Genomic DNA, 115,343 nt, shown 5'->3' on the forward strand with positions numbered 1-115,343 from the left:
TGGGCACGCCGCGCAAGCTGTTGCACCAGGCGGGACTGGCAGGCCTGAAGTTTTCTTCCGAGCCGCGCTATGTCCCGATCGACACCACAGGCTCGGATATCTTCCTGGCGCAGACCCCCTTTCCGGGGCGCGTCTCGAAAGGCACGCAAATGGTGGTGCGCTATCACGATGCGGTGCCCATCCTGATGCCGCACACGATCAATGACCGCGCCTTCCATCAAGCCTCGCACTTCTACGCGCTGCAAGACAATGTCAACTCAGGCGCGTGGTTTTCCTGCATTTCGGAAGCCACCCGCAACGACCTGCTGAAAATCTTTCCGCAAGCCGAAGCGCGGTCGTCTGTCATCCACAATATCGTCTCGGATGAATATTTCGAGGAAGACTCGTCCAAGGGCCTGATCTTCCAGATCCTGCGCAACCGCCAGGGCAAGGTGGACGAGTTCAAGCAAAAGTCCACCACGCTCGAAAAAAATGCGGAAACCGGCGAATTTCCCGACTTCGAGTACCTGCTGATGGTTTCCACCATCGAGCCGCGCAAGAACCACCTGCTGCTGACAGAAGCCTGGGAGCGCCTGAAGTACTCTTCAAAGCCGAACCTGAAACTGGTGATCGTCGGCAGCCTCGGATGGGAGCAGGGACCAGTGCTGAATGCCTTTCGCCCCTGGGCGGAACGCGGCGAGCTGTTTTACCTGAACAACGTCCCCGCTGCCGAACTGCGGGTACTGTACCGGCATGCCGAAGCCACCATTTGCCCAAGCTTCGCCGAAGGATTCGACTACACCGGCATCGAAGCCATGCTCAGCGGCGGCATCGTCATTTCCTCCGACATCCCTGTCCACCGTGAAATCTACGGCGATGCCTCGGAATACTTCAGCGCTTACTCGACGGAAGATGCCACCCAGGTCCTGGGAAAGGTATTGGCGGAAGATGGCGCGGCACTACGGGCGCAATTGAAGGCCAATGCCAGGGAAGTGTCGGCACGCTATACCGCCGAAGCCATCCTGCCCAAGTGGAACGCCTTCTTCCAAAAGCTAAAACAAGCCAAATAATTTTTTGAATACAGCATTTACGCGACGGAGCAAGCAATGAAAATCCTGGTGACGAGCGGCCACCCGCATTCAGGTTACGAGATCGTGCAGAAAATCATGCAGGCGGCGGGGCTAGGTGCGGCGCAGCCATCGCGGCGCGAAGGCATGACGGTTGAAGAATTGCATGCCAATATTTTTAAGGCGCATGAGATCGAAGCGACTGCCCCGGAGATCAAGAGCGGGCTCGAACCAGGCAAGATCTGGCAAGAACTCGGCGTAGATTTATTCCTGGGCAACCTGTCTCAAGATGTCTGGGGTTGGGCCGATGCGCGCTCCACCTGGCTGCTGGACTTCTGGAAAACTTTCGACAAACAGACCCGCTTCATCCTGGTCTATAGTTCGCCTGAAGCTGCCGTAGGCAGCATGCTCGAAAACCGGGAAGCGCCGCCCGACAACATCGACGCCGAGATCGCCTCCTGGGTCTCCTTGAATGCTGAAATCCTGCGTTTCTACCACCGCAATCGCGAACGCTGCACGCTGGTCAATGCCACTGCCGTCATGCAGGCGCCGGCAAGCCTGATTGAACAGGTCCGCGCAGACTTTGGCTTGCATGCGCTGCCTGCCGATTTCGCGCCCGAGCAAAACCAATTCAGCGCGGTCACCGGGTGCCTGGCAAAAGCACTGGTGGAAGATTACAGTGAAGCTGCGGCACTTTACCAGGAGCTGGAAAGCGCCGCGGACCTGAGCCTTAGCCAGGCGGCGACGCCGGCGGCAACGGCGCAGCAAGCCTGGCAGGATTACATCAATCTGCGCAAACAACTGGCAAATCTGGCGCAAGCGCAACAGCATCAAACCGGGCAACTGGACGGCTTGCAGGCAGAATACGCCGCACTGAAAAAGGCCAAGCAGGGACATAAACTCACCTCGGCAGAACTTGCCAAGGAAAACGAACTCCTGTTGCTGCAACTGCACCAGGTTCAGGAAGAGCTCGAAAGCAATTTCAAGAAACAGGAAGAGCGGACTAAAGAGCGCGACGAACAAGCCAAGCTGGCGACCGATCGCCAGAAGCAAGTCGAACAAATCACCCAGGCCCGCGACACTCAGGCGAAGCAAGCCAAGGACCTCTCCCAGGAAAATGAACTCCTGCTGCTGCAACTGCACCAGGCACAGGAAGAACTGGAGCATTACTTTTTAAAGCAAGAAGAACTGCGCAAGAAGAGTGACGAACAAGCCAAACTGGCGAATGAATACCAAAAGCAGATTGGGCAGCTGACCAAAGCACGTGACGAACAGTCCAGGCTGGCGACGAACTGGCAAAAGCAGCTTGAGCAAATGACCCAGGCACGCGAGCAGCAGTCGCTGGTGACCGCGGAGCGGACCAAGCAGATCGAAAAAGTCTGCCAGGCGCGTGACCGCCAGGCGCAGCTGGCGGCCGAACGCCAGCTGCAAATCCTGGAACTCACCGAAGCCCTGGCGGCAAGGCCACAAGTAGCGCCGCAGCAGGAAGAAATCGACCAGCTGATCGCCTATGCCCGCTTCTGGCGCAGCCACCAACCGGCACAAGTCGTGATCGACCTGCGCCGTGAGATCGATGGCGACAACTGGTATCACGCGGAAGATGACGGCCGCTGGGCTGGCCCGGACAACACCAGCGCGATCAGGATGCCGTCTTTGCGGGATGGCAAATACCTGCTCCAGCTTGACGTTGTGGATGCAATGGCGCCGGACATTACCGAGGGAACTGCCGTTTTTCTGAATGGCATACCGCTTGAAGTCAGCGTGAGTGGCGAAGGCCATCCGGTTGTCCTGAACGCAAGCTTTTCTACGGATATGTTCCCGGAAAGCCTGATCTGGCAATTCGCACTCCAGTATCCGCGACTGATCTCGCCGGCCGCCAGCGGCTCGCCGGACGAGCGCAACCTGGCAATACGCCTGGGCACCTTAAAACTGGAATGCATCGAATAAGGTGACGGTTTTTTACGCAATTTAATTGAGGCAACTGCCCATGCAAGTAAATTTCTCCCTGCAGCAATGGCTTGAGGCCATGCGCCATATCGCGCCGATTACCGGCATGCTCCACGTCGGCGCTGGCATGGGAAATGCCGTGGCACGCTACGCCGAATGGGGCGTACCCGCAGCCGTCCTGGTCGAAGCGAGCGAGGAACACCATGACAAGTTGGCGAGCATTGCATCAAGTCACCCTGGCTGGTCAGCGCATCAAGCCGTGCTGGCCGAGCGAGCCGAGGAAATCAGCTTTTACGTAGCGAGCAATGTCAGCGAAAGCGGGATCATCGCGCCAGAAAATCTGGCCGGACTCTGGCGCAACCTGAAAACCAAAGAACAGCGCCGGATCAGCAGCACCCCACTGAAAGCACTGTTCGACAGCCTGGGGCCACGAGCCGGGCACATCAACTGGGCAGTCATCGACTGCCTGCCAGCGTTGCCGATACTAAAAGGCGCACAAGCCATTCTGGAGAACTGGGATGTGCTTGCAGTCCGGGCTGTCCTGGATGAAACGCAATCGGTGGGCCAAGGCACGAGCAAGGCCGAGATAGACAGCTTCCTCCAAGCGCATGGATACCAGCCAATCGCGGTGGAAGAAGAACGGCAACCAGCTGTCGGTATGGTGCTATATGTACGCAACTGGAAAGCCGTCCTGAATGTAAAGCTGACGGCCGCGACAGAAGCAAAAGAGCAGCAAACCAATCTCGCCAACGACCGCCACCTGCAACTAGAACAGCTGACCAAGGCGCGCGACGAGCAAGCCCAGCTCGCCAACGACCGCCAGCAGCAACTTGAACAGCTGACCAAGGCACGCGATGAGCAAGTCAAGCTCGCCAACGACCGCCACCTGCAACTCGAACAGCTGACCAAGGCGCGCGACGAGCAAGCCCAGCTCGCCAACGACCGCCACCTGCAACTCGAACAGCTGACCAAAGCGCGCGACGAGCAAGCCAAGCTTGCCAACGACCGCCACCTGCAACTCGAACAGCTGACCAAGGCGCGCGACGAACAAACCAAGCTCGCCAACGACCGGCAGCAGCAACTCGAACAACTGACCAAGGCACGCGACGAACAAACCAAGCTCGCCAACGACCGGCAGCAGCAACTCGAACAACTGACCAAGTTGCGCGATGAGCAAACCAAGCTCGCCAACGACCGCCACCTGCAACTCGAACAGCTGACCAAGGCGCGCGACGAGCAAGCCAAGCTCGCCAACGACCGCCACCTGCAACTCGAGCAGCTGACCAAAGCGCGCGATGAGCAAACCAAGCTCGCCAACGACCGCCACCTGCAACTCGAACAGCTGACCAAGGCGCGCGACGAACAAACCAAGCTCGCCAACGACCGGCAGCAGCAACTCGAACAGCTGACCAAGGCACGCGATGAGCAAGCCAAGCTCGCCAACGACCGCCACCTGCAACTCGAACAACTGACCAAGGCACGCGATGAGCAAGCCAAGCTCGCCAACGACCGTCACCAGCAAATCGAACAGCTGACCAAGGCACGCGACGAACAAACCAAGCTCGCCAACGACCGTCACCAGCAACTTGAGCAACTGACCAAGGCACGCGATGAACAAACAAAAATCACTGCTGAGCGCCAAACTTTGCATGACAAAGCCGTGTCTGATAGCGCGCAGCAGGTTGGGCAAATTACTGAACTATTGAAAATCCAGCAGACTCGCCTAGATAAAATGGAACAAGGCTTGAGACAGCAGATTACTAAAGGCCTGGAAAATTCAACCAAACAAATAGAATCTTTTATTGGAATCGAAACGTACCTAAGCCGTGGTCAATTGCTGCCTGCACTGCATGGTTGGCCAATTAGTGCTGATTTCGCGCTTTACCTCATTAATCTTCTCGAGAAAAATAACTACGACCTGATTCTCGAATTCGGTAGCGGAGCATCAACTGTACTGATGGCGAGCGCTATCGTAAAACAGTTACAGCGCCATCCAATGGTGCAAGTTCCACATTCGGAAAACGATGGGCGTCATTTCCACCGCAACATTGGGTCAGACGGAGAGCATCATTTCCCTACGCATATTGCGCAGGAAAATGTCAACCGAAGCGTTATAGATCTAGTACCGCGTGTCGTCACATTCGAACATCATCGCCAGTATTTTGACGAAACGAGGGAAAAACTTCACCAAGCTGGCGTTGCAGAAGTCGTCGAACTCATCCATGCCCCACTGCAGGATTACGCTACACCGTCTGGCGAGCAGTTTCTTTACTATGACTGCGAAAAGAAAATCGCTGAGATAGCGACACTTCTCGATGGCCGCAAAGCAAAAATATTGCTGCTTGTTGATGGACCACCAGGAGCCACCTGCAAGCTTGCCCGATACCCAGCACTACCCATCGTCTTAAGAAATTTAGCTACGCATCGATTAGATGTACTTATGGATGATTTTGATCGGCAGGATGAGAAGGAAATTGTCTCTCGGTGGAGTGATCTACTTACCAAGCGATCACTGGCACATAAAATGGAAACCTTCGCATTTGAAAAAGGCGCTTGCTTGATTTCAGTAAATTAATTGTTCACTAGTGGCCAGTTAAAAACCGAATAAATTCGATTGGTTAGCGCAGGATGCAGCATCAAAAATGTAGTCATCGGTCTGAAAGGCGCATGAAATATGGGTTTTCTCAAAAACAGAGACCGATAAAATTTGTAATAAAGTGTAGAGCGAGGCATTCAATTGCAATACTTTTTTAATAATGACGATCAGCACATAAGTCGAGATGTCGTACCAGATTTGCGTCTTCACGGCAGATTCAATTTCAAATCGTGGACACACTTTAAACTCTTGAAACTCGCACCAGCGCTTACTTTGCGAGCTTTACATATCAATTAAACGGGACACTAGTGTTTCCAGATAAATTATGAAAACAGGCCAACTGAGCAAAAAATATATTTTCCCGAATGTTGAAACATTGAAGTCATATGTAATGGAGATTGACGGCGGAGGAAGGGATCTGATTGAGAAATTAATTCAGACGATTGCTGACCCAGTCATGATTGAGATTGGTTGCTTTCTTTGTGGCTCCACTAGACGTTGGCTAAATTGTTCGCCTACTCTGAAAGTAATTGGCGTAGATCCTTGGAGCGATGAAATAATTAATATAGTCGAAGGATATAAATCAGTGGACTGGGCCAAGCCGATATTGGAAAAAACTGGCAATGTTGACCAGATGATTGCCGATCTCAAAACTCATGGAGTCTATTTGTCCGCCTGTGCCAATATAAGCGAATTTTCAGACAGATTCATCCCAGTTCGCGGGCGCTCGCCAGAGGCCCTGTATGACATTGCAGACTGTGGCGTCATCCCCGACATTATCTACGTAGATGCTTTAAAACTGGAAGACGATCTCCGATCCGCCCATGAACTTTTTCCGAATGCAATCTTATGTGGAGATGATTGGACATGGGGCAAGGAAAAAGGATATCCAATGCGTACCGCCGTCATGAATTTTGCTGCGCAGCACGGATTTTCTGTCGAGGCAGAGAAAGCTACTTGGATTATTCATAAGCAATAGATTAATCGGCGTGCTTAAGCCAACAGCAATCACGCCTTTTCCCAATTATCAAAACAATTAAATGTAAATCGTACTTGTTAAGTATGGCGCGCCGTCTCCCAAGCAATCTAAAAACATCGAAATGCTCAATTTTCTAGTCGTTGTACCAACCAAAAATTCTGAACAATTCGTGCATGAAACACTCAACTCGGTGGCACGACAGGAATTCGGAGTCAATCGTGTGCACTTGCACATTCAAGACTCCATATCTGTTGATGCCACATTAGATATCGTGCGGGACTTTGCGTCGCAGGTTGATTGTGGACTAGGCAACAAAAAATTATCAATCAGTTACGCATCTGCCCCAGACAGAGGGATGTACGATGCGATCAATATCGGCATGGAGATGACTGGTGTCGAAAATTTCTCCCCTGATGTTTTTTTTTGGCTTAACTCCGACGACATTTTGCTCCCAGGCGCAATTACCAATTTAGCCAAAACATTTTCGGACCCGGCAATTGAATGGGCAATAGGCATGGCGCTTGACATCGACGAGAATGGCGGCCAGATCTATTCCGAGCAACATGCCAGAATACCTATCTCCAAACTCAGGAGTGGGGATTTTAATTATGCCGGCTCACAGTGGATAAGAGCAGAATCAACAGCATTCAGGTATACGACCTATTTACAATCCGGCGGATTCGATGGCCAATTTCGGCTTGCCGGTGATTATCAAGTTTTTCTTAAACTTTCATTAATCACCGAACCAGCCTATGTAGATTATGGGGTCAAAGCGTTTCGAAAACATGCTGGTCAGCTGTCCAGAAATCTTATTGCTTATGAGCACGAACGCTCGAGAATTAAATATTTCTCAGCAAAATCACATGATGTTGAGTCCGCTTCTGAACCTGAAAAAGCCTTAGCGAAAAATCTTCCGCTCTTTTTCTATCCTGACTACACGGGTGGCAACTCATATCAAAATCTTCTTTATGATGGAATTAACGCAACTGGCGTAAAAGACTTGGCATCGCTTGAAGTCATCGGTTTAAAAGAACGCCGCGGCATCTTGCATATTCATTGGCTGAATCAAATTATCGGCGACTCACGAGATAAAGCGCTCGAAAATTGCGAACGTTTTAAAGCTGCGATTTCGTTAGCGAAAAAAAATGGTCTGAAAATAGTATTTACCGTCCACAACATTTCCTCGCATGAAGGAATGAATAGCGACCTTGAGACCGATATTCTTAATTATCTATTTGATGTATCCGCAGTAGTTCATGTCCACCACGCCATCGTTTCCTATCAAATATTAAATCGCTACGGCAAACTACCTTGGGGGAAGCTAATTATTGGCGAACATGGACCTTATCCAGAACCAGCGGAAAAAGTTACCGCTGGAGATTTAGAAAAATTCGACATCGTTGACTCGAATTTGCCCTATATCGCTATCCCAGGCCAGATTCGGCCATATAAAAATTTAGGGCTCTTAATCGATCTAATCGATGAGTTAGATAAGAGTAACGAAATGCCCAACGAGATGCTCTTCTTGTTCGTTGGCTCGTTTCATCCAACAACGTCTGAATCAGACCGGCATAGGTTACTTAAAAATAAAAGAGTACGTATTGCGAAAAACTGGCTAACAGAAGACGAGTTTTCTCGAATTCTGATGAACGCCAGATTCACGTTACTAAGCTACTCGGATGTTTCAACTTCTGGCGCACTCTTTCATTCGTTATCAATGGGAGTGCCTGTAATCGCACCAGACTTGGGAACAATCCCGTCGTATGTGTTTGATGATTACAACGGCTATGTATATAAAAACCATTCGACAGAATCAGCACGCAAGGCGGTTCTGACAATGCTGAGAAAAATGCATTGTGACCATAATTCATTTCATGATATGCGCCTGGCGGCTAAGACCTCAGCTCAACGACTCAGCTGGGAAAAAACGCTTCGTCTCATACTTTCAAAAATCTCAAATTAATAGTTAGCCGGTAATTGCTATTAGGAATAGCTGTGAATTCAATGCATATTAAAAATATAGGTAACATCTATGCCTATGACAATGATTGGCAAACGCCAGCCAAAACCGAGCAACATGCATATGAAAAGTGCCTGGGTCGATTTCCCCATGTCGCTGACATACTTTATTTTGCATTTCCTTGGGCGACTCTGATCGACAATTTAAATACAAAATCAAGTGGCGCTTCAGGCCTGCTTTTGGCACTTGACGCATTGATTGAATCTATCCCCAAGGGGATTGTTCACAGATTCACAGTATGTCAGCACATATACGCATTTAAGTACGTCGAGCTATTTAAAAAAGCTGGCATTACAGAACTTTATTTGTCTCATGCAGAACACTCGACACGTACTCTAGAGGGAATCAACATACACCCGTTCCCTCTCTATCCAGTAAAGGTCGCAACCGACAACTTTTATGAGAAATGGAAACCCCAGGAGGCGTCGGCACGTCGCTACCTCTACAGCTTTATCGGGGCGCATGACTCGAAATATTATCGCACTAGCAGTCGCGAAGACATATTTGAATTATTTGGTGATTCAAAATCTGAACTGGCATACGTTAAGCGTCGAAATGAATGGCATTTCCAGCGAGATGTTTATGACGTTCAAATTAAGGGCAAGGTGGTAAGTGAAGAATTCAAGATAAAACAAAAACTCGAAGAGGACGAGTATTTGTCCATCTTGCTTGATAGCGTATTTTCCTTATGCCCCTCCGGCTCTGGCCCAAACAGCATTCGCCTTTGGGAGTCTTTGGGCACGGGCACCATTCCAGTCATCTTGGCCGATGGCTTGCGTCTGCCTGGGGATGAAGATCTGTGGCGAGAAGCTGCAGTATTTGTTCGGGAAAAAAAAGAGCGAATTGAAAAATTACCAGTTCAACTTGCCGCTCTTAAAAACAACGCTCACGATCTCAATAAAAAATGCATAGCAGTAAATAAATTATACGAAAAGTATGGGCCAGGCAATTTTGTTGAGGACATAGTTGCTTTAGCCATTAAAAAATCAACTGAAAATTCAGGCAAGAAGGTTTTTGTATTTGACCCTGGATTAAAGGACTTTCACACTCATCATCACATCATCAACAGGAATGTTGCTGATGTCCTAAAAAAGCACAAGGTTAAATTCAAGGTCTTTGGCAATCGCAATTTATCAACTTCCACCGCAGAATACGATACGGCGCCTTTTTTCAAGCACAGCCCTTATGAGGACATGCAAGAACTAAGTAACAAAGAGTTCGCTCAAAGATGCCTTGCATATGCAAAAGATATTGCCGACATAGTGAAGGAGCAGGGGTCTTCGACAGCTGTCATTATTCATACCTCGACAGCATCGCTAGTTCAGGGCTTGGCATACGCCATTAGCCATTCGGATGTGTATTTTTCACATATCGAATTACAATTAATGTTTCATCCACTCTCGTTTAGTGGCGAAAACATTAACAACTCCAGTCCAAATTACACGAGATACTTAATTGCATTGCGATCACTAAAATCTGCCGTTAAAGCAGCAAAAATTGGGATTTCCATATCGTCGTCTTGCCAGAGTTTTGCCGGCTTGTATTCCCGAATGTTACGTGAACGGGTTACAACTCACCCGTACGCGTTACATAGCGCAAGCAGTGAGCATCCGATCGCAAGAAAACAACTTGCCGTTGCGACCAAACCAGACACCTCAACCCAGAAAATCTTATTGTTTTCAGGGGATCTCAAGATCGATAAGGGTATCGCGTGGATCTCAAAAGCTTTACCGGAATTACTAAAATCAAATAGTGAAGCGGAGTTCCATCTGCAGTTGGCAAAGCCGCGCTTCCACAGTAACGCGCTAGAAGAGTCAATTATTGCGATCAAAAATTTGGCCGAGTCCAGCAATAGAGTTAAATTGATTGATGGCTACATTGATCAGCAAAAGTGGGAAGAACTTTTGGCGACGATGGATGGGCTTTTGATTCCATATAGCCCGGTCGCATATCGCAGCAAGACTTCCGGGATTCTGTTTGAATATATTAGGAACGCAAAAAATACTGCCAAGCTGGTTGTGACAAGAGATACATGGCTTCACGATGAAGTGACGATTTGGCACTTGCCCGTAATCGACGTAGAGTTCGGAAATACGCAAGACCTGGCAAACAAGATTGGCACTTTCAATAAGCACCCGTCTATTGGAGATATCAAAGAAAGCTTTCCGGATTTTTGGAGACAGTATTTTGGGCAAGGGAATGATCAGTTTTTGGTAGCCAAGACCACCGCGGCCTAAGACAGTCAATGTGCATGCTTTGTGGCCGCGGCGATCAATCTGGGACACTTTCCGTGTTATTGGAATTCCATCGCACAAAGGTTATTCAATGGCAGAGTATGAGCACTCAAACTGACACCTTCACGCATTTCTGACAAATGTAAATTAGGGCATTCACCGCCATAATCTACGACTACTAATTACTAAGAATTCACGAATTTTGAGCTTTACTAAAGCTTCACATTATGAAAATTACCATATTTGGCACTGGGTATGTCGGCCTGGTCACCGGAGCATGCCTTGCTGACGTAGGCCACAATGTCATCTGCATGGACGTCGATCAAAGCAAAATTGAGAAACTGCAAGAAGGCAATGTGCCGATTTATGAGCCAGGTTTGGAGGCGATGGTAAAACGCAATCTTGCCGAAGGACGACTGCATTTCACGACAGATGCTCCAGCTGCCGTTGCATTCGGTACACTCCAATTCATTGCTGTCGGCACTCCCCCGGATGAAGATGGATCAGCCGATTTGAAATTCGTATTGGCCGTGGCACGAACGATTGGCTTGCACATGGACGGATATCGGGTCATCGTTGACAAATCCACGGTGCCAGTCGGTACCGCAGAACAAGTAAGTACGATGCTCTCAAACGTTTTAAGGGAGCGTGGTGTCTCGCATCCATTCGATGTTTGCTCGAATCCTGAATTTCTCAAAGAAGGGTCCGCTATCGAGGATTTCACCCGTGGCGCGCGAATTGTAATTGGCTCGGAGTCATCGCAAGTACGCGAATTGATGACGGAGTGCTATACACCCTACAATCGCAATCACGACAAATTGATGTTCATGAGCATCCGTGCTGCGGAGTTCACCAAGTATGCTGCAAACGCCATGCTCGCCACCAAAATCAGTTTTATGAACGAACTGGCTAATCTGGCGGAGCAACTCGGGGTCGATATCGAACAGGTACGGCTTGGGATCGGTTCAGATCCGCGCATCGGTTATCACTTTATATATCCTGGTTGCGGATATGGCGGGTCCTGCTTCCCTAAAGATGTCCAAGCCCTGGTCATGACAGCAGCCTCGGCAGGCGTCGAGACGCAGTTATTGAAGTCAGTCGAAGCTGTGAACAACCGCCAGAAGGATATTTTATTCAATAAGCTGAGTCAGGCCTTCGATGGTGATCTCGCCGGCCGCACCATTGCAATTTGGGGGCTGGCATTCAAGCCCAATACTGACGACATTCGCGAAGCCCCAAGCCGCGTGTTATTACAAAAACTTTGGGAAGCCGGAGCTAAAGTACAGGCATATGATCCGGAAGCGATGCATGAGATCGCACGCATTTATGGCACAAGAGAGGATTTGCAGCTGGTCAGCAGCCGGGATGCTGCCGTTGCAGCGGCTGACGCGCTGGTAATTTGTACCGAATGGAAGCAATTCCGCACCGTAGATTTTGACTGGCTGCGCAACCAATTACGCCATCCAGTGATAGTAGACGGCCGCAATTTGTACACGCCTGCAGAAGTACAGCAGCACGGATTTATGTATTACGCAGTCGGACGAGGAGACTCTTTGAGAAGAGACTGACCGTACATAATTTCATTTTCAGACAAACCGGAATTATCATTCCAAAATCATTAGACCTGAAGAAACCTGCGAAACATGAAAAAAGCACTGATTACCGGCGTCACCGGCCAGGATGGCTCCTACCTTGCCGAATTCCTGCTTGAAAAAGGATATGAGGTTCACGGCATCAAGCGCCGCGCCTCCCTGTTCAACACCCAGCGCGTGGACCATATCTATCAGGACCCGCACATTGACAACCAGCGCTTCATCCTGCATTACGGCGATCTGAGCGACTCCTCGAATCTGACGCGCATTCTCCAGCAAGTGCAGCCGGATGAGGTCTACAACCTCGGCGCCCAATCGCACGTTGCCGTCAGCTTCGAATCTCCCGAATACACTGCCGATGTGGATGCACTGGGTACCTTGCGCCTGCTGGAAGCGATCCGGCTCCTCGGCCTCGAAAAGAAAACACGCTTCTACCAGGCATCGACTTCCGAACTCTACGGACTGGTGCAAGAAACCCCGCAGAAAGAAACCACGCCGTTCTACCCGCGCTCCCCATACGCAGTGGCCAAGATGTACGCCTACTGGATCACCGTGAACTACCGCGAAGCCTACGGCATGTATGCCTGCAACGGCATCCTGTTCAACCATGAATCGCCACGTCGCGGCGAAACTTTCGTTACGCGCAAAATTACGCGCGGCCTCGCCAATATTGCGCAAGGCCTGGAAAAGCGTCTATTTATGGGCAACATGGATTCGCTGCGCGACTGGGGGCATGCGAAAGACTATGTGAAGATGCAATGGCTCATGCTGCAGCAGGATACGCCTGATGATTTTGTGATTGCAACGGGTGTTCAATACTCCGTGCGCGACTTCATCCGCATGAGTGCCGCACAACTTGGAATAGCGCTGCGGTTCGAGGGATCCGGCGTAGACGAAAAAGCCGTAGTCGATACCATCACGGGTGATATGGCGCCGGCACTGAAGCCGGGAGACGTGATCGTTGCGGTCGATCCACGCTATTTCCGTCCTGCTGAAGTGGAAACTTTACTCGGCGATCCGACCAAGGCCAAGGAAAAACTCGGCTGGGTGCCGGAAACAACACTACAGCAAATGGTCGAAGAAATGGTTGCACATGACTTGGAGCAGGCGCGCAGCCATGCGCTGTTGAAGCAGCATGGATACAAGGTGCCGGTGGCACGCGAGGCATAACGCAGCAATTTAGCCCTTGTTCGCCAGTACAACATCGAACCAAAACCTGATCATGAAGTTGATGCGATGAAAACGGGTATTGCATGAATAATGTTTTAGAGAATAAAGGCTTCTGCGGCCCCTTTAATTTGGCAGACACCGTTGAATTGGATAGCGTGGTTGAACTAGTAAATTTGCCAAATTTTGGAAAGAAAGACCGTCATGTGGATTTCGCCGTTATCAGGACTATATTTTTAGACAGCGAACTGCAAAATAAAGTAAAGGCGTTAGTTGGGTCAGACTGGTTATTGTGGCGCACTAATTTTTTTACAAAAAATGAGAAATCGGGCGAAATCGGCTGGCACCACGATAAACATTTCCAATCGGGCGATGAGGCAATTGACTTTAATGAAGTTGGCAGTCATTTTTCAATATTGATTGCCTTGAATGACATGACAGTCTCAAATGGTGCTTTTGAAATTATCCCTGGATCACACAAGCATATCGCTAGTTGGAGTAGGGATACCCGACCATTTCATAAAAAAGAATCGGCCGAACATTTCTTGACCGTTCCAGATGATTTATTGGCACTCCGAGAAAAAGTCGAATTAAGCCGTGGCCAATTTTTATTATTTCACTCTGCGACAGTTCATCGCAGCCTGCCATTTGAATCGGGATTTCCTCGGGTGTCTATGATAGGTAGGTTAGTTAAAAAAAACGTATCCTTGCCCAGCCATCTACAAAATGACCCCGCCGTAGTGCCATTCTAGTCAGAAAAACTTCGATAGGATTTAAAGTGACATTAATTCCGATTGCAAGACAACACATCAGTAAAATAGAACATGAATAATCAAGAAAAAATCTTCGTCGCCGGGCACCGCGGCATGGTGGGCTCGGCGATCGTACGCCGTTTGCAGTCATTGGGCTTCACCAACATTCTCACCCGCACACACGCGGAACTCGACCTGACAAATCAGGCTGCAGTCGAGAAGTTCTTCCGCGAGAACAAGGTCGACAAAGTCTACCTGGCCGCAGCCAAAGTAGGCGGCATCCATGCCAACAATACCTATCCAGCTGAATTCATTTATCAGAATCTGATGATCGAATGTAATATCGTTCATGCTGCCCATGTAGCGGGTGTGAACAAGCTCCTTTTTCTAGGTTCGTCCTGCATCTACCCCAAGCTGGCAGAGCAGCCGATGAAGGAAGAAGCCCTGCTGACCGGCGTGCTGGAATCGACCAACGAGCCGTACGCGATCGCCAAGATCGCCGGCATCAAGCTGTGCGAGAGCTATAACCGGCAGTATGGCCGTGATTACCGCTCCGTCATGCCGACCAATCTGTACGGACCGCATGACAATTTTCATCCCGAAAACAGTCATGTGATCCCCGCCTTGCTGCGTCGTTTCCATGAAGCCGTGCTGGCTGGCGCAGAAGAGGTAGTGATCTGGGGCAGCGGCACCCCCATGCGCGAGTTCTTGCACGTGGATGACATGGCTGCTGCCAGCGTACATGTGATGGAACTCGATGTCACAACGTATAACAGCAATACTCAGCCCATGCTCTCGCATATCAACGTAGGCACCGGCGTGGATTGCACGATCCGTGAACTTGCAGTGACCGTGGCGCGCGTGACCGGATTTGGCGGGCGCCTGACTTTTGATGCCACCAAGCCGGATGGCACGCCGCGCAAGCTGATGGACGTCTCCCGCCTGCGAGCGCTGGGATGGGAGGCGGGAATATCGCTGGAGGATGGCTTGCGTGACGCCTACAACTGGTTCCTCGCGCACCAGGATGATTTCCGCGGATGATATTTGTTTTCGACCCGGGATTGAAAGAGCCGCAGACCCATCATGACATTCTCGATGGGAACCTGGACCGCGTCCTGTCGCAGCGCGGCCGTGCCTGCATATTTTTCAGTCACGTAAATCTCGATCCGAACCTGGTGAAATTCCGCTGCCATCCTGCATTTCGGCTTAGCCCCTATGCAGACACCGCTGCGCTCGATGACCGTGACTTTGCAAGGCAGTGGCGAGCTTATGCCGACGACATCGCAGCAATTATCAGAGAGCATGGCAACCCGGAGCACCTCATCGTCCATACGGCGACGCCGGCTTTGATTCAGGGCCTGGCTGTCGCACTCCATTTGCGCACACTGCACTGCCGGTCGCTGCGGCTGCAACTGATGTTTCACCCGCTCTCCTTTGTGCCGGACGGCGCGGCGGCTCCTTCAACCGCGCATGCAAGGTACCTGATCGCCTTGCGGATGTTGCAGGCCGGCGCGGCAGCAGCAGGAACGATCTTGCATGTATCGACTTCCTGTGAGGGATTTTCAAGGATCTATTCGCGCATGCTAAGGCAGCGGGTTCCGGTACATCCGTATGCCCTGCAATCCTCGGAGGCGGCTCCCGAAATGCAGCCGGTGCAGCCGCACCGTTCAGGATCCCGGAAGGTTTTGCTTTTTTCGGGCAATGTGAAACTGGACAAGGGCATCGGCTGGGTCGCGGATGCGCTGCCGCACCTGCTGCAGGCAAGCGGCGGCACGGAGTTTTACATACAACTTTCGGATACCCGCTTCGGTGACAGTCTGCTTGAGTCAGCCATTGCCAAGTTGCGCGTAATCGCCGCGGCCAATCCGCGCCTGAAGCTGATCGAGGGCTACAGCAGCGAGGCACAATGGAACACTACCCTGTCCAGGATGGATGCCTTGCTGATTCCCTATGCACCGCAGGCGTATCGTTACAAAACTTCCGGCATCCTGTTCGAGTACCTCAAGCTTGCCCGACCCGATGCCAGGATCATCGTCACCGACGGTACCTGGCTGGCCGAAGAATCCGCGCATTGGCGCCTGCCAGTGGCATCTGTCGATTTTGCCAATACTGTGCAACTGGGCGAAATCCTCGCCTCGCTCGATGACTGTCCGGCTGTTGGGAACTTGCCCACAGCGTTTCCGCAATTCTGGGAGCGGTATTTCCGGCAGGGGAATGATGCATTTCTGACGGACGGGCTCTGAGTTGAAATAGCAAAAAAACCATTAAAATTGATAATGAAAAAAACCGATTTGATTTTCAGCCTGGGGCCCAATTGCAAGAATGCATGGAACATCCGCGATTATTTCAAGGTCGATCGGGCATACCCCTTTGACTGGTGGATTACCCCGGCAAAGTCGATGCTGAAAATGATCGAAAGCGGATTTGAATTTGACGTCAAGAGAGACGATCTGCATATCACGCCGACCAATGAGCACAACACCGTTTATAACTACAAGCTGAATCTGCTCCATCATCATGACTTCACACGCGTATGGGGGGAGCACCCGGGCGTTGTTTTCGAAGTGAGCGATGACGAGATAGAAAAGGTCAATAGCAAATACAGGCACTTGTTTAAAAGGCTCGCGGACGACCTCGCGCAAGCTGCCCACCCCATTGCTGTCCTTAACTGGAGTTATTCCGGCTGGCCCAACGAATATAAAGGCATTCCGACCAATGCCGCGTTGAACGGCTTTATGCCACCCGACCAGCTGGCCCGGGAAATCCGGGACAGATTGGGCAAAAAATTGCGAATTGCCTTTATCGCAATCGGCGAGCCGTTGCACGAAGAACACGAATGGGGCTGTATTGTCCGAAGGCCGGACCTCGGCGAGCGCGAAAACATCAAGGGCGCTGATTATGCTGAGCCAATACATGTCTTTCGGCAGGCATATGACATGCTGAATTTTTCCCTGGACGACGACTCGCTGCAGGCATCCCGGTAAAATAGCGAGCTGAATTCGATTTTTTCCTTTTCTTTCAATGCTGTGGCACAAGGAGTTTGCATGAGCGCCTGGGATTCCCTTATTTCCAAAATTCGCAGCGACGGTCACAAGACACCGGATGCTTCTCGCCCGGCCACAACTGACAGTGATCGCAATGACGCCGGCACCCTGATCGCTGCCGTAGAGCCATTTCTTGACATGGATCTGACCGCGTTCCGCGCGCAACTCGTTGATGAAACAACCATTGCGCGCCAGCAGATGCTGCTGAAAGAACAATTGGGACCAGCCGATTCGGCAGAATTTATCGAGCGCCTGATCCGCGCAATGGCAGAGATCAAGGCGGACATCCATTATCTGAAAGCGGCCTATGTCGGCTCTACCCGCTACCAGGAGCCCGAATTCCAGATCCGCATGCCGGAGTTGCCCGGCAAGGTAGTTCCCGAAGTGCTGGAAATCGACATGCGCGGCGATATCACCGGCCGCAATTGGTATCACGCCGAGCCGGATGGCCGCTGGGCCGGGCCGGAATGCGACAGTTCGTTGCTGCTGCCGGCATTGGGCGCGGGAACGTACGACCTTTCAATCGACATCGTTGACGAAATCACGGCGGGCATCATCGATGGCATGCAAGCCACCCTGAACAAGCAGCCGGTGGCACTGACGCGGGACGGCCCCGATTTGCCTGCCTCCCTGCAGGCCAGGGTGACCATTCCGGCAAGTTATCGTTTTCCGTTCTGGACGCTGAAACTGGAATTTGCCAAGCTGGTTTCTCCTGCCAGCATGGGCAGCGATGATAGCCGCGTGCTCGCCATCCGCGTGCGCCGCATTCGTTTTGCCAAGGCTGCTGCATGAAAATCCTGTGGATTTCGCCGACGCCGTCGCATCCGCAAAACGCCGGCAACCGTGCGCATATCCATGCCATGGCGGAGCAGGTGCTGGCCGCCGGCCATCATGTGACATTGCTGCTGTACGGGCAGGAGACTGTGCCGGACGAGGCAAAGCAGGCGATGCAGTCATTCTGGTCCGATTTTGTCTATGTTCCGCATCGCCTGCGCGAGCGCACAAAGACGCATGGCGACGTATGGGGAATCGACGACTGGTACAACGCCGACCTCGAGGCGGCCGTGCGCTTTTTGCTGGGGCAGAATGATTACGATGCGGTCTATTGTGAATATGTATTTTTCAGCAAGGCGCTCACCCTATTCCCTGAATCCACGCTGAAAATACTGAGTTGCCATGACCGCATGAGCAACCGCGCGCAACTGTTACAAAAGCAGGGAATCGCGCCGGATTTTTTCTACACCACGCCCGAACAGGAAAAAATCGCGCTCGATCGTGCCGATATCGTGCTGGCGATCCAGGATGAAGAACGGGCTTTTTTTCAGTCGCTGACCTCGAAGGCCGTCTTGGAAGTCGGCTACCCGGTAGAAGCCGTCCCCCTGCCCGCCCCCGTCATGACTGGCAAGCTGCGTATCGGTTACCTTGGCTCGAACAATTCGCTCAACAGGAAGTCCCTGCTTACCTTCCTCGGGCTGGTGCAGAACGACGGCCTGCTGGCGCAGCGTATCGAGGTAGTCGCCGCCGGCACGATTTGCAACAGCCTGGCCAATACACCGGTTGTTTGCCTGGGCGAAGTGGCGGAGGAGGCAGACTTCTATCGCCAGGTTGACCTCGTGATTAATCCGATGCTGGACGGAACTGGCCTGAAGATCAAGACATTGTCTGCCATTCGCCATGGGATGCCATTCCTGTCGACGGCAACCGGCAGCAAGGGCATCGCCGTCAGCTTTGCCGAACACGATGCGGCATCGGTAGAAACCCTGGTGGAGCATGTACGCGCCCTGCTGGATGCCCCGGCGCAACGGCTGGATGCCTTGCGTGCCGAGAGCGTGCGCCTGCTTGCCGCCTACCAGTCGCGCCAGCGCCAGCAAGTCCGCGACCTGCTGCGCGCCATCGAGACGGGCAGCATTGCCCACATCGGCGCCAAACGCGTGCTGGTCGTCACCGACGTACCCTTCTGGGAAGCCGCGCTTGGCAACCATATGCGCATCTTTACCATGTGCAAGGAAATCCAGCGCCATGCCGAGCTGACTGTATTTTATTTTGGCTCCCTGTTCCCGGAACGCGAGGCCCAGATTGCCGCTGCCGGCTTCGCTGGCCAGGTGATCAGCTTCAAGGATTACGAGCAAGCCGCCAAGGACCTCCGTGAAACCAGCGATTTCCCGCGCCTGCCGGGACTGGAGCGCTGGCGCCACGAGATTTTCTTCAAGTCGCTGCGGGCGTTTCTTTCCTTTGCACCGCAATTCGACACAGTCGTATTTGAATACATCTGGCTGGCCTACACCCGCGCCGCGCTGCCGTACCAGGCGATCACGGTGCTGGATACGCATGACCTGATGACCATGCGCGAATACCGTTTCGTGTCACAAGGCTTGCGGCACCATATTTCCCTGACCTTCGGCGAGGAAATGGCACTTTTGGACCGGTTCGATTCGGTGATCGCCATCCAGCACGAAGAAGCTGAAATATTGTCGTCGGTGCTGAAAAAAGCGCTGCCAATCTGCTGCCCGCATGGCGTTGACATGCCGGAATGCGGCCCGCCCCGCGCTACGGCTGACACGCTGATACTTGGTTTTGTCGGTGGTGCCAGCGATGCCAATTTCGCTGCCATTGACTGGTTCCTGCGCCAGGTCTGGCCGGTCATGGCATCGCTGCCGATTGCGTTGCATGTTTATGGCGCTGTATGCCAGCGCATCGACCAGGCACCGCCGGGCGTGGTTCTGCACGGCAAGGTTGACCGCCTCGATAGCGCCTACGCTGGCTGTGACGTCATTATCAACCCCATGATTCATGGCGGCGGCATCAAGATAAAATCTGTCGAAGCGCTCGCTTATGGCAAACCGCTGGTGGCGTCACCTGAGGGCGCCGTTGGCATCGCTGCGCCCGCTGACTCCGGCGTATTCGTGGCCCGCAACCGCGCCGAATTCATCGACGCGCTGGTGCGCCTGCTAGCGTTCCCCGAAGAACGGCGCGCCATGGCAAATGCGGCACGGCAGGCCGCCGAAGCGCAATTTTCGTCCGCGCGCTGCTTTGCGCCACTGGTTGAACTGATTCAGAGCGTCTGATGGAAGAAATCAAAAAAATCCTGGTCACCGGCGACTTAATGCGTCAGCTGACGAGCGGTGGTTCCGGGCAAAACGGCAACATCCGCTGGCTGTTCAACCTGGTCAGCCCGGCGCTAGAGATGGCAACGAACCTGCCGGTTTCCCCGGTTTATTTTACCGGTGACGACGCCTGCATCGGCACACGCATCTACGCTGTCAATCATGCGCAACCGACATTCTCCAACTGGGTAAAGCTTTACCATATGGATGCGGATGCCCGCACCCTTGCAGTGATTCATGAAGCATTCGCCGATGCGCTGGTGGTAGCGTTCGAGCTGCCGGAGATTGTCAGAAAAGCCTTCGACAAGCTCGGCATTGCCTATGTGGACCTGACCATTCATCCTGCTCGCTTCATGGATGACCTGCTGTTCGGCTTGCGCAGCAATATTCCCGGATTACCAGACGCCCTGGCTGGCTGGGTCGTCTACGAGGAAGAGATCCGCATCGCGGCAGGCATCGCCGCGGCGTCTCTCTCCAAGCTGTCCCGCCTCCCGCAATGCGAGCAGCAGCACAACGTCGCCCTGTTTGCCGGACAAACCAGCGACGACAAGGTGCTTATCCGCGGCGACAGGCTCATGCGTGCCGATGACTTCATGGACCAGTTCACCGAGCTGAGTGCGATGCATGAAAAAATACTGGTCAAGCCGCATCCCTATGCCCGCGAAAACAATGTCGTGCTGGCACTGACGCGATTGTTTCCAAATACCGAACTGGTAGAGGCGAATTTTTATCACCTGTTGTCGCACGACGCGATCAGCAAGGTGTACAGCCTGACTTCAAGCACCTCGATCGAGGCCGCCTACTTCGGCAAGCAGGGCATCCACCTCGCACCCTATCCCTATGCGTTTTCCGACGAAAGCGCCTCCGGGGGAACCTACCTGACGATACGCCCCGAGATATTCCTGCCACAATTTTGGGCGGGCATTTTGGGCAAGTCTGGCGTGGCAACGCAAGTGGTACGCGAAGTCCAGCTGCCGCGCGAGCGCAGCCGCATGCGGCGCAGCCTGCGCAATTTCTGGGGCGCCGATATCTTCGAATCTGTTTCCTGAGATCCGGCAGCGTGAAAAGATTTTTCTCCATCACATTGCTGGCACTGTGCATGCCGCTGCTCGGCCATGCAAATGCCGAGCAGCCCGTCAAAGAAGCCCAATGCCTGTCCGGGGACGTCGAAGTGAGCGGTCACACAGTGCTGGCGGCGTCATGCCGGCACACTGCGGCGTTGACCATCCGGACGTCCGGCACGGTGCTGGACTGCCAGGGCAGCACCGTTGACGGCGAAGGCAAGCGCCCGGTGGGCATTGCCATCGAGTCCGATGGCAAGCCGCTGAAGGGCGTCGTGGTGCGCAATTGCCTGGTCATCAATGCAAAGTATCATGGCATCAACATTGGCTGGAGCCTGGCGGATCGGGCCAAAAGCGAGCGCCATGCGCGCGATGTCCTGTACACGCTGACGCCTGCCGGCACACTGATTGAAAATGTCACGATCAGGAATGCCGGACGCACTGGCCTGTATGTCGATGATTATGTGACGGATACGATTGTCGATGGCACAACCATCAGTGACTCTGGCGGTGTGGGCATTTACCTGGAACATAGTTCGCGGGGATCCACGATTCGCAACTCCCGCATCATCGGCAATGGCTTCGTGCTGCGCCGCGAAGGCATTGCGATTGATTCTTCCAGTGGCAACACTGTGCAGAATTCCGTCATCGCCGGCAACGCCATCGGCGGCATTTTTTTGTACCGGAACTGTTCCGAGCACCTCGAACAGGATGCAAAGCAGGTACAGCGTTGGCAGAGCACTGACCACAACCTGGTCGAGAACAACCGCATTGCCGGAGGCAAGGCCGGGGTCTGGATCGCTTCGCGGCAGAGCATGGATACCAGCATGATGGCTTGCGGCAATGGCTACTATGCGGACGGCAAATACACGCTGGACTCTGCCCGGCATAACCGTGTGTCAAATAATGAAATCGCCGATGCCGAATATGGCGTTCTGATCGAAGACGACGACAATACGGTAGCCAGCAACCGGTTCGTGGGCATCAGGAAGGTGGCTATCCAGGTCGGCAGCGGGCCGCGTTACCTCTACCTGCACAAGCCGGTCGTTGCAACGCGCATTCAAAAAAACGTATTTATCGGGCCAGGCGAGACAACTAAATTTGTCAGTGGGAGCGAAAACCCCGCCGGCACAACCAGAGTTGATTGAAAAGATTACATGCCATGACTATTTCCAGAGACGCCGTCACATGGGGATTCCGCTTTATCCTCGGCAGGGAGCCGGGTGATGAAGCGGCAATCCACGCCCATATGCAACTAGACGATATAAACCAATTGGTAGAGGTCTTGCTCATGTCCGAAGAATTCTCGATCAGTAAGCGATTTTCACACCTGTTCAGCCTGAAAAAACCAGCCCAGCGCGCGCTGGTCGAGCGCAAGCAGGCCGAGTTGAAAGTCCTCATCTTGGGAAATTGCCAGGGCAAGGGATTGGCCCGGCTGCTGCAAGCCATGTCGACCAATGTCACGGCGACGCACCTGGAATTGACTGGCGGGATGCTGGCGCAAATACGTTCAGGCGAAGTCGATATCGCAAAAATGGGAGCGGAAAATGATGTGATTCTGTTGCATCCCCATGCCGAATTCCTGCAATTCATCGAGCAGAAACATCCTGATATTCGCGCCCGGATCAAAATGATCCCAGCCATTAATTTTTCAGCCTTTCATCCTGATCTGGTCTACATCAAGAACGGACGATCAGGGCATGCACTGGGACCGCTGGGAGAATACCAGTCATCGATTGCCTTTTATGGCTGGCGCAATGGTTTGACGGTGGAAGAGACCATCGGCCTGTTTGCCGAGGATGTTTATGCAAAACTGGGATTTTTCGACTACTGGGATTCCGCCAGGGCGTTCCTGCAACATAACGAGCAGCTGACCGGCATCCCTCTCGAAAAATCACTGAACAAATGGTCCGCCGGCGGCTGCTGGATGTATTCGGTGAACCATCCGAAATTGCGGGTCCTCGCCGATGTTGCGCGCGCCATCCTGGCGCGGGAAGGCATCGATGCGTTGCCGGACGCGGAGCAGTTCGTGCAGGATGATCTGGCCAGCGGTCCTGTGTGGCCGGTGTACCCGGAAATCGGCAAGCGCCTTGGAATTGGCAACGGCCACTATTTTTTCAAGAAGATCGAGTCCGAATGTGGCAGCGATCGGCCGGTGCAGATGATCGACCTGCCGCAATTCGTGAAATTGTCGTTTGACGCGTTTTCCGCGTACCGTAAAGCCGATCTGGTATGTGAACGCCTGGATTCCGCACCCTACCAGGAACTTGCCGCGTACCTGGCCAGCCGCAGGCAGTCGGGCTTTGCGCCACAAGCTGCCGCAGCACCCGCACTTGCCGGGGCAAGCCAAGGCAAGTCCAACCCATATCTTGGCTTGACCAACCACCAGTTCTGGCGCCGCGGCGTTGAACGAGTGACCATGAAAGACGTCGACCCGGTGGTTCGCGCGGGTTTTTCGCTCGCGCCGGCGCACAAGGTTGCCACCGCGGGCAGTTGCTTTGCGCAGCATATCTCGCGCACGCTGCAGAAAAATGGTTTCAATTATTACGTTGCCGAAGATGGCGATGGCCTGGCGACTGACGAAACCCTGCGCCGCAATTTCGGCGTGTTTTCGGCGCGCTTCGGCAACCTGTACACCGCGCGCCAACTGCTGCAATTGTTCGATCGCGCCTATGGCGCCTTTACGCCGCAGGAGGGGCACTGGGTTCGCGAGGATGGCCGGCTGGTCGACCCCTTCCGACCGCAGATCGAACCTGACGGCTTCGCCACGCTGGAGGACCTCGAGCAATCCAGGCAGGCGCACTTTGCTGCTGTCAGGCGCATGTTCGAGACACTCGACGTGTTCGTCTTCACGCTCGGCCTGACCGAAGCCTGGCGCAGCAAACAGGACGGTGCGGTATACCCGCTCGCACCGGGTGTCGCAGGCGGTGCTTTTGATACCCGGCTCCACGAGTTCGTCAATTTCGGGGTGGCCGATGTCGTGGCCGACATGAACGCGTTTATCGGGCGCCTGCAGCGGGTCAACCCCGCCGCGCGCATGATCGTCACCGTTTCGCCGGTGCCGCTGATTGCGACTTATGAAAATCGCCACGTGCTGGTGGCGACTTCCTACAGCAAGGCTGTCTTGCGCGCCGCTGCCGAGGAAGTATGCAACGCCAACGCGACGATGTGCGAATACTTCCCTTCTTATGAAATCATCACGGGCAATTACACCAGGGGAGAATATTTTGACAACGACCTGCGGTCGGTGAAGCAGGAAGGCGTCGACCACGTGATGCGCCTGTTTCTGTTGCATTATTCCACCGGACAGCAGATTAGTACCCACAATGAAAGTCTAATGAGGGAAAATGCGCAGGTAAATGCGATCGTCTGCGATGAAGAAGCGATCGACCGCGGAGCAAGCGCCAGCTGAGAAAGTCGGGAATTTTATGCAATGAACAATTCGACCAACGTCGTGTGGCATCGGGCGAGCGTAACGCGCGCCCAGCGGCAGGCCCAGAACCTGCATCCAAGCGTGCTATTGTGGTTTACCGGCTTGTCCGGCTCAGGAAAATCGAGCCTGGCCCATGCGGTCGAAGAGAAGCTGCATGGCCTGCGGTGCCGGACCTTCGTGCTTGACGGCGACAATGTCCGGCATGGTCTCTGCGGCGATCTTGGCTTTTCAAACGCGAATCGCGAAGAGAATATCCGCCGTGTAGGGGAAGTGGCAAAATTGTTCATCGAGGCCGGCGTGATAACCTTGACCGCCTTTATTTCCCCGTTTGCGGCTGACCGGGAACGTGTACGCGGCCTTTTTTCGCCGGGCGATTTTATTGAAATCTATTGTCGCTGCTCGCTTGAAACCTGCGAGTCGAGAGATACAAAAGGATTGTATAAGCAGGCGCATGCCGGGAAAATAGCTGATTTCACGGGGGTTTCATCGCCCTATGAAGCGCCAGCAGCAGCTGAACTTGTTATCGACACTGACCAGCTGGATATTGAATCGTCCGTCGCGATGGTATTGAGGTTTTTGCAGAATCGCGGAATCATCCTATCCGATTAATTTGTCGTAATTGCTGTTTATCAGATCTTTGAAATTTTCATGAAACCAGAATTCCTTAGCCAGACTCATTTCACTGGCGTCAGGCTGCTCCCCCTGCTGGCGGCGGTCGCCGTGCTGACGGGATGTGCCATGTCGCCCAGCTGGCTGCCGTCGTCCGGCCCCAACTATGCGCAGGTGGATAACGCAACGACTAGTGCGCGGCTGTCCGGCATCCAGATCGTCGATGTGAATGACAAGGTGACCCGCAAGCTTCTCGAAGGCGAGAAACGGAAGCTGTTTTCCGAATCGTTCGGAAGTTCGCCGCAGCCCGGCTATGTCATCGGCTCGGGCGACGTCATCGAAGTTTCAGTTTGGGAAGCGCCGCCCGCCGCACTCTTCGGCGGCGCCGCATTGGACGTGCGTCAAGGCCCATCGGGTACGCGCATAACGGTACTGCCGGAACAAATGGTCAGCAGGGAAGGCTCCATCAACGTGCCATTTGCCGGGCAGGTCCCCGCAGCGCGGCACACTCCCCGGCAGATCGAGACTGAAATCGTGCGCCGGCTCAAGGGCAAGGCGAACCAGCCTCAGGTCCTGGTCAGGGTCATCCGCAACAACACCGCGAATGTCACCATCGTGGGCGAAGTCGCCAATAGCACCCGCATGCCCATTACCGATCGCGGCGAACGGCTGCTGGATGCCCTGGCGGTGGCCGGCGGCGTGCGCCAGCCGATCAACAAGGTCACCATGCAACTCACGCGCGGCAACATGGTGCACTCGCTCCCGCTTGACACCATCATCCGCGACCCGAAGCAGAATATCGTGCTGCAACCGGGCGATGTGCTGACCTCGCTGTTCCAGCCGCTCAGCTTTACGGTATTGGGCGCTGCTGGAAAAAATGCCGAAGTGGATTTCGAGGCCCAGGGCATATCGCTGACCCAGGCATTGGCACGTGCCGGTGGCGTACTGGATAGCCGCGCCGATGCCCAGGGCGTTTTCATCTTCCGTTTCGAGCCGGCAGAGACGCTGGACTGGGGTGGCAAGCAGCCGGCGATGACGCCTGAAGGCACCGTACCGGTGATTTATCGCGTCGACCTGAAGGATCCTGCTACCTTCTTTGTCGCGCAAAGCTTCCCGATCCGTAACAAGGATGTGATGTTCGTCTCCAATGCGCCGGCGGCTGAACTGCAAAAGTTCCTGAACATTGTCGGGTCAGTGGTGTATCCGATCATCAGCATACAAAACGCGACAAACTAGCAATGCGATGCGTGACGTCCTGATCGATATCAGCCGGCTGCTCGGACGCAGCTTGAGGGGCCGGCTGCCGACAGGCGTCGACCGCGTCAGTCTCGCTTACGTTGGGCATTTTGGCGACAGGGCGCGCGCCATAGTGCGTTACGGCCCCCGCACCATGTTGTTCTCGCAAGCCGACTCACAGAAATTGTTTGGCTTGTTGCAAAGCCCGCCACCGGATTTCAACTGGAAGGTGCGCTGGATGGTTGCCTGCGAATTCTTGAAGTTTCGCCGGAATCGCGATTTTGCCGGCGCCTTTTTATTCAACACCGGGCATAGCGGCCTGGAGAAATCCACCTACCCGCACCAGTTGCGCCGTCAGCGCGTCAAGCCTGTCTTCCTCGTGCACGACCTGATTCCCATCACGCACCCCGAATACTGCAGGTCGGGAGAGCTGGGCAAGCATGTTATCCGCATGAATAACGTGCTGGAGCTTGCCGCCGGTGTCATCGCCAATTCGCAGGCAACCCTGCAGGAACTGGAAAATTATGCGCGCCAGACCGGCCGCGCCATGCCGCCTTCTGTTGCGGCGCCGCTGGCGGCAGCCCCCCTGCCGGCGCCAGCGGAAAAACGCCCCTTGCGGGCGCCCTACTTTGTCATGCTCGGCACGATCGAGCCGCGCAAGAACCACTGGCTGATGCTGCAATTGTGGCGCAAGCTGGTCGAAAAGCATGGAGAACGCGCGCCGCGGCTGGTGGTCATCGGCCAGCGCGGCTGGGAATGCGAAAACGTCGTGGACCTTCTGGAACGCTGCGAATCCCTCCAGGGCTTCGTCAAGGAATTCCCCACCTGTACCGATACTGAACTGGCGACCTGGCTGCACCATGCGCAGGCATTGCTGTTTCCTTCGTTTGCAGAAGGTTATGGCATGCCGCTGGCGGAAGCCCTGTCGCTGGGGGTACCTGTGATTGCCAGCGACCTGCCGGCATTTCGCGAAATCGCCGGCGCCATTCCCGACTACCTCGCCCCCCTGGATGGAACGGGCTGGATGCAACACATCGAAGCCTATGCCACAACGGACTCTTCAGAACGAATTGCGCAACTGGCAAGGGTGAAGGATTTCGCCGCGCCATCCTGGCACATGCACTTCCAGCTTGTTGAAAAATTACTGGCAGAGCTGCAATGACCCAGCCTGCCAGCATGGCGGCCTCTCCAAAAGCAGCCGCAAGACCTCGCCTGTCGGCGCCATTGTTTGCGTATGGGTTTTCAATAAGGAAACGTTCTCTCTTGCGCCGTTTCACTGGCGTCACAGATATCCGCTTTATTTACAATCCGAAACAAATTTCTCCAGGAAATACCCTACTATTATGGGGAAGCCGTCCACGTCCAATTGGACTGTCGGAAGGCGTAAATATTGTCCGGCTTGAAGATGGATTTTTACGTTCAGTCGGACTAGGCGCTGACTTGATTGCACCTTTGTCATGGGTCATTGATAGTCGCGGCATCTATTACGATCCTGCGCAGCCATCTGACCTGGAACATTTATTGCAATCAATTGATTTTGAGAATGAACTCTTGCAGCGCGCCGCCGTGTTACGTCAGCGGATCGTTGCAAGTGGCTTAACGAAATACAACGTGGGGCACGGCGGCTGGAGGCGGCCTGCAGCGCACCGCGTCGTTCTGGTGCCCGGGCAGGTCGAGACAGATGCATCGATCCGTTGCGGTGCGCCGGCTATCTGCACGAACCTCGGCTTGCTGCAGGCCGTGCGCACCGCCAATCCGGATGCGTACATCGTGTACAAGCCGCATCCGGACGTGCTGGCCGGATTGCGCGCCAGTGGCCAGCAGGAAGATGAAGCACACAAGTGGTGCGACGAGGTCGTGACTGGTGCATCGATGGACGAAATGTTCGCAGGGGTGGACGAAGTGCATGTCATGACTTCGCTTACTGGCTTCGAGGCCCTGATGCGCGGCAAGAAGGTGGCCTGTTATGGCCAGCCTTTTTATGCCGGCTGGGGCTTGACGCTGGATATGGTGCCGGTGGCGCGCAGGATGCGCCGCCTGTCCCTGGATGCGCTGGTGGCGGGGGCGCTGATTCTCTACCCCGTCTATGTGAGCCGCAGCACCGGTCAGTTCATTGCACCGGAGCAGGCACTGGATGAATTGCTCGCCTGGCGAGAACAGGAAACCGGCCGCAGTTGGCCTTGGTGGCGCAAGGGATTGCGCATGATATTGAAGATTTGGGGAGCCCGGCGGTGATCACGGAAGGTGTGTCGATATTCAAGGACAAGCGGGTACTCATGCTGCAAGGCCCGCTCGGTCCGTTTTTCCGGCGACTCGCCGGGGATATCGAATGGGCCGGCGGCCAGGTATGCAAGGTTAATTTCAACGGTGGCGACTGGCTGTTTTCACCGTCCGGCGCCATCAATTTTCGCGGCCACATGGAAGATTGGCCGGCGTTTCTCACCCGGCTTCTGACGGAGCGCAAGATCGACATGGTGCTGCTGTTTGGCGACTGTCGTCCTATCCATCGGGTCACCCAGGCGATTGCAGCGGCAAGAAGAATCGAGATTGGCGTATTCGAGGAAGGCTATGTCCGCCCCGACTACATTACGCTGGAGCGTTTCGGCGTCAATGGCCATTCGAAGATTCCCCGTTCCCCCGTTTTTTACCTGAATACGCCGGAAGCGCGCAGGCCGCCGACGCAGGTTGTCGGCCCGACTTTCCGCTATGTCGTCATGTGGGCGATGCTGTACTACCTGGCAAGCGCACTGTTGCGGCCGGTCTTCCCGCACTACCGGCACCACCGACCGCTGAGCATCATGGAAGCGTGGCCGTGGATCAGGAGCGGCTGGCGCAAGGCAATTTACCGGCGCAGGGAAGCAGGCATACAGACCGAACTGGCCACGACCTATTCGAAACGCTACTTCCTGGTGCCTCTGCAGGTGCACAACGATGCGCAAGTGCACGTGCATTCGGATTTCGAATCGGTCGAGGCATTTATTGCGACGACCCTGATTTCGTTTGCGGACAAGGCGCCCAAGGACACGATCCTCGTCATCAAGCACCATCCGATGGATCGCGGCTACCACGATCACACGCGACTGATCGCCCACCTGGAAAAAAAACTGGAAATCATCGGGCGCGTACGCTACCTGCACGACCAGCACTTGCCCACCCTGCTCGAACATGCGCGCGGCGTCGTCGTCATCAACAGCACGGTGGGTCTTTCAGCCCTGCATCACGGCACGCCGCTCAAGGTATGCGGCACGGCGCTGTATAACATGAAGGGACTGAGTTTCCAGGGCAGCCTGGACGATTTCTGGCTGCACGCGCATCAGCAGCAAGTGGACATGGCGCTGTATCATCGCTTCCGGAACTACCTGATCAGATACACCCAGGTGAATGGCAATTTCTACAAGCGCCTGGATATCGCCGGCTCCGATGCCGGCATTGTCTGGTCTTCCGCAGAAGTCGCCGAAACGAATACGATCATCGTGATTGACGAGCAAGCTGCGCGACAGGCGACGGCGGAAATATCGGCAAACAAGCAGGCAAGCTAAAACCGGCTGGATTCAGTACCGAGCCCCAATTTTTTGTTAAATCTGTTAAATCCAGTTAAAAAGTCGACAATCGGTCAAGATATTTGTAAAAAATAGTTCCGATACAGCGTTTCCCACCTTGCCAAAGGTTGCCTACATGTATAATTTACTGTAGGTAATTCAACTATTCAGAAGCGCGCAAGACCTATTTCATTATTGCCTACCGCATTACGGCAGACATCGCTTCGTCTCAATAAACAAACAAACAAGCAAGCACGCAAAGGGGATTCCCATGGCAACGTTCAACGGCAGCACCAGCAATGTGTCGATCGATATTCGCAATCCGGATTTCTACGGACTTACCACTGGCATCTCCACGATTGCAACCCCGGTCCATACCGAAACGGACTATCAGGAATTACTTTCAAACGGCTATACCGCTGATATCCATGGTTTTGGCTGGACCTACGACTCGGTCAGCGAACCGGGATTCTTTTGGCCCGATGCCGGCAACATTACGCAACTGACGCTGCGAGACAATTTCGGCACAGTCATTTATGACTTTACCGGCCTCTCGCTGACGGTGGCGACGATCGATGCCGTCATGGATAACGGTGGCGTATGGTCCGATATCCTGGCGCAGGTATTGAGTGGCGACGACATTGTCGCGGGCGGCAATGCAAATGACTACCTGAGCGGATTTGCCGGTAACGATACCATCACCGGTGGCGCCGGCGATGATGAGCTCTACGGCGGCGCCGGAGACGACAGCATCAGTGGCGGCGCAGACGGCGCTGAAGGCTTCAACGATATGAGCGGCGGTGCCGGCAACGATACCCTGGATGGCACGGGCGGCCACGGCTATGCGATGTATGAAGATTCGACAGGCGCGGTCACGGCTGATCTCGATACAGGTATTGTTCTGGACGGCATGGGCGGCACGGACACGCTGATCAATATCTTAGGCGTCGGAGGGTCGATGTTTAACGATTCGCTGACGGGTAGCGGCGGCGATGACGATTTCATGGGCCATGGCGGCAACGACACGATTACCGGCGGCGCCGGTTTCGACACCGTGCATTACGGTTCTTCGAATGCCGGCGTCACGGTCAACCTCGGTGCCGGCACCGCCAGCGACGGCTTCGGCGGCGCGGATACCTTGATCGGGATCGAGGCCGTAGAAGGCTCTGAATTCAACGACACACTGATCGGCAATGGCGGCAATAACCGTCTCAGGGGCGATTTGGGCAACGACACCCTGATCGGCGGTGCCGGCAACGATACGCTGGATGGCGGAGTCGGCCAGGATATTGCCAGTTATGCGTCAGCGGCAGGCGCGATTACGGTTGACCTCAGCCTCGGCGTCAACCAGGTCACCAATGACGGCACTGGCGGCGTCGACAACCTGATCGGTATCGAGCAAATAGTGGGGTCCGGCTTTGGCGACAGCCTTACCGGCTCGAACTATACGGTCACCACTTTGCAAGCGGATAATCCCTTGACGCAGGCCTTCATTGGCGGCGCAGGCAACGATACGATCACCGGCGGATCCGCGCCGAGCGTATTTGCCATTGCCAGCTATGCCACATCCAGCGCTACGGTGGTCGGCAAGCTGGGGACAGGCGCGCTGGCAGGTGGCACCTACGGCGGCACTGCCACGGCTGGCGTCGCAGGCAATACCGTGAGCGACGGCTTGGGCGGCACCGATACGCTGATCGACATCGACATGTTGCGCGGCGGATCGGGCAATGACATCCTGGTCGGCGGCAGCAATAGCGCCCTCTTCACCGGCGTCCTGTTTGAACAGATTGAGGGCGGCGCCGGCAATGACTTCATCGCCGGCGGCGTCACATCCGGCGTGGACCTGAGCGACCATGACCGCGTGTCTTATCAAAACGCCACAGCCGGCGTCAACGTCAACCTGCAAACCGGCATTGCCACCGGCAATGCCTCGGTCGGCACCGACACGCTGGTCGATATCGATATGGTGCGCGGCTCGCAATTCGGCGACGTCCTGACCGGCGGCAATGCCGGCAACGATGCCTTCGAAACCTTTGATGGCAAAGGCGGCAATGACACGATCGATGGCGGCACCGGCTTCGACCGTGTTGATTACCGGCATTCGTTTTACACCGGCGCGGTGGTCAACCTGTCTGCATCGCTGCTGGCACCCGGCACCTATGGCGGCATCGTATTGGGCACCAGCGTTGCTGCCGGTACTGCCCGCGATGGTGAAGGCGGCATCGACACCCTGTTGAACATCGAAGGCGCCTACGGTACCGATTTCGGGGATATCTTCATCGGTAGCGACACCAACAACTATGGCAACTACGAAAGCTTCGAAGGCCTGGCCGGCAATGATTATATCGACGGTCGCGGCGGAGTAGACCGTGTAAACTATTTCAATCATTTCGACGCCAACAATGATGGCTTTGGCGTCGTAGTCAACCTGAGCAATGTTCAGCAGGAAGGCGATATCTGGCAAGGCGTCGCATTTGGCCCGATCGCTGCCGGCACGGCATTTGACAGCTACGGCGCCACCGATACCCTGCTCAACATCGAGCAAATTGCAGGCAGCATCTACAACGACGTCCTCATCGGCAATGCCAGCAACAATTACATCGCCGGCAATGATGGCCACGATGCCGTCGATGCCTTCGATGGCAACGATACGGTCGACGGCGGCAATGGCAATGACGTGATCTGGACTGGCAGCGGCAACGATAGCCTGATTGGTGGTAACGGCAACGACGAACTCCATAGTGAGGAACAGAACGACACGCTGCTTGGCGGCGCCGGCAGTGATACGCTTGAAGGCGGCGCTGGCGATGACTTGCTCGAAGGCGGCACTGGCAGCGACATCCTGGATGGCGGCACCGGTCGCGATATCGCGTGGTATGTCAACGCCAGCAACGGCATTACCGTCAATCTTGGCCTGGGCAGCAACCAGGTCAGCAACGATGGCGATGGCAGCGCTGATACGCTCGTCAGTATCGAGCAGATTGTCGGTTCGGCACAGGGAGACAGCCTGACCGGCAATAACTATGCCTTCACCAGCCTGCAATCTGACAGCCAGTATGTAACGACTTTCACAGGTTACATGGGCAACGATACCATCACCGGCGGTAACGCCAACAGCATCATCACGATCGCCAGTTACCAGAGCCAGTCCAACCCTGGCGCCGTGGTGGTCAAGCTCGGCGGCGGCCCCTTGGCCGCGGGCACCTATGGCGGCAATACGACAGGCGGCACCGCCGGCGGCAGTGCCATCGACCAGTGGGGCGGCGTCGATACACTCATCGATATCGATGCAGTGCAAGGTGGCGTTGGCAACGATATCCTGGTCGGCGGCAGCACCAGCCAGCTCTTCACCGGTGTGCGCTTCGAACAGTTCGAAGGCGGCGCGGGCAACGACTTCATTGCCGGCGGCGTCACATCCGGCGTGGACCTGTCCGACTTCGACCGCGTGACATATCAGAATGCGACAGCCGGCGTGACCGTCAACCTGCAAACCGGCACCGCGACTGGTGACGCCTCTGTAGGAACCGACACGCTGGTCGACATCACCATGGTACGCGGTTCGCAGCAGGGTGATGTCCTGCTGGGCGGCAATGTCGGCAACGATGCTTTCGAAAGCTTCGATGGCCTGGGTGGCGATGACACCATTGATGGCGGCACGGGTTTTGACCGGCTCGACTATCGCGCCTCGGCAGCCACGGGTGCTGTCGTCAATTTGTCTGCATCGACACTGGCAGCCGGCAGCTACGGCGGCATTGTCGTCGGAAGCGATGTGACGGCTGGCAGGGCCACTGATGGCCAGGGTGGCACCGATAGCCTCTTCAACATTGAAGCTGCCATGGGCACTGATTTCAATGACATCTTCATCGGCAGCGACACCAACACGTATGGCAACTTCGAGAGCTTCGAAGGCTTGGCTGGCAACGATTACATCGATGGCCGCGGCGGCATCGACCGTGTCGACTATTTCAACCACTTCGATGCCAATAGTGACGGCTTTGGCGTTGCGGTCAACCTGAGTACCCAATCGGAGGGCGGTACCTGGCAAGGCGTGTCCTTCACTGTCAATGCGGGACAAGCAGCGGACAGCTACGGCTATACCGACACCTTGCTCAATATCGAGCAGGTGCGTGGCTCCATCTATAACGACGTCATCATCGGCAGCGATGGAAATAATCTGCTTCAGGGAAATTTTGGTAATGACTCCCTGAATGGCGGCACCGGCACTGATACGCTCATTGGCGGTGCCGGCAATGATTCGCTGACTGGCGGCGCCGGCACGGATTATTTTGTGTTCGATACGGTTGGCGGGATCGACCGCATTGCCGACCTTGGCGATGGTGAAAAACTCAACTTCACCACGAATCTGACCCAGGTGATCAGCGGCGACAACGCCTCCGGCCTGACCCAGGGCCAGGTCATGGTCGGCACGACCACCGCTGGCATCACGCGCCTGTATATTGGCACCGACAACGTTGCCGGAGCGGATGTCACCATCGATTTGACCGGCACTTTCGCGGCAGGCAACTTTGCGATTGATTCGGGCAATCTCCGTGACCTGGTCTATTATGCCGCTGGGGTGCCACAAACATTAACGGGCACCTCTGGCAATGACACGTTGACAGGGGGCTTGGGCAACGACACCCTGTCCGGCCTGGCTGGCAACGACAGGCTGGTCGGCAATGCCGGGAACGACTCCCTGGTCGGTGGTGACGGCAATGACACCCTGGTGGGCGGCAATGGCGCCGATGCGCTGGATGGCGGTGCCGGCGTGGACGTGGCCGACTACAGCGCGGCCACTGCCGCAGTCACGGCCAATTTGGCCACCGGCACGGCCACCAACGATGGCACTGGCGCGGCAGACACCCTCACCGGCATCGAGAACCTGATCGGTGGCACTGCCAACGACGTGCTCACGGGCGATGCCCTGGCCAACCGCATCGAAGGCCGCAACGGCAACGACAACCTCGTCGGCGGCGATGGCAGCGACACCCTCGTCGGCGGCAACGGCACCGACACCCTCAACGGCGGCCTCGGCACCGACTTTGCCGACTACACTGCCCTGGCGGTGGCAATCAACGTCAACCTCGCCACCGGCATTGCTTCCGCCGATGGCTCGGGCGCAACGGACACCCTCATCGGCATCGACAATATCCTGGGCGGCACCGGCAACGATACCCTCACGGGGGACGCCAACGGCAACCGCCTCGAAGGCCGCAATGGCAATGATTCGCTGGTCGGTGGTGCCGGCAATGACACCTTCCTCGGCGGCAATGGCGCTGACACCCTGGATGGCGGCATCGGCACCGACTTCCTCGACTACAGCACCGCCACGGCCGCTGTCACCGCCAATCTTGCCACCGGCACCACCAGCGATGACGGCACCGGCGCCATCGATACCTTCACCGGCATGGAATACCTCATCGGCGGCTCGGCCGGCGACTTCCTCACGGGCGATGCGGCCAACAACCGCATCGAGGGCCGCAACGGCAACGATTCCCTGGTGGGCGCCGATGGCAGCGATACCCTGACGGGCGATGCCGGCAACGATACCCTCGATGGCGGCAATGCGGCCGATACCCTGATCGGTGGCGCAGGCGCGGACGTCATGGATGGCGGCGCCGGCATCGATGTGCTCGATTACCGCCTGCAGACCGGCGGCGTCAATGCCAACCTGCTGACCGGCACAGCCTCCAACGATGGCAGCGGCAGCATCGACACCCTGGCCAACTTCGAGAACATGATCGGCGGCACCGGTTCAGACACCCTGACGGGCGATGCCGGCAACAACCGCATCGAAGGCTTGTCGGGTAATGACAATATCGATGGCGGCGATGGCGCCGACACCCTGATCGGTGGACTGGGAGCGGACACCATCGATGGCGGCGCGGGCGTGGACATGCTGGACTATGTCGGCGTGGCCGGCGCCGTCACGGTGAACCTGGCTACCGGCATCGTCACCGATGGCACCGGTTCCACCGACACCATTGCCAATATCGAGAATGTCAATGGCGGCAGTGTCGGCGACAACATTACCGGCAATGCAGGCAACAACCGCCTCGATGGCAGCTTTGGCAACGACAGCCTGTCGGGCGGCGATGGCAACGATACCCTCATCGGCGGCACCGGCTTTGATACCCTGAATGGTGGTAATGGCATCGACCTGGTCGATTACACCGCCATGACGGCGGCGGTGACGGTGAACCTGGGTACCGGCACGGCATCCGACAGCACCGGCGGCACCGATACCCTGCTCAACGTGGAATATGTCAATGGCGGCGCAGCCGGCGACACCCTCATTGGCAATGCGGCCAACAACCGCATCGAGGGGCGCAATGGCAATGACACCATCACCGGGGCTGCGGGCAACGATACGCTCATCGGCGGCGCCGGCAATGACGTCTTCCGCTTTGTCACCACAGCTGACGGCAGCGATACGCTCTCCGACTTCACTTCGGGCACGGATACGATCCAGGTCGTGGCGGGCAACTTCGGTCTGACGGCCGGGGCGGCAGTCACGCTCCTGTCGGGCGCCAGCACGCCCACGGTGTCGGGTGCGGGTGCCGAGTTCCTGTACAACACCACGTCGGGGGCCTTGTTCTTTGACCGCGATGGCACGGGCAGCACTTATGCCGCGACCCAGATCGCCACCCTGGCCGGTTCCAAGACCCTTGTCGCAGGCGATATCCAGGTCGTGGCATCTTAATTACTCCACCCTCTTTAAAAAGCCGGCAGTGATATGCCGGCTTTTTTTTCAAGGTCCTTACAGGCATGAAAATACTCGCCATACACCAGAACTTTCCAGGACAGTACAAGCACCTGCTGTTCCACCTGGGCGCCTCCGGCAAGCACGAAATCATTGGCATCGGCCAGCACCAGCGGGTCGACATCCCAGGCGTCAAAACGATCCTGTACAAGGCCGCGCGTGCTGTCAAGCCGGATGTCCATCATTATCTGAAGACGACCGAAAGCGCCGTTTTGAATGCACAAGGCATTGTCCGAACATGCATGGAGCTGCGCAGCAAAGGTTTCGTTCCAGACGTCATTCTCGGCCATGCCGGCTGGGGAGAAACGCTTTATCTGAAAGACGTCTATCCGAATGTCCCGGTCATCGGATATTTCGAATTCTTCTACCGTTCGACCGGCGCGGACGTCGGCTTCGACCCTGAATATCCTGCCACGTTTGATGACACGCTGCGCATCAGGACATGGAACATGCCCCATCTGCTTGCACTCGACAGCGCAGACTATGGGCAGACGCCAACCGCCTGGCAAAGAAACCAGATTCCCCAGCGCTACCATGACTTGATCAACGTGATTCATGAAGGAATTGACACGACGTTTATCAAGCCGGACGCCAACGCAAAACTGGAGATTGCGGAAAAAGGCCTGGTGCTCGACAGATCCTCCCAGGTAATTACCTATGTAGCCCGCAATCTGGAACCGTACCGTGGCTTCCATGTTTTCATGCGCGCCCTGCCACGCATTCTCAAGCAGCATCCGAAGGCACATGTGGTGATTGTCGGCGGCGACGAGGTAAGTTACGGCCGTCGCCTGCCGGGCAACGAGACTTACCGGCAGAAACTTCTGGCGGAAGTCGGCAGCGGGATCGATGCAGCACGTGTCCACTTCCTGGGGCGCGTGCCTTATGCGACATTCCTGAAGGTCTTGCAGATTTCATCTGCGCATGTCTACCTCACCTACCCTTTCGTCTTGTCCTGGTCGATGCTGGAAGCCATGGCCGCAGGCTGCCTGGTCATCGGCTCGCGCACACCACCCGTGATGGAAGCCATCAACGACCGGGAGCATGGTTTGCTGGTCGATTTCTTCAGTATCGAGGCGATCGCCGGGGCGGTTGCCGAGGCATTGGATCAGCCCGAAAAAATGCAGGTACTCCGGCAAAACGCGCGCGAACGGATCGTGAAACAGTACGACCTGCATTCCGTTTGCCTGCCACAACAACTCGCTCTGCTGGAACGGGCCTGCCGCCGCTAATCCATCAACGCCAACAAGGAGGAGACCATGGCAACCTTCAATGCTTACAGCAGCACCGTATCGATTGACTTTGACGCGGGTGGATTCTGGGGCCTCGCCCCCGCGATCACCGTTTCCGGCATGCCCCTCCAAGGCGCCACGTTTTACCAGGAAACCCTGTCAAATGGTTTCAAAGCAACGGCTTACGGCACTGGATTTACCTATTCTGGTTTGTCCAAGCCAACCGCCGGCACCATTACGACCATTCAGCTGCTGGACACAACGAATTCGCTGGTCTACAGCATCAGCGATATTTCCGTCTCCTTCGAATACCTGAATGGCGCAATGAACTCCGGCGCCAACTGGGCGAACGTACTGAATACGCTATTAGCGGGCAGTGACGACATGTGGACTGGTTCGGCGAACGATGTTGCATATGGCTTTGCCGGTGACGATTACATATCCGGTAATATCGGCGACGACACTTTGCACGGCAACGATGGCAATGACACCATTTACGGCGATTCCGGCAATGACATACTTGATGGCGGTGCAGGCATCAATTATTTATCCGGCGATGCAGGGGATGACTTTTATGTCATCAGGAATCGCACGGATGAGATAGGGGAATCGGGAGGTACCGATGGCGGGATCATCCATGTCGATTTCTACAAGGCCAGCAGCGTAGTAGAAAACTGGACATGGGCAGACGGGGTACAGAAGCTGCCATACTGGATCGATGCACTGCTGCCGGATGACGCGACCATGACGATGGCGCTTCTGGGAGAGGACAAGACCTTTACTTATAATTTCCCTGCAAGCGCGCCTGCTTATTTCGAAGGCGCGGATAGTTATAATTTCCTGACATTCAATGAACAACAAAAGTCATTCGTCCGCCAGGCATTTGACTACATTTCCAGCGTGATCGATGTCACCTTCGTCGAAGACACCGATCCTTATGCCGCCAATTCGATAACATTCTCGAATAATTACCAAAGCGATTCTGCCGGCTATGCCTATCTTCCAAGCATGAGCGAATGGGGCAGCGATGTATTTCTGGACTACTCCCCAGGCAGCGAATACAACCTTGCGCCAAGTGAGGGCGATTATTCCGCCCTGGTCTTGATCCATGAAATCGGACATGCCTTAGGGATGAGACACCCGTTCGAGGCCACACCAAACCTTCCTGCCGGCGAAGACCAGACGCAATGGTCTGTCATGAGCTACAACCAGAACCCGAGCGACTACTATTTGCAATACTCGGCGCTGGACATCGCCACACTGCAATATTTGTACGGCCCGAGCACCCTGCAAGTAAATGATGACACTTACGTACTCTCCAGCACTGCGCCCAATTTCATCTGGGACGGTGCCGGCACGGATACGATAGACGGCTCTCTTTTGACGCAAGCACTCACGCTTTATCTTGATGCAGGTTACTGGAGCCACGTTGGCGTCAAGTCCACTCTGATTTCCGATGCTGGGCAGGTCACCATCAATATCGGCAGCGTGATTGAAAATGCAAAGGGTGGCTCGGGAAATGATTCCATCACGGGTAACAGCGCGAACAACCAGCTTTGGGGCATGAGCGGCAATGATGTCCTGCAGGGCGATGCAGGCAACGACGCTGTTGCCGGCGGCAATGGCAACGACTACCTGGCCGGCGGTGCCGGTACCGATACCCTCGACGGCGGCGCCGGCACCGACGTGGCCGATTACCGTGACGTCGTGGCAGCGGTCAATGTCAACCTTGGCACGGGCATCACGGCCAACGATGGCGAAGGCGGCACCGATACCTTGATCGCCATCGAGAACATCATCGGCGGTGCTGGCAACGACACCCTCACGGGCGATGCCCTGGCCAACCGCCTCGAAGGCCGCAACGGCAACGACAACCTCGTCGGCGGCGACGGCAGCGATACCCTGGTGGGCGGCGCTGGCACCGACACCCTCAATGGCGGCCTGGGCACCGACATTGCCGATTACACGGCCCTGGCGGTGGCAATCAACGTCAACCTCGCCACCGGCATTGCTTCCGCCGATGGCTCGGGCGCAACCGACACCCTGATCGGCATCGACAATATCCTTGGCGGCACCGGCAACGATACCCTCACGGGGGATGCCAACGGCAACCGCCTCGAAGGCCGCAATGGCAATGATTCGCTGGTCGGCGGCGCCGGCAATGACACCTTTCTGGGTGGCAATGGCGCTGACACCATGGATGGCGGCATCGGCACCGACTTCCTCGACTACAGCACCGCCACGGCCGCCGTCACCGCCAATCTTGCCACCGGCACCACCAGCAACGATGGCACCGGCGCCATCGATACCTTCACCGGCATGGAATACCTGATCGGCGGCTCGGCCGGCGACTTCCTCACGGGCGATGCCGCCAACAACCGCATCGAGGGCCGCAACGGCAATGATTCCCTCGTCGGGGCTGACGGCAGCGACACGCTCACGGGCGATGCCGGCAACGATACCCTCGATGGCGGCAATGCCGCCGATACCCTGATCGGTGGTGCAGGCGCGGACGTCATGGATGGCGGCGCCGGCATCGATGTGCTCGATTACCGCCTGCAGACCGGCGGCGTCAATGCCAACCTCTTGACCGGCACAGCGAGTAATGATGGCAGCGGCAGCATCGATACCCTGGCCAACTTCGAGAACATGATTGGCGGTACCGGTTCAGACACCCTGACGGGCGACGCCGGCAACAACCGCATCGAAGGCTTGTCGGGCAATGACAACATCGATGGCGGCGATGGCGCCGACACCCTGATCGGCGGCCTGGGAGCAGACACCATCAATGGCGGCAATGGCGTGGACATGCTCGACTACACCTCGACCGGCACGTCGGTCACGGTCAACCTGCTGGCCGGCACGGCGTCCGATGGTTCCGGCACCGATACGGTCCTGAATGTGGAAAACATCAATGGCGGCTCGGGTGCGGATACCCTCATCGGTGACGCCGGCAACAACCGCATCGATGGCAGCTTTGGCAGCGACAGCCTGTCGGGTGGCGATGGCAACGATACCCTCATCGGCGGCACCGGCTTTGATACCCTGAATGGCGGCAATGGCATCGACCTGGTCGATTACACCGCCATGACGGGTGCCGTCACGGTGAACCTGGGCACCGGCACGGCTTCCGACAGCACCGGCGGGACTGACACCCTGCTCAACGTGGAATATGTCAATGGCGGTGCAGCCGGCGACACCCTCATTGGCAATGCGGCCAACAACCGCATCGAGGGTCGCAATGGCAATGACACCATCACCGGGGCTGCGGGCAGTGACACGCTCATTGGCGGCGCCGGCAATGACGTCTTCCGCTTCGTCACCACGGCGGACGGCAGCGACACGCTCTCCGACTTCACCTCGGGCACGGATACGATCGCCGTCGTGGCGGGCAACTTCGGCCTGACGGCCGGGGCGGCAGTCACGCTCCTGTCGGGCGCCAGCACGCCCACGGTGTCGGGTGCCGGCGCCGAGTTCCTGTACAACACCACGTCGGGGGCCTTGTTCTTTGACCGCGATGGCACAGGCAGCACTTATGCCGCGACCCAGATCGCCACCCTGGCCGGATCCAAGACCCTTGTCGCAGCCGATATCCAGGTGGTGACAACGTAAATTCAACCCCGCCAGATCACGTTGCCCGGTGCAGGCTTACACCGGCAACATGATTCAACCGGAATTGACAAGAAAATCCACAATATGACCATATAATTAATATTTGTCATATTTACAACACTTGGTAAAATCGACTTATCGCGGCAAATTATGAAGCGATATCGCTTATTTAAGTAAGGGGAGAAAAACATGGCAGTTTTTAATGCGAGCAACAGCAGCGTATCGATCGATACCAGAAACTCCGCTTTTTGGGGACTCTCTCCTGGAATTTATACGGTTGCCACGCCAACGCATACCTTAAGCCAGTATCAAGAAAATCTCTCCAATGGCTACACAGCACAAGTGCTTGGCTCAGATCTGAACTACGATTCGATCAGCTCGCCTGGATTTCACATCCCTGTCAGTGGCAATATTACCCAGATCGTCCTGCGTGACAATTTCGGCATTACTGTCTATGAATTCACCGGCATATCAACGACAGTTCAATACATAAAAAGCGTTCTGAATAATGGCGGCACATGGCACGACATATTGTCAACGGTATTGAGCGGGGACGATACCTTATCGGGGAGTGCCACGTCTGATTATCTGGAAGGATTTAGCGGCAACGACAGCATTTTCGGTTACAACGGAAATGACACGATGGACGGCGGTATTGGCAGAGACACCATCTTTGGCAATGCCGGCAATGATTCACTCATCGGTGGCGACGGCGATGATTATCTATATGGTGGGTCTGGCTACGACACTGTGCGCGGCGGCAGCGGAAACGACCTGATTGTAGACAACTATGACTCCTTCAATTTTACTTATGAAGGCGGTGGTGAATTTTACGGTGATGGCGGCAATGACATATTCAATATTGAAAGTGACGTTGCCAGTTACGTAAACGGAGGCGGTGACGACGATTCGGTCTCAATAAGAGTCGCTTCAGGGTCAACGGTTTATGGCGGCTCCGGGAACGACATGCTTGGTGGTCGCTACCTTGACAACCTGCTTCTTGACGGTGGCGATGGCGACGACTTCTTATCAGGCTCTGAAGAAGAAGACGCCAACTGGACCATTATTGGCGGCTTAGGCAATGATGTGATTCGTGTCGCCGGCACCGGCCACATGATCAATGCGGGTGCGGGCGATGACATTATCGACCTCGTTGTTACAGGCTTCACTCCCAATCGTGCCGGTTCCGCGACGATTACAACAGGAAGTGGAAGCGATACGGTCAAACTATCGTTGCGGGCGATTGAGCTGGGTTATACAGCGCCAGTAATTACTGACTTTACTGCAGGCGCCGGTGGCGACCAACTGGATTTGACGGATGTTCTAGGTGGATTGGGATCGTATGGTTACGATTATTCCAGCCCATTTGAAAATGGCTGGCTACGCCTGATTTCGTCCGGCAATGATACTTTGCTGCAATTCGATTCGAATGGCGCGGCCGACGGTGGCGAGTGGACCACCCTGGTTACGCTCAACAACGTAACTCCGGCCCAGCTTGACTTGCGGACAAATTTCAATCCTTCTTTGAATGATGGAGATTTCAGCATCGTCGGCACTGACGGGGACGATACGATCTCCGATCTTCAATCACCAAACTCGAATTACGCTGGCACGGGTAACGATACGATTCAAGGTTTGGCAGGAAATGACTTCCTGGACGGCGGCTACGCCGGTGCCGATAGTCTGCTTGGCGGTGACGGCAATGACACATTGTTCGGTTTTGGCGATAACGACGTCCTTGATGGCGGCGACGGCACTGACAGAATATTTGGCGGCTTCGGCGATGATCTGATTATTGGCGGTGCCGGAAACGATGTTGGTTATGGCACGATTGTCTATAAAAACAATACGTATTTTGAAGATGGCGGCCTTTTCGGAGAAGCCGGTAACGATACCCTCGATGGCGGCGACGGCAATGACCGGCTCAATGGTGGCACGGGCGATGACTCCTTGCTAGGCGGATTCGGCGACGACACTCTCTCCGGTGGCTACGGCTATGACACCCTGCGCGGCGGCGATGGCGCTGACAGCCTCCAGGACGAAGATGAGGGAGCGGTACTTTATGGCGAGGGGGGAAATGACACCATAACTGTCTATGGCTCCTTCAGCGCATTTGCAGATGGCGGTACCGATAACGATCGCATTTTTGTCTACAACGCCACCAATTCGACCATGGTCGGCGGGATGGGAAACGATACGTTCGGGGGCGGAGGTACAGGCTTCGTTATCTATGGTGGCGACGGCGATGATGTCGTGAATGAACCTTACGCCAGCCAAAACATGAACTGGGCGATCAATGGTGAAGCTGGCAATGATTATGTACGCGTTCTAGGGACTGGCCATATCATCGACGGCGGCACTGGAAACGACACCATAGCAGGCGGAATGTATGGGAGCACCATCAATGGCGGTGCTGATATCGATACACTAGACTACAGTAACATTGGAACTGGAATCACAATCGATCTTTCCGCCGGCATTGCCAACTATAGTAGTGGCGGAGTCGCAGCAAATGCTATTTCCAATATTGAAAACATTATTGGCGGATTGGGGAACAATGCCCTGACGGGCGATGCCCTGGCCAACCGCATCGAAGGCCGCAATGGCCACGATAGCCTCGTCGGCAGTGGCGGCAGCGATACCCTGGTGGGTGGCGGTGGCGACGATACCCTTGACGGTGGCCTTGGCACCGACGTTGCCGACTACGGTGACATGACGACAGCGGTAACGGCAAGCCTGTGGGATGGCCACGCCAGCAACGATGGCTCGGGTGGCTGGGACACCCTGCTCAATATCGAGAATATCGCCGGCGGGTCCGGTAACGATACCTTGGCCGGCGACACCAACGGCAACCGCCTCGAAGGCCGCAATGGCAATGACAGCCTGTTTGGTGATTTCGGGGCAGACATACTGAGCGGCGGCGCGGGCATCGATACCCTGAACGGCGGCGCCGGCACGGACGTGGCCGATTACCGCGATGTGGTGGCAGGGGTCAATGTCAACCTTGGCACGGGCATGACGATCAACGATGGCGAAGGCGGCAGCGATACCTTGATCGCCATCGAGAACATCATCGGCGGCGCCGGCAACGATACCCTCACCGGCGATGCGCTGGCCAACCGCATCGAAGGCAGAGCAGGCAACGACAACCTCGTCGGCGGCGATGGCAACGATACCCTGGTGGGCGGCAACGGCTTTGACACCCTCAACGGCGGCCTCGGCACCGACTTTGCCGATTACACGGCCCTGGCCGTGGCAGTCAATGTCAACCTCGCCACCGGCATTGCGTCTGCCGATGGCTCGGGCGCAACCGACACCCTGATCGGCATCGACAATATCCTGGGCGGCACCGGCAACGATACCCTGATGGGGGACGCCAACGGCAACCGCCTCGAAGGCCGCAATGGCAACGATTCGCTGGTCGGTGGCGCTGGCAATGACACCTTCCTGGGCGGCAATGGCGCTGACACCCTGGATGGCGGCATCGGCACCGACTTCCTCGACTACAGCACGGCTACCGGAGCTGTCACCGTGAATCTTGCCACCGGCACGACCAGCGATGACGGCAGCGGCGCGGTGGATACCTTCACCGGCATGGAATACCTGATCGGTGGCTCGGCGGGCGACTTCCTCACGGGCGATGCGGCCAACAACCGCATCGAGGGCCGTAACGGCAACGATTCCCTCGTCGGGGCCGATGGCAGCGACACGCTGACGGGCGATGCAGGCAACGATACCCTCGATGGCGGCAATGCGGCCGATACCCTGATCGGTGGCGCAGGCGCGGATGTCATGGATGGCGGCGCCGGCATCGATGTGCTCGATTACCGCCTGCAGACCGGTGGCGTCAATGCCAACCTGCTCACAGGCACCGCCTCCAACGATGGCAGCGGCAGCATCGATACCCTGGCCAACTTCGAGAACATGATTGGCGGCACCGGGTCCGACACCCTGACGGGCGATGCCGGCAACAACCGCATCGAAGGCTTGTCGGGCAATGACAATATCGATGGCGGCGATGGCGCCGATACCCTGATCGGTGGTTTGGGTGCCGACACCATCGATGGCGGCGCGGGCGTGGACATGCTCGACTATGTCGGCGTGGCCGGCGCCGTCACGGTGAACCTGGCCACTGGCATCGTCACCGATGGCACCGGCTCCACCGACACCATTGCCAATATCGAGAACGTCAATGGCGGCAGTGCTGGCGACAACATTACCGGCAATGCCGGCAACAACCGCATCGATGGCAGCTTTGGCAGCGACAGCCTGTCGGGTGGCGATGGCAACGATACCCTCATCGGCGGCACCGGCTTTGATACCCTCAATGGCGGCAATGGCATCGACCTGGTCGATTACACCGCCATGACGGGAGCGGTGACGGTGAACCTGGGCACCGGCACGGCTTCCGACAGCACCGGCGGGACTGACACCCTGCTCAACGTGGAATATGTCAATGGCGGATCTGCCGGCGACACCCTCATCGGCAATGCGGCCAACAACCGCATCGAGGGTCGCAATGGCAATGACACCATCACAGGGGCGGCGGGCAACGATACCTTGATTGGCGGCGCCGGCAATGACGTCTTCCGCTTCGTCACCACGGCGGACGGCAGCGATACCTTGAGCGACTTCACCTCGGGCACGGATACGATCGCCGTCGTGGCGGGCAACTTCGGCCTGACGGCCGGGGCGGCAGTCACCCTCCTGTCGGGGGCCAGCACGCCCACGGTGTCGGGCACGGGGGCGCAGTTCCTGTACAACACCACGTCGGGCGCCTTGTTCTTTGACCGCGATGGCACGGGCAGCACTTATGCCGCGACCCAGATCGCCACCCTGGCCGGATCCAAGATGCTTGTGGCGGCTGACATCCAGGTCGTGGCGGGATAGCTGAATGATTTTCTTGTATCGCACACGGTGTAGACCATTACAACGTTGCCAATAGTTACGCCTAGAAAAAACCGGCCAATCACCAAAATAGATTGGCCGGTTTTTTGTTAACCCGATCCCCGCCTTTATTATCAAAACGAAATGCCATTCAAATAACTGATTGCGGTCTTGAGTACTATTACCTGTTTTTGTCACAAACCTGCGACAAAAATTTTACAAAGTTTTATGGAATCAAAGACTTATAAAGGATTTACAGGTTTTTATCTTTTATTTCTTTGCTACACTGTTTCCAAATTACATGAGTAATTTTTAATCACTCCGCTCTGACCCCTCGTTCTTTCAAGGCCCCCTATGCCAACGTATAACGGCACCAACGATCCCGAAACCATCCTCGGCAGCGCCGGCTTTGACAGTATCAATGGCAACGGTGGTGCCGATACCATTTACGGTGGCGGGGGCGGCGATTACATCGAGGATCACAGTTCCGGCAATGTGATTTATGGCGACTTGTATGGAACGGATCCCGCCGATCGCGGCGACGGCGGCAATGACACCATCATCGTTGGCCTCGGCAATACGGTGCAAGCCGGCAGCGGCAACGATGTCGTTACCAGCGATGGCAGCTCCACACTGGATGGTGGAATCGGCAATGACATACTCCGCTCACTGAGCGGCACCAGCACCCTCATCGGCGGTTTTGGCAACGATACGCTGCGCGGGTCCGGCACCATCTGGACGGATGATACTGATACCGGCACTGTCCGTGTCGGCGGCGATACCGTCATGGTTTCCTACCTGGACCGCGTCGCCAACGGCCAGTACAACATCCAGGACTTCAAGAGTGGGGCTGCCGGCGATACTCTGTCGCTGCATCTCCTGTTCACGGAAATCGCCGCCAACGGCTACAACGGACTGAACCCGTTGATCGACGTTCTGGCATACGAACTCGATGGCACACGCATGGTGCAGACGACTTCGGACACGATCGGCAATAACAGCTGGCTGCGTTTTCGCCAGGTGGGCGCCGATGCCTATATCGAAGTCGATGCCACCGGTCCGTCGGACGGCAGCGCCTATGCGACCGTCGCGGTTCTCACCGGTGTCAACATCAATGACCTGGCATCGACCAACTTCGACCCGCCCTTCAACCTCAACGGCGTGGTGCTGCATGCAAACCTGACCGGCACCGATGGCAACGACACATATTTTGTGCTGGACGGTAACGACACCATCGATGGCGGCGCAGGCAACGATACTATCCGCAGCACCTATGGCAACGACAGCGTCGATGGCGGCACAGGTGCCGACGTCATCTATGGCGGATTCGGTAATGACACACTGAACGCCGGGGCGAGCGGCGGCGACTACCTGTATGGCGAAGACGGCGATGACCTGATCACGGCATCGTTTGGAACTGCCTCGATCGATGCCGGCGCCGGCATGGACACCATTATCACCGCTGCAGGCAATGACACGGTTTATGGTGGCGCGGGCAAGGACCTCATTACGGCAGGCACCGGCGATGATTATCTGTTCGGCGGCGATGCCGAAGACACGATTGATGGCGGCGCAGGGCGAAACTATCTGAGCGGCGATGCCGGCGATGACCGCCTTTGGGCGGGCGTCACCAATGTCAGTTTCGGCGCCACACGCAGCGATGTCACTTATACGGTCATCGCTAACGACTTGCTGGGAAATTATCTGAGCGGCGGCGCCGGTGCCGACACCCTGATCGGCGGCGACGGCAACGACACGCTATCCGGAGACGATGGGCAATTGACCGCGTTTGCCAATGCCGGCAATGATGTCATCAACGCAGGCAACAGCGGACACTGGGTGGACGCCGGAAGCGGAGACGATTCAGTGAACGTCGGCGGCGCCTCCACCATTGCGGGCGGTGACGGCAATGACACGATCATTGCAGGCGGCGCTTCCATCATCACTGCCGGCAATGGCAACGATTACATTGCCGTATCCGAGAATGCCAGCGTAATCGACGCGGGCGCAGGCAATGATGTCATTAATCTGGAATTCAACATTCAAACCGGTTCGGCCGCCATCACCACAGGAACCGGTAGCGACACCATTCATTTGTCGCTGCGCGCGGTAGAAGCCGGACGCACTGTTCCCGTCATCACCGACTTCACCACCGGCGCAGGCGGCGACAAGCTCGACCTGACCGCAGTGCTGGGGCGTCTTGCGCAGCTGGGCTATGACTACAGCAATCCCTTCACCAATGGCTGGATGCGCCTGACGGCTTCAGGCAGCAATACCCTCCTTGAAGTCGATACCAACGGCACGGCCGGCGGTGAGCAATGGACCACGCTGGCCACATTCAACAGCACCACGCCAGCCAGCTTTACCAAGGATAACTTCGTCTACAACATTGCCCCCACAGGCAACCTGACACCCACCACCTTCACCGGCACGCTCGCTTCCGAAAGTGCCGAGGGTTGGGATGGCGCCGACACCATGACCGGTGATGGCGGCAACGACTTGCTTGATGGCGGTTTCGGCGGCAATGATGCACTTGGCGGCGGCGACGGCAACGATACCCTGTTCGGCTTCACCGGCAATGACACGCTTGACGGCGGTCTGGGCAACGACGGTATTTATGGCGGTGCCGGCAATGACAGCATTCTGGGCGGCGCCGGTGACGATCAGGGCAGCTATCTCGTCTACAAGGGAACCGCTTACAACGGCGGCCTGTACGGCGAGGCGGGCAATGACACCATCGATGGCGGCGACGGGGCTGACAATATCTATGGCGGCAGCGGCGACGACTCCCTGCTGGGCGGAACCGGCAACGATTACATGATCGGCGAAACAGGTTTCGACACCCTGCGCGGTGGCGACGGTACCGATTACCTGTATGACGACGCCGGCGGCGGTATGCTGTATGGCGATGCCGGCAATGACAACCTTACTGCCAGCGGCACCGTTGCCAGCTTGCTCGACGGGGGTGCCGACAATGACACCATTTCACTGACCGTCAACAATTCCACCGTGCTGGGCGGCACCGGCAATGACTCGATCAATGGCATGTATGCCGCCACCCTGACGGTGGACGGCGGCGAAGGCGACGACTTCATCTATTCCGAGTACCAGTCCTGGGCAGCCAACTGGACCATTGCCGGCGGCCTGGGCAACGACACGATCCGGGTGGCCGGCACTGGGCACGCGATCGACGGTGGCGCCGGCAACGACATCATCGACCTGGAGTTCTCCCAATACAATTACACCGGCACCGGCACCATCACCACCGGTGCTGACAGCGATACGGTCAAACTATCCTTGCGCACGCTGGAAGCAAGCCACATCGCCCCGGTCATCACCGACTTCACCACCGGTATCGGCGGCGACAAGCTGGACCTGACCGCGGTGCTGGGGCGTCTTGCGCAGCTGGGCTATGACTACAGCAATCCCTTCACCAATGGCTGGATGCGCCTGACGGCTTCAGGCAGCAATACCCTCCTTGAAGTCGATACCAACGGCACGACCGGCGGTGAACAATGGATCACGCTCGTGATCCTGAATAATGTCACGCCTGGGCAAGTCGATCTATCGGCCAATCTGATCCCGCCACTTGGCGGGGGTGGGGTCAGCATCATCGGCACATCTGGCAACGAAACCATTTCTGATACGCAGCCTATTGCAGGTGTGTACACAGGCTTGGGAAATGATTCCGTGCAAGGCATGGCGGGCAACGATCTTATTGACGGTGGTAGCGGTGGTGCCGATAGCCTGCAAGGCGGCGACGGTAACGACACGTTATTTGGTTTTGGTGAAGACGATACGCTTGACGGCGGCCTGGGCAACGATGCGATTTATGGCGGCGCAGGCAATGACAGCATTCTGGGCGGCGCCGGCGACGATCAGTCCGGCAATCTGACTTACAAGGGAACCAGTTACAACGGCGGCCTGTACGGCGAGGCCGGCAATGACACCATCGATGGCGGCGACGGGGCTGACAATATCTATGGCGGCAGCGGCGACGATTCCCTGCTGGGCGGAACCGGCAACGATTACATGATCGGCGAAACAGGTTTCGACACCCTGCGCGGTGGCGACGGTATCGATTACCTGTATGACGACGCGGACGGTGGCATGCTGTATGGCGATGCTGGCAATGACAACCTCACTGCCAGCGGCACCGTTGCCAGCTTGCTCGACGGGGGTGCCGACAATGACACCATTTCATTGACCGTCAACAATTCCACCGTGCTGGGCGGCACCGGCAATGACTCGATCAATGGCATGTATGCCGCCACCCTGACGGTGGACGGCGGCGAAGGCGACGACTTCATCTATTCCGAGTACCAGTCCTGGGCAGCCAACTGGACCATTGCCGGCGGCCTGGGCAACGACACGATCCGGGTGGCCGGCATTGGGCACGCGATCGACGGTGGCGCCGGCAATGACATCATCGATCTGGAGTTCTCCCAATACAATTACACCGGCACGGGCACCATCACCACCGGTGCTGACAGCGATACGGTCAAACTGTCCTTGCGCACGCTGGAAGCAAACCACATCGCCCCGGTCATCACCGACTTCACCACCGGCGCAGGCGGCGACAAGCTGGACCTGACCGCGGTGCTGGGCCGCCTGGCGCAACTGGGCTATGACTACAGCAATCCCTTCACCAATGGCTGGATGCGCCTGACAGCTTCAGGCAGCAATACCCTCCTCGAAGTCGATAGCTCCGGTCCAGGCAATGGCGAACAATGGACCACGCTGGCGACGATGCAGAATACGTCACCGCAAGCATTTACCAGTCAGAACTTTGTTGACGACATTTCCCCGACCGGGTTCGCAGTCGGGCAAAGTTTGTCGGGCAACACTGGGCCGGATACATTGGCAGGCGCTGACGGCAACGACACACTCAGCGGTGCTGACAACAACGACTTGCTTGATGGCGGTTTCGGCGGCAATGATGCACTTAGCGGCGGCGACGGCAACGATACCCTGTTCGGCTTCACCGGTGATGACACGCTTGACGGCGGCTTGGGCAACGATGGCATTTTTGGCGGCGCCGGCAATGACAGTATTCTGGGCGGCGCCGGCGACGATCAGTCCGGCAATCTGACTTACAAGGGAACCGGTTACAACGGCGGCCTGTACGGCCAAGCCGGCAATGACACCATCGATGGCGGCGACGGGGCTGACAATATCTATGGCGGCAGCGGCGACGATTCCTTGTTGGGCGGAACCGGCAACGATTACATGATCGGCGAAACAGGTTTCGACACCCTGCGCGGTGGCGACGGTATCGATTACCTGTATGACGACGCGGACGGTGGCATGCTGTATGGCGATGCTGGCAATGACAACCTCACTGCCAGCGGCACCGTTGCCAGCTTGCTCGACGGGGGTGCCGACAATGACACCATTTCATTGACCGTCAACAATTCCACCGTGCTGGGCGGCACCGGCAATGACTCGATCAATGGCATGTATGCCGCCACCCTGACGGTGGACGGCGGCGAAGGCGACGACTTCATCTATTCCGAGTACCAGTCCTGGGCAGCCAACTGGACCATTGCCGGCGGCCTGGGCAACGACACGATCCGGGTGGCCGGCATTGGGCACGCGATCGACGGTGGCGCCGGCAATGACATCATCGATCTGGAGTTCTCCCAATACAATTACACCGGCACGGGCACCATCACCACCGGTGCTGACAGCGATACGGTCAAACTGTCCTTGCGCACGCTGGAAGCAAACCACATCGCCCCGGTCATCACCGACTTCACCACCGGCGCAGGCGGCGACAAGCTGGACCTGACCGCGGTGCTGGGGCGTCTTGCGCAGCTGGGCTATGACTACAGCAATCCCTTCACCAATGGCTGGATGCGCCTGACGGCTTCAGGCAGCAATACCCTCCTTGAAGTCGATACCAACGGCACGGCCGGCGGTGAGCAATGGACCACGCTGGCCACATTCAACAGCACCACGCCAGCCAGCTTTACCAAGGATAACTTCGTCTACAACATTGCCCCCACAGGCAACCTGACACCCACCACCTTCACCGGCACGCTCGCTTCCGAAAGTGCCGAGGGTTGGGATGGCGCCGACACCATGACCGGTGATGGCGGCAACGACTTGCTTGATGGCGGTTTCGGCGGCAATGATGCACTTGGCGGCGGCGACGGCAACGATACCCTGTTCGGCTTCACCGGCAATGACACGCTTGACGGCGGTCTGGGCAACGACGGTATTTATGGCGGTGCCGGCAATGACAGCATTCTGGGCGGCGCCGGTGACGATCAGGGCAGCTATCTCGTCTACAAGGGAACCGCTTACAACGGCGGCCTGTACGGCGAGGCGGGCAATGACACCATCGATGGCGGCGACGGGGCTGACAATATCTATGGCGGCAGCGGCGACGACTCCCTGCTGGGCGGCACCGGCAACGATTACATGATCGGCGAAACAGGTTTCGACACCCTGCGCGGTGGCGACGGTACCGATTACCTGTATGACGACGCCGGCGGCGGTATGCTGTATGGCGATGCCGGCAATGACAACCTCACTGCCAGCGGCACCGTTGCCAGCTTGCTCGACGGTGGTGCCGACAATGACACCATTTCACTGACCGTCAACAATTCCACCGTGCTGGGCGGCACCGGCAATGACTCGATCAATGGCATGTATGCCGCCACCCTGACGGTGGACGGCGGCGAAGGCGACGACTTCATCTATTCCGAGTACCAGTCCTGGGCAGCCAACTGGACCATTGCCGGCGGCCTGGGCAACGACACGATCCGGGTGGCCGGCACTGGGCACGCGATCGACGGTGGCGCCGGCAACGACATCATCGACCTGGAGTTCTCCCAATACAATTACACCGGCACCGGCACCATCACCACCGGTGCTGACAGCGATACGGTCAAACTGTCCTTGCGCACGCTGGAAGCAAACCACATCGCCCCTGCCATCACCGACTTCACCACCGGCGCAGGCGGCGACAAGCTGGACCTGAGCGGCGTCATCGACCGCCTGGTACAGTCAGGCATGGCTTCCGGCGCCGATCCGTTTGCCGCGGGATACCTGCGATTAACGGCTTCCGGCGTTAATACCATCTTGGAAGTGGACACTAACGGTGCAACTGGTGGCGCCAATTTCGTGGCGCTGGTTACCCTGCAAAACGTTGCTCCGGGCGCACTTGGCTCTGTTAATTTCGTGCAGGCCGTGACACCGGTCGTCAGCAGCAACACGGCAGCTCCGCTGGCACAGGCGCCGAGCATCGTTACGCTTAATGAGGATGCCACTGCCATTAGTCTGGGTATCACGGCGCCGACAGACCCGGACGGAGGTACACCGGTCATCACGATTGAAAATTTGCCCGGATCTGGCACCATCAAGCTGGCAAACGGTACTGCCGTCACCAACGGCCAGGTCCTGACAGCTGCCGAACTCACAGGCTTGACATATACGCCCTCGGCCAATTACAACGGTACCGCTGATACTTTCCGATACTCGGTAACCGATGATGAAGGCAGTATCGTCAAGAGCAACGTCGCCTTTACCGTACTGCCGGTCAACGATACACCGACAATTTCGATCAGCAACCGGACTTATCTCGACGACGGCAGCACATTGTTCAGCATCGATCTGGACGACTATGCCTATGACGTGGAATCGGACAGTGCACTCAACTTTGTGGTGACCGCCGACGGCGGTGCATTGCCTTCCTGGCTTGCCTACGATTCAACAACACATGTTCTATCCGGAGCTGCACCGGTCGGCACCTCGTCAGCATTGACCATCGGCGTCACGGTATCCGATCCATCCAACCTGTCGGCCGCCGGCAGTTTTACCCTGAGTCCTGGCGGTACTGGCAAATATGGCAGCAATGGGGCCGATACCTTGGTCGGCACTTCCGGCGACGACTATATTGCCGGTTACGATGGCGACGACGTGCTGCGCGGCTTGTTGGGCAGCGACTATCTTGACGGCGGCAACGGCAACGATACGGCCAGTTATTCATCCAGCGCTGCTGCGGTAAATGTCAGTCTTGCAATCACGATAGGCCAGAACACGCTTGGCGCTGGCACAGATACTCTGCTAAATATCGAGAACCTGGTTGGCGGATCGGGCAACGACACGCTGACAGGCAACGACGGCAACAATCGCCTTGATGGCGGCGACGGCAACGACACCCTAAGCGGCGGCGCAGGGGGCGATACGCTCGATGGCGGCGCGGGTATCGACCTGGCCGACTACGGCGCCTTGTTGACCACAGTAACGGTTGACCTGTCGACTGGCCTGGCCAGCAATGACGGCACAGGTGCCTCCGATACTTTGATCAACATCGAAAATATCACTGGCGGCTCAGGTAACGACCTGCTGACCGGCAGCGTCGGCGACAACCGGATCGACGGAGGCGATGGCAGCGACAGCATTGACGGCGGCGCCGGCAACGACAGCCTGTTGGGTGGTGCCGGGGCAGACACCCTGAGCGGTAGTGCAGGCATCGATACACTAGATGGCGGCGCGGGCATCGACCTGGCGGACTACGGCGCAGTGACGACGGCAGTAACGGTTAACTTGTTGGCTGGCCTGGCCAGCAATGATGGCTCGGGCGCCGTGGACACCCTGCTCAGCATCGAGAATATCGCCGGCGGGTCGGGTAACGATGTACTGACCGGTGATGGACTGGATAACCAGATTGATGGCGGCGCAGGCAACGACATCCTCGTCGGCGGCAATGGCAACGATACCCTGCTGGGCGGACAGGGCGTCGACACAGCCAGTTATGCCACAAGTAGTACTGCCGTGAACGTTAGCCTCGCCATTGCCATTGCCCAAAATACGATCGGCGCGGGGACAGACACTCTCGTTGGCATTGAAAATCTGACGGGCAGCGCCGGCAACGACAGATTGACAGGCAATGGCAGTGACAATGTCCTCACCGGTGGTGACGGCAATGACACCCTGGTAGGCGGCAATGGCGCTGATGCGCTGGATGGCGGTGCCGGCGTGGACGTGGCCGACTACAGCGCGGCCACTGCCGCAGTCACGGCCAATCTGGCCACCGGCACTGCCACCAACGATGGCACTGGCGCGGCAGACACCCTCACCGGCATCGAGAACATCATCGGCGGCACGGCCAATGACGTGCTCACGGGCGATGCCCTGGCCAACCGCCTCGAAGGCCGCAACGGCAACGACAACCTCGTCGGCGGCGACGGCAGCGATACCCTGGTGGGCGGCGCCGGCTTTGACACCCTCAACGGCGGCCTCGGCACCGACTTTGCCGATTACACGGCCCTGGCCGTGGCCGTCAACGTCAACCTCGCCACCGGCATTGCTTCTGCCGATGGCTCGGGCGCAACCGACACCCTGATCGGCATCGACAATATCCTGGGCGGCACCGGCAACGATACCCTCACGGGCGACGCCGCTGGCAACCGCCTCGAAGGCCGCAATGGCAATGATTCGCTGGTCGGCGGCGCCGGCAATGACACCTTCCTGGGTGGCGCTGGCGCTGACACCATGGATGGCGGCATCGGCACCGACTTCCTCGACTACAGCACGGCTACCGGAGCTGTCACCGTGAATCTTGCCACCGGCACCACCAGCAACGATGGCACCGGCGCCATCGATACCTTCACCGGCATGGAATACCTCATCGGCGGCTCGGCGGGCGATAGCCTGACGGGCGATGCGGCCAACAACCGCATCGAGGGCCGCAACGGCAACGATTCCCTCGTCGGGGCTGACGGCAGCGACACGCTCACGGGCGATGCCGGCAACGATACCCTCGATGGCGGCAATGCCGCCGATACCCTGATCGGTGGCGCAGGCGCGGATGTCATGGATGGCGGCGCCGGCATCGATGTGCTCGATTACCGCCTGCAGACCGGCGGCGTCAATGCCAACCTCTTGACCGGCACAGCGAGTAATGATGGCAGCGGCAGCATCGATACCCTGGCCAACTTCGAGAACATGATTGGCGGTACCGGCTCAGACACCCTGACGGGCGACGCCGGCAACAACCGCATCGAAGGCTTGTCGGGCAATGACAATATCGATGGCGGCGATGGCGCCGACACCCTGATCGGCGGCCTGGGAGCAGACACCATCAATGGCGGCAATGGCGTGGACATGCTCGACTACACCTCGACCGGCACATCGGTCACGGTCAACCTGCTGGCCGGCACGGCGTCCGATGGTTCCGGCACCGATACGGTCCTGAATGTGGAAAACATCAATGGCGGCTCGGGTGCGGATACCCTCATCGGTGACGCCGGCAACAATCGCATCGATGGCAGCTTTGGCAGCGACAGCCTGTTTGGTGGCGATGGCAACGATACCCTCATCGGCGGCACCGGCTTTGATACCTTGAATGGCGGCAATGGCATCGACCTGGTCGATTACACCGCAATGACGGGTGCCGTCACGGTAAACCTGGGTACTGGTATGGCTTCCGACAGCACGGGCGGCACCGATACCCTGCTCAACGTGGAATATGTCAATGGCGGTGCAGCCGGCGACACCCTCATTGGCAATGCGGCCAACAACCGCATCGAGGGTCGCAATGGCAATGACACCATCACCGGGGCTGCGGGCAGTGACACGCTCATTGGCGGCGCCGGCAATGACGTCTTCCGCTTCGTCACCACGGCGGACGGCAGCGATACCCTCTCCGACTTCACCTCGGGCACGGATACGATCGCCGTCGTGGCGGGCAACTTCGGCCTGACGGCCGGGGCGGCCGTCACGCTCCTGTCGGGCGCCAGCACGCCCACGGTGTCGGGCACGGGGGCGCAGTTCCTGTACAACACCACGTCGGGCGCCTTGTTCTTTGACCGCGATGGCACGGGCAGCACTTATGCGGCTACCCAGATCGCCACCCTGGCCGGATCCAAGACCCTTGTCGCAGCCGACATCCAGGTCGTGGCCAGTTAGTTACCAATACATCGTAGTGTCCTCGATACGGCTGAAGCATGCTTCAGCCGTATTTTTTACGCCACCTTCTCATCTTTATTGGTGGCAACTCTCATTGCAATAACATGCCTTGCGGCGAAAAACCCGTCTTTACAACCTTAACTAAAATTAACAACTAAAAGTTGGCGTTTTCATTGACCACACGAAACCGTTGCTATAATTACAAACCCCAAGTTGGGTAATTTCATGACAGCAACCCATTAAACACTTTGTTCAAAAAACCAAAAGAGAGAGTCGCACCATGCAAGATTATTTTTCGGATTTGATTGGCAACGTCACCGTGACCGGTCCCGTCGTGCGCATTGATTTCGTCAAACTATCCCCGGCTAGCAACAAGGATCAACAAAAAATGGAGTTTTCCCATCGGGTGGTCATGCCGATTGAAGGTTTTCTCCGTTCGTTGCAGTTACAGGAAGAAGTCCGAAACAAGCTCATCGCTGACGGCGTCGTAACGCGAAAAGCTGATGCGCCAACCGCGCAATAACATCATTAAAACGTCAGAAATAATGGTCTTGCGATCGCCTGCAAGCCCAAATTAAAGAACAAGAAAATGCTCACCGTCTAAGGAGACGCTCATGCCGCCCATTACCGAAACTGAATTGAATGACAGCCTTGCTTCGGCGAACTCGATTTCATCTGCAACGCTGGTCAATGGGCGGGTATCTACAGAAACCGATGTAGACTGGTATCGACTTACAGTAGATGCTCCAGGCGCACTCAACCTGACATTCGATGCAGCGAGCAACAGCGCATACTATGCCTATTTCAAGGTAGCGATTACCAATGCAAGTGGCGCCGTATTGAGCCAGATGACTACCGGCGAAGATTTTTCGGTTGGTTTGAATATCGCTGCCGCCGGCACATATTACATATCCGTTGGGGCCGCCTGGGCATACAACTACTCTACTGACGTATACAGCTTTAGCGTCAACAGCACCGCAACAAATCCAGACTACGAAACCGAATCAAACAATTCGCGCGCCACCGCCAATTCCGTTTCATCGGGGAGTACTGTCACGGGACAACTTGCGACTGCCAGCGACACGGACTATTACGCAATTTCAGTGGGCGCGTCTGGTGTATTGAATGTAAATTTTGATGCACCCGCCACATACGATTTCAATATCGGCGTGTATGACAGCGCCGGAAATTTGCTTGCGCAACGGCGCACAGGCAGCGATGTCACTTTCAATGTCGGCACTGCAGCGAGCGGAACATATTACGTTTCCTTGTCCGCGGCGGACACTTACCAGGTTCCGACAAATCCGTACTCGCTGACATTGACATCGACGGCAGGTGGCTCGGCAGCTTATGAATCGGAAGAAAACAATACACAGGATACTGCAGACTCCCTCACGCAAGCCGCCCCGATTTCAGGCCAACTGCACTCCTCGTCGGATGTCGACTGGTACGCACTTGCAATCTCCGCACCCGGCAGCGTCAATATTACTTTCGATTCCCCCAGCGACAGCCCCTATTACGCTTACTTCACCGTCACTGTGACCGACGCGAACGGCAATATCCTGGCAGGGCAACACACTGGAAGTGACTTCTCCTTTAATTTTGGCGTTGCCGAGGCGGGCACCTATTACGTCGCCGTGTCCTCCGATTATTTCCAGGTCGACAGCAACGCCTACACCCTGACCATGGCGGCGGCGGCCGGCGGACAGGCCGCATATGAAAGTGAATTGAACAATAGCCGGGAAACCGCTGACCAGGTACAACAAGGTTCGCCCATCTCCGGTCAACTTTCATCGGAAGCGGACACGGACTGGTTTGCATTATCGGTCGCCGCCCCGGGCGTGCTTCAACTGACATTCGATTCGCCGGTCAGCAGCCCGTACTATGACTATTTCCGGGTCACGGTGACAGACAATGCAGGGAATCTACTGGCAAGCCAGATCACCGGACAGGATTTTTCATTCAACGTCGGCGTCTATGCGCCTGGAACTTACTATGCAGCAGTAACTTACACAGGGTCCAATCTCGACAGCAATCCCTACGCCTTAACCATGGCTGCGACGGTCGGCGGCCAGGCTGCATATGAAAACGAAGCAAACAATTCCCTCGCGAGTGCGACTTCGCTTACGCTAAGCGCCCCCGTTGCCGGGCAATTGTCATCCCAGTCAGATGTCGACTGGTATGCGATATCCGTGGACGGCTCCACAGGATTAAATATCGTATTTGACTCTCCTGCCATTTCTGCATATGACTATTTTAGAATTTCAATAGCAGATTCCAGTGGCATCATCGTCGCCTCCTATAAGGCCGATCCCGATCTTTCTGCCTATATCGGACTTAATGCAGCTGGTACATACTATGTTTCGGTCGGCCTTAACTATATGGCCTATGACGAAAATTTTTACAGCCTGACCGCCAGCACGACAGCCATCGACCCGACATTTGAAAGGGAAATGAATGGCACGCGCGACAGTGCCAATGCCGTGGTACTGGGGCAAAGTATTTCAGGTCAGGTAGGATCGAATGCAGACCTGGATTATTTTTCAGTAACGGTTTCTGTGCCTGGTGTGCTTCATGTCGGTTTCGATGCACCGGAATATTCGAGCGGTGATTACGGCGCATTCAGGCTCTCGGTATTTGATCAGGGCGGGACGCTCCTCGCCACGCGTACAACGTCCACTGACATGGTGTTCGATCTCGGCGCGCACGCAGCGGGCACCTATTATGTTTCGGTCGACATGCTGCAGTCAGTTTACGGCATCAACAGCAGTCCATATGACCTGACATTGTCTGCAACCGCCGGTGGCCAGGCGGCATATGAAGGCGAAGGCAACAACACGCAACAATCTGCCGATCTCGTGACTTCAGGTGCGACTGTCGAAGGCCAGATCGCTGTTAGCGGTGATATCGATTACTTTATGCTGGAAGTCGACACGGCTGGCGTGATCAACATCGACTTCGACGCACCAGCGCACATTTCAGGCTGGTTCAGGGTCTCGGTATATGACGAATCCGGGACTTTGCTCGCAGGCACAGAATCCACACAAGACATGTCCTTCAATGTAGGCGCCCACTCCCCAGGCACTTACTATGTTTCAATCGGCATGAAGGAGTCAGGCTGGACAAATGAACAACCCTATCATGTGACAATGACGGCAACTGCAGGCGGCCAATCCGCCTACGAGGGGGAATCCAACGACACAGTGGGCAACGCCGACCAGATTGCTTTTGGCGTTGCAGTTAACGGGCAGTTATCAGTTATTACCGATGTTGACTATTTTGCGGTGTCGGTCGATGGGCCAGACAGCCTGCTCGACATTGTATGGGATGACCCGGACGACACCACCACTCTCCAAGATTTCACAATCTCTGTCCGTGATTCCACAAATGCCCTGCTCGCACAATGGAGCGGCGACGTGGATGGCTCATACCAGTTCGCTGCAAGTACTGGCGAATATTTTGTGACCATTGCAGCAACAGGCTACTATTACAACCCGGATTTCTACAACATCACGGTAAACAAATCGTCCACTGGATGGGGTGACGATTTTGGGCAAACCATGTCCACCGCAGGTGCTATTGCCCTTGATACTTCGGTTGCCGGCAACATCAGCATGGCGGGTGACAGTGACTGGTTCAGTGTCGATCTTGAAGGAGGCATGTCATACAAAATTGATTTAAAAGGTAGCAGCAGCAACTCCGGGACATTGCTGGATCCTCTCCTTAAGATCTACGATAGCGCAGGCCAGCTCGTGCAAACCGTCGATGACGGCACGGGGAACTGGAGTAGCTACGACAGCCAGGTAACGTTCATGGCAGCCAGCAGCGGGACATATTATTTCGCCGCAAACGCTGATGCCTCGCTCGGAAATGGCCAAACTGGCACTTACTCGCTTTCGATTTCACGAGACGATGAATATTCTGCCACGTCCACGACAACCGGGACGCTTGCGCCCAACGGGGTTGCGTCTGGCAGGATTAATTTTGCAAACGATGTGGATTGGGTAAAGGTATCGCTGGAAGCGGGTAAAGTCTATACGTTCCAGGCAGAGTCCCAGCTCAACTGGATAAGCCCCGACCTCAAGCTCTCGCTTTATCTTGCCAACGGCACCTTGGTGGAGCAGGCAGACGACATCGATATCATCACAGGCGGGAACTATTCTCTTAAATTGACTCCTGAACTGGCCTATGTGGCGCCAGTTTCCGGTGAATATTATCTTGCCGTTGAGGGAAAGGGTTGGACAGGTGATTATTCGCTCCAGGCATACAATGAAACTGTCCAATCTTACGTCAATGATCTGCTGCTGGGCCTGAAATGGGGCGCAGACGCCATGGGCACTGGGCAGACAATTACCTACAGTTTCCCCACTGCGCTGGATCCTTATTATGAAGGATACGTGAATGGTTTCCAGCCCTTCACCAATGCACAAAGCCTGGATGCCATCGAGATCATGCAGCAATGGTCGTCTCTGGCAAATATCCTGTTTACCCAGGTTGACGGCAACGGCAACATTGACTTCAACTGGGCGGATGGCAGCGATTTCTTTGATTCCAGCGTCGCCGCAGTGACTCTGCTTTATGCTACTTCCCAGTATTCCACGCAGTTCGCCGAGACCGATGTGTTCATGAACAACGCGACACTGGGCGCGAATGTCGATCCACTGCCTGGCCAGTTCGAATACTTCACCCTGTTGCACGAAATTGGCCACGCCATCGGCCTGGATCATCCAGGAAGCTATGGCGACAAGAGCTCCAATTTCCTGCCGCACGCCCTGGATAACCAGGCCTTTACGGTTATGTCGTATCTGGAAAAGCTGGATTCAAACATCTGGAACCTGAATCCTGGCATCCTGGATATCGCAACCATACAGTACTTGTATGGCGCCAACATGACCACCAATGCCAGCGATACCAACTACGTCTATTCGGATATAACCGAGTACCACGGCGCGATCTGGGATGCGGGCGGCAACGACACGCTCGATGCCAGCAACCAGACGATTGATGCCCGGTTGTTCCTGACCGCGGGTACCCTGAGCTCGATTGGCCCTGTCACGGGCGGCGGTGCTGCGCACAACAATGTCGGTATTGCCTTTGGTGTCCAAATCGAAAATGCCAGGGGCGGCAGCGGCAATGATCTTATCATCGGCAATAACGTGGCCAACAATTTGCAAGGCGGCAGTGGCAACGACACGCTGATTGGTAGCGAAGGTGCCGATACGCTGGATGGTGGTGCCGGGATGGACACGGCGGACTACAGCAATGCTGTCAGTGGGATTAACGCCAATCTTTCCGGATCAATTGTTAGCAATGACGGCAGCGTGTCGGGCACCGGATCAGTCGATCTACTCATTGATATTGAAAATCTGGCAGGTTCCGCCTTTGCCGATTTCCTGGTAGGCAGCGATGTTGCCAACCAGATCTATGGCAATGAAGGCAACGATACCATTTTTGGCTATGCCGGTAATGATGTCATTAGCGCTGGCGAAGGCAATGATGTACTGGTTGGCGGAACTGGTGCCGACACCCTGATTGGTGGCACCGGTAACGATATCTATTACGTGGACGATGCAGGTGACTCCATTACCGAGGCAGGATCCGCAGGCACGGACCACGTCATCAGTGCAGTTTCATTTACGCTTTCTGCGAATATCGAATATCTGCAATTGACGGATAGCGCTTTTAGCGGCACGGGCAATGCACTGAATAATTCGCTGAGCGGCACTATCGGCAATAACATTCTTGACGGTGCAGCAGGTGCCGATACCCTCTTAGGGGAAGCGGGCAACGATACACTGATTGGCGGCGCCGGCAACGATTACCTGCATGGTGGCGATGGGATTGATACTGCCAGCTTTAGCGGCATGACTGGCGCGGTCACCGCCAGCCTGACGGACGGATCTGCCAGCAATGACGGATCCGGCTGGATCGATACTTTCATCAGCATCGAAAATCTGACAGGCGGCGCCGGCGACGATACGCTCTCCGGCGATGCTGCCGGCAACCGCATTGCTGGAGGTGCAGGTGCCGATAGCCTTGCCGGACTGGATGGCAACGATGTCCTGCAGGGCGATGCGGGCAATGACTCCGTTGCCGGCGGCAATGGCAACGACTACCTGACCGGCGGTGCCGGCATCGATACCCTGAATGGTGGCGCCGGCACCGACGTGGCCGATTACCGCGACGTCGTGGCGGCCATCAATGTCAACCTTGGCACGGGCATCACGGCCAACGATGGCGAAGGCGGCACCGATATCTTGATCGCCATTGAGAACATCATCGGCGGCGCTGGCAACGACACCCTCACGGGCGATGCCCTGGCCAACCGCCTCGAAGGCCGCAACGGCAACGACAACCTCGTCGGCGGCGACGGCAGCGATACCCTGGTGGGCGGCGCCGGCTTTGACACCCTCAACGGCGGCCTCGGCACCGACTTTGCCGATTACACGGCCCTGGCCGTGGCCGTCAACGTCAACCTCGCCACCGGCATTGCTTCTGCCGATGGCTCGGGCGCAACCGACACCCTGATCGGCATCGACAATATCCTGGGCGGCACCGGCAACGATACCCTGACGGGGGACGCCAACGGCAACCGCCTCGAAGGCCGCAATGGCAATGATTCGCTGGTCGGCGGCGCCGGCAATGACACCTTTCTGGGTGGCAATGGCGCTGACACCATGGATGGCGGCATCGGCACCGACTTCCTCGACTACAGCACCGCCACGGCCGCCGTCACCGCCAATCTTGCCACCGGCACCACCAGCAACGATGGCACCGGCGCCATCGATACCTTCACCGGCATGGAATACCTGATCGGCGGCTCGGCCGGCGACTTCCTCACGGGCGATGCCGCCAACAACCGCATCGAGGGCCGCAACGGCAATGATTCCCTCGTCGGGGCTGACGGCAGCGACACGCTCACGGGCGATGCCGGCAACGATACCCTCGATGGCGGCAATGCCGCCGATACCCTGATCGGTGGTGCAGGCGCGGACGTCATGGATGGCGGCGCCGGCGTGGATGTGCTCGATTACCGCCTGCAGACCGGCGGCGTCAATGCCAACCTCTTGACCGGCACAGCGAGTAATGATGGCAGCGGCAGCATCGATACCCTGGCCAACTTCGAGAACATGATTGGCGGTACCGGTTCAGACACCCTGACGGGCGACGCCGGCAACAACCGCATCGAAGGCTTGTCGGGCAATGACAACATCGATGGCGGCGATGGCGCCGACACCCTGATCGGCGGCCTGGGAGCAGACACCATCAATGGCGGCAATGGCGTGGACATGCTCGACTACACCTCGACCGGCACGTCGGTCACGGTCAACCTGCTGGCCGGCACGGCGTCCGATGGTTCCGGCACCGATACGGTCCTGAATGTGGAAAACATCAATGGCGGCTCGGGTGCGGATACCCTCATCGGTGACGCCGGCAACAACCGCATCGATGGCAGCTTTGGCAGCGACAGCCTGTCGGGTGGCGATGGCAACGATACCCTCATCGGCGGCACCGGCTTTGATACCTTGAATGGCGGCAATGGCATCGACCTGGTCGATTACACCGCAATGACGGGGGCGGTCACGGTGAACCTGGGCACCGGCACGGCTTCCGACAGCACCGGCGGCACCGATACCCTGCTCAACGTGGAATATGTCAATGGCGGATCTGCCGGCGACACCCTCATCGGCAATGCGGCCAACAACCGCATCGAGGGTCGCAATGGCAACGACACCATCACCGGGGCTGCGGGCAGTGACACGCTCATTGGCGGCGCCGGCAATGACGTCTTCCGCTTCGTCACCACGGCGGACGGCAGCGACACGCTCTCCGACTTCACCTCGGGCACGGATACGATCCAGGTCGTGGCGGGCAACTTCGGCCTGACGGCCGGGGCGGCAGTCACGCTCCTGTCGGGCGCCAGCACGCCCACGGTGTCGGGTGCCGGCGCCGAGTTCCTGTACAACACCACGTCGGGCGCCTTGTTCTTTGACCGCGATGGCACGGGCAGCACTTATGCGGCTACCCAGATCGCCACCCTGGCCGGATCCAAGACCCTTGTCGCAGCGGATATTCAGGTCGTCAGCGCTTAAAAACAATCCCTGATTATTCAGGGATCTCGTTGTTTTCCAACCCCGGCACGTGCCGGGGTTTTTATTTATTTAACAATGTTTCACCCAAGATTGTTGTATTTTTGATAAAATTTATGATTCACTGGTAAACCGTTTAAACAACACCCTCCTGGACGAACGCAATGGCAGATCTGATCAACAACCTGGGCGGAGCCGCAGGCTTTGGCGAAGGTTATATTCCCCGCAGCGATGACCAGTTTGTCACGATCGATTTGACGCAGATTTTCGGCGCACAGGGCTTGAATTTTTTCGGTAGGAATTACACCAGCCTTTCAATGGCGGACAACGGCAACATCACTTTTGGCTCGGGCGGATTAACCGCATTTGAGCCTTTCGGCATGACAAACGGCGGCTATGCCATGATTGCGCCATTTTATGCCGATGTTGAAACACACTTAGAAGGTGATCCAGGGTATGAGCCAAACACGGTCACACCCACCCCAGGCGGGACATCGCAAGGATCGGATGCAGTCTGGTTCGATGCCGATTCCACCGGCTACGGCACATTCACCGTCACTTGGGATGACGTCAAATATTTTGAGAGCACAACCGAGAAACTGAATGCGTTCCAGCTGCAATTGATTGGTACGGGCAACGGCAATTTCGATATCGTCTTTCGCTATGAATCAATTAACTGGACCACCGGGAGCTCCAGCGGCGGTGTAGATGGGCTGGGGGGAACCATTGCGCGCGCGGGATTCTCCCCTGGTGACGGCAGTGGATGGTACGAACTACCAGTATCAGGCAACCAGGATGGCATGCTGCTTCTGGAGGATTTGCCCGGCAACACAGGTACTGAAGGCTATTACCGCTTCAGCGTTCAGAACGGCACAACCATCGGCGAAAGTATCGAGGGCGACAATACTGACAACCTGCTCGCTGGCGCGGATGGGGATGACCTTATTAGCGGCTACGATGGCAACGATATGCTGGTCGGCAATGCAGGCAGCGACACGCTGACCGGCGGTGCAGGCGATGACAGCTACACTACTGACGGGATCGATACGCTCATCGAAAATCCTGATGAAGGCATCGACACCGTCTTTTCCAGCGCGACTTATACGCTCGAAGCAAATCTAGAAAACCTGATTTTAACTGGCACTGCCGCCGCCGATGGAACAGGAAATGCGCTAGATAATTTCATTTCCGGAAATGCCGGCAGCAATGTACTGGATGGCGGCGATGGCATTGACACTGTCGATTACTCTCGCTCCACTTATGGCATCTCGATTGATCTGTCTAACCCAGTCAATCAACTGGCCTGGATGAGTGACCAGGACAACGATACCGTAATCAATTTCGAGAATGTGCTCGGGTCGACTTACAACGACGAACTCACTGGCGACGCCGGCAACAATGTCCTGAACGGCAATCAAGGCACCGATTACATGACGGGCGGCGATGGCTCGGACACGTATTATGTGGAGAGCGAAAGCGACAACGTCACCGAAACCAATGAAGTCTCCGCCATAGGAGGCATTGACACGGTTGTCACCAAAATTACCTATACCTTGGGCAGCAACGTCGAAAACCTCGTACTTGCTTCTGATCTCGCCATCGACGGCACTGGCAATGCATTAAACAATACAATTTATTCGGGAGCTGGCGACAACATTATCGATGGCGGGGCGGGCATCGATCTCGTCAGTTACATGAATGCACTGGGCGGCGTCACCGTCGACCTGACTATCACTACAACGCAGAACACCATTGGTTCCGGCAATGACACCCTGCTCAATATCGAGCATCTCCAAGGCAGCATCATTGATAGTGACGATCTGCGGGGCAACTCCGGCAACAATATCCTGTATGGCCTCGGTGGCCTCGACACCTTGTCTGGAGCGGCGGGCAATGACACCCTGTCCGGAGGCGATGACAATGACCAACTCGCCGGTGGCGATGGCAATGATGTCCTGCAGGGCGATGCCGGCAACGACGCTGTTGCCGGCGGCAATGGCAACGACTACCTGGCCGGCGGTGCCGGCAACGACACCCTCGACGGCGGCGCCGGCACCGACGTGGCCGATTACCGCGACGTCGTGGCGGCCATCAACGTCAACCTTGGCACGGGCGTGACGGCCAACGATGGCGAAGGCGGCAGCGATACCTTGATCGCCATCGAGAACATCATCGGCGGTGCTGGCAACGACACCCTCACGGGCGATGCCCTGGCCAACCGCATCGAAGGCAGAGCCGGCAACGACAACCTCGTCGGCGGCGATGGCAGCGATACCCTGGTGGGCGGCGCTGGCTTTGACACCCTCAACGGGGGTCTCGGCACCGATTTTGCCGATTACACGGCCCTGGCCGTGGCAGTCAACGTCAACCTCGCCACCGGCATTGCTTCCGCCGATGGCTCGGGCGCAACGGACACCCTCATCGGCATCGACAATATCCTTGGCGGCACCGGCAACGATACCCTCACGGGGGATGCCAACGGCAACCGCCTCGAAGGCCGCAATGGCAATGATTCTCTGGTCGGCGGCGCCGGCAATGACACCTTCCTGGGTGGCAATGGCGCTGACACCATGGATGGCGGCATCGGCACCGACTTCCTCGACTACAGCACCGCCACGGCCGCTGTCACGGCCAATCTTGCCACCGGCACCACCAGCGATGACGGCACCGGCGCCATCGATACCTTCACCGGCATGGAATACCTCATCGGTGGCTCGGCGGGCGACTTCCTGACGGGCGATGCCGCCAACAACCGCATCGAGGGCCGCAACGGCAACGATTCCCTGGTGGGCGCCGATGGCAGCGACACGCTCACGGGCGATGCCGGCAACGATACCCTCGATGGCGGCAATGCCGCCGATACCCTGATCGGTGGTGCAGGCGCGGATGTGCTGGACGGCGGCGCCGGCATCGATGTGCTCGATTACCGCCTGCAGACCGGTGGCGTCAATGCCAACCTCTTGACCGGCACAGCGAGTAATGATGGCAGCGGCAGCATCGATACCCTGGCCAACTTCGAGAACATGATTGGCGGCACCGGGTCCGACACCCTGACGGGCGACGCCGGCAACAACCGCATCGAAGGCTTGTCGGGCAATGACAATATCGATGGCGGCGATGGCGCCGACACCCTGATCGGTGGCCTGGGAGCGGACACCATCAATGGCGGCAATGGCGTGGACATGCTGGACTACACCTCGACCGGCACGTCGGTCACGGTCAACCTGCTGGCGGGCACGGCCACGGATGGTTCCGGTACCGATACGGTCCTGAATGTGGAAAACATCAATGGCGGCTCGGGTGCGGATACCCTCATCGGTGACGCCGGCAACAACCGCATCGATGGCAGCTTTGGCAGCGACAGCCTGTCGGGTGGCGATGGCAACGATACCCTCATCGGCGGCACCGGCTTTGATACCCTGAATGGCGGCAATGGCATCGACCTGGTCGATTACACCGCCATGACGGGGGCGGTGACGGTGAACCTGGGCACCGGCACGGCGTCGGACAGCACCGGCGGCACCGATACCCTGGTCAACGTGGAATATGTCAATGGCGGTGCAGCCGGCGACACCCTCATTGGCAATGCGGCCAACAACCGCATCGAGGGTCGCAATGGCAATGACACCATCACCGGGGCTGCGGGCAGTGACACGCTCATTGGCGGCGCCGGCAATGACGTCTTCCGCTTCGTCACCACGGCTGACGGCAGCGATACCCTCTCCGACTTCACCTCGGGCACGGATGCGATCGCCGTCGTGGCGGGCAACTTCGGCCTGACGGCCGGGGCTGCCGTCACGCTCCTGTCGGGCGCCAGCACGCCCACGGTGTCGGGTGCGGGAGGACAGTTCCTGTACAACACCACGTCGGGCGCCTTGTTCTTTGACCGCGATGGCACGGGCAGCACTTATGCGGCTACCCAGATCGCCACCCTGGCCGGTTCCAAGACCCTTGTCGCAGCGGATATCCAGGTGGTGGCGTCGTAATATATCGGCAAAATCCCGCACAGAAGGCCGGCACGCAAGTGCCGGCCTTTCTATTCAATTAAACAACTGTTATTTTTCAGGTGCGAGTGACGATGGCCCACGCAATCCACTGGGCTATATACTAGGCGCCTGTCTCGCCAACCGCATTCCCGGAAAGGCGGCGGCATAACCATTATGTCCGGAGTTTCCCCGTGTCCAAAAACGAACAAGGCCGTCAGTCTTCCAACAATACCATTCTCGCTGCATTACGCAGCGACGAAGCCAGGCACAGGATCAGGAATTCCCGCCGTTTTACCCTCAACGATATCGCTTTGATCAGCGAGGCTTACGCCAGGCACGGAAACGCAGCCGGTGGCCCTTGGGACGAATTCAGAAATACCCACATGATTCTTCCCGACTGGTTTCGCGCCGATCTCGATCCGCTTTCCGACCAATACCGCCAGCAACAGGAACGCCTGTGGCAAGCGATATCCGGCACAGAACGCAATTACGACCCCAGTGTGGATGAACAAGAGGTCGAGGTCCGGGCCGATCCGGTTCGGCATCCCGGTTACATTGTGGCGCGCGACCCCTCGGCCATTGCCAATGCAGGCGACCATGTGATCGCGATGGGCATGATCATGAAACATTCTGGCCTAAGGGCTGGAAATTGGGCTCTTGAGTACGGCGCCGGATTTGGCCAGACAGCCCTGATGCTGGCGAGGATGGGCGTGAATGTCGACACCGTTGATATCTCGCCAACGTTTTGCCGCTATGTGAAGGAACAGGCAGATTTTTTTCAGGTGAACCTGACGCCCTTTCAAGGGGAATTCGGATTAAACCCACGCGAAAATCAAAAATACGACCTGATTTTCTTTTACGAGAGCTTTCATCATTGCCTGGATTTCAAAAATGTACTGAATTCACTCAAGGATCATCTGGCGCCTGGGGGCAAGATCCTGCTCGCGGGCGAGCCGATACAGGAGACAAACCTTGCCATCCCCTACCCTTGGGGCTTGCGCCTGGAGAGCGAAGTCGTGGCGGTTATTCGCAACCGCAAATGGTGCGAACTTGGGTTTACCTATGAATTCATTCAGGATGTTTTTACCACTAGCGGATTCTGCGCCGCTCCCAAAATCCCGTGTCCAATATCGCAGTTCGGAGAACTCCATACCTTTACCCTGCGCGCCGGACGCGTTAGCCTGAACAGCCATGGCATGTCCGCCCGCGACGCCGCCACCTGGCATGCGCCCGATCCATCCGGCAGGTGGACCAAAGAACGCTCATGCCTGACGCTGGATTCCTCGAATTCCTTCGAAGTGCTGGAAATCCATGCGATCAATCACCATCCATTTGTGCAAACCCTCGACGTCACATATGGTAATCAGCACGCCAGGGTCGAATTCCAACCCGGCGAACAAAAGGTCATCCAATTGAATGCGGCGACCAAAAATCCTGTGATTGTCTTTGAATCCAGAACATTTGTTCCGGCGAGCGACTATCCTGGCAATCCCTCCACCCACGCCAACAGCCCGACGCCGCCCACCGCACCGCAAGATCAGAGGGCGCTCGGCATTTTCATCTCCCATCTCGAATATGTTTGAACTGGCAAGATTCGCGGCAAAGATGCACCTGATATTTGCAAGACGTTGGCTGCATCCGACATCTCGGTAGTCACCGCCTGATACCGGTGGTAGCATATTGTCGACCGGCACACATGTGCCGGTCGTTTTATTTTCCCGAACCGATTCGGGACAGGATGTCGAGTAAATAATGATAGAAAATCAACTCGCTCAATCGCCGCCACCGGTTGAAGATGCCAGCACGGTTGCTGCGGACCCGCTTGGTACCGCCCTCCAGTGTTTCGTCACGGTCGCCCTGCACCATGGCTTGCAAACCTCGATCGAGCGGCTGCAGCGCGAGCATTCGATCGATCCCGCCGCCACAGGCAGGCTGGACTGGCTTGCCGACATCGCCGACGCGGAAGGCATGACAGCGCGCGCCCTGGACATGGCGGGCGCACCCTTGAATAGCGTGCACGAAGCTTTCCCCGCCATCGCCCGCCTTAAAAATGGCAATGCGGTGGTGCTGGTCGGCCTGCGTGAACAGGATGGCAAGAGCGAAGTTGCCGTCGTCGACCCGATGGCACGTCCCGCCAATGCCGTGTTCATGCTGCCGCTGGAGCAGTTTCAGCAAGCCTGGTCCGGCGAATTGCTGCTGCTGAAAAGGAAGTGGGCGCTTACCGATGAAAACCAGCCATTTGGCTTGCGCTGGTTTATTCCCGAAGTATTCAAGCAGCGCAAGCTGTTCCGCGATATTGCGATCGCCGCTCTGGCCCTGCATGGCCTGGCCCTGATCATCCCGATTTTTACGCAGCTGGTAATCGACAAGGTGATCGTGCACCAGAGTTATTCCACGTTGACGGTGCTGACGGCCGGGGTGGTGTTCGCGCTCCTTTTCGATGCCGCATTTTCATTCATCCGCAAGTATTTGCTGCTCGATGCAACCAACCGCATCGACATCCGGCTGGCAACCCGTACCTTTTCCCACCTGCTGAAGCTGCCGCTGAGTTATTTTGAAACCGGCACCGCCGGCGTCATCGTCAAGCACATGCAGCAGGCGGAAAAAATCCGCCAGTTCCTCACGGGCCGGTTATTTCTCACGCTGCTCGACGCATCGGTATTGATCGTTTTCCTGCCGGTGCTGTTTTCCTACTCGGCCAAGCTGGCCAGCATCGTGCTGGTATTTGCGCTGCTGATCGGCGCCGTGGTCATGGCCATGGTCAAGCCATTCCAGAGCCGCCTGCAAGCGCTTTACAATGCCGAAGGCGAGCGCCAGGCGATGCTGGTCGAGACCATCCAGGGCATGCGCACCGTCAAGTCGCTGGCGATCGAACCGCTGCGCCGCCGCGACTGGGAACAAAAGTCGGCGCAATCCATCGAGATGCATTTCCGCGTTGGCCAGATTTCCAATACGGCGCACACCATGATGACGCTGCTGGAAAAGCTGATGATGGTGACGCTGATTTCAGTTGGCGCGTATGCCGTCTTTGACAAGAACATCACGCTGGGTGCGCTGATCGCCTTCAACATGCTGTCCGGGCGGGTGGTGTCGCCGCTGGTGCAGATCGTCTCGCTGGTGCATGAATACCAGGAAACCGCGCTGTCGGTGCGCATGCTGGGCAATATCATGAACCGCCCGGTCGAAGGCGGACGCACCTCCGGCGGCCTGGAACCCCAGATCCAGGGAAAGATCGAGTTCGAGGATGTCAGCTTCCGCTATGCCCCCGGCACGGCGCCCGCCCTGAATCACCTCACCTTCACCATCCCCGCCGGCAAGGTTGTCGGCGTGGTGGGCCGCAGCGGCTCCGGCAAGACCACGCTGACCCGTATCCTGCAGGGCCTGTACCCGGTGCAGGAAGGCGTGGTGCGTTATGACGGCGTGGATATCCGTGAAATCGACCTCGCGCACCTGCGCCACAACATTGGCGTGGTCCTGCAGGATAACTTCCTGTTCAAGGGCACGATCCGTGAAAATATCGGCATCACCAAGCAACGCGCCACCTTTGATGAAATCGTCAATGCCGCGCGCCTGGCCGGCGCCGACGAATTCATCGAGCGCCTGCCGCAGGGCTATGACACGGTGCTGGAAGAAAACGGCGCCAACCTGTCCGGCGGGCAGAAGCAGCGCCTGGCAATCGCCCGCGCCCTGCTGCCGCAACCGAAGATCCTGATCCTGGACGAGGCAGCCAGCGCGCTGGACCCGGAATCGGAAGCGATTTTCCTGGAAAACCTGCACAAGCTGGTCGCCGGCAGGACCGTGATCATCGTTTCGCACCGCCTGTCGACGCTTACCGGCGCAGACGCCATTATCGTGATGAACCGCGGCTCGATCGTCGACGCGGGCCGGCACGAAGAGCTGATCAAGCGCTGCCAGATCTACAGCCACCTCTGGCAGCAGCAGACCCGGCATCTATAGGATCATCATGTTCTTCCGCAAACCCACTGACAATTCGGGACCGCACGACAAGCTTATCCAGGCATTCCTGCCGGATGCCCGCGCCATCGAGCACAGGCCGCGCCCGCGCTGGTCGCAGATGACGCTTTACCTGTTGCTGCTGATGATGGTCGTTGCGCTGCTCTGGGCGACTTTTTCGCATGTGGACCGGGTCGTCGTGGCGCGCGGCAAGCTGGTGACGCCGCTGCCCAATATCGTGGTGCAGCCACTGGAAATCGGCATCCTCAAGACCATCGATGTACGCCTGGGGCAAGTGGTCAACAAGGGACAGGTACTGGCGACGCTGGATCCGACCTTCACGGGCGCCGATGCATCGCAACTGACAGTGCGCGAAAAATCCCTCTCGGCTGAAGTCGAGCGCCTGCAAATCGAAATGGGCAACCGTACCCGCGAAGCCCCGGGCAGCCTGGCAAGCCAACCGACCCAGAATGCCCTGCTCGACGAGCGGCGTGCCAATTACGAGTCGCGCCTGGCGCAATTGAACGAGACAGTGCAACGGCTGGAGGCATCGCTGACGACTAACCGCGCCCAGCAATCCACGCTCAAGGATCGCCTGGCCTCCCTGGCGGAGCTGGAGAAAATGCGGGAATCGCTGGTGGAAAAACAGTTCGGCTCGAAGGCGAGCATGCTGGAAGTGCGCGAACGCCGCCTGGAAGTGGAACACGATTACAAGCAAAGCCTGAATCGTGAAAATGAAATCGCACGTGAAATCCTTGCCTCCAAGGCCGAGCGCGACAATTTCAGGCGCCAGTGGCGCCAGCGCGCGCTGGAAGACTTGACGGCGGCGGAGCGCCAGCGCAGCGAGGTGAAAGAACAACTTGGCAAGGCCCAGCGTCGCAATGAGCTGGTGCAACTGGTTTCGCCTGCCAACGCGGTGGTACTGGAAATCGGCAAGAAATCGGTCGGCTCGGTCATCAAGGATGCCGAGCCCCTGTTCGTGCTGGTGCCGCTGGATGCGCCGCTGCAAGCCGAAGTGGAAGTCGATTCGGCGGATGTGGGCGACCTGCGCGTGGGCGACACGGCCAAAATCAAGCTCGACACTTATCCGTTCCAGAAACACGGCATGCTCGAGGGCAAGCTGCAAACCGTCAGTGCCGATGCATTTGCCCGCCAGGCCAATGGCCAGGCAGCGGGTGCCTATTACATCGGGCGCATCGATATCGGCAGCCGCAAGCTCGACAACATGAGCGGACCAGCCTACCTGTTGCCCGGCATGACCGTCACATCAGAGATGGTGGTGGGCAAGCGCAGTGTGATTTCCTATTTCCTCTATCCCGTCATCCGCACGCTGGATGAGGCATTGCGGGAACGATAGGCGCCGATACGCCGCACGGAGAGGACAGGCCAGGTACTTGCCTGGCTTTTCATGGAGCAAGAACCCATCTTGTCAGCCATGAAACGATTCAATGGTCTAAACAAAGGTAAAATTCAAAATTGTTTTTTAATCGTATCCGTTAAAGGCAGTTATGATTTTAGTGACCGGCGGAGCGGGTTTCATTGGTTCCAATTTTGTCCTGGACTGGCTCGCGCAATCCAATGAACCTGTCATCAACCTGGATAAGCTGACCTACGCAGGCAACGTGCACAACCTGGCCAGCCTGGCAGGCGATGCCCGCCACGTATTCGTCCAGGGCGATATTGGCGACAGCGCACTGGTCAAATCCCTGCTAGACCAGTATCAGCCGCGTGCCATCCTCAATTTCGCCGCAGAAAGCCATGTCGATCGATCCATCCATGGTCCGGAAGATTTTATCCAGACCAATATCGTCGGCACGTTTAGATTGCTTGAAGAAGTGCGCACTTACTGGAGGCGCCTGGAGGCAGCGGGGCAAGCCAGTTTCCGCTTCCTGCATGTCTCCACCGATGAAGTCTATGGCTCGCTGAAAAAAGACGACCCTGCCTTTACCGAGCATCATGCGTATGCGCCCAACAGCCCCTATTCAGCCAGCAAGGCGTCCAGCGACCACCTGGTGCGTGCCTACCATCACACGTACGGCTTGCCGGTACTGACGACCAATTGCTCGAACAATTATGGGCCCTACCATTTCCCGGAAAAGCTGATCCCGCTCATGATCGTCAATGCACTGGCCGGCAAGGCGCTGCCGATCTATGGCGACGGCAAGCAGGTGCGCGACTGGCTATATGTGAAAGACCACTGTAGCGCCATTCACCGTGTGCTGGAAAGCGGGCAACCGGGCGAAACGTACAATATCGGCGGCTGGAATGAAATGCCAAACATCGATATCGTGCATGCCGTTTGCCACTTGCTTGATGCCCTGCACCCGCGCGGGGATGGCAAGCCTTACGCCGATCAAATCACCTACGTTGCCGACCGTCCTGGACACGACCGCCGCTATGCCATCGATGCCAGCAAGATCGAGCGCGAACTGGGCTGGAAGCCGGCGGAAACTTTTGAAAGCGGGATACGCAAAACCGTACAGTGGTATCTGGATAACCCGGCATGGGTGGCCAATGTACAAAGCGGCGCTTACCGCGACTGGCTCGCAACCAATTATGCGGGCCGCACGGCATGAAAGCCCAAGTCACGATCCTGCTGTTTGGCAAAGGCGGGCAATTGGGGTGGGAATTGCAGCGCAGCCTGGCGCCTTTGGGCAAGGTGGTGGCGCTGGATCGCCACAGCGTGGGGCTTTGCGGCGACTTTACCAACCTGGCTGGCCTGGCTGCAACCGTGGCCGCCGTGCGGCCCGACGTGATCGTGAATGCAGCGGCGCATACGGCTGTCGACAAGGCCGAGAGCGAGCCCGAGCTGGCGCGCACCATCAACGCGCTGGCGCCCGGCGTGCTGGCCGAGGCAGCGCAACGCATTGGCGCCTGCCTGGTGCATTATTCGACCGATTATGTCTTCGACGGCAGCGGCGGCCAACCATGGAAAGAAACCGATGCTCCCGCGCCGCTGAATGTGTATGGCGCCACCAAGCTGGAGGGGGAACAACGCATCGCCGCAGCCTGCCCGAATCACCTGATTTTTCGCACCAGCTGGGTGTACGCTGCGCACGGCGGCAATTTCGCCAAAACGATGCTGCGCCTGGCAAAGGAACGCGAGCGCCTGACAGTGATCGATGACCAGGTCGGTGCGCCCACCGGTGCCGATCTGCTGGCCGATGTGACTGCACACGCCATACGCAGCGTACTGCAACAGCCGCAATTGGCCGGCCTGTACCATCTTGTCGCCGACGGCCATACGTCATGGCATGGCTATGCGCAATTTGTTATCGAACATGCCAGGCGCGTGGGCGTAGAACTCAAGACGGCAGCCGATGCGATCGAGCCTGTGCCGACCAGCGCCTTCCCGACCCCGGCGACACGACCGTACAACTCGCGTCTGGACACTGGAAAATTGCAAGGCGCATTCGGGCTGACCTTGCCAGCCTGGCAGCAAGGTGTCGAACGCATGCTCACCGAAATCCTCTGACCTGCCATCCAGGCTGTTTACTTACAAAAGTTACGAGCATTGTTATGACCCAACGTAAAGGCATCATTCTTGCAGGCGGCTCAGGTACCCGGCTGCACCCCGCCACACTCTCGATCAGCAAGCAGCTGTTGCCGGTGTATGACAAGCCGATGGTGTATTACCCCTTGAGCACGCTGATGCTGGCGGGTATCCGCGACATCCTGATCATCAGCACCCCCCAGGATACGCCGCGATTTACCCAGCTCCTGGGCGATGGCTCGCAGTGGGGCATTCATCTGGAGTATGCGGTACAGCCAAATCCGGATGGACTGGCGCAGGCTTTCATTATTGGCGACCAGTTCATCGGCAATGCCCCCAGCGCACTGGTGTTGGGTGACAATATTTTTCATGGCCACGACTTTACAACGCTGTTGAGCGATGCGGATGCGCAGACGCAGGGCGCCACGGTATTTGCCTATCATGTGCGCGATCCCGAGCGTTACGGCGTGGTGGCATTCGATGCCCAGGGGCGTGCCAGCAGCATTGAAGAAAAGCCGCTGCAACCCAAGAGCAATTACGCCGTGACCGGCCTGTATTTTTACGACAACCAGGTGGTCGACATCGCCAAGGCGGTCAAGCCGAGTGCACGTGGCGAACTGGAAATCACGGCGGTGAATCAAGCCTACCTCGAGCAAGGCAAGCTGAATGTGCAAATCATGCAGCGCGGTTATGCCTGGCTGGATACAGGCACCCATGACAGCCTGCTGGAAGCCAGCATGTTCATTTCGACGCTGGAACATCGCCAGGGATTGAAGGTGGCATGCCCGGAAGAGATTGCCTGGCGCAATGGCTTCATCGATAGCGAACAGCTGGCCAGGCTGGCACAACCGCTGATCAAGAATGGCTATGGTCAGTACTTGCAGAGCTTACTCAAGGAAGCCCTTTAAAAATGCATGTCATTGCCACCGCACTTCCGAACGTACTGATTTTCGAGCCGCGCGTATTCGCCGACGAGCGCGGCTGGTTCATGGAAAGCTACAACCAGGCCGTGTTTGAAAAAGCGGTGGGACATGCCGCGCCATTCGTGCAGGACAACCATAGTTGCAGCAAGCGCGGGGTATTGCGAGGTTTGCACTACCAGTTGCCGCCCTATGCACAGGGCAAGCTGGTGCGCGCCACGCAAGGCCGGGTATGGGATGTCGCGGTCGATATCCGCAAGAGCTCAGCCACCTTCGGCAAATGGGTGGGAGTCGAATTGAGCGCGGAAAACCGGCGCCAGCTCTGGATACCGCCCGGCTTTGCCCATGGCTTTATCACCTTGAGCGAAACCAGCGAATTCATGTACAAGACGACCGCGCCTTACAATAAAGAATCAGAAGGTGCAATCGCCTGGAACGATCCGCAACTGGCTATCCAGTGGCCTGAAATTGCCGCGATGGCGGTGATTCTGGCAGAGAAGGATGCGGCTGCGCCGCGATTGACGGATGCGCGGTTGTTTACGTGATCGTGAGCGTGCCGGAAAAAGTCTCGCCAGGCGCCAGGCACACCGGCCGCGCGACGCGCACGGGTTCGATGCAGACGAAGCGCTGCCAGTCTGCATCGGGCAGGTCAGCCAATTGCCGCGCCCCGGTCTCGCCAGGATTCCAGACCATCCACTGATCAAAGCCACTGGCGGAAAGCGTCAATTGCTTTTCACCAGTCCATAACGTCAGGTCAGGGCAACCGTCGTAAAGACGCTCAAACGGTGCGGCGTCCAGTGCCAGTGCTTGCGCCTCTTCGACGGCGAGTAGCGGCTGGTAACGGTCGTGCACCTTCACCCCCTGCAGACCGCTGATGCGCATGTGCCGCAAGTCTTGCACGAAAAAATACGGATGCAGGCCGCCGGTGAAAGTAAAAGCGCTCGTGCCAATGTTTTCTATGCCCAGCTCAATCGTCAGCCGATCAGGCAGCAATGCGGCCTTCATCTGCAGTCTGGCGCCATGTGGCCATGCTTCGATATCCCCATCGGAAATCTCCAATGCGTAGCAAACAGTGGCGACGCCGGCTTCGTTGCGACATTCCCCCAGGGTCCAGGGCAAATCCCGCACGTATCCATGCTTGCGCAACGATCCCGTATCGGCAAACTGCGGAAACAGGACGGGAACGCCGCCGCGTGCGGGCGCAAAGGCGTCCGTGGCAAGCGGACTCAGGTAAAAGACCGCGCCATGCAGCGGCAATTCGGCGCCCAGCAATTGGGCGCCGAGAGCTTGATGGGTCATGCCGCCGGTACTCAGGCGATGATTTGGACGTTCGGATGTGTTATTGCTCATGAATAAAATAGCAGATGTGCTTCAAGTGGCAGATGCATTTTTGCAGCACCATATGCTAACGGAAAAATGCGATCTCCCCTAAAATTGAAGGCATGACTTACATTGGCCGCTTCGCCCCCTCGCCCACCGGCCCCCTGCACCGGGGCTCACTGGTGGCCGCCATGGCGAGTTATCTGGACGCCAGGGCGCATCATGGCCATTGGCTGGTGCGCATCGAGGACATTGACGAGCCACGCTGCCCCCCGGGCACGGCAGAACAAATTCTTGCCATGCTTGCGGCCTTTGGCATGCAACCGGATGGTGAAGTTGTCTGGCAAAGCCGCCGCAAGCACTTGTACGAGGAGGCCTTCACGCAACTTGCGCCGTGGGTTTACCCTTGCGGCTGCACGCGGCGCGAAATTGCCGATTCGCGCATCGGCATTGCCGCCGACGGCGCCGCCGTCTATCCCGGCACCTGCCGTCATGGGCTCGCCGCCGGCAAGACTGCGCGGGCTTTCCGCGTGCGCGTGCCGGCATCAGGCGACGCGGACGGCACGATTATCTTCGAGGACCGCTGGATGGGGGCAGTGTCGCAACAACTGGCAACCGAGGTCGGCGACTTTGTACTCAAGCGCGCAGATGGTTTCTGGGCTTACCAGCTGGCGGTGGTCGTGGATGATGCCGACCAGGGCATTACCCACATCGTGCGCGGCGCCGACTTGCTGGATTCGACGCCGCGGCAGATTTACCTGCAGCGCCTGCTGAGAAAGACGACGCCAAGCTACATGCACGTGCCGGTTGTAACCAACGACGCGGGAGAAAAACTGTCGAAACAGACTGGGGCGCTGGCGCTGAATGTGAACGAGCCGCTGGCGGAACTGGCCGCGGCGGCGCGCTTTCTGGGACTGGAGACAGGCACACCGCAGTCGGTGGCGCAGTTCTGGCAAGAGGCGGTGGCTGCCTGGGGGGCGCGCCACGCCTAGTTTGGCGCAATCAGCGCTTGGGGGTTCCGCCCAGGAGCGCTGCCACCCTGGCTTTTTGCGGCTTGGCGGAAGAGGCAGTTTTTCCTGCCTGGTCCTTGTTTTCCACGGCATTGGCCGGCACCGGCTGCGAGGGCTCGTAGGGTTTCAGGAACCACGGGTCGATCTTTTCCCGGCGCGGTGTCGCCGCATAGGCGCTGCGTCCCGGCGGTGCAGTACGGACAGGCGCGCCGCTGCGTTCCTCGTCACGGCGCGGACGGCGCTCGCCGCCACGTTCGCTGCGATCACCCCGCTCCTCGTCGCGCCGCGGACGACGTTCGGCGCCATGCTCGGCATGGGGCACGAAGCCTGCCAGCTCAGTCGGCGCCAGCTGCTTCTTGATCAGCTTTTCGATATCGGCCAGCAACCGGGCATCCTTGTCCGTCACCAGCGAGATCGCGTCACCCAAAGCGCCGGCACGACCGGTGCGGCCGATGCGGTGGACGTAATCCTCGGCGTTGTAGGGCAAGTCGTAATTGATCACGCAAGGCAGCTCGGCAATGTCAAGTCCGCGTGCGGCAACATCGGTGGCAACCAGGATTTCAATGCCGCCCTGCTTGAAGGCTTCCAGCGCGGCCATGCGTTCGGATTGCGATTTGTCGCCATGGATCGCCGACGCCTTGAGGCCCTGCTTTTCCAGTTCGCGCGCCACGCGGGATGCGCCGATCTTGGTGTTTGAAAACACGATCACCTGCTTCAAGCCGCGCTCGCGCACGATGTGGGCGACTGCCTGGCGCTTGGCTTCTTCGGCGACCTTGTAAATGATTTGCGTGACATTCTCGGCGGTGGCATTGCTGCGCGCGACCTCGATCGTCACCGGCTTGTCGAGGAAGCTGTTGGCCAGCTTCTTGATCTCAGGCGAAAACGTTGCCGAGAACATCAGGTTTTGCCGCTGCTTGGGCAAGAGGTTGATGATGCGCTGCAGGTCTGGCAAAAAGCCCATGTCGAGCATGCGGTCGGCTTCGTCCATCACCAGGATTTGCACCTGCGACAGGTTCAGGGTCTTTTGCTGCACGTGGTCGAGCAGCCGGCCTGGCGTTGCAATGACGATCTCCACGCCGGAGCGCAATGCCGCGGTCTGGGGCGCCATATCCATGCCGCCGAACACCACGGTCGAGCGCAACGATGTATAGCGCGAATATGCCTTGACGTTGTCGGCGACCTGGTCTGCCAACTCGCGCGTGGGCGTCAGGATCAGCGCGCGCACCGGATGGCGCGCGGGCGATGCGCTGTTGCTGGCATGCGCCAGCAACAGCTGGATGATCGGCAGAGAAAACCCGGCAGTCTTGCCGGTACCGGTCTGGGCAGCGCCCATGACGTCACGCCCTTGCAAAACGATCGGAATGGCTTGCGCCTGGATGGGCGTCGGATGGACATACCCCTGGTCGGCGAGCGCGCGCAGGATATCGGGCGAGAGGCCGAAATCCTCGAAACGGACGGAAGCTGGAGTTGGTTGCGCGGCGGCGGACTGGTTGTCGGACATGTTTTCTGGCGGGGCTCCCGAGAATTGGGCACAGTTAAAAGGAACTATTATACGCCAGTGCCGGTTGGGTATATCCGCGCAGCCGCCTGCCCGGTAAAGGTTGGACGATTGGCGCATAATATTGGCATTGGACCAAGAAAGCCTATGTCTGACAATAAAAACAAGCGACTTCCCCCTTTGCCCCGTTCCCGTGACAAGAAACAGGGGTTGCGTGCCAACGTCTCGCGCAGCATGGCGACACGGCAGCTGTTAACACCTGAGCAACTCCAGGAAAGTCTGGCGGTTGCACCACCGCCCTCGCTACCCATTGCTGTTATTGCTGGCTTGCAGGCCGCCTTGGCTTTGCTGACCGCAATCGTTCTAGTGACTTATTCACCGTGGGCCCACCTGGTCGGGTTTCCCGCCCTGGGCGCTCTGGCTTCGCTGTTTGGCCGCTACGCCCCACTGGAACATCGCATGCGCATCGTGGGCGTTTGTGCCGCCTTGCTGACGTTTGGCGTACTGGTGCCGTCGCTGGCCTCCTATGCAGGTGCCAACGCCACTGTGATGGTGCTGACCCTGGCGCTCGTTGCCGGCATGTCGACGCTCATGTTTTCTCACTGGCGGCTCGGCGGTCCCGGTGCCGTGATCATCGTGTTTGCCGCCGGCGGCGCGCAAGCCCCCGTTGCTTCGTGGGATATGCTGGTTACGCGCATGGGGTTGACGGTGGCGGGCGGTGTCGTCGCCTGGCTGATCTGCATGCTGACGGATCGTTTGCGCACAGCCGAAATGGCCAACCTCAAGCTGCCTGATGCGCCGCGTCGTCCCTTTAGCCACGAACTGATTGCCGCTGGCCGCATTACCATGGGCGCGGCAATGGCCGCCTTGATCGCGCACGCCGCCGGCTGGCACCATCCAGCCTGGGCAGCAATTGGCGCGACCGCCGTCATGCAAGGCGGACATTTGCATGTCACCATGAGTCGCGCCCTGCAGCGCATGGCAGGCACGGTAGTCGGCGCATTCATCGTGTGGGCAATTCTGGCGCTGTCGCCATCCTTCTGGGCACTGGTGGCCGCGATTGTGTTTTTCCAGTTCATCACCGAGATTATCATCGGCTATAACTATGCCCTGGGGCAGGTGACAGTAACGCCCATGGCCTTGCTGATGACTTATCTGGCCTCGCCGGCAATGGCGGGGGCCAGCATGCCCGTGGAACGCGTGCTCGATACGATTTTAGGCGCGGCGCTGGGGATTGTATTTGCCGTGATTTTTTCTACGGTGGATGACCGTATCTTTCTGGCGCGTCGACGGAAAAAGGCTCGGGAGCAATCGTAATGCGTGCTTAGCCGCCAACTTTAACTGGCGATCCGTTTTTCTGGCAGGTTTTTAACACGTCACTGGCATTGATTTGCTTCGTTCAGTTGCGCGATCAAATAGCGATCTTTCCTATTTTGTTTTTCCAGTAATTCATGCACCCCCTTCGTATCGTACTTGGCAATAAACCGGACTGGTCTGCAAGAATGCTACCTTTATTGCAAAATTCCTTTGAAGTTGCCGATGCCCCTCTTGCCGCAAGCCATGCAGGTTGGGCAGATGTTGTCGTTCCCTTGCAACTTGCAGATTATCGAATCCTTGGAGCGACACCGCAATTTCAAGGGAAAGCGCTATTTCCCACCCCGGAGACCGTCGCGCTATGCCATGACAAAATGCGTTTCAGAAACTGGTTTAGAAATTGTTTCGACCTGATCTATTTGCCAAACGAAACTGCTTCGTCGCCACTTGTCATTGCCAGGCCGCGCCAGGGTGGATGGGGTTCTGACGCGGTGGTCATAAGTACTGCCGATCAGGCGCAATTGGCAGAAAGCCGCATGAATTCGAACCTGTTTATTGAAGAATACATCCCAGGGAATACGGAATATGCGCAGCACATCCTTTTTGATGAAGGGCAGATACTTTATTCTGCTTTGGCAACCCATGTGCATGAAACTGAAGTCTATATTCAGGGCAAAGGGTGTCGGCCAGTACGTACGACAATGCAAGAATCAAATGATGTGCCGAAAATTTTTGCGGAAGTTCTCGCAGCACTCAATTATTCAGGCACGGCCTGCATCGATTACAAAATCGACGCTTCCGGCCAAATCAAGATTTTTGAAATCAATCCACGCATGGGAGGCAGTCTCATGAACCTGACCCACTCTTACGTGCGCGCGTATGCAATTTACTTGCAGAGCAAAGCTACGCGCAGCTGACATGGGGTTCTGCCGAAACATCCCCCCTCTTGTTTTGGCAAGCCTTCCGGGATGCGGCGCGGTGCCAATGAAGTGTATGTGCCTGGCGGTCGATTCAGGGCAAATCCTCCACTTCCACGACCTGCACCGGGTTGTTCAATCCGACCAGAGCGGAGACGACCTGGCCGTTTTTTATGTAAACCACTCTGGAATTATCCGTATCAGCGACAAGCATGCCATCTTTTCGCAAGGCGAGTCCGTTCGGGGCATAGAGGGTCGACATCCCGGAACACATATCTGACGACAAGGAGCGCGGATAGGGAATGTCATTCCCGCAGTATTCAAGCGGCTCCGTTCCCAAGGCCAGATCAGGAATCCAGCGCCATGCAGTCGGCGGTGCCATCACGACATACTGTCTCCCCGAAAGAGCATTGATCGCAATGATGCGATCATTATGTTCTTCAACGACGTAAATAAAGTCGCCGCGCCAGGCAATATCATTCGGAAACCAGGCCGGATAAGACCCTTCGACCGTCGCGGTTTCGACATTCTGAATGATTACCCGAAGACCGAAGGTATCTGCTATTGCAAGTTGATTGCCTTGCAACCGTGCAGAACGACCATATTGCACAACAACAGAACTGAACTGGAGTGCACCGCGCCCCATGTCTGAATCCCAGGAAAAAATATCGACAGGGGCCTCGGTATCGTACACGACAATCAAGCGGTTGCCCTCGGTTCGGAGGTAATTTACCGGCAAATCGAACGCCATCGAAAACTTAAGATTGCCGGCATGACTTAAAACGTCGACGCGCCTATTGTCCTGCAACCCGTTGATGAAGATATTCGATTCATCTGCAGTAACGAAATGCCCGGCGCTTGGATAAGTCCACTTTACCGCACCCTCCCTGCTTATGTGTGCCAGCGTATTGGCATACTGTACCTGGACCAAAAAGCTTGTGGGAAAAAGCTGCCCATGCATGGCTGGCGTAACGAAATCGGCATAGGCGACATTGATCGTGCCTTGCCTGGGGGAATAGTAGGAGTATTTCTTTTCCGGAGCATAGATCAGCGGCTGAACCGGGGGAGGATCATAGATGAGCGGTGGACGTGCATCTACTGGAAACGATATGGCTGCACCGGTACGATTAAAATTCCCCGCCCCATCGCTAAAAGTATTTTCACCAACGACAAGATCGATGTGCGATTTAAACGATTCCATCGACACCAGCTCGGCAGTGTAGATCGTGTCCGATAGCTTCCTGAAGTTCTCGACAGTGCCCCCTCGCACCGTAATGCTATTTGCGCTGAAATCAACCGACGGCCCACTCAAAACGAACTTTACGGCAACCATCTCCTCCACTCGCAGGCTACGCGCCTCAGCCAGAATTGCCACTTCAGGAAACGTCGCTTCAAGAGCGCTGTCGCCACCGCATGAGCTGGCTGTGAAAATCACAAGGCAAAAAGCAAGCGCACCTTTTTGAATATTTTCCCCAATGACTTCCACGCGTTTGCTGATCCATTCAGGAAGAGGCGGGCTGTCCATTTAAAAAATTTTAGCGAAGTTGAATCACTGATGATTGAACTTCCGCAATCGATTCTCAGCCTGTCGGAGAATCCCTTTCATTCCTTAAATTTCCATCACAATACGTCCTTCAACCTGGCCACTTTTCAGTTTGCTGAAAATAGCGTTGACGTTATCCAGGCGATCAATCGAGATATGGGATGTGACTTTCCCTTCTCCCGCGAACATCAACGCCTCCTCCAAGTCTTTGCGCGTGCCCACGATCGATCCCCGGATCGTCTTTGCGTTGAGCACGACATCGAAGATCGGCAGTTCGAAGCTACCCGGCGGCAATCCGACCAGGGTCATTGTTCCGCGTTTATGCAGCATGCCTACCGCCTGGGTGAAAGCCGAGCGCGACACCGCGGTAACCAATACGCCATGAGCACCAGCAATGGCCGATTGCACCACGGCAGGAGCATCTTGCGTTGCACAGTTAATCGTCATGTCTGCGCCAATACTCTTGGCCAGAGCCAGCTTGGCGTCGTCGATATCGACGGCAATCACATGAAAGCCCATTGCCTTGGCATACTGCACCGCCATGTGGCCCAGCCCGCCGACACCGGAAATCGCAACCCATTCGCCCGGCCTGCGCTCCAGCATCTTGAGGCCCTTGTAGACGGTCACCCCGGCGCACAGAATCGGCGCCGCCGGCGCGAAATCAAGGTTGTCGGGAAGCTTGCCGACATATAGCGGATCGGCAAGAACATATTCGGCATAGTCGCCGTTGACGGAGTATCCGGTCATCTGTTGCTCGCCGCATAGCGTCTCCCATCCGGTAATGCAGTGCTCACAATGACCGCATGCCGTATGCAGCCATGGCACGCCGACACGGTCGCCTTCTTTTACGAGCTTTACGCCGGCGCCGACTTTCGCCACATAGCCAACCCCTTCGTGCCCTGGAATGAAAGGCAGTGCCGGCTTGACAGGCCAATCGCCGTCGGCAGCATGGAGGTCGGTGTGGCAAACACCTGTAGCAACCAGCTTGACGAGAATTAGGCCAGGCCCCACCTCGGGTATGTCGACATCTTCAATGACAAGCGGTTGACCAAATTCATGCACCACTGCAGCCTTCATTTTCTCTGCCATCGCCATCTCCTTGCATTCACTTTGGAAAACCCGTCCATCCGGGCCTCGAAGATGAAACATTGACGCCGATGGAATGGCAAAGGTTCCGGTGATGCAGTCACAGTGTGCACCGGATGACGCGCAGGAAAAACAAAAAAGGACTCGGGTTTTCACCCAAGTCCTTTTTTTGAATGGTAGGCCTCCCGTGAGTCGAACACGGCACCAACGGATTATGAGTCCGCTGCTCTAACCAAGCATGAGCTAGAGGCCCGTAAAGCTTTGATATCCCAGACGAGACTTTACCGGATCAACTGCCTTCCAGGAAGCTCTTGAGCTTGTCGGAGCGCGACGGATGACGGAGCTTGCGCAAGGCCTTGGCTTCTATTTGCCGAATGCGCTCGCGGGTGACGTCGAACTGCTTGCCGACTTCTTCCAGGGTATGGTCGGTCGACATTTCAATGCCGAAGCGCATGCGCAGCACCTTGGCTTCACGCGGCGTCAGCGAATCCAGCACATCCTTGACCACGCCGCGCATGGAAGCGTGCAGCGCTGCATCGGATGGTGCCAGGGTATTGTTGTCTTCGATGAAGTCGCCCAGGTGCGAATCGTCGTCGTCGCCGATCGGCGTTTCCATGGAGATCGGCTCCTTGGCGATCTTCATGATCTTGCGGATCTTATCTTCCGGCATTTCCATCTTCAATGCCAGGGTCGCCGGATCCGGCTCGGCGCCGGTTTCCTGCAGAATCTGGCGCGAGATGCGGTTCATCTTGTTGATGGTTTCGATCATGTGCACCGGGATACGGATGGTGCGCGCCTGGTCGGCGATCGAGCGGGTGATCGCCTGGCGGATCCACCAGGTGGCATAGGTCGAGAACTTGTAGCCGCGGCGGTATTCGAACTTGTCGACGGCCTTCATCAGGCCGATGTTACCTTCCTGGATCAGGTCGAGGAATTGCAGGCCGCGGTTGGTGTATTTCTTGGCGATCGAAATCACCAGGCGCAGGTTGGCCTCGGTCATTTCGCGCTTGGCCTTGCGAGCTTTCATTTCGCCGGCAGCCATTTTCTTGTTGATGTTGCGCAGGTCCGGCAGCGGCAGCACCACGCGTGCCTGCAGGTCGATCAGCTTTTGCTGCAGTTCCTTAATGGTGGGCACGTTACGGCCCAGCACCGCGCTGTAGCTGTGGTTGCCTTCGACCTCACCATCGATCCAGTCGAGGTTGGTTTCATTGCCCGGGAAGACCTTGATGAAGTGGGCGCGCGGCATGCCGCAGCGGTTCACCGCCACATCGAGGATTTGCTTTTCGATATGGCGCACTTCATCGACCTGGCCACGCAGGGTATCGCACAATTTTTCAACGAACTTGGCGGTAAAACGCAAGCCGAGCAAGTCGCTGGAAATGGTTTCCTGCGCCTTGACGTAAGGCTTGGAGTTGTAGCCTTCCTTTTCAAAGGCCTTGCGCATCTTGTCGAACTGGGAAGAGATGTTGGCGAAAGTGGCGAGCGCGTCGCGTTTCAATTGCTCGAGCTGTTCGGCCGAGAAGCCCGCAGCGCCACCGGCACTGTTGCCTTCTTCTTCCTCTTCGTCTTCTTCGTCCTCGTCCTCGTCGTCCTCGTCTTCTTCTTCCGCAGCAGGCGCGGCGGCGACCACGGTGTCGGCGGCGTTCATGTCAACCATGCCATCGACGATTTCATCGACCTTCATTTCTTCGCCCTCGATGCGCTCGGCAGCCGCGAGAATTTCGGCGATGGTGGTCGGGCAGGCGGAGATCGCCTGGATCATGTCTTTCAGGCCTTCCTCGATGCGCTTGGCGATTTCAATTTCGCCTTCGCGCGTCAGGAGTTCGACCGAGCCCATTTCGCGCATGTACATGCGCACGGGGTCGGTGGTGCGACCGAAGTCGGAGTCGACGGTGGACAGCGCAGCTTCGGCGGCGGCGTCGGTATCTTCATCGGAGGCGACATTGGCAACGGCGTCCGACAGCAGCAGGGTCTCGGCATCGGGCGCCTGTTCGTACACGGCAATACCCATGTCGTTGAAGGTGCCGATGATGCCTTCGATCGCTTCCGGATCGACGATATTTTCCGGCAAGTGATCGTTGATTTCCGAATACGTCAGGAAGCCGCGGTCCTTGCCCAGCTTGATCAGGGTTTTCAGCTTTTGCCGGCGCTGCTCGAGCTCTTCCTCGGAGGCTTCGACGTCCGACGAAAACGCTTCTTTCAGCAAGGCCTTTTCCTTGGCCTTGCGGTCCTTGGCGCGGGCCTTGTCGGCAGCTTTGAGTTCAGCGCGCTCGACCGCATTCAGCGCGGCGATTTCGTCATTCTCCGGCTGGAAGTCCTTCGGCTTGCGACCGCGGCGCCCAGGCACCTTCACACCCGGCAAGACATAACCGGAAGTATCGATTGCAGCCAATGCTGCAGCGTCGGTCGTCTGGCTGACTGGTGCGGCGGACGTCACCAGGATGGTCGCCGTGGATTCCGCTTTGGCGGCCTTGCTCGGCTTGCCGGTCGATTTCACTTCGGTTTTCTTGGTCACAGGGGCTTTCGCTGTTTCAGGCACTGCTTTGGCAGCACCCGTGGATGAAGGTTTCGCTGCAGCGGGCTTCGCGGCCGATTTCGGCGCGGCTTTTTCCGTCACCTTAGATGGGGCCGGCGCGGCCTTCGTCAAGGTTTTGGCAGCAGCTTTTGCGACAGTTTTCGCAGGCGATTTGACGCTTTTTTCAACGCTCGTAGTCTTACCCTTGGCTGCCGCAGTCTTGGCGGGCGCCGCCTTTTTTGCCGGCTTGGCCGCACTCTTGGCGGCAACAGGCTTGGTAGCCTTGGTATTCTTCGCGGCTTTGATCGGGGTTTTCGCGGTGGTCTTGGTCGCGGACTTCTTCATTGCGTTCGCCATGGAATCAACTGTCAATTAGAGGTTAATCTTGCTACGCGGTTCAGGTAAGTAATGCACTAGTTCCAGCCGGAAAACCATTACGCATCTTGATGATGGCTCCCGCAGGCGTAACACTGGCGGAGCGAAGTGCGCTAAGGCCTTGAATCAAAAGCTTTTAATTATAGCATAGGCAAGAGGGTTCCTCCAGAGCCACAAATTTTAATTGTCGGAATGACTAGCTTATCTTTGCGCGATTTCAGACTCGGCTTGGCGGCGCAATTGATCCTGTAACAACATCAATTCACGATAGCGCTGGCGCGCGGCATCCGTTTGCATGCCGCCGGCTGCCAGCTGTTCCATCTCGGTCTTGACGAATTTCATTTTAGTCTGTCGTAGCGCTCCGGCAAGCTCAAGACGCGCGGCATCGCCATCAGATTCTTGATCCGCCGCAATTTCAGCGATCAAATCGTCAAATTCGCCACCGGCTTCACGCAATTGTTCGGCCAGCGCGGCAAAACTCGCATGCTCGCCCATCGCCCGGCTGGCAGTGACCAGCTGCAGCAAGATTTCTGCCCGCTCGGGCGCCAGGCGCGCGAGCACATCGAGGGCATCCTGGTCGAGCTCTGCGGCCAGCGCCGGATGGGCAACAAGGATGCGCAGGATTTGCCGCTCGAGGCCGACCGGCGCAGGCCGGCCGCTGCGCGGAGGCGCTGCACGCGTGCGCGCTACCGGCTTGGCCAATTCAAACAGGGTTTCGATTTCGGCGGGCGTGGACTGGGTCATTTGCGCCAGCCCCCGCACGATTTGCAGGCGCAAGGCGGAGGCTGGCAAGGCTTGCAGCATCGGCTTGGCATCGAATTGCGCGCGAGCACGGCCCTCGGCCGTTTGCAAGTCATGCTCGCCGGCGACTTCCTTCAGGAGGAAGCGCGACAGCGGCATGGCATCCTTGATTTGATCGTCGAAAGCGGGGGCGCCGAATTCGCGCACATAGCTGTCGGGGTCATGCTCAGGCGGCAGAAACAGGAACTTGATCGCCTTGTTGTCGCCGGCATAGGGCAGGCATGCTTCCAGCGCGCGGCGCGCAGCGCGGCGCCCGGCCTTGTCGCCATCGAAGCTGAAAACCACATGGTCGGTCTGGCGCAAGAGCTTTTGCACATGAATCGGCGTGCAGGCAGTGCCCAGGGTGGCGACTGCCTGCGGAAAACCAAGCTGGGCCAGCGCCACTACATCCATGTAGCCTTCGGTCACCAGCACGTAGCCGGCTTCGCGGATGGCCTGGCGCGCCTCGAAGAGGCCATACAGTTCGCTGCCCTTCTGGAACAGCGGCGTTTCCGGAGAATTGAGGTATTTTGGCTCGCCCTGGTCGAGCACGCGCCCGCCAAAACCGATGACCTGGCCCTTGGTGTTGCGGATCGGGAACATAATGCGGTCACGGAAGCGGTCATAGCGCTTGCGTCCGGCACCCTCTTCCTCGCTCTTGTCGATGACCAGGCCGGCTTCGACCAATGCATCATTTTGATATTCCGGAAAAACCGTGCGCAGGCTATCCCAGCCATCAGGCGCATAGCCAATGCCGAAACGGGCAGCGATTTCCCCGGAAAGCCCGCGTTTTTGCAGGTAGGCGATGGCGTTCTGGGCGCCGCGCAATTGCTGGCGATAATGGTCGCAGGCGCGCGTCATGACATCCGACAGCGCCAGCGTTTTGGCTTGCGCTTCGGCGCGCTGCGCCGGCGGCAGGCGGTCGTCGCTGTCCGGCACCACCATGCCGACGCCTTGCGCCAGGTCCTTGACCGCATCGACGAAGCCGACGCCGGAATATTCGATCAGAAAACCGATCGCGGTGCCGTGCGCCCCGCAACCGAAGCAGTGGTAAAACTGCTTGGACGGGCTGACGGTAAAGCTGGGGGATTTTTCGTTATGGAAGGGGCACAGCCCCATGAAATTGGCGCCGCCCTTCTTCAACTGGACATACTTGCCCACCACGTCGACGATGTCGACCCGGTTGAGCAAGTCCTGGATGAAGGATTGCGGGATCACGGGGTTGCATCAACCCTTGGAGAGCGCTGCCTTCACTTGCGCCGAAACCGCCGTCATGTCGGCACGCCCCGCCAGCTTGGCTTTCAGCACGCCCATCACCTTGCCCATGTCTTGCGGGCCGGCAGCGCCGGTAGCGGCGATGGCAGCGGCGACTTCAGCCTGCACTTCGGCGTCCGAAAGCGCAGCTGGCATGTAGGCCGTCAGAATAACAAGCTCGGCTTTTTCGATATCGGCCAGGTCCTGGCGACCGCCGGCTTCGAACTGGGAAATCGAATCCTTGCGCTGCTTGACCATTTTTTCAATGATGGCCAGCACCAGGGTGTCATCGAGCTCGACGCGCTCATCGACTTCCTTTTGCTTCATGGCAGCAGTGATCAGACGGATGGCGCCGAGACGGGCACTATCCTTGGCGCGCATGGCGGCCTTCATGTCTTCGGTGATTTGTTCCTTGAGGCCCATGCCATCTCCAGTATCGATCAAATCAAAAACGCCAAAACCCGCTGCGACCGTTGCCGGAGCGGGTTTGCACCAGATCCGCACGCATGCGGAGGTAAAACTTAGAACAGCTTTTTCGGCAATTGCTGGCTGCGGATGCGCTTGTAGTGGCGCTTCACGGCAGCGGCGAGCTTGCGCTTGCGCTCTGCAGTCGGCTTCTCGTAAAACTCACGCGCACGCAACTCGGTCAGCAGACCGGTTTTTTCGATAGTGCGCTTGAAGCGACGCATGGCAACTTCGAACGGCTCGTTTTCTTTCAGGCGGATAGTGGTCATGTAAAAATCAAACCGGGAAATAGGGGAAAGAAAAAGAGTTTAGCAGGTTTAAACTGGAATGGGAAGTTTTTTGCCGATCCGCATTCATACAGCCTGCCCGGCAGCCACACCGGACGACCATGCCCACTGGAAATTGTAGCCGCCCAGCCAGCCGGTGACGTCCACGGCCTCGCCGATAAAGTACAGGCCGGGGACTTTGGCAGCCATCATGCTTTGCTGTGACAGTTCGCGGGTATCGATGCCGCCACGCGTGACTTCGGCCTTCTTGTAGCCTTCCGTGCCGTCCGGGACGATGCGCCAGCGGTTGAGCGAATCGCCCAGCTGGCGCAGCTGCTTGTCCGGCAAGTCGGCCAGGCGGGCGTCGCCTTGCATGCCCTGCACCTGCAGCCAGCTCTCGGCCAGGCGCGCAGGCAGCCATTGCGCCAGCGTATTGGCAAGATTTTTCTTGCTGCTGGCCTTGGCTTGCAACAAGGTGTCGGTCAAATCCGCCTGTGGCGCCAGGTTGATGGTGAGGGCCATGCCGCTTTGCCAATAGCTGGAAATTTGCAATACGGCCGGCCCTGACAGGCCGCGATGGGTAAACAGCAAATCTTCCAGAAAATGGCCGCGGGCTTTCTTTTCGCCGGTCTCGATCGCCACTTCCAGGGCGATACCGGCCAGCGGCACAAAGGGTTGCCAGGCGGCGCTGTCAAAAGTCAGCGGCACCAGCGCCGGGCGCGGCTCGACCAGTTTCAGGTCGAACTTGCGGGCGATGCGAAAGGCAAAGTCGGTCGCGCCGATCTTGGGAATCGACAAGCCGCCGCTGGCCATGACAACACGCTGCGCCAGGATTTCGCCGGCATCGGTCTCGAGCCGAAACCCGTCGCCCGACTTGCCGATATCGGCCACCTTGCAAGGCATGCGCCAGGCGACATTGCCCTTTTCGCATTCGGCCTGGAGCATGGCGATGATGTCTTCAGCGGATGAATCGCAGAACAGCTGTCCCTTGTGCTTTTCATGGAACGGGATGCGGTAGCGCTTGACCAGGTCGATGAAGTCGCGCGCTGTGTAGCGCGACAGCGCGCTTTTGCAGAAGTGCGGATTCTCGGAAAGATAGTTCTGCGGGCCGGCGTCGATATTGGTGAAATTGCAGCGGCCGCCGCCGGAAATGCGGATTTTTTCGGCCAGCCGGCTGGCGTGGTCAATCAGGACGACTTTCTGGCCGCGCTGGCCCGCGACTGCGGCGCACATCATGCCGGCGGCGCCGGCGCCGATTACAGCGACATCGAATTGGGTGCTCATGGATTATGCGGGCTGAATAATCCATGATTGTAAGGCTTTACGCGCGCCTGCCGGCGCACATGTTACGGCTCAGTCCGTATAAACCCGCATGCCTACATCGTGGCGGCGTATTCCGCCACCAGCGCGTCAGTGTGGGTGATGCCATGGCGATCGGCATGGAAGTCGGCGCAGCGCACCACATCGCCAATGACGATGATGGCGGGACTGCCCAGTTGCGAAGCCGCCAGATCTTCCGGCAGGCGCCCCAGCGTGGTGATCAGTTGCGCTTGCGTTGTGCCGGTGGCGGACTGGATCACGGCCACCGGCGTATCGGCAGCCTTGCCGCCCGCCAGCAGCGCTGCCTGGATCTCGCTGCTGCGCCCCACCCCCATGTAAATCACCAGGGTCAGCGTCAATTTAGCCAGGGCATCCCAATCCGGGTTGGCATCCTTGGTCTTGCCGTGGCCAGTGACGAATACGGCCCCCTGGCTCCAGTCGCGATGCGTCAACGGGATGCCCAGCGATGCCGGCGCCGCCAGGCCGCTGGAAATGCCATTGACGACCTCGACATCGATGCCGGCGTCGCGCAGATGTTCGCGCTCCTCGCCGCCGCGGCCGAAGATGAACGGGTCGCCGCCCTTCAACCGCACCACGACGCGCCCGGCTTGTGCTTCTGCAATCATCAGGCGCTCGATGAACGCCTGCGGCGTCGACTGGCAACCACCGCGCTTGCCGACGTAAACAATGCGCGCCGACGCTGGTGCATGCTCGAGCACTGCCGGATTGACAAGGTCGTCGACCAGCAGCACATTGGCGCAGCCAATCGCGCGTACGGCCTTGAGGGTGAGCAGTTCCGGATCGCCGGGACCGGCGCCGACGAGATAAACCTTAGCTGGGGATGTCGTTTGCGTTTGCATGATGGATTTGCCTTGTTCGTATCTGTCTTGATACTAGCAAGCAGTGTTCCACCTGTTCTGCGATGGGTGCAGGCACCGGTTGTGTGCCGGCCAGCGCTTCCTTGATCCAGGAAGCGGTCGTTGCTGCATCACTGGAGGGCGGCAGCGGCGGGATTTCATCGACGACGCCCTGCTTTTGCACCAGAATAGTGCGCCGCCCTTCATGAAACCACTCGATCTGCTGGGCCCGGCGCGCATTGGCCACCGTTTCACCTTCCGTGCCGCGCATCAGGAACGCATCGCCCCGTGCCGCCGGTGCCGCGGTAGTGAAATACTCGGTGAGCATTTCCAGGTACTCCGGGTGGGTGTAGGAACTCAGGCGCAGCGCCGGCTGCACGAAGGGTTGCATGATCTTCACCAGCGTGTGGGTCGAACTGCGCACGCCGAGGATGCGGCGCAACGACAGCTGGTGCGCCAGTTTCGGCGCCAGCAAGTCGATCGGCATGAAGGCAGGCACGCCGCGGGAAAATTCGTCTTGCGCCGCCTGCACCGAGCCGGCCGCCGGCAAGCCGAGTTCGTGGAAAATCTCGGCGGTCGTCACGCGCTTGGGGTCGTGCAGCACGCCATGCACCAGCACCGGCGCGCCGGCGCGGGCCAGCAGCAACGCCAAAAGCGGCGTCAGGTTGGGCATGTTGCGCGAGCCGTTGTAGCTGGGGATGACGATCGGCGCATAATCGCCGGCAGGCGCGTGCAATTGCTCGAATGAGCGCTCGGCGGCATCGAGGAAACCGGCCAGTTCCTCGACCGATTCGCCCTTGATGCGCATGGCCAACAAGATGGCGCCCAGTTCCAGGTCGGAGACGCGGCCATCGAGCATCGCCGCATACATCAGGTCGGCATCGGCGCGCGTCAGGCTGCGCGCGCCATCCTTGCCGCGCCCGATTTCCTTGATGAAGCGGGCGGCGGCGAGGGGTTGGTTGTCGTGTAAGGAGTCCATGCGCGAAGCTTACTACGAATGGCGCCTTCTACGCTGCTGCCTTCATCGAGGTTTGCTGCACAAGAATGATTTTCTTCAGTTCCGGCACGCACGAGCCGCAATTGGTGCCGCACTTGAGCTTGGCCTGCAAGCCGGCGAGGCGTCCATCGGCGTCGCCTGGCAAGCCCGCCAGAGAATCAAAGATCTCGCTTTCTGATACATTAAAGCAGTTGCAAACGATCTTGCCGCGCGACTTGAATCCTTGCGGCGCCTGACTCGATGGCATCAGCAGCAGGCGGCCCAGCGCAGCGACCGATTGCCCGCCTTCGAGGTATTCCTTGAGCCAATGTTCGGCAGAAGTATCGCCCGCCAGCGCGACTGCCGCCAGCTTGCCATCCCTGACCATGATGCGACGCGTATTGCCACGTTTTTTGTCGTCATAACGCAATACCTCGGCGCCCACCAGCTGAAATTTTGCCTCGATTTCGGCCAGCAATTGTGGCTCGGCGGCATAATCGTCCGCCGCCCGGAACAGCACACCGACCTGCTCACGCCCGAACAGCGTGCATGAAGCGTAGGCAAAGCGGCGCATGAACGGGCGCAAGGCAGCCTGCAAGGCCAGCACCTGGGATTGATCGACCCAGCCGAATACCAGAAAGCGCCACGGCAACTCCGCCTTGAGAATCTTGGCAGCCGCATGCTTCAGCTCGGGCTGCTTCGAATACGGGTCGAAGGCCGGCACGGTCAGGGCATTGACGCCATAGCTGCCGTCACCGTCATGGCCGCGCCCGGAGACATACTCCTCACCCCAGTGCATGCCGATGAAGGCTTGCCCGGCACGGATATCGTCACCGGCCACTGCCGGCAGGATTTGCGAGCCGCGCCGGCTGGTCACGTGCACCAGGTCGCCCTGCTTGATGAAGCGCCGCTCCATGTCTTGCGCTGCCATGATCACTGCCGGCTCGGACTGGTGCGCAAACAGTTGCGCCACAGTGCCGGTGCGGCTCATGCCATGCCACTGATCGCGCAGGCGCCCTGTGGTCAGGCGGAAGGGGTAGCGCGCATCGACCGGCTCGGCCACCGGCTGATACACCGTATCGACGAACTTTGCGCGGCCGCTGGCAGTGGGGAACACGCCATCTTCGTACAGGCGTTTCTTGCCGCCCGCAGCGCCTTGCGGGTAGGGCCATTGTTGCGGCCCCTGCTGCTCGAGGATTTCATAGCTGAGGCCGGTAATGTCGAGGTCGCGCCCGCGCGTGGATTCCCGGTGCTCGTTCCAGATCTCCTCGGTAGTCTCATACGGAAACAGTGTGCGCTCACGTCCCAGCAAGGCTTCCAGCTTGCGCGCAAAGCGGATCGCAATTTCCCAGTCGTGCAGCGTCTCGCCGGGCTTGTCGAGTGCGGCTTGCAGGCGCGTGATGCGGCGCTCGGAATTGGTAACAGTACCTTCCTTTTCGCTCCAGGTGGTCGCAGGCAAAAGGATGTCGGCGTAATCGACGCTGGCAGTCGTCTTGTAGGCGTCCTGCACGATCACCAGCTCGGCTTTACGCAAGGCTTCGCGGATCAGCTTCTGGTCGGGCATCGATTGCGCCGGGTTGGTACAGACGATCCAGAGGATCTTGATTTCACCGGTCCGCACCGCCTCGAACATTTCGACCGCGGTCTTGCCGGGCTTGGCGGGCACGTCGTCGATGCCCCACAGGCGCGCCACTTCGGCGCGATGCGCGGGATTGGCCAGGTCGCGATGGGCCGACAGCAGGTTGGCCATGCCGCCGACTTCGCGCCCGCCCATGGCATTGGGCTGGCCGGTCAGCGAAAACGGTCCGGCGCCAGGCTTGCCGATCTGGGCGGTCGCCAGGTGCAGGTTGATCAGGGCCGCATTCTTGGCGGTGCCGGAAGCCGACTGGTTCAGACCCTGGCAATACAGCGACAGGCTGGCCCTGGACTGGCCGAAGAGGCGTGCCGCCGCCACCAGGTCTTCTTCGCGGATGCCGCACACCTCGGCAACGTAAGCCGGGGTATAGTCGCGCACGGTCTGCTTGAGTGCAGCAAAACCTTCAGTGTGCGCCTCGATGTAAGCGGTATCGACCAGGTCTTCCCACAGGCAGATGTGCAGCATGCCGTTAAACAGCGCAACGTCGGTGCCCGGCAGAATCGGCAGGAACAAATCGGCTTCACGCGCGGTGTCGGTCTTGCGTGGGTCGGCGACGATCACTTTCATGTTCGGGTTGGCCTGGCGCGCTGCTTCCAGACGGCGGTACAGGATCGGATGCGCATAGGCGGTATTGGAGCCGACGATGAACACCACATCGGCCAGGGCAATGTCCTCGTAGCATGCCGGCGGCGCATCCGCCCCCAGGGTTTGCTTGTAGCCGGCGACGGCGCTCGACATGCACAGGCGCGAATTGGTGTCGACATTGTTGGTGCCGATTAAACCCTTGGCGAGCTTGTTGAAGACGTAATAGTCCTCGGTCAGCAACTGGCCAGAGATGTAAAAACCGACACTGTCGGGCCCGTGCGCAGCGATGGTGTTGGCGAATGTCTTTGCCATGAAATCCAGGCTGGCATCCCACGTCGTGCGCTCGCGCGTGCCTGCTCGCGCCGTACGCATTTCCGGGTAGAGCGCGCGCGCCTGCTGCTGCAGCACCGGGCTGGCAGACAAATGCAGCGTGCTGCCCTTGGTGCACAGGCGGCCAAAATTGGCCGGATGGTCGGGATCGCCCTTGACGCCGGTCACCTGCTGGCCGTCGGATTCAATGATCACGCCGCAGCCGACACCGCAATAGCAGCAAGTCGCCTTGGTTTGCCGGAGTTCGCTCATGCAGCCTTCGCCTCCATGCCGAGCGTATTCAATTCATTGACGTCCAGGTGTACCTTGCCATCCTCGACCTTGACGGCGAATCTGGTAGTGCATCCCTCATCCGGCGAAACTGCGCAGCCGGAGGCAAGTTCAATGTTCCAGTTGTGCAGCGGGCAGGCGACTTTTTCACCGAAGACGATGCCTTGCGACAGCGGTCCGCCCTTGTGCGGGCACTTGTCCAGCAGCGCAAACACCTTGTCTTCGCTATTGCGAAATACGGCAACATTCGTCTGGCCGGCGCGCTGCACGACGCGCGCGCCCAGTACAGGGATGTCGTCTACCTGGCAAATTGATTTCCATTGTTGAGTCATGGCAGTTCCTTGTTCGATAGATGAATCAGAAGGTCAGAGGCGCAAACTGGCGGGTATCGACCATTGCCTTTTCCGATTCATGCCAGGGATCCGGCTCGCCATCCAGCGCAAACAGCAAGCGCTCATACAAGGCCTTGCGGTTGGCGGCGTCTTCCAGAACCTTCTTCTTGACGTAGTCCAGGCCGACGCGGCCGACGTAATGGACCGTGCGCTCCAGGTACCACCCCTCTTCGCGATACAGCTGCAGGAAAGCGCCAGTGTATTCCAGAACTTCTTCGTGGGTCTTCAGCTTGACCAGGAATTGCGCGACTTCAGTCTTGATGCCGCCATTGCCGGCCACGTAAATCTCCCAGCCGGAATCCACACCGATCACGCCGACATCCTTGATACCGGCTTCGGCGCAGTTGCGCGGACAGCCGGACACCGCCAGCTTGACCTTGTGCGGCGAGTACATGCGCGCCAGTTCACGCTCGAGTTCCTGGCCCATGCGGGTCGAATCCTGGGTGCCGAAGCGGCACCATTCCGAACCGACGCACGTCTTCACCGTGCGCAAGCCCTTGGCGTACGCCAGGCCCGATGGCATGCCAAGGTCATGCCAGACTTCACGCAAGTCTTCCTTCTTCACGCCCAGCAAGTCGATGCGCTGGCCGCCGGTGACCTTCACCGTCGGGATCTTGAACTTGTCGACCACGTCGGCAATGCGGCGCAACTCCGAGGCGCTGGTTTCGCCGCCCCACATGCGAGGAATCACCGAGTACGTGCCATCCTTCTGGATATTGGCGTGCGAACGCTCGTTGATGAAACGCGATTGCGGATCATCCTTGGCCTCGTGCGGCCAGGTCGAGATCAGGTAGTAGTTCAGCGCCGGGCGGCAGGAGGAGCAGCCATTGGGCGTGCGCCACGCCATGAATTGCATCACGGCGGGAATCGTCAGCAGCTTGTTGGCCCGGATGGCGTCGCGCGCTTCCTGGTGGGTATGGTCGGTGCAGCCGCACATCGGCTTGGCCTTGGCGGAAGTGGAATAGTCACCCCCTGCCGTCGCCATGATGATCTGCTCCACCAGGCCGGTGCAGGAGCCGCACGAGGCCGATGCCTTGGTGTGCTTGCGCACGTCTTCCAGGGTGAACAGCCCTTTTTCCTTGATAGCCTTGACGATGGTGCCCTTGCATACGCCATTGCAGCCGCAGACTTCGGCTTCATCCGGCATCGCGGCGGCCTTGGTATAGCCTTCATGGCCGACGTCGCCGGGACGGCCTGTATTGGATTCGCCGAACATCAGGGTATCGCGGATTTCGCCGACATCCTTGCCTTCGCGCAGCAGCTTGAAATACCAGGTGCCATCGACCGTGTCGCCATACAGGCAGGCGCCGACCAGCTTGTCATCTTTGAGCACCAGCTTCTTGTAGACGCCGCCGATGGGATCCGACAGGATGATTTCTTCAGTGCCCTCGCCGCCCATGAAGTCGCCGGCGGAAAACAGGTCGATGCCCGTGACTTTCAGCTTGGTCGAGGTGACCGATCCCTGGTAACGGCCGATGCCGAAATTGGCGAGGTGGTTGGCGCACACCTTGGCCATCTCGAACAGCGGCGCCACCAGTCCGTACGCGGTGCCGCGATGGTTGACGCATTCGCCGACGGCGTAAATGCGCGGATCGAACGTCTGCATGGTGTCGTTGACGACGATGCCGCGGTTGCAATGCAGGCCGGCCGATTCCGCCAGCTTCGTGTTGGGGCGGATGCCCACGGCCATCACTACCAGCTGCGCCGGCACTTCGGTGCCGTCGGTGAACCGCACCGATTTCACGCGGCCATTTTCATCGCCAAAGATTTCCTGGGTATTTTTTTGCAAGAGGAAGTTCAGGCCGCGCTCTTCCAGGGATTTTTGCAGCATCTTGCCGGCGACGGAATCGAGCTGGCGCTCCATCAGCACCCCCGACAGGTGCACCACTGACACGTCCATGCCGCGCAGCTTCAAGCCGTTGGCCGCTTCCAGGCCGAGCAGGCCGCCGCCGATAACGATCGCCTGCTTGTATTTGGCGGCCGCCTCGATCATGGCGTTGGTGTCCTGGATATCGCGGTAGGAAATCACGCCGTTGAGTTCCTTGCCAGGCACCGGCAGCACGAACGGGTCGGAACCCGTGGCCAGCAGCAGGCGATCATATTCTGCGGTGGTGCCATCCTCGGCAATGACCAGGCGACGGGCGCGGTCGATCTGCGTGATCTTTTTACCAAGATGCAGCGTGATATTGTTTTCTTCATACCAGTCGACATCATTCAGCATGATGTCCTTGATGGTCTGCTCACCCGCCAAAACCGGCGACAGCAGGATACGGTTGTAATTGGCATACGGCTCAGCGCCGAATACAGTGATGTCGTAGACGTCCGGAGCGAGCTTGATCAACTCTTCCAGCGTGCGCACCCCGGCCATGCCGTTACCCACCATTACCAGCTTCAGCTTTTTCATTGCACTACCCTCCAGATTGTTCTGCACTACCCCTAAGCAAAAGCAATGCCAGTTGTCGGTGCAGCCAAAACGTCGAAAAAAATGCAGCGACGCTCCGTGCTGGTGAATTTTCCAAACCTATTTGGTGCAAGGCACCGTCCCGACACATTTTCCGACCCACATCACAGCGTGCACCACATATGTACGCACAAAAATGTTGGCATGGCACTTGCATAGTGCACTGCATTCACTTTTTTGGACTCCCGGGGACATATGCAAAAATCTTCATTCTGGAAGGCGGGTCACACGCCTACGCTGCTGGCCGCATTCTTTTATTTCGACCTGAGCTTCATGGTATGGGTCATCCTCGGGCCGCTTGGCGTGCAAATCGCCAAAGACCTGGGTCTCACCGCTGCGCAAAAGGGCATGATCGTGGCCACGCCGCTATTGGCCGGCGCGCTGCTGCGCATCGTCATGGGTGTTCTCGTGGACCACCTGAAGCCGAAAAAGGCGGGTGCCATCGGCCAGGCGATTGTCATTGCCGGCATGCTGTGGGCCTGGCTGGGCAAGCTCGACACTTACTCCAGCGTCCTGACGCTGGGCATCCTGCTGGGGGTGGCCGGCGCCGCATTTGCAGTAGCGCTGCCGCTGGCGTCACGCTGGTATCCGCCGGAGCACCAGGGCACTGCGCTGGGCATTGCCGGCGCAGGCAATTCCGGCACGGCCTTCGCCGCCCTGTTCGCGCCCAGCCTGGCGCTGGCATTCGGCTGGCAAAATGTCTTCGGCTGGTGCCTGATTCCGCTCAGCGTCGCCTTTGCCGTCTATATGGTGTTTGCCAAGGATGCGCCGGCGGCACCGCCGCCGAAATCGATGGTCGAGTACCTGCAAGTGCTGAAGGACAAGGATGCCTGGTGGTTCATGTTCTTCTATGGCGTCACCTTTGGCGGCTTTTCCGGGCTGGCTTCGTCCCTGGCAATCTATTTCAATGGCCAATACGGCCTGTCGCCGGTCACCGCGGGCTATTTCACTGCCGCCTGCGTATTTGCCGGCTCGCTGGTGCGCCCGCTAGGGGGACGTATCGCCGACCGCATTGGCGGCATCAAGACGCTGTCGATCATGTACATCCTGGCAGCGACATTCCTCTTTATCGCCAGCTTTGGCCTGCATTCAGCCATCATGGCCGTCGTCGTATTTGTGCTGGCGATGCTGGCGCTGGGCACTGGCAATGGCGCGGTATTCCAGCTGGTGCCGCAGCGCTTCCGCAAGGAGATCGGCGTCATGACCGGGCTCGTCGGCATGGCCGGCGGCATTGGCGGCTTTTATCTTGCCTCCAGCCTGGGCTACTCCAAGCAACTGACCGGCAGCTATCAAATCGGCCTGACCATTTTTGCGTCGCTGGCGGTCATCGCCCTGATCGGACTTTCCATGGTAAAAGGCCGCTGGCGCACCACCTGGGGCAGCGCTGCGATGACGACGGCGAAGATCTGACTATAATGCCGGGAACAGAGTTATAAGATCATGTCGTTACTAGTCGCTGCCGGCCATGCCACCGAAGCAGGAACCCGTCCCCGCAACGAGGACTTCGTCGGCATGGTCACGCCTGGCGCGCCCGAGATTTCCACCAAGGGCTTGCTGGCGGCAATCGCCGATGGCGTTTCCGGCAACGATGGCGGCCGCCAGGCATCGGAATACACGGTGCGCGGGCTGCTGACCGATTATTACGCCACGCCCGACACCTGGCCGGTGACGCAAGCGCTCGAGCGCGTCCTGAAGGCCATCAACAGCTGGGTACAGCAACAGGGCTCGATCCGGCCGGAACTATCCGGCATGGCAACCACCCTGACCTGCGTGGTCGTGCGCGGCAGCTTCTATTATTTTGCGCATGTCGGCGACAGCCGGCTGTACTTGCTGCGCGAAGGCAAGCTTACCAGGCTCTCCGCCGACCATGTCTGGGATCGTCCGGAAATGCAGCATGTGCTGACGCGTGCCATTGGCCTGGATTCCCGCCTGGCGCTCGACCATGGCATGGGCGAGCTGCGCGAAGGCGATATCCTGCTGCTGGCGACCGATGGCGTCTGGTCGGCGCTGACCGAATACGACATGACCGCCCTGCTGGCCGATCTGGCCGCCGGCAAGCGCGATGCCGAAGCCACTGCCGCGGCACTGGTGGCCAGCGCGCTGCGGGCCGGGTCCACCGACAATGCCAGCGCGCTGGCGCTGCGTATCGATGCACTGCCACAGGAAAACCTGCGCGACGCGGTCTCGGCATCGCGGCAATTGCCGCTGCCGCCCAAACTCAAGGCCGGCCAGTCCATCGATGGCTACCGCGTGGAAAGCGTTCTGCACGCTTCCCAGGCGACCATGGTCTACCGCGTCATTGACCCGGCAAGCCAGCGCCCGCTGGTCCTGAAAACCCTGCATCCCGATCGCGCCGACGATGCCGAGGAACGCTCGGCCTTTGCACACGAAGAATGGCTGGCCAAGCGCGCAGTGGCGCGTTTCTTTGCGCAGGTCATTACGCCTGAACAAAAAAATTACCTGTATTACCTCTGCACGTGGCATGACGGCGCGACCATCCAGCAACACCTCGACGGCGGCCAGCATTTCATCATACCGGACGCGATCGCCCACGGCACGCGGCTGGCACGCGCCATCGGCGCACTGCACCGCCGCAGCATCCTGCATCGCGATATCAAGCCAGCCAACATTCACCTGGGCGCCGACGGCGAATTGCGGGTGCTGGATTTCGGCGTGGCGCAGTCAGGGCTCGAAGCCGAAGCCACCAGCGGTGCGCCGCGCGCCGGCACGCCCTCGTTCCTGGCACCGGAATTATTCGAGGGCGGCCAGCCATCGCGCCAGACCGACCTGTACGCCGCCGGCGTGACCCTGTACCAGATGCTGACTCGGCACTACCCCTATGGCGAGATTGAGCCCTTCCAGAGGCCGCGTTTCGGCGAGCCCGTGCCACCCACACGCTATCGCCCCGACATTCCCCTGTGGCTGGAAAATGTCATCCTGAAGGCGATTGCGCGCGATCCCTTGCAGCGCTTCGAAACCGCCGAGGAATTTGTCCTGGCGCTGGAACGCGGCGCCAGCAAGCCCCTGCCTGCGCCCGCCAAGGCGCCGCTGGCGCAACGCGACCCGCTGTCGCTGTGGCGCGCAGTTGCGGCGGCATCGATCGTCTTCAATCTCTTGCTGCTCTACCTGCTGATGGTGCGTTGATTTCATCGGCACCACGCTTATCGCAGGCATAAATTTTGCCTGTAAAAATATGTCATCCCCAACGACCTTGTCTCCCGCATTTTCAAGCGGCACCGCACTTGATTTGTGCATGGCGCACTGGAATGCGCCGCACAAATGTCGTCAGCAGGATAACAATGCATTGCGCGTGCAAAGTCAGGGCCGAATGGCACTTCCCTTGCTGCGCCTTTAAAACGAAACTTTGCGCTTTTTTCAGAGGGGAATGCAAATGCCCTCGGATGGTAAAAAGCCAGTCCGGGTTTTACTGGTTGGCTTTCATGAGGTAATGCGCGCCGGTCTGCGCGGATTCGTCGGTACTCGCAATATGGAAATCGTCGGTGAATGCCAGACCATACCGTGCGCTGTCGCCACTGCGGCGCGTCTCAAGCCGAACGTCGTGCTGATGGAAATGCTTCTGCCGGATGGCTCCGGGGTGGAGGCGTGCCGAAAAATCCTGGTAGAAAACCCTGCAATTCATGTCCTCTTTTTGACAGCGCTGGATAACGAAGACGCCAGGATTGCCAGCCTGTTTGCCGGCGCCGATGGCTACCTGCTCGACAATATCGGATCGGCTGCATTGCTTGATGCAATCGAAAATGCTGCGGCAGGCCTGTCGATTCTCGACCCGCTTATTTTTCCGCCTGCGTCGCCCAAATTGCGCGCGCAATCAGTGCACCTGGCGCGCGACAGCGGCTTGTCGCGCCAGGAACATCGCATCCTGTTGCTGGTTGCCGAAGGAAAGACCAACAAGGAAATTGGCGAAGCACTCGGCTTGAGCGGAAAGACCGTGAAAAATTATCTCAGCACGGTCTTTCAAAAACTGAATGTCTCACGACGCTCACAGGCAGCGGTCAGATTTACCCAGATCATTTCTCAGTAACCCACCGTAGGGCCATATGGCACTTACCCGGCTCTAACATAAGTTTGATACTTGTTCGATAGCCATCCTGCCATCAGGATGGCGGCACGCTGTCCTGGTTACCGCAATTGTGTCGCGGCATGCAATTTTTACGTAACAAGCCGAATGTCATCGTGAGTCGATTCCTTATCTGCTTCAAGGTATCAGGTCCATCGATACCAGCCATCTTGCATGACGCCACATCCTTCATCTGGCAAGCGCCATGGAAATGATGCAGGCACACGCAATAGGGACGCTCATGCTGAAGGCCACGCAGGGCATCCGCAACTTGCGCTATGCAAATTTCACCATCAGCCAGAAGGTCGGGGCAATTTTCCTGCTGATCCTGGTGATTGCAGTCGCCAATCTTCTCGTGATGCATGCCACTCTGCGCAACCTGAATGGCTTTGCCGAAACCGTCAATGTCGCCGGCCGGCTGCGCATGCTCAGCCAGAAAATTGCCTTTGAAACGTTCAAGGGCGAGCAAGAACACGCTCCTGGGCAGAAATCCGTGAGCGTGCTGCTGCAAGAGTTCGAGACGGGACTGACCGCCCTGGCCGCAGGCGGCAAGGCGTTCGGTTACGAGCTCAGGCCCGTTTCACGGAAAATCTCCCCCTTGTTGCTGGCCACGCGAAAAGACTGGAAAGACTACCGCAAGCTGGTCGAATCGGATTTCCTGGGCGCGCCACACTTGCCGCCGGCCGCGGCCAGGGCCGTGTCCGAAAGTTCGGCACGCGTGCTTGCGGATGCCGAAATACTGGTGGGTGCGCTAACCAGTGAGATACAAACCGCGCAGGAACATGCACTCGCAAAAATGTATGGACTGCTCCTGGTTGACATCGGCGTGCTGATTTTCGTCTTTGCCGCCGTCCGACGGAAAATCGTGCATCCCTTGCGCAAGCTGGCCGAGCATAGCCAGGCACTGGCACACGGAAGGTACGTCGCAACGCTGAAGGTCGATTCCAATGACGAAATCGGCCAGCTCGCTGCCGTGTTTTCGCACTCTGCCCGTCAGATCGGCGACCTGTTCAGCCGCATCGAACAGGAAAAAAGCAACCTTCAGCAGGCCGAATCGATGTTTCGCGGCCTTGCCGAAAATTCGGTCGTCGGCGTCTACATTGCGCAGAATGGCGGATTCCGCTTCGTCAATCCAAAGATGGCGCAAATGTTCGCCTATACCCGCGAGGAGATGGTCGCCACGGCGCGGCTTTTCGATATCGTCCCGGAAGACGAACGCGAGATGGTGGAGACGAATATCAGGAAGCGCATCGATGGCGAAATCGATGCCATTAACTACCGCAGGAAGGCCAGGCGCAAGGATGGCCAGCTGTTTGATGTCGAAGTCTTTGGCTCGAAGATGGAAATCGATGGCGACACCGCAACCATCGGCGTGATGCTGGACATCACCGAGCGCAAGCGAATCGATCGGGCATTGCGTGCCCTGATCGCCTGCAATCGCGCATTGGCCCATGCCGCCAGCGAGCCCGACCTGCTGGAAAGGGCTTGCCGCATCATGCATGAGATCTGCGGCCATACCTTTGTCCGGGCCAGCCGCATCGACGCGGCCCATCCGCGCAAAATGCATCCGGTGGCGCAGGCTGGGGGCAAGCCAGGCGTACTGGCCTCGGCGATCGCCACGGGCGCCTCCGAGGATACCCGGGATGTCATGGCGGCTGCGCTACGCTCCGGCAAAACTGTCGTCCTGCAGGAGATTCCGGCGGCGCCCGGCAGTGTCTGGCATCAGTTCATGACGAAGCACGGGATCGTCGCCGCGATTGCGCTGCCGCTTCGCGATGGCAAGAAGTTGCTAGGCATGCTGGCCATCTATTCGCAGGAAAGTGGCGTTTTCACGCCGGACGAATTGGCGATTGCCGAAGAACTGGCGGACAACCTGTCGTACGGCATGGCCGCATTGCGCGTCGACGCGGCGCGCATGCAATATGCGCAACTGCTCGAATATCACGCCAACCATGATGTTTTGACGGGATTAGCCAACAGGCATCGTCTCAGCGCAAGCCTGAAGCAGGCGATTGCATCGGGACGTCTCACCGGTTTGAGAGTGGCCGTGCTGCTGCTCGATCTCGACCGTTTCAAGGTCATCAATGACACCCTCGGGCATGCCATCGGCGATGAAGTGCTGCAGGCGGTCGCCGCCCGGCTGCGCGCCTGCGTGCGCTTGACCGATACCGTGGCCAGGCTCGGCGGCGACGAATTCGTGGTGGTCATCGCCGATATTGGTACCGAAGATGATGTCTCGCTGGTGGCATGCAAGATCCTCGATGCACTGGCGCAGCCAGTATTTATCGCCAATCAGGATCTGTACATCGGCGCCAGCATTGGCATCAGCCTGTTTCCCGAAGATGGGGCAGATGAAGAGATCCTGCTGAAAAATGTCGATATGGCGATGTACCGCGCCAAGCAAAATGGCCGCGCCAACTACCATTTCTTTACCGAGGAAATTCGCACCCACAATCGCGAACGTCATGCGATGGAAGCGGAATTGCACCAGGCCTTGAGCCGCGACGAGCTGGTGTTGTATTACCAGCCCAAAGTCAACCTGCGCACACGCGAAATTGTCGGCGTTGAAGCGCTGGTACGCTGGCGGCATCGCGATCACGGCTTGGTGTCGCCTTGTAAATTTATTTCAGTTGCAGAAGAAACCGGCTTGATCCTCCCCCTGGGTAAATGGATATTGCATGCCGCCTGCATGCAAGGCCGGCTCTGGCAAGCCGCCGGGGCGCGCCCGGTCAATATCGCCATCAATCTCTCGGCAAGGCAGTTCCGCCATCATGACCTGGTCGGCCTGGTGCGGCAAACCATACTCGACACCGGCATCGATCCGACGCTCCTCGACCTGGAAATTACCGAGAGCGTCATCATGCAGGATGCCCCGGAAGCCGTTGCGACCATGCTGGAACTGAAAAAACTGGGGGTGCGGATATCCCTGGACGATTTCGGCACGGGTTATTCCTCGCTTAACTATCTCAGCAAATTCCCCCTCGATAGCCTCAAGATTGACCGGCTGTTTGTCGAAGGCATCGGCTCAAGTTCCCAGGATACCGCCATCGTCAAGGCGGTGATTGCACTGGCCCACACGCTGAACCTGAACGTGATTGCCGAAGGCGTGGAAAACCAGGAGCAGCTGGATTTTCTGGAAGCCCATGAGTGCGACGAGATCCAGGGATTCTATTTCAGCAGGCCTGTGCCCGGCGATAACATCCCGGCGCTGCTTGCAGAAGGTGCATTCTTAAAAAATTAAAAAAGTTTTTTGCAGTACATACTAAAAACGGGGGAGGATATGACAATGAAAAAAATTGGGGTCGGTACGCGCCTGGGACTGGGCTTTGGCCTGGTGATACTGATGATGATGGTATTGATCGCCATTGCCCTGACGCGCCTTGAAATCATTGGCGGGATCAGCAAAAAAATCATCGAAGCAGACTGGGTCAAAGCTGACGCAGCCAATACCATCAATGTAATGACGCGCGAGAATGCCCGCCAGACCATGCAACTGTTTATTGCCCAGGACAAGGCGCAACAGGCAAAAATCTACGAACATATCGACGCCAACAAAAAAATCATCAGCGATGCAATTGCGACGCTGGACCGCCTGATATACCTCCAGGAAGGCAAGGAGATGCTGGCGCGGATAACGGCGGCACGCGCCGCCTATGTCGCTTCGTTCACCAGTGTAGGAAAACTGCTGAAAGAAGAAAAGCAGGCCGAGGCACAACAACTTTTCAATGCCGAGACACTGCCGCGGCTGACGGCATTGCAGGAACAGATCAATGCCATGGCGGCGCTACAGCGCAAGATTGTCGCCGAGAGCAGCAGTGACATCAAGGCCGGCATCGATAATGCATTCTCGCTCATTCTCCTGTTGGGTGGCACGGCAGGCGCGATCGGGGTCGTTGCCGCATTTTTAATCACGCGACGCCTGCTCGCACAGCTTGGCGGCGAACCGGACGATGCGGTCGATATTGCGGGCAGAATTGCCGGCGGGGACCTGGCTGTGCCTATCCGCCTGAAGAATGGGGACAAGGCAAGCCTGCTGGCTGCCTTGAAGAAAATGCGTGACAGCCTGGCTGAAATCGTCGCTGAAGTCAGAACCGGCACGGACACGATCGTGACCGCCTCCGGCCAGATCGCCGTTGGCAACCAGGACCTGTCGTCGCGAACGGAGGAACAGGCAAGCTCTCTCGAGGAAACCGCCTCCTCGATGGAACAGCTGACTGCCACCGTCAAGCAAAATGCCGATAACGCCCACCAGGCAAATCGCATGGCGGCCTCTGCATCAGAGGTCGCCATGCGGGGAGGCACAGTCGTGTCGCAAGTGGTCGACACCATGAGTTCCATCAACGCCTCTTCCAAGAAGATCGTCGATATCATCAGCGTCATCGACGGCATCGCTTTTCAGACCAATATCCTGGCACTCAACGCTGCCGTGGAAGCGGCGCGGGCCGGCGAGCAGGGACGCGGTTTTGCCGTGGTCGCAACCGAAGTGCGCACACTGGCGCAGCGTTCGGCCTCCGCCGCCAAGGAAATCAAGGTGTTGATTGGCGACTCGGTGGAAAAAGTCGATACCGGTGCACGGCTGGTGGACCAGGCCGGAAGTACGATGAATGAAATTCTCGCCAGCATCAAGCGTGTTACCGACATCATGGGCGACATCACCGCCGCCAGCACCGAGCAGACTGCCGGGATAGAACAGATCAATGTCGCGGTCAGCCAGATGGACCAGGTAACGCAACAGAATGCGGCGCTGGTCGAAGAGGCCGCCGCCGCTGCCCAAAGCATGCAGGATCAGGCGCACGGCCTTTCAAAGGCCGTCAGCATTTTCAAGCTCGATGGCATGGGTCATCGGGGGCATGCAACAACATTGTCTGCAGAACCTGCGCCCGCGCCTGAAAGAAAACTGGCCCTGGCAAGCGCAGGCGGGCACGATGACTGGGAAGAGTTTTAAAGACCTCGCCCCTGCTACGCCGCCTCTTTCATCGACGGATGGGCCTGGCGGTGGTACAGGAATTCCAGTACCGCCGTCCGGTATTGCATGTATTGCGCATCCTGCGCCAGCGCCACGCGTTCGCGCGGACGCGCCAGGTCGACTTGCAGGATCTCGCCGATGGTCGCGGCGGGCCCGTTGGTCATCATCACGATGCGGTCCGACAGCAAAACTGCCTCATCGACATCATGGGTGACCATGACGACCGTCGAGCCTGTCTTGGCGACGATTTTCAGGAGCTCGTCCTGCAGGTGCGCCCGGGTCAGCGCATCCAGGGCGCCAAATGGTTCATCCATCAGCAGTACCTTCGGCTCCATCGACAAGGCACGCGCAATGCCTACGCGCTGCTTCATGCCGCCGGAGATTTCGTTCGGGCGCTTTTGCTCCGCGTGGGTCAGTCCGACCAGCGCCAGTGCCTGCCTGGTGCGTTCTTTCAGCTGCGCGCGTGACTCTGTGGCGCCGAAGACCCGCTCGACTGCCAGGTAGACATTCTCAAAACAGGTCAGCCACGGCAAGAGCGAGTGATTCTGGAATACCACGCCGCGCTCCGGCGAAGGCCCGCTGATTTCGCGATTGGCGCAGATTAGCGTGCCGCCGGTGGCAGTGAGCAGGCCGGCAATCAGGTTGAGCAGGGTCGACTTGCCGCAACCGGAATGGCCGATCAGCGTGACAAATTCGCCCTTCTTGACCGTCAGGTTGACATCCTTCAGCGCGTGGAACACGCCCTTCCTGGTGGTGAAGGACATTTCCGCCTGGGCGATTTCGATAAATTTGTTGTTCAGCTTTTCCATGATGTTTTCCTTTTTGGGTGCAGGTCAGCTGCGTACTTCTTCGTAAGTGAACGCCTTGGCGATTGCGACCAGTGCCTGTTCCAGCAGCAGCCCCACCACGCCGATGGCGAAAATCGCGATGATGATGTGCGGCACGTTCAGGTTATTCCACTCATCCCAGACCCAGAAGCCGATCCCCACGCCACCGGTCAGCATTTCGGCGGCGACAATCACCAGCCAGGCCGTGCCAATCGACAGGCGCACGCCGGTCAGCATGTACGGCAGCACGGAAGGAAACAGGATCTTGGTGACGATCTTCCATTCAGACAGGTTCAGCACCCGCGCCACATTCATGTAATCCTGCGGCACGCGCTGCACGCCAACGGCCGTGTTGATGATCATCGGCCAGATCGAGCAGATGAAGATGGCCCAGATCGAGGCCGGGTTGGCGGCCTTAAAGACCAGCAGGCCGATCGGCAGCCAGGCCAGCGGCGACACCGGTTTCAGGATGCTGATAATGGGATTGAACATGCCCGACAAGAACTTGAAGCGCCCGATCATGAAGCCCATCGGAATGCCGACCAGCGCAGCCAGGCCGAAACCGGTGCCGACACGCTCCAGCGACATCAGGATGTTCCAGCCGATGCCCTGGTCGTTCGGACCGTTGCGGTAGAACGGATCTGAAAACAGCACGATCGCTGCCTTCAGCGTCACCAGCGGCGTCGGGATACCACTGCTTTTTGCGGCGACGATTTCCCAGATCAGGACCAGCAACGCCAGGCCGAGGATCGGCGGCAACACCGCCAGCAGGAAGGGCTTGAACGAGATTTTCCGGCCATTGCCCTGGACCGGTGCAGCAGCGAGAGTGGGCGCTTTTTCCGCAACGGCGGGCTTGACTGCCCTGGCGGGCGGCGATTCGGCAACCGGCGCTGCCGGCTCATTCATCAGGTTATTCATAACGGCACTCATGATGGCTCCAGATAATGTGAATTACGCTTTGATCTTGAAACTGTCGGCATACTTGGCCGGATTCTTGCCGTCCCAGACCACGCCGTCGATCATCTTGCTTGTCCGCATGACATCCTTGGGGATGCTGACCTTCATCGCCGAGGCCGCTTCCTTGTAAAGATCAATCTTGTTGATCTGCTTGGCCACACCAAGGTAGTCCGGATGGTCCTTGATCAGGCCCCAGCGCTTGTGCTGCGTCAGGAACCACATGCCGTCTGACAGGTACGGGAAGTTCACCTGGCCGTCGTTGAAAAACTTCATGTGGTTCGGGTCATCCCAGGTCTTGCCCAGGCCATTCTGGTAACGTCCCAGGATGCGCTGGTTGATCGCATCGACACTGGTATTGACGTAGGATTTCTGTGCCACGGTTTCGGCCATCTTCAGCTTGTTCTGCAAGCCGGCGTCGATCCACTTGCCAGCTTCGATGATGGCCATCATCACCGCGCGCGCAGTGTTCGGATACTTGCTGACGAATTCGGCGGTGGTGCCCAGGGTCTTCTCCGGGTGGTCTTTCCAGATATCCTGGGTGGTGACGGCAGTAATGCCAATGCCATCCATGATCGCGCGGTGCCCCCAAGGCTCGCCGACGCAGAAACCATCCATGTTACCGACGCGCATGTTGGCGACCATTTGCGGTGGCGGCACAGTGATGGCCTTGGCATCCTTGAATGGGTCGATGCCGGCCGACGCCAGCCAGTAATACAGCCACATGGCGTGGGTACCGGTCGGGAAAGTTTGCGCAAAGGTGTATTCGCGCTTTTCGTTTGCCATCACCTTGGCCAGCGAGGGGCCGTCGACAGCTCCCTTGTCGGCCAGCTTTTTCGACAGCGTAATGGCCTGGCCGTTATGGTTCAGGTTCATCAGGATTGCCATGTCCTTTTTCGGGCCAGATACGCCCAGATGCACGCCATAGATCAGGCCATACAGCACATGCGCCATGTCGAGCTCGCCATTGACCAGCTTGTCGCGCACGCCGGCCCAGGAAGCTTCCTTGGTTGGAATGATCTTGACGCCATACTTTTTGTCGAAACCGAGCACCGAGGCCATGACCACCGAGGCGCAGTCGGTCAGCGGAATAAAGCCGATCTTCACTTCTTCCTTTTCCGGCTTGTCAGAACCGGCCGCCCACACGCCGCCCGTGGCCAGGCCACCGAATGCGCCGGCGCTCATGACCGCGCCAGCCTTCAGGATGGAGCGGCGGGTGATATCTGTGCTGTCGTCTTTCTTTGTCATGCTGGTCTCCCTGGGAAGAAATGCAAACCTTAAAATCCAAATAAAAAAAGGCGCCCGGACCGTGCAGGGAAACCCTGCAAGATTCGGACACCTTTGTCCCGGATCCCTCCTGCCTTCGTTGGCAGGAAAGATCGTTGATTGCTGCACCAGCTTTGGCGCTTGCCTATTGCTATGCAATTGACGTGCCAGCCTGATCCATTACTTTTTCCTGCTTCGCCGCTTCACGAGCGACCGTTTTTTTGCGCCATTTTCGTGCGCCGCCTCAAAATGGCGCAGCAACTGGGTTCTCAGGCAGCGGCGGCAACCAGCCCGGCAAAGCTGATTGCAAAGCTATCCGCATAAGCGGCAGGCGCACTGCCATCCCAGGTAATGCCATCGATGAGGACGCTTTTGCGCATGGCATCGACAGGTACGGCCACATCCGCCATGGTGGCGGCCTCGCAGTAAAGGTCGATGCAATTGATCGCACGCGCCACACCCAGGTAATCCGGATGTTCCTTGAGCAGGCCCCAGCGCTTGTGCTGCGTCAGGAACCACATGCCATCCGACAGGTAAGGGAAATTCACTGCACCGTCCTGATGGAAGGCCATGCAGTTCGGATCTTCGCGGCTGCCGCCTGCGCCGTCGCTGTAAAGGCCAAGGATGCGCGGGCTGATGATATTGACCGAGGTATTGACATACGCCTTGGCGGCAATGGTCTCGGCGGCGCGCAGCTTGTTGGCCGGGGATGCATCGATCCAGCGGCAAGCTTCCAGCACGGCAGCCGTCAATGCGCGCGCGGTATTGGGGTAGCGGCGCACGAAATCGGCGCTGGCACCCAGCACTTTTTCCGGATGACCGGGCCAGATATCCTGGCTGGCGGCAGCGGTAATGCCGACATTGTCCGCGATGGCACGATGGTTCCATGGCTCGCCGGCGCAATAGCCGTCGATATTGCCAACGGCCATATTTGCCACCATCTGCGGCGGCGGCACCGTCACCAGACGTACATCACGCAGCGGATGAATGCCATGCGCAGCCAGCCAGTAATACAGCCACATGGCATGCGTGCCTGTAGGGAAGGTATGCGCAAAGGTATAGGCGCCGTAGCGGCGTGGCTCCTGCCGGATCAGCCGGGCCAGCCCCGCGCCGCCGAGAACACCCTTGCCGGCGACGTGGTTCGCAAGAGTGATCGCCTGGCCGTTGCGATTCAGGGTCATCAAGACTACCATGTCGCGCCGGCCGCACCCGATCCCCATGTGCACGCCGTATACGAGGCCATACAAGGCTTGCGCGGCATCCAGGTCGCCGCTTGTCAGCTTGTCGCGCACGCTGGCCCACGAAGCCTCGCGGGTTGGCACGATCTTGATGCCGTGCTTCCTGTCAAAGCCGAGAATGGCTGCCATCACCACCGGCGCGCAATCGGTCAGTGGCATGAACCCGACTCGCACCTCCTGCTTTTCCGGAGCACCGGCAATCCGGGCAGGTGCTTTGCCCAATCCATGTTCTGTCATTGCTGCTCCCACTGATAAGCTTGTGCGCGGACAAACAAAAAGGCGTCCGGTCAATGCGAGCGCAGCTCGATCGACCAGGACACCTTTGTCCCGGCTGCACCGCCCACATTGGCCGTGCAGCCATCTTCTCCAGGGTTAGTGCAATTGGCGTGCCAGCCGCAGAGCAGGCAATTCGGGCAAAACCCGGGCGAAACCAGGGAAATTGCGCACTTTTGCCGTGCACCGCATCAAACAAGGGCAATGACAATGGGGCAAAACGGCCGTCTCAACCCAGCAGATCGGCGACGTCGATGATGCGTTGGGCGAGGTCGGAAAGTTTGAGGTTCTTGTCCATGGCCAGGCGCCGCAGCTTGGCATAGGCCTCGGGTTCGCTCAGCTTGTGCCGCTCCATCAG

65 protein-coding genes, 1 tRNA gene and 1 pseudogene (2 of these 67 only partly in view) are annotated in these 115,343 nt (G+C 57.6%); 46 read left to right on the forward strand and 21 right to left on the reverse strand.

The window, feature by feature from the left end; genetic code table 11:
- The 3 genes in view from EKL02_RS15935 to EKL02_RS15945 are tightly spaced (at most 40 nt apart) and all read left to right on the forward strand, a layout consistent with a single transcriptional unit that may run on beyond the window.
- Positions 1-1,049 carry the 3' portion of a glycosyltransferase family 1 protein gene (locus EKL02_RS15935; RefSeq protein ID WP_128902949.1) on the forward strand. Its footprint begins 472 nt before the window's first position, so only the last 1,049 of its 1,521 coding nucleotides appear in the window; its start codon lies off the left edge, out of view; its stop codon occupies positions 1,047-1,049.
- Positions 1,050-1,085: 36 nt separating this feature from the next.
- Positions 1,086-2,993 carry a hypothetical protein gene (locus EKL02_RS15940; protein ID WP_128902950.1) on the forward strand — a complete coding sequence of 636 codons (1,908 nt, stop codon included), beginning with the start codon at positions 1,086-1,088 and terminating at the stop codon, positions 2,991-2,993.
- 40 nt (positions 2,994-3,033) lie between these two features.
- Complete coding sequence (locus EKL02_RS15945; RefSeq protein WP_128902951.1) at positions 3,034-5,568, forward strand: hypothetical protein; 2,535 nt, start codon at positions 3,034-3,036, stop codon at positions 5,566-5,568.
- An 18-nt stretch (positions 5,569-5,586) separates the two neighbouring features.
- Here EKL02_RS15945 and EKL02_RS15950 read toward each other — a convergent pair.
- A pseudogene (locus EKL02_RS15950) lies at positions 5,587-5,808 on the reverse strand (IS4 family transposase); the annotation flags it as partial.
- Between the two features lie 106 nt (positions 5,809-5,914).
- Here EKL02_RS15950 and EKL02_RS15955 point away from each other — a divergent pair.
- The 34 genes from EKL02_RS15955 (at position 5,915) to rfbC (ending at position 78,758) form a co-directional block, all read left to right on the forward strand.
- On the forward strand, positions 5,915-6,568 hold the full coding sequence (locus EKL02_RS15955) for a hypothetical protein (RefSeq protein WP_128902952.1): 654 nt from the start codon (positions 5,915-5,917) through the stop codon (positions 6,566-6,568).
- A gap of 121 nt (positions 6,569-6,689) precedes the next feature.
- Positions 6,690-8,531: a glycosyltransferase gene (locus EKL02_RS15960; protein ID WP_128902953.1), complete on the forward strand. Its 1,842-nt coding sequence runs from the start codon at positions 6,690-6,692 to the stop codon at positions 8,529-8,531.
- Positions 8,532-8,572: 41 nt separating this feature from the next.
- Entirely contained in the window at positions 8,573-10,825 is a 2,253-nt protein-coding gene (locus EKL02_RS15965) for an exostosin family protein (protein ID WP_241687883.1), read from the forward strand.
- A gap of 224 nt (positions 10,826-11,049) precedes the next feature.
- Positions 11,050-12,390, forward strand: a complete 1,341-nt coding sequence (locus EKL02_RS15970) for a UDP-glucose/GDP-mannose dehydrogenase family protein (RefSeq protein ID WP_128902955.1) — start codon at positions 11,050-11,052, stop codon at positions 12,388-12,390.
- A 75-nt stretch (positions 12,391-12,465) separates the two neighbouring features.
- Positions 12,466-13,584 (forward strand): GDP-mannose 4,6-dehydratase, encoded by a 1,119-nt coding sequence (gene gmd, locus EKL02_RS15975; RefSeq protein WP_128902956.1) that lies wholly within the window; start codon positions 12,466-12,468, stop codon positions 13,582-13,584.
- A gap of 83 nt (positions 13,585-13,667) precedes the next feature.
- Complete coding sequence (locus tag EKL02_RS15980) at positions 13,668-14,333, forward strand: phytanoyl-CoA dioxygenase family protein (RefSeq protein ID WP_128902957.1); 666 nt, start codon at positions 13,668-13,670, stop codon at positions 14,331-14,333.
- Positions 14,334-14,405: 72 nt separating this feature from the next.
- Positions 14,406-15,374: a GDP-L-fucose synthase gene (locus EKL02_RS15985; RefSeq protein WP_128902958.1), complete on the forward strand. Its 969-nt coding sequence runs from the start codon at positions 14,406-14,408 to the stop codon at positions 15,372-15,374.
- Positions 15,371-16,576 (forward strand): glycosyltransferase, encoded by a 1,206-nt coding sequence (locus EKL02_RS15990; RefSeq protein WP_128902959.1) that lies wholly within the window; start codon positions 15,371-15,373, stop codon positions 16,574-16,576. Before EKL02_RS15985 ends, EKL02_RS15990 begins: the two co-directional genes overlap by 4 nt.
- Before the next feature lie 33 nt (positions 16,577-16,609).
- A complete protein-coding gene (locus tag EKL02_RS15995) occupies positions 16,610-17,317 on the forward strand; it encodes a DUF1796 family putative cysteine peptidase (protein WP_128902960.1) in 708 nt (235 codons plus the stop codon).
- Between the two features lie 60 nt (positions 17,318-17,377).
- Entirely contained in the window at positions 17,378-18,169 is a 792-nt protein-coding gene (locus EKL02_RS16000) for a hypothetical protein (RefSeq protein WP_128902961.1), read from the forward strand.
- Positions 18,166-20,442 (forward strand): glycosyltransferase, encoded by a 2,277-nt coding sequence (locus EKL02_RS16005; RefSeq protein ID WP_128902962.1) that lies wholly within the window; start codon positions 18,166-18,168, stop codon positions 20,440-20,442. The genes EKL02_RS16000 and EKL02_RS16005 overlap by 4 nt, the downstream gene beginning before the upstream one ends.
- Positions 20,442-21,530, forward strand: coding sequence for a hypothetical protein (locus EKL02_RS16010; RefSeq protein WP_128902963.1), 1,089 nt, complete (start codon positions 20,442-20,444; stop codon positions 21,528-21,530). The genes EKL02_RS16005 and EKL02_RS16010 overlap by 1 nt, the downstream gene beginning before the upstream one ends.
- Before the next feature lie 11 nt (positions 21,531-21,541).
- A complete protein-coding gene (locus EKL02_RS16015) occupies positions 21,542-22,690 on the forward strand; it encodes a right-handed parallel beta-helix repeat-containing protein (RefSeq protein WP_128902964.1) in 1,149 nt (382 codons plus the stop codon).
- Positions 22,691-22,704: 14 nt separating this feature from the next.
- A complete protein-coding gene (locus EKL02_RS16020; RefSeq protein WP_128902965.1) occupies positions 22,705-24,954 on the forward strand; it encodes a GSCFA domain-containing protein in 2,250 nt (749 codons plus the stop codon).
- A gap of 21 nt (positions 24,955-24,975) precedes the next feature.
- On the forward strand, positions 24,976-25,584 hold the full coding sequence (gene cysC / locus EKL02_RS16025) for an adenylyl-sulfate kinase (RefSeq protein WP_128902966.1): 609 nt from the start codon (positions 24,976-24,978) through the stop codon (positions 25,582-25,584).
- A gap of 39 nt (positions 25,585-25,623) precedes the next feature.
- Positions 25,624-26,820 (forward strand): polysaccharide biosynthesis/export family protein, encoded by a 1,197-nt coding sequence (locus EKL02_RS16030; protein WP_128902967.1) that lies wholly within the window; start codon positions 25,624-25,626, stop codon positions 26,818-26,820.
- Positions 26,821-26,827: 7 nt separating this feature from the next.
- Positions 26,828-27,982 (forward strand): glycosyltransferase family 1 protein, encoded by a 1,155-nt coding sequence (locus EKL02_RS16035; protein WP_128902968.1) that lies wholly within the window; start codon positions 26,828-26,830, stop codon positions 27,980-27,982.
- On the forward strand, positions 27,979-29,055 hold the full coding sequence (locus tag EKL02_RS16040; RefSeq protein WP_206732412.1) for a beta-3-deoxy-D-manno-oct-2-ulosonic acid transferase: 1,077 nt from the start codon (positions 27,979-27,981) through the stop codon (positions 29,053-29,055). The genes EKL02_RS16035 and EKL02_RS16040 overlap by 4 nt, the downstream gene beginning before the upstream one ends.
- Entirely contained in the window at positions 29,052-30,359 is a 1,308-nt protein-coding gene (locus tag EKL02_RS16045; protein WP_241687743.1) for a capsular biosynthesis protein, read from the forward strand. Before EKL02_RS16040 ends, EKL02_RS16045 begins: the two co-directional genes overlap by 4 nt.
- 271 nt (positions 30,360-30,630) lie before the next feature.
- Positions 30,631-37,062 (forward strand): hypothetical protein, encoded by a 6,432-nt coding sequence (locus EKL02_RS16050; protein ID WP_128902969.1) that lies wholly within the window; start codon positions 30,631-30,633, stop codon positions 37,060-37,062.
- A gap of 65 nt (positions 37,063-37,127) precedes the next feature.
- On the forward strand, positions 37,128-38,351 hold the full coding sequence (locus EKL02_RS16055; protein WP_128902970.1) for a glycosyltransferase family 4 protein: 1,224 nt from the start codon (positions 37,128-37,130) through the stop codon (positions 38,349-38,351).
- Between the two features lie 27 nt (positions 38,352-38,378).
- Entirely contained in the window at positions 38,379-41,963 is a 3,585-nt protein-coding gene (locus tag EKL02_RS16060) for a M10 family metallopeptidase C-terminal domain-containing protein (protein ID WP_128902971.1), read from the forward strand.
- 189 nt (positions 41,964-42,152) lie between these two features.
- Positions 42,153-46,853, forward strand: coding sequence for a calcium-binding protein (locus EKL02_RS16065; protein WP_128902972.1), 4,701 nt, complete (start codon positions 42,153-42,155; stop codon positions 46,851-46,853).
- Between the two features lie 351 nt (positions 46,854-47,204).
- Positions 47,205-57,770, forward strand: a complete 10,566-nt coding sequence (locus EKL02_RS16070) for a calcium-binding protein (RefSeq protein WP_128902973.1) — start codon at positions 47,205-47,207, stop codon at positions 57,768-57,770.
- Positions 57,771-58,050: 280 nt separating this feature from the next.
- On the forward strand, positions 58,051-58,293 hold the full coding sequence (locus EKL02_RS16075; protein ID WP_128902974.1) for a hypothetical protein: 243 nt from the start codon (positions 58,051-58,053) through the stop codon (positions 58,291-58,293).
- Between the two features lie 91 nt (positions 58,294-58,384).
- The gene (locus tag EKL02_RS16080) at positions 58,385-65,863 is read left to right on the forward strand and encodes a pre-peptidase C-terminal domain-containing protein (RefSeq protein ID WP_128902975.1); all 7,479 of its coding nucleotides are present in this window, start codon (positions 58,385-58,387) and stop codon (positions 65,861-65,863) included.
- Positions 65,864-66,024: 161 nt separating this feature from the next.
- Complete coding sequence (locus tag EKL02_RS16085) at positions 66,025-69,846, forward strand: nidogen-like domain-containing protein (RefSeq protein WP_128902976.1); 3,822 nt, start codon at positions 66,025-66,027, stop codon at positions 69,844-69,846.
- A gap of 191 nt (positions 69,847-70,037) precedes the next feature.
- On the forward strand, positions 70,038-71,429 hold the full coding sequence (locus EKL02_RS16090) for a class I SAM-dependent methyltransferase (protein WP_128902977.1): 1,392 nt from the start codon (positions 70,038-70,040) through the stop codon (positions 71,427-71,429).
- A gap of 169 nt (positions 71,430-71,598) precedes the next feature.
- Complete coding sequence (locus EKL02_RS16095; protein ID WP_128902978.1) at positions 71,599-73,803, forward strand: peptidase domain-containing ABC transporter; 2,205 nt, start codon at positions 71,599-71,601, stop codon at positions 73,801-73,803.
- A gap of 7 nt (positions 73,804-73,810) precedes the next feature.
- On the forward strand, positions 73,811-75,157 hold the full coding sequence (locus EKL02_RS16100) for an HlyD family type I secretion periplasmic adaptor subunit (protein ID WP_128902979.1): 1,347 nt from the start codon (positions 73,811-73,813) through the stop codon (positions 75,155-75,157).
- Positions 75,158-75,308: 151 nt separating this feature from the next.
- Entirely contained in the window at positions 75,309-76,376 is a 1,068-nt protein-coding gene (rfbB, locus tag EKL02_RS16105; RefSeq protein WP_128902980.1) for a dTDP-glucose 4,6-dehydratase, read from the forward strand.
- Positions 76,373-77,275, forward strand: a complete 903-nt coding sequence (gene rfbD / locus EKL02_RS16110; RefSeq protein ID WP_128902981.1) for a dTDP-4-dehydrorhamnose reductase — start codon at positions 76,373-76,375, stop codon at positions 77,273-77,275. Before rfbB ends, rfbD begins: the two co-directional genes overlap by 4 nt.
- Before the next feature lie 44 nt (positions 77,276-77,319).
- Positions 77,320-78,201 (forward strand): glucose-1-phosphate thymidylyltransferase RfbA, encoded by an 882-nt coding sequence (gene rfbA, locus EKL02_RS16115; protein WP_128902982.1) that lies wholly within the window; start codon positions 77,320-77,322, stop codon positions 78,199-78,201.
- A gap of 2 nt (positions 78,202-78,203) precedes the next feature.
- Entirely contained in the window at positions 78,204-78,758 is a 555-nt protein-coding gene (gene rfbC / locus EKL02_RS16120) for a dTDP-4-dehydrorhamnose 3,5-epimerase (RefSeq protein WP_128902983.1), read from the forward strand.
- Here rfbC and EKL02_RS16125 read toward each other — a convergent pair.
- Positions 78,751-79,512 (reverse strand): D-hexose-6-phosphate mutarotase, encoded by a 762-nt coding sequence (locus EKL02_RS16125; protein WP_128903555.1) that lies wholly within the window; start codon positions 79,510-79,512, stop codon positions 78,751-78,753. The two genes, rfbC and EKL02_RS16125, sit on opposite strands and share 8 nt — an antisense overlap.
- A gap of 143 nt (positions 79,513-79,655) precedes the next feature.
- On the opposite strand from EKL02_RS16125, the gene gluQRS reads away from it, so the two are divergent.
- A complete protein-coding gene (gene gluQRS / locus EKL02_RS16130) occupies positions 79,656-80,525 on the forward strand; it encodes a tRNA glutamyl-Q(34) synthetase GluQRS (RefSeq protein ID WP_128902984.1) in 870 nt (289 codons plus the stop codon).
- Between the two features lie 10 nt (positions 80,526-80,535).
- Here the strand turns inward: gluQRS and EKL02_RS16135 are convergent, their stop codons facing one another.
- On the reverse strand, positions 80,536-82,044 hold the full coding sequence (locus EKL02_RS16135; RefSeq protein WP_128902985.1) for a DEAD/DEAH box helicase: 1,509 nt from the start codon (positions 82,042-82,044) through the stop codon (positions 80,536-80,538).
- A gap of 144 nt (positions 82,045-82,188) precedes the next feature.
- On the opposite strand from EKL02_RS16135, the gene EKL02_RS16140 reads away from it, so the two are divergent.
- Both EKL02_RS16140 and EKL02_RS16145 read left to right on the forward strand, forming a co-directional pair.
- Positions 82,189-83,358: an FUSC family protein gene (locus tag EKL02_RS16140; protein WP_241687744.1), complete on the forward strand. Its 1,170-nt coding sequence runs from the start codon at positions 82,189-82,191 to the stop codon at positions 83,356-83,358.
- A 134-nt stretch (positions 83,359-83,492) separates the two neighbouring features.
- Positions 83,493-84,272 carry an ATP-grasp domain-containing protein gene (locus tag EKL02_RS16145; protein ID WP_128902986.1) on the forward strand — a complete coding sequence of 260 codons (780 nt, stop codon included), beginning with the start codon at positions 83,493-83,495 and terminating at the stop codon, positions 84,270-84,272.
- Positions 84,273-84,366: 94 nt separating this feature from the next.
- Here the strand turns inward: EKL02_RS16145 and EKL02_RS16150 are convergent, their stop codons facing one another.
- From EKL02_RS16150 to rpoD, 4 genes are all read right to left on the reverse strand, one after another.
- A complete protein-coding gene (locus EKL02_RS16150; protein WP_128902987.1) occupies positions 84,367-85,797 on the reverse strand; it encodes an Ig-like domain-containing protein in 1,431 nt (476 codons plus the stop codon).
- Positions 85,798-85,881: 84 nt separating this feature from the next.
- Positions 85,882-86,904, reverse strand: coding sequence for an alcohol dehydrogenase AdhP (gene adhP, locus EKL02_RS16155; RefSeq protein WP_128902988.1), 1,023 nt, complete (start codon positions 86,902-86,904; stop codon positions 85,882-85,884).
- 171 nt (positions 86,905-87,075) lie between these two features.
- Positions 87,076-87,154, reverse strand: a tRNA-Ile gene (locus EKL02_RS16160).
- 36 nt (positions 87,155-87,190) lie between these two features.
- The gene (rpoD, locus tag EKL02_RS16165; protein ID WP_241687885.1) at positions 87,191-89,293 is read right to left on the reverse strand and encodes an RNA polymerase sigma factor RpoD; all 2,103 of its coding nucleotides are present in this window, start codon (positions 89,291-89,293) and stop codon (positions 87,191-87,193) included.
- A 163-nt stretch (positions 89,294-89,456) separates the two neighbouring features.
- On the opposite strand from rpoD, the gene EKL02_RS18610 reads away from it, so the two are divergent.
- Entirely contained in the window at positions 89,457-89,792 is a 336-nt protein-coding gene (locus EKL02_RS18610) for a hypothetical protein (RefSeq protein WP_241687745.1), read from the forward strand.
- Between the two features lie 200 nt (positions 89,793-89,992).
- On the opposite strand, the gene dnaG is transcribed toward EKL02_RS18610, so the two are convergent.
- The 9 genes from dnaG to nirB form a co-directional block, all read right to left on the reverse strand.
- Entirely contained in the window at positions 89,993-91,789 is a 1,797-nt protein-coding gene (dnaG, locus tag EKL02_RS16170; RefSeq protein ID WP_128902990.1) for a DNA primase, read from the reverse strand.
- 9 nt (positions 91,790-91,798) lie between these two features.
- The gene (locus tag EKL02_RS16175) at positions 91,799-92,248 is read right to left on the reverse strand and encodes a GatB/YqeY domain-containing protein (protein WP_128902991.1); all 450 of its coding nucleotides are present in this window, start codon (positions 92,246-92,248) and stop codon (positions 91,799-91,801) included.
- A 98-nt stretch (positions 92,249-92,346) separates the two neighbouring features.
- The gene (rpsU, locus tag EKL02_RS16180; RefSeq protein WP_008451879.1) at positions 92,347-92,559 is read right to left on the reverse strand and encodes a 30S ribosomal protein S21; all 213 of its coding nucleotides are present in this window, start codon (positions 92,557-92,559) and stop codon (positions 92,347-92,349) included.
- A gap of 84 nt (positions 92,560-92,643) precedes the next feature.
- On the reverse strand, positions 92,644-93,840 hold the full coding sequence (locus EKL02_RS16185) for an NAD(P)/FAD-dependent oxidoreductase (RefSeq protein WP_128902992.1): 1,197 nt from the start codon (positions 93,838-93,840) through the stop codon (positions 92,644-92,646).
- A 92-nt stretch (positions 93,841-93,932) separates the two neighbouring features.
- Positions 93,933-94,736 carry a uroporphyrinogen-III C-methyltransferase gene (gene cobA, locus EKL02_RS16190; protein WP_128902993.1) on the reverse strand — a complete coding sequence of 268 codons (804 nt, stop codon included), beginning with the start codon at positions 94,734-94,736 and terminating at the stop codon, positions 93,933-93,935.
- Entirely contained in the window at positions 94,708-95,712 is a 1,005-nt protein-coding gene (ybiB, locus tag EKL02_RS16195; RefSeq protein WP_128902994.1) for a DNA-binding protein YbiB, read from the reverse strand. The genes cobA and ybiB overlap by 29 nt, the downstream gene beginning before the upstream one ends.
- 28 nt (positions 95,713-95,740) lie before the next feature.
- Positions 95,741-98,512 carry a nitrate reductase gene (locus tag EKL02_RS16200; protein ID WP_128902995.1) on the reverse strand — a complete coding sequence of 924 codons (2,772 nt, stop codon included), beginning with the start codon at positions 98,510-98,512 and terminating at the stop codon, positions 95,741-95,743.
- On the reverse strand, positions 98,509-98,862 hold the full coding sequence (gene nirD / locus EKL02_RS16205; protein ID WP_128902996.1) for a nitrite reductase small subunit NirD: 354 nt from the start codon (positions 98,860-98,862) through the stop codon (positions 98,509-98,511). The genes EKL02_RS16200 and nirD overlap by 4 nt, the downstream gene beginning before the upstream one ends.
- A gap of 25 nt (positions 98,863-98,887) precedes the next feature.
- Positions 98,888-101,326, reverse strand: coding sequence for a nitrite reductase large subunit NirB (nirB, locus tag EKL02_RS16210; RefSeq protein WP_128902997.1), 2,439 nt, complete (start codon positions 101,324-101,326; stop codon positions 98,888-98,890).
- A 252-nt stretch (positions 101,327-101,578) separates the two neighbouring features.
- On the opposite strand from nirB, the gene EKL02_RS16215 reads away from it, so the two are divergent.
- From EKL02_RS16215 to EKL02_RS16235, 5 genes are all read left to right on the forward strand, one after another.
- Complete coding sequence (locus EKL02_RS16215) at positions 101,579-102,793, forward strand: nitrate/nitrite transporter (RefSeq protein ID WP_128902998.1); 1,215 nt, start codon at positions 101,579-101,581, stop codon at positions 102,791-102,793.
- 30 nt (positions 102,794-102,823) lie between these two features.
- Positions 102,824-104,527, forward strand: coding sequence for a bifunctional protein-serine/threonine kinase/phosphatase (locus tag EKL02_RS16220; protein WP_128902999.1), 1,704 nt, complete (start codon positions 102,824-102,826; stop codon positions 104,525-104,527).
- Between the two features lie 247 nt (positions 104,528-104,774).
- The gene (locus EKL02_RS16225) at positions 104,775-105,425 is read left to right on the forward strand and encodes a response regulator transcription factor (RefSeq protein WP_164932048.1); all 651 of its coding nucleotides are present in this window, start codon (positions 104,775-104,777) and stop codon (positions 105,423-105,425) included.
- Positions 105,426-105,702: 277 nt separating this feature from the next.
- Entirely contained in the window at positions 105,703-108,702 is a 3,000-nt protein-coding gene (locus EKL02_RS16230; protein WP_164932049.1) for an EAL domain-containing protein, read from the forward strand.
- Positions 108,703-108,747: 45 nt separating this feature from the next.
- Positions 108,748-110,406: a methyl-accepting chemotaxis protein gene (locus EKL02_RS16235; RefSeq protein WP_347232092.1), complete on the forward strand. Its 1,659-nt coding sequence runs from the start codon at positions 108,748-108,750 to the stop codon at positions 110,404-110,406.
- A gap of 14 nt (positions 110,407-110,420) precedes the next feature.
- Here EKL02_RS16235 and EKL02_RS16240 read toward each other — a convergent pair whose 3' ends face one another.
- The 5 genes from EKL02_RS16240 to EKL02_RS16260 form a co-directional block, all read right to left on the reverse strand.
- On the reverse strand, positions 110,421-111,236 hold the full coding sequence (locus tag EKL02_RS16240) for an ABC transporter ATP-binding protein (RefSeq protein WP_128903003.1): 816 nt from the start codon (positions 111,234-111,236) through the stop codon (positions 110,421-110,423).
- Between the two features lie 24 nt (positions 111,237-111,260).
- A complete protein-coding gene (gene ntrB, locus EKL02_RS16245) occupies positions 111,261-112,184 on the reverse strand; it encodes a nitrate ABC transporter permease (RefSeq protein ID WP_128903004.1) in 924 nt (307 codons plus the stop codon).
- A gap of 21 nt (positions 112,185-112,205) precedes the next feature.
- On the reverse strand, positions 112,206-113,456 hold the full coding sequence (locus EKL02_RS16250) for a CmpA/NrtA family ABC transporter substrate-binding protein (RefSeq protein WP_128903005.1): 1,251 nt from the start codon (positions 113,454-113,456) through the stop codon (positions 112,206-112,208).
- A 287-nt stretch (positions 113,457-113,743) separates the two neighbouring features.
- The gene (locus EKL02_RS16255; RefSeq protein ID WP_128903006.1) at positions 113,744-114,949 is read right to left on the reverse strand and encodes a CmpA/NrtA family ABC transporter substrate-binding protein; all 1,206 of its coding nucleotides are present in this window, start codon (positions 114,947-114,949) and stop codon (positions 113,744-113,746) included.
- Positions 114,950-115,214: 265 nt separating this feature from the next.
- Positions 115,215-115,343: the 3' end of an ANTAR domain-containing protein gene (locus EKL02_RS16260; RefSeq protein WP_128903007.1), read on the reverse strand. 516 nt of this gene lie beyond the right edge of the window; the window shows 129 of its 645 coding nt (coding positions 517-645); its start codon lies beyond the right edge, outside the window; the stop codon is at positions 115,215-115,217.

The organism is Janthinobacterium sp. 17J80-10, assembly GCF_004114795.1.
GTDB lineage: Bacteria > Pseudomonadota > Gammaproteobacteria > Burkholderiales > Burkholderiaceae_D > Paucimonas.

Bases quoted from the DNA above. Each gene is read 5' to 3' on its own strand.
- EKL02_RS16215 (WP_128902998.1), top strand. From the start codon at position 101,579: ATGCAAAAATCTTCATTCTGGAAGGCGGGTCACACGCCTACGCTGCTG.
- EKL02_RS16220 (WP_128902999.1), top strand. From the start codon at position 102,824: ATGTCGTTACTAGTCGCTGCCGGCCATGCCACCGAAGCAGGAACCCGT.
- EKL02_RS16005 (WP_128902962.1), top strand. From the start codon at position 18,166: ATGAAAATCCTGTGGATTTCGCCGACGCCGTCGCATCCGCAAAACGCC.
- EKL02_RS15945 (WP_128902951.1), top strand. From the start codon at position 3,034: ATGCAAGTAAATTTCTCCCTGCAGCAATGGCTTGAGGCCATGCGCCAT.
- EKL02_RS16000 (WP_128902961.1), top strand. From the start codon at position 17,378: ATGAGCGCCTGGGATTCCCTTATTTCCAAAATTCGCAGCGACGGTCAC.
- EKL02_RS15960 (WP_128902953.1), top strand. From the start codon at position 6,690: ATGCTCAATTTTCTAGTCGTTGTACCAACCAAAAATTCTGAACAATTC.
- rfbA (WP_128902982.1), top strand. From the start codon at position 77,320: ATGACCCAACGTAAAGGCATCATTCTTGCAGGCGGCTCAGGTACCCGG.
- EKL02_RS16065 (WP_128902972.1), top strand. From the start codon at position 42,153: ATGGCAGTTTTTAATGCGAGCAACAGCAGCGTATCGATCGATACCAGA.
- EKL02_RS16020 (WP_128902965.1), top strand. From the start codon at position 22,705: ATGACTATTTCCAGAGACGCCGTCACATGGGGATTCCGCTTTATCCTC.
- EKL02_RS16010 (WP_128902963.1), top strand. From the start codon at position 20,442: ATGGAAGAAATCAAAAAAATCCTGGTCACCGGCGACTTAATGCGTCAG.
- EKL02_RS16230 (WP_164932049.1), top strand. From the start codon at position 105,703: ATGCTGAAGGCCACGCAGGGCATCCGCAACTTGCGCTATGCAAATTTC.
- EKL02_RS16235 (WP_347232092.1), top strand. From the start codon at position 108,748: ATGAAAAAAATTGGGGTCGGTACGCGCCTGGGACTGGGCTTTGGCCTG.
- EKL02_RS16080 (WP_128902975.1), top strand. From the start codon at position 58,385: ATGCCGCCCATTACCGAAACTGAATTGAATGACAGCCTTGCTTCGGCG.
- EKL02_RS16050 (WP_128902969.1), top strand. From the start codon at position 30,631: ATGGCAACGTTCAACGGCAGCACCAGCAATGTGTCGATCGATATTCGC.
- EKL02_RS16145 (WP_128902986.1), top strand. From the start codon at position 83,493: ATGCACCCCCTTCGTATCGTACTTGGCAATAAACCGGACTGGTCTGCA.
- nirB (WP_128902997.1), bottom strand. From the start codon at position 101,326: ATGAAAAAGCTGAAGCTGGTAATGGTGGGTAACGGCATGGCCGGGGTG.
- EKL02_RS16075 (WP_128902974.1), top strand. From the start codon at position 58,051: ATGCAAGATTATTTTTCGGATTTGATTGGCAACGTCACCGTGACCGGT.
- rpsU (WP_008451879.1), bottom strand. From the start codon at position 92,559: ATGACCACTATCCGCCTGAAAGAAAACGAGCCGTTCGAAGTTGCCATG.
- EKL02_RS15980 (WP_128902957.1), top strand. From the start codon at position 13,668: ATGAATAATGTTTTAGAGAATAAAGGCTTCTGCGGCCCCTTTAATTTG.
- EKL02_RS15985 (WP_128902958.1), top strand. From the start codon at position 14,406: ATGAATAATCAAGAAAAAATCTTCGTCGCCGGGCACCGCGGCATGGTG.
- rfbB (WP_128902980.1), top strand. From the start codon at position 75,309: ATGATTTTAGTGACCGGCGGAGCGGGTTTCATTGGTTCCAATTTTGTC.
- EKL02_RS16225 (WP_164932048.1), top strand. From the start codon at position 104,775: ATGCCCTCGGATGGTAAAAAGCCAGTCCGGGTTTTACTGGTTGGCTTT.
- EKL02_RS15970 (WP_128902955.1), top strand. From the start codon at position 11,050: ATGAAAATTACCATATTTGGCACTGGGTATGTCGGCCTGGTCACCGGA.
- EKL02_RS16030 (WP_128902967.1), top strand. From the start codon at position 25,624: ATGAAACCAGAATTCCTTAGCCAGACTCATTTCACTGGCGTCAGGCTG.
- EKL02_RS15955 (WP_128902952.1), top strand. From the start codon at position 5,915: ATGAAAACAGGCCAACTGAGCAAAAAATATATTTTCCCGAATGTTGAA.
- EKL02_RS16060 (WP_128902971.1), top strand. From the start codon at position 38,379: ATGGCAACCTTCAATGCTTACAGCAGCACCGTATCGATTGACTTTGAC.
- gluQRS (WP_128902984.1), top strand. From the start codon at position 79,656: ATGACTTACATTGGCCGCTTCGCCCCCTCGCCCACCGGCCCCCTGCAC.
- ntrB (WP_128903004.1), bottom strand. From the start codon at position 112,184: ATGAGTGCCGTTATGAATAACCTGATGAATGAGCCGGCAGCGCCGGTT.
- EKL02_RS16255 (WP_128903006.1), bottom strand. From the start codon at position 114,949: ATGACAGAACATGGATTGGGCAAAGCACCTGCCCGGATTGCCGGTGCT.
- EKL02_RS16185 (WP_128902992.1), bottom strand. From the start codon at position 93,840: ATGAGCACCCAATTCGATGTCGCTGTAATCGGCGCCGGCGCCGCCGGC.
- ybiB (WP_128902994.1), bottom strand. From the start codon at position 95,712: ATGGACTCCTTACACGACAACCAACCCCTCGCCGCCGCCCGCTTCATC.
- EKL02_RS16070 (WP_128902973.1), top strand. From the start codon at position 47,205: ATGCCAACGTATAACGGCACCAACGATCCCGAAACCATCCTCGGCAGC.
- EKL02_RS15990 (WP_128902959.1), top strand. From the start codon at position 15,371: ATGATATTTGTTTTCGACCCGGGATTGAAAGAGCCGCAGACCCATCAT.
- EKL02_RS16100 (WP_128902979.1), top strand. From the start codon at position 73,811: ATGTTCTTCCGCAAACCCACTGACAATTCGGGACCGCACGACAAGCTT.
- rfbD (WP_128902981.1), top strand. From the start codon at position 76,373: ATGAAAGCCCAAGTCACGATCCTGCTGTTTGGCAAAGGCGGGCAATTG.
- adhP (WP_128902988.1), bottom strand. From the start codon at position 86,904: ATGGCAGAGAAAATGAAGGCTGCAGTGGTGCATGAATTTGGTCAACCG.
- EKL02_RS16040 (WP_206732412.1), top strand. From the start codon at position 27,979: ATGACCCAGCCTGCCAGCATGGCGGCCTCTCCAAAAGCAGCCGCAAGA.
- cobA (WP_128902993.1), bottom strand. From the start codon at position 94,736: ATGCAAACGCAAACGACATCCCCAGCTAAGGTTTATCTCGTCGGCGCC.
- rfbC (WP_128902983.1), top strand. From the start codon at position 78,204: ATGCATGTCATTGCCACCGCACTTCCGAACGTACTGATTTTCGAGCCG.
- cysC (WP_128902966.1), top strand. From the start codon at position 24,976: ATGAACAATTCGACCAACGTCGTGTGGCATCGGGCGAGCGTAACGCGC.
- EKL02_RS16035 (WP_128902968.1), top strand. From the start codon at position 26,828: ATGCGTGACGTCCTGATCGATATCAGCCGGCTGCTCGGACGCAGCTTG.
- nirD (WP_128902996.1), bottom strand. From the start codon at position 98,862: ATGACTCAACAATGGAAATCAATTTGCCAGGTAGACGACATCCCTGTA.
- EKL02_RS16135 (WP_128902985.1), bottom strand. From the start codon at position 82,044: ATGTCCGACAACCAGTCCGCCGCCGCGCAACCAACTCCAGCTTCCGTC.
- EKL02_RS15995 (WP_128902960.1), top strand. From the start codon at position 16,610: ATGAAAAAAACCGATTTGATTTTCAGCCTGGGGCCCAATTGCAAGAAT.
- EKL02_RS16125 (WP_128903555.1), bottom strand. From the start codon at position 79,512: ATGACCCATCAAGCTCTCGGCGCCCAATTGCTGGGCGCCGAATTGCCG.
- EKL02_RS16175 (WP_128902991.1), bottom strand. From the start codon at position 92,248: ATGGGCCTCAAGGAACAAATCACCGAAGACATGAAGGCCGCCATGCGC.
- EKL02_RS15965 (WP_241687883.1), top strand. From the start codon at position 8,573: ATGCATATTAAAAATATAGGTAACATCTATGCCTATGACAATGATTGG.
- gmd (WP_128902956.1), top strand. From the start codon at position 12,466: ATGAAAAAAGCACTGATTACCGGCGTCACCGGCCAGGATGGCTCCTAC.
- EKL02_RS15940 (WP_128902950.1), top strand. From the start codon at position 1,086: ATGAAAATCCTGGTGACGAGCGGCCACCCGCATTCAGGTTACGAGATC.
- EKL02_RS16055 (WP_128902970.1), top strand. From the start codon at position 37,128: ATGAAAATACTCGCCATACACCAGAACTTTCCAGGACAGTACAAGCAC.
- EKL02_RS16140 (WP_241687744.1), top strand. From the start codon at position 82,189: ATGTCTGACAATAAAAACAAGCGACTTCCCCCTTTGCCCCGTTCCCGT.
- EKL02_RS16085 (WP_128902976.1), top strand. From the start codon at position 66,025: ATGGCAGATCTGATCAACAACCTGGGCGGAGCCGCAGGCTTTGGCGAA.
- EKL02_RS16240 (WP_128903003.1), bottom strand. From the start codon at position 111,236: ATGGAAAAGCTGAACAACAAATTTATCGAAATCGCCCAGGCGGAAATG.
- EKL02_RS16095 (WP_128902978.1), top strand. From the start codon at position 71,599: ATGATAGAAAATCAACTCGCTCAATCGCCGCCACCGGTTGAAGATGCC.
- EKL02_RS16250 (WP_128903005.1), bottom strand. From the start codon at position 113,456: ATGACAAAGAAAGACGACAGCACAGATATCACCCGCCGCTCCATCCTG.
- EKL02_RS16150 (WP_128902987.1), bottom strand. From the start codon at position 85,797: ATGGACAGCCCGCCTCTTCCTGAATGGATCAGCAAACGCGTGGAAGTC.
- EKL02_RS16200 (WP_128902995.1), bottom strand. From the start codon at position 98,512: ATGAGCGAACTCCGGCAAACCAAGGCGACTTGCTGCTATTGCGGTGTC.